This is a genomic window from Acidovorax sp. M14, assembly GCF_049331375.1.
In the GTDB taxonomy this organism is placed as follows: domain Bacteria; phylum Pseudomonadota; class Gammaproteobacteria; order Burkholderiales; family Burkholderiaceae_C; genus Acidovorax.
This window is the reverse complement of the sequence record NZ_CP186263.1, coordinates 338,148-448,109: the sequence shown is the minus strand read 5'-3', so window position 1 is coordinate 448,109 and position 109,962 is coordinate 338,148. Positions and strand designations below refer to the sequence as shown.

At 64.6% G+C, this 109,962-nt stretch carries 113 protein-coding genes and 6 tRNA genes (1 of these 119 cut by a window edge); 38 read left to right on the top strand and 81 right to left on the bottom strand.

Annotated elements, in window-relative coordinates:
* Both ACOYR4_RS02180 and ACOYR4_RS02175 read left to right on the top strand, forming a co-directional pair.
* Positions 1-256, top strand: the final stretch of a protein-coding gene (locus tag ACOYR4_RS02180) for a PilT/PilU family type 4a pilus ATPase (RefSeq protein ID WP_015012255.1). 881 nt of this gene lie to the left of the window's left edge; only the last 256 of its 1,137 coding nucleotides appear in the window; the start codon falls outside the window, past its left edge; it ends in the stop codon at positions 254-256.
* 99 nt (positions 257-355) lie between these two features.
* Positions 356-1,270 (top strand): NAD(P)-dependent oxidoreductase, encoded by a 915-nt coding sequence (locus ACOYR4_RS02175; RefSeq protein WP_116748686.1) that lies wholly within the window; start codon positions 356-358, stop codon positions 1,268-1,270.
* A 121-nt stretch (positions 1,271-1,391) separates the two neighbouring features.
* Here ACOYR4_RS02175 and ACOYR4_RS02170 read toward each other — a convergent pair whose 3' ends face one another.
* The 3 genes from ACOYR4_RS02170 to ACOYR4_RS02160 form a co-directional block, all read right to left on the bottom strand.
* Positions 1,392-2,057: a BON domain-containing protein gene (locus ACOYR4_RS02170; protein WP_015012253.1), complete on the bottom strand. Its 666-nt coding sequence runs from the start codon at positions 2,055-2,057 to the stop codon at positions 1,392-1,394.
* On the bottom strand, positions 2,054-2,653 hold the full coding sequence (locus tag ACOYR4_RS02165; protein WP_015012252.1) for an SIS domain-containing protein: 600 nt from the start codon (positions 2,651-2,653) through the stop codon (positions 2,054-2,056). The genes ACOYR4_RS02170 and ACOYR4_RS02165 overlap by 4 nt, the downstream gene beginning before the upstream one ends.
* Positions 2,654-2,743: 90 nt before the next feature.
* Positions 2,744-3,154, bottom strand: a complete 411-nt coding sequence (locus ACOYR4_RS02160; protein ID WP_422848473.1) for a YraN family protein — start codon at positions 3,152-3,154, stop codon at positions 2,744-2,746.
* On the opposite strand from ACOYR4_RS02160, the gene rsmI reads away from it, so the two are divergent.
* Positions 3,154-4,083, top strand: a complete 930-nt coding sequence (gene rsmI, locus ACOYR4_RS02155) for a 16S rRNA (cytidine(1402)-2'-O)-methyltransferase (RefSeq protein WP_422848472.1) — start codon at positions 3,154-3,156, stop codon at positions 4,081-4,083. The genes ACOYR4_RS02160 and rsmI overlap by 1 nt on opposite strands.
* A 101-nt stretch (positions 4,084-4,184) precedes the next feature.
* Here rsmI and ACOYR4_RS02150 read toward each other — a convergent pair whose 3' ends face one another.
* The 22 genes from ACOYR4_RS02150 to ACOYR4_RS02045 form a co-directional block, all read right to left on the bottom strand.
* Positions 4,185-5,438 carry an Hsp70 family protein gene (locus ACOYR4_RS02150; RefSeq protein ID WP_422848471.1) on the bottom strand — a complete coding sequence of 418 codons (1,254 nt, stop codon included), beginning with the start codon at positions 5,436-5,438 and terminating at the stop codon, positions 4,185-4,187.
* A gap of 172 nt (positions 5,439-5,610) precedes the next feature.
* A tRNA-Phe gene (locus tag ACOYR4_RS02145) sits at positions 5,611-5,686 on the bottom strand.
* 60 nt (positions 5,687-5,746) lie between these two features.
* On the bottom strand, positions 5,747-6,430 hold the full coding sequence (locus tag ACOYR4_RS02140) for a response regulator (protein WP_015012241.1): 684 nt from the start codon (positions 6,428-6,430) through the stop codon (positions 5,747-5,749).
* Between the two features lie 42 nt (positions 6,431-6,472).
* Complete coding sequence (locus ACOYR4_RS02135; RefSeq protein ID WP_422848470.1) at positions 6,473-8,767, bottom strand: ATP-binding protein; 2,295 nt, start codon at positions 8,765-8,767, stop codon at positions 6,473-6,475.
* Entirely contained in the window at positions 8,764-9,375 is a 612-nt protein-coding gene (locus tag ACOYR4_RS02130; protein WP_060986600.1) for a DUF4390 domain-containing protein, read from the bottom strand. Before ACOYR4_RS02130 ends, ACOYR4_RS02135 begins: the two co-directional genes overlap by 4 nt.
* Positions 9,376-9,385: 10 nt before the next feature.
* Positions 9,386-10,714, bottom strand: a complete 1,329-nt coding sequence (rsmB, locus tag ACOYR4_RS02125; protein ID WP_422848469.1) for a 16S rRNA (cytosine(967)-C(5))-methyltransferase RsmB — start codon at positions 10,712-10,714, stop codon at positions 9,386-9,388.
* A 159-nt stretch (positions 10,715-10,873) separates the two neighbouring features.
* The gene (locus tag ACOYR4_RS02120) at positions 10,874-11,482 is read right to left on the bottom strand and encodes a LemA family protein (protein WP_422848468.1); all 609 of its coding nucleotides are present in this window, start codon (positions 11,480-11,482) and stop codon (positions 10,874-10,876) included.
* 179 nt (positions 11,483-11,661) lie between these two features.
* Positions 11,662-15,897 (bottom strand): DNA-directed RNA polymerase subunit beta', encoded by a 4,236-nt coding sequence (rpoC, locus tag ACOYR4_RS02115; RefSeq protein WP_422848467.1) that lies wholly within the window; start codon positions 15,895-15,897, stop codon positions 11,662-11,664.
* Positions 15,898-15,918: 21 nt separating this feature from the next.
* Positions 15,919-20,031, bottom strand: coding sequence for a DNA-directed RNA polymerase subunit beta (rpoB, locus tag ACOYR4_RS02110; protein WP_060986603.1), 4,113 nt, complete (start codon positions 20,029-20,031; stop codon positions 15,919-15,921).
* 266 nt (positions 20,032-20,297) lie between these two features.
* The gene (gene rplL, locus ACOYR4_RS02105; RefSeq protein WP_015012234.1) at positions 20,298-20,675 is read right to left on the bottom strand and encodes a 50S ribosomal protein L7/L12; all 378 of its coding nucleotides are present in this window, start codon (positions 20,673-20,675) and stop codon (positions 20,298-20,300) included.
* A gap of 40 nt (positions 20,676-20,715) precedes the next feature.
* The gene (gene rplJ, locus ACOYR4_RS02100; protein ID WP_060986604.1) at positions 20,716-21,240 is read right to left on the bottom strand and encodes a 50S ribosomal protein L10; all 525 of its coding nucleotides are present in this window, start codon (positions 21,238-21,240) and stop codon (positions 20,716-20,718) included.
* 240 nt (positions 21,241-21,480) lie between these two features.
* Complete coding sequence (gene rplA / locus ACOYR4_RS02095; RefSeq protein ID WP_015012232.1) at positions 21,481-22,176, bottom strand: 50S ribosomal protein L1; 696 nt, start codon at positions 22,174-22,176, stop codon at positions 21,481-21,483.
* Positions 22,177-22,608: a 50S ribosomal protein L11 gene (gene rplK / locus ACOYR4_RS02090; protein WP_008907082.1), complete on the bottom strand. Its 432-nt coding sequence runs from the start codon at positions 22,606-22,608 to the stop codon at positions 22,177-22,179.
* A gap of 162 nt (positions 22,609-22,770) precedes the next feature.
* Entirely contained in the window at positions 22,771-23,367 is a 597-nt protein-coding gene (gene nusG, locus ACOYR4_RS02085) for a transcription termination/antitermination protein NusG (protein ID WP_015012231.1), read from the bottom strand.
* On the bottom strand, positions 23,364-23,750 hold the full coding sequence (gene secE, locus ACOYR4_RS02080; protein WP_422848466.1) for a preprotein translocase subunit SecE: 387 nt from the start codon (positions 23,748-23,750) through the stop codon (positions 23,364-23,366). Before secE ends, nusG begins: the two co-directional genes overlap by 4 nt.
* A 91-nt stretch (positions 23,751-23,841) precedes the next feature.
* Positions 23,842-23,917: transfer RNA gene (locus ACOYR4_RS02075), tRNA-Trp, on the bottom strand.
* Positions 23,918-23,932: 15 nt separating this feature from the next.
* Positions 23,933-25,123, bottom strand: a complete 1,191-nt coding sequence (gene tuf / locus ACOYR4_RS02070; RefSeq protein ID WP_015012187.1) for an elongation factor Tu — start codon at positions 25,121-25,123, stop codon at positions 23,933-23,935.
* A gap of 74 nt (positions 25,124-25,197) precedes the next feature.
* Positions 25,198-25,272 (bottom strand) — tRNA-Thr (locus tag ACOYR4_RS02065).
* Between the two features lie 60 nt (positions 25,273-25,332).
* Positions 25,333-25,406 (bottom strand) — tRNA-Gly (locus ACOYR4_RS02060).
* 73 nt (positions 25,407-25,479) lie between these two features.
* Positions 25,480-25,565: transfer RNA gene (locus ACOYR4_RS02055), tRNA-Tyr, on the bottom strand.
* Between the two features lie 102 nt (positions 25,566-25,667).
* Positions 25,668-25,743 (bottom strand) — tRNA-Arg (locus tag ACOYR4_RS02050).
* 69 nt (positions 25,744-25,812) lie between these two features.
* Positions 25,813-26,469 carry a TetR family transcriptional regulator gene (locus tag ACOYR4_RS02045; protein WP_422848465.1) on the bottom strand — a complete coding sequence of 219 codons (657 nt, stop codon included), beginning with the start codon at positions 26,467-26,469 and terminating at the stop codon, positions 25,813-25,815.
* Between the two features lie 189 nt (positions 26,470-26,658).
* Between ACOYR4_RS02045 and ACOYR4_RS02040 the strand changes: the two genes are divergently transcribed.
* The 4 genes from ACOYR4_RS02040 (at position 26,659) to ACOYR4_RS02025 (ending at position 33,564) form a co-directional block, all read left to right on the top strand.
* Positions 26,659-27,954 (top strand): efflux RND transporter periplasmic adaptor subunit, encoded by a 1,296-nt coding sequence (locus tag ACOYR4_RS02040; RefSeq protein WP_422848464.1) that lies wholly within the window; start codon positions 26,659-26,661, stop codon positions 27,952-27,954.
* Between the two features lie 13 nt (positions 27,955-27,967).
* Positions 27,968-31,123 (top strand): efflux RND transporter permease subunit, encoded by a 3,156-nt coding sequence (locus ACOYR4_RS02035; protein ID WP_422848463.1) that lies wholly within the window; start codon positions 27,968-27,970, stop codon positions 31,121-31,123.
* Positions 31,116-32,549: an efflux transporter outer membrane subunit gene (locus tag ACOYR4_RS02030; RefSeq protein ID WP_422848462.1), complete on the top strand. Its 1,434-nt coding sequence runs from the start codon at positions 31,116-31,118 to the stop codon at positions 32,547-32,549. The genes ACOYR4_RS02035 and ACOYR4_RS02030 overlap by 8 nt, the downstream gene beginning before the upstream one ends.
* Before the next feature lie 154 nt (positions 32,550-32,703).
* Positions 32,704-33,564, top strand: a complete 861-nt coding sequence (locus ACOYR4_RS02025) for a c-type cytochrome (protein WP_015012225.1) — start codon at positions 32,704-32,706, stop codon at positions 33,562-33,564.
* 151 nt (positions 33,565-33,715) lie between these two features.
* Here the strand turns inward: ACOYR4_RS02025 and ACOYR4_RS02020 are convergent, their stop codons facing one another.
* The 3 genes from ACOYR4_RS02020 to ACOYR4_RS02010 form a co-directional block, all read right to left on the bottom strand.
* On the bottom strand, positions 33,716-34,264 hold the full coding sequence (locus ACOYR4_RS02020) for a DUF2946 family protein (RefSeq protein WP_422848461.1): 549 nt from the start codon (positions 34,262-34,264) through the stop codon (positions 33,716-33,718).
* Positions 34,257-35,270: a YheT family hydrolase gene (locus ACOYR4_RS02015; protein WP_422848460.1), complete on the bottom strand. Its 1,014-nt coding sequence runs from the start codon at positions 35,268-35,270 to the stop codon at positions 34,257-34,259. Before ACOYR4_RS02015 ends, ACOYR4_RS02020 begins: the two co-directional genes overlap by 8 nt.
* 67 nt (positions 35,271-35,337) lie before the next feature.
* Positions 35,338-35,790: a YybH family protein gene (locus ACOYR4_RS02010; RefSeq protein WP_015012222.1), complete on the bottom strand. Its 453-nt coding sequence runs from the start codon at positions 35,788-35,790 to the stop codon at positions 35,338-35,340.
* A gap of 216 nt (positions 35,791-36,006) precedes the next feature.
* Here ACOYR4_RS02010 and ACOYR4_RS02005 point away from each other — a divergent pair, with 216 nt between their 5' ends.
* The 5 genes from ACOYR4_RS02005 to ACOYR4_RS01985 all read left to right on the top strand — a co-directional run bounded on the left by ACOYR4_RS02005 (position 36,007) and on the right by ACOYR4_RS01985 (position 39,309).
* The gene (locus tag ACOYR4_RS02005) at positions 36,007-36,618 is read left to right on the top strand and encodes a LemA family protein (RefSeq protein WP_209816474.1); all 612 of its coding nucleotides are present in this window, start codon (positions 36,007-36,009) and stop codon (positions 36,616-36,618) included.
* Positions 36,619-36,650: 32 nt separating this feature from the next.
* Positions 36,651-37,571 carry a TPM domain-containing protein gene (locus ACOYR4_RS02000; RefSeq protein WP_422848459.1) on the top strand — a complete coding sequence of 307 codons (921 nt, stop codon included), beginning with the start codon at positions 36,651-36,653 and terminating at the stop codon, positions 37,569-37,571.
* Positions 37,571-38,113: a TPM domain-containing protein gene (locus ACOYR4_RS01995; protein ID WP_422848458.1), complete on the top strand. Its 543-nt coding sequence runs from the start codon at positions 37,571-37,573 to the stop codon at positions 38,111-38,113. The genes ACOYR4_RS02000 and ACOYR4_RS01995 overlap by 1 nt, the downstream gene beginning before the upstream one ends.
* Before the next feature lie 520 nt (positions 38,114-38,633).
* Positions 38,634-38,921: a hypothetical protein gene (locus ACOYR4_RS01990; protein WP_015012218.1), complete on the top strand. Its 288-nt coding sequence runs from the start codon at positions 38,634-38,636 to the stop codon at positions 38,919-38,921.
* A 91-nt stretch (positions 38,922-39,012) separates the two neighbouring features.
* Positions 39,013-39,309, top strand: coding sequence for a hypothetical protein (locus ACOYR4_RS01985; protein ID WP_015012217.1), 297 nt, complete (start codon positions 39,013-39,015; stop codon positions 39,307-39,309).
* A gap of 301 nt (positions 39,310-39,610) precedes the next feature.
* Here ACOYR4_RS01985 and ACOYR4_RS01980 read toward each other — a convergent pair whose 3' ends face one another.
* The 9 genes from ACOYR4_RS01980 to ACOYR4_RS01940 form a co-directional block, all read right to left on the bottom strand.
* Positions 39,611-40,027 carry a F0F1 ATP synthase subunit epsilon gene (locus tag ACOYR4_RS01980; RefSeq protein ID WP_015012216.1) on the bottom strand — a complete coding sequence of 139 codons (417 nt, stop codon included), beginning with the start codon at positions 40,025-40,027 and terminating at the stop codon, positions 39,611-39,613.
* Positions 40,028-40,102: 75 nt separating this feature from the next.
* Complete coding sequence (gene atpD / locus ACOYR4_RS01975; protein ID WP_015012215.1) at positions 40,103-41,509, bottom strand: F0F1 ATP synthase subunit beta; 1,407 nt, start codon at positions 41,507-41,509, stop codon at positions 40,103-40,105.
* 33 nt (positions 41,510-41,542) lie between these two features.
* Positions 41,543-42,409 carry a F0F1 ATP synthase subunit gamma gene (gene atpG, locus ACOYR4_RS01970; protein WP_056058853.1) on the bottom strand — a complete coding sequence of 289 codons (867 nt, stop codon included), beginning with the start codon at positions 42,407-42,409 and terminating at the stop codon, positions 41,543-41,545.
* An 18-nt stretch (positions 42,410-42,427) separates the two neighbouring features.
* Positions 42,428-43,981: a F0F1 ATP synthase subunit alpha gene (gene atpA / locus ACOYR4_RS01965; protein ID WP_060987364.1), complete on the bottom strand. Its 1,554-nt coding sequence runs from the start codon at positions 43,979-43,981 to the stop codon at positions 42,428-42,430.
* A gap of 42 nt (positions 43,982-44,023) precedes the next feature.
* Positions 44,024-44,566 (bottom strand): F0F1 ATP synthase subunit delta, encoded by a 543-nt coding sequence (locus tag ACOYR4_RS01960; RefSeq protein WP_015012212.1) that lies wholly within the window; start codon positions 44,564-44,566, stop codon positions 44,024-44,026.
* Between the two features lie 10 nt (positions 44,567-44,576).
* The gene (locus tag ACOYR4_RS01955; protein WP_015012211.1) at positions 44,577-45,047 is read right to left on the bottom strand and encodes a F0F1 ATP synthase subunit B; all 471 of its coding nucleotides are present in this window, start codon (positions 45,045-45,047) and stop codon (positions 44,577-44,579) included.
* 34 nt (positions 45,048-45,081) lie between these two features.
* Positions 45,082-45,351: a F0F1 ATP synthase subunit C gene (gene atpE / locus ACOYR4_RS01950; RefSeq protein ID WP_015012210.1), complete on the bottom strand. Its 270-nt coding sequence runs from the start codon at positions 45,349-45,351 to the stop codon at positions 45,082-45,084.
* A gap of 55 nt (positions 45,352-45,406) precedes the next feature.
* Positions 45,407-46,285 (bottom strand): F0F1 ATP synthase subunit A, encoded by an 879-nt coding sequence (gene atpB, locus ACOYR4_RS01945; RefSeq protein ID WP_015012209.1) that lies wholly within the window; start codon positions 46,283-46,285, stop codon positions 45,407-45,409.
* 19 nt (positions 46,286-46,304) lie between these two features.
* Complete coding sequence (locus ACOYR4_RS01940) at positions 46,305-46,778, bottom strand: ATP synthase subunit I (protein ID WP_209816478.1); 474 nt, start codon at positions 46,776-46,778, stop codon at positions 46,305-46,307.
* Between the two features lie 298 nt (positions 46,779-47,076).
* Between ACOYR4_RS01940 and ACOYR4_RS01935 the strand changes: the two genes are divergently transcribed.
* The 5 genes from ACOYR4_RS01935 (at position 47,077) to ACOYR4_RS01915 (ending at position 50,789) form a co-directional block, all read left to right on the top strand.
* On the top strand, positions 47,077-47,394 hold the full coding sequence (locus ACOYR4_RS01935; RefSeq protein WP_422848457.1) for a YbeD family protein: 318 nt from the start codon (positions 47,077-47,079) through the stop codon (positions 47,392-47,394).
* Between the two features lie 23 nt (positions 47,395-47,417).
* Entirely contained in the window at positions 47,418-48,113 is a 696-nt protein-coding gene (gene lipB / locus ACOYR4_RS01930) for a lipoyl(octanoyl) transferase LipB (RefSeq protein ID WP_422848456.1), read from the top strand.
* 15 nt (positions 48,114-48,128) lie between these two features.
* Complete coding sequence (lipA, locus tag ACOYR4_RS01925; RefSeq protein WP_209816481.1) at positions 48,129-49,109, top strand: lipoyl synthase; 981 nt, start codon at positions 48,129-48,131, stop codon at positions 49,107-49,109.
* A gap of 29 nt (positions 49,110-49,138) precedes the next feature.
* Positions 49,139-49,852: an AraC family transcriptional regulator gene (locus tag ACOYR4_RS01920; protein WP_422848455.1), complete on the top strand. Its 714-nt coding sequence runs from the start codon at positions 49,139-49,141 to the stop codon at positions 49,850-49,852.
* A gap of 103 nt (positions 49,853-49,955) precedes the next feature.
* Positions 49,956-50,789 carry a DMT family transporter gene (locus ACOYR4_RS01915; RefSeq protein ID WP_422848454.1) on the top strand — a complete coding sequence of 278 codons (834 nt, stop codon included), beginning with the start codon at positions 49,956-49,958 and terminating at the stop codon, positions 50,787-50,789.
* 114 nt (positions 50,790-50,903) lie between these two features.
* Here the strand turns inward: ACOYR4_RS01915 and ptsP are convergent, their stop codons facing one another.
* The 5 genes from ptsP to ACOYR4_RS01890 all read right to left on the bottom strand — a co-directional run bounded on the left by ptsP (position 50,904) and on the right by ACOYR4_RS01890 (position 55,301).
* Positions 50,904-52,673 (bottom strand): phosphoenolpyruvate--protein phosphotransferase, encoded by a 1,770-nt coding sequence (ptsP, locus tag ACOYR4_RS01910; protein ID WP_110961978.1) that lies wholly within the window; start codon positions 52,671-52,673, stop codon positions 50,904-50,906.
* 53 nt (positions 52,674-52,726) lie between these two features.
* Positions 52,727-52,996 (bottom strand): HPr family phosphocarrier protein, encoded by a 270-nt coding sequence (locus ACOYR4_RS01905; protein WP_056058887.1) that lies wholly within the window; start codon positions 52,994-52,996, stop codon positions 52,727-52,729.
* Positions 52,965-53,417 carry a PTS sugar transporter subunit IIA gene (locus ACOYR4_RS01900; RefSeq protein ID WP_015012200.1) on the bottom strand — a complete coding sequence of 151 codons (453 nt, stop codon included), beginning with the start codon at positions 53,415-53,417 and terminating at the stop codon, positions 52,965-52,967. Before ACOYR4_RS01900 ends, ACOYR4_RS01905 begins: the two co-directional genes overlap by 32 nt.
* An 85-nt stretch (positions 53,418-53,502) precedes the next feature.
* A complete protein-coding gene (locus ACOYR4_RS01895; RefSeq protein ID WP_422849615.1) occupies positions 53,503-54,765 on the bottom strand; it encodes an MFS transporter in 1,263 nt (420 codons plus the stop codon).
* A 2-nt stretch (positions 54,766-54,767) separates the two neighbouring features.
* Positions 54,768-55,301, bottom strand: coding sequence for a hypothetical protein (locus ACOYR4_RS01890; RefSeq protein ID WP_422848453.1), 534 nt, complete (start codon positions 55,299-55,301; stop codon positions 54,768-54,770).
* 182 nt (positions 55,302-55,483) lie between these two features.
* On the opposite strand from ACOYR4_RS01890, the gene ACOYR4_RS01885 reads away from it, so the two are divergent.
* Positions 55,484-55,987, top strand: coding sequence for a TlpA disulfide reductase family protein (locus tag ACOYR4_RS01885; protein WP_422848452.1), 504 nt, complete (start codon positions 55,484-55,486; stop codon positions 55,985-55,987).
* A 147-nt stretch (positions 55,988-56,134) separates the two neighbouring features.
* Here the strand turns inward: ACOYR4_RS01885 and ACOYR4_RS01880 are convergent, their stop codons facing one another.
* Entirely contained in the window at positions 56,135-56,590 is a 456-nt protein-coding gene (locus ACOYR4_RS01880) for a c-type cytochrome (protein WP_015012196.1), read from the bottom strand.
* Positions 56,591-56,760: 170 nt separating this feature from the next.
* On the opposite strand from ACOYR4_RS01880, the gene ACOYR4_RS01875 reads away from it, so the two are divergent.
* Together ACOYR4_RS01875 and ACOYR4_RS01870 are read left to right on the top strand one after the other, a co-directional pair.
* Positions 56,761-57,438 (top strand): cytochrome b/b6 domain-containing protein, encoded by a 678-nt coding sequence (locus ACOYR4_RS01875; protein WP_422848451.1) that lies wholly within the window; start codon positions 56,761-56,763, stop codon positions 57,436-57,438.
* Between the two features lie 34 nt (positions 57,439-57,472).
* A complete protein-coding gene (locus tag ACOYR4_RS01870; protein ID WP_015012194.1) occupies positions 57,473-57,976 on the top strand; it encodes a GNAT family N-acetyltransferase in 504 nt (167 codons plus the stop codon).
* A gap of 69 nt (positions 57,977-58,045) precedes the next feature.
* On the opposite strand, the gene ACOYR4_RS01865 is transcribed toward ACOYR4_RS01870, so the two are convergent.
* The 21 genes from ACOYR4_RS01865 to ACOYR4_RS01765 form a co-directional block, all read right to left on the bottom strand.
* Entirely contained in the window at positions 58,046-58,555 is a 510-nt protein-coding gene (locus tag ACOYR4_RS01865) for a peroxiredoxin (RefSeq protein ID WP_015012193.1), read from the bottom strand.
* A gap of 198 nt (positions 58,556-58,753) precedes the next feature.
* A complete protein-coding gene (gene rpsQ / locus ACOYR4_RS01860; RefSeq protein WP_015012192.1) occupies positions 58,754-59,023 on the bottom strand; it encodes a 30S ribosomal protein S17 in 270 nt (89 codons plus the stop codon).
* A gap of 9 nt (positions 59,024-59,032) precedes the next feature.
* Positions 59,033-59,230 (bottom strand): 50S ribosomal protein L29, encoded by a 198-nt coding sequence (gene rpmC / locus ACOYR4_RS01855; protein WP_015012191.1) that lies wholly within the window; start codon positions 59,228-59,230, stop codon positions 59,033-59,035.
* A gap of 17 nt (positions 59,231-59,247) precedes the next feature.
* Positions 59,248-59,664, bottom strand: coding sequence for a 50S ribosomal protein L16 (rplP, locus tag ACOYR4_RS01850; RefSeq protein ID WP_015012190.1), 417 nt, complete (start codon positions 59,662-59,664; stop codon positions 59,248-59,250).
* A gap of 2 nt (positions 59,665-59,666) precedes the next feature.
* Positions 59,667-60,548 carry a 30S ribosomal protein S3 gene (rpsC, locus tag ACOYR4_RS01845; protein ID WP_422848450.1) on the bottom strand — a complete coding sequence of 294 codons (882 nt, stop codon included), beginning with the start codon at positions 60,546-60,548 and terminating at the stop codon, positions 59,667-59,669.
* Positions 60,549-60,563: 15 nt separating this feature from the next.
* Positions 60,564-60,896, bottom strand: coding sequence for a 50S ribosomal protein L22 (rplV, locus tag ACOYR4_RS01840; RefSeq protein WP_007847806.1), 333 nt, complete (start codon positions 60,894-60,896; stop codon positions 60,564-60,566).
* Positions 60,897-60,905: 9 nt separating this feature from the next.
* A complete protein-coding gene (rpsS, locus tag ACOYR4_RS01835; RefSeq protein WP_010467177.1) occupies positions 60,906-61,181 on the bottom strand; it encodes a 30S ribosomal protein S19 in 276 nt (91 codons plus the stop codon).
* Positions 61,182-61,191: 10 nt separating this feature from the next.
* Positions 61,192-62,016 (bottom strand): 50S ribosomal protein L2, encoded by an 825-nt coding sequence (gene rplB, locus ACOYR4_RS01830; RefSeq protein WP_008906426.1) that lies wholly within the window; start codon positions 62,014-62,016, stop codon positions 61,192-61,194.
* A 2-nt stretch (positions 62,017-62,018) separates the two neighbouring features.
* The gene (gene rplW, locus ACOYR4_RS01825) at positions 62,019-62,333 is read right to left on the bottom strand and encodes a 50S ribosomal protein L23 (protein WP_007847815.1); all 315 of its coding nucleotides are present in this window, start codon (positions 62,331-62,333) and stop codon (positions 62,019-62,021) included.
* Entirely contained in the window at positions 62,330-62,950 is a 621-nt protein-coding gene (rplD, locus tag ACOYR4_RS01820) for a 50S ribosomal protein L4 (protein ID WP_008906425.1), read from the bottom strand. Before rplD ends, rplW begins: the two co-directional genes overlap by 4 nt.
* Entirely contained in the window at positions 62,950-63,624 is a 675-nt protein-coding gene (gene rplC / locus ACOYR4_RS01815) for a 50S ribosomal protein L3 (RefSeq protein ID WP_015012188.1), read from the bottom strand. The genes rplD and rplC overlap by 1 nt, the downstream gene beginning before the upstream one ends.
* Positions 63,625-63,844: 220 nt before the next feature.
* Positions 63,845-64,156 (bottom strand): 30S ribosomal protein S10, encoded by a 312-nt coding sequence (gene rpsJ / locus ACOYR4_RS01810; protein WP_005796953.1) that lies wholly within the window; start codon positions 64,154-64,156, stop codon positions 63,845-63,847.
* A 25-nt stretch (positions 64,157-64,181) separates the two neighbouring features.
* On the bottom strand, positions 64,182-65,372 hold the full coding sequence (gene tuf, locus ACOYR4_RS01805; RefSeq protein WP_015012187.1) for an elongation factor Tu: 1,191 nt from the start codon (positions 65,370-65,372) through the stop codon (positions 64,182-64,184).
* 142 nt (positions 65,373-65,514) lie between these two features.
* Positions 65,515-67,617, bottom strand: a complete 2,103-nt coding sequence (gene fusA, locus ACOYR4_RS01800) for an elongation factor G (RefSeq protein WP_015012186.1) — start codon at positions 67,615-67,617, stop codon at positions 65,515-65,517.
* Positions 67,618-67,764: 147 nt separating this feature from the next.
* Positions 67,765-68,238 (bottom strand): 30S ribosomal protein S7, encoded by a 474-nt coding sequence (gene rpsG, locus ACOYR4_RS01795; RefSeq protein ID WP_005798541.1) that lies wholly within the window; start codon positions 68,236-68,238, stop codon positions 67,765-67,767.
* A gap of 175 nt (positions 68,239-68,413) precedes the next feature.
* On the bottom strand, positions 68,414-68,791 hold the full coding sequence (gene rpsL, locus ACOYR4_RS01790) for a 30S ribosomal protein S12 (RefSeq protein ID WP_015012185.1): 378 nt from the start codon (positions 68,789-68,791) through the stop codon (positions 68,414-68,416).
* Between the two features lie 266 nt (positions 68,792-69,057).
* Complete coding sequence (locus ACOYR4_RS01785) at positions 69,058-70,227, bottom strand: D-alanyl-D-alanine carboxypeptidase family protein (RefSeq protein WP_209816489.1); 1,170 nt, start codon at positions 70,225-70,227, stop codon at positions 69,058-69,060.
* 97 nt (positions 70,228-70,324) lie between these two features.
* The gene (locus ACOYR4_RS01780) at positions 70,325-70,975 is read right to left on the bottom strand and encodes an alpha/beta hydrolase (RefSeq protein WP_422848449.1); all 651 of its coding nucleotides are present in this window, start codon (positions 70,973-70,975) and stop codon (positions 70,325-70,327) included.
* 87 nt (positions 70,976-71,062) lie between these two features.
* Complete coding sequence (locus ACOYR4_RS01775) at positions 71,063-71,422, bottom strand: (2Fe-2S) ferredoxin domain-containing protein (protein ID WP_015012182.1); 360 nt, start codon at positions 71,420-71,422, stop codon at positions 71,063-71,065.
* 98 nt (positions 71,423-71,520) lie between these two features.
* The gene (locus ACOYR4_RS01770) at positions 71,521-72,624 is read right to left on the bottom strand and encodes a VanZ family protein (RefSeq protein WP_422848448.1); all 1,104 of its coding nucleotides are present in this window, start codon (positions 72,622-72,624) and stop codon (positions 71,521-71,523) included.
* Positions 72,625-72,642: 18 nt separating this feature from the next.
* Positions 72,643-73,071, bottom strand: coding sequence for a CopD family protein (locus ACOYR4_RS01765; protein WP_015012180.1), 429 nt, complete (start codon positions 73,069-73,071; stop codon positions 72,643-72,645).
* 288 nt (positions 73,072-73,359) lie between these two features.
* On the opposite strand from ACOYR4_RS01765, the gene hemB reads away from it, so the two are divergent.
* Entirely contained in the window at positions 73,360-74,367 is a 1,008-nt protein-coding gene (hemB, locus tag ACOYR4_RS01760; protein WP_422849614.1) for a porphobilinogen synthase, read from the top strand.
* A gap of 58 nt (positions 74,368-74,425) precedes the next feature.
* Positions 74,426-75,670: a magnesium transporter CorA family protein gene (locus ACOYR4_RS01755; RefSeq protein WP_422848447.1), complete on the top strand. Its 1,245-nt coding sequence runs from the start codon at positions 74,426-74,428 to the stop codon at positions 75,668-75,670.
* Positions 75,671-75,859: 189 nt separating this feature from the next.
* On the opposite strand, the gene ACOYR4_RS01750 is transcribed toward ACOYR4_RS01755, so the two are convergent.
* On the bottom strand, positions 75,860-76,720 hold the full coding sequence (locus ACOYR4_RS01750; protein ID WP_422848446.1) for an amidohydrolase family protein: 861 nt from the start codon (positions 76,718-76,720) through the stop codon (positions 75,860-75,862).
* Between the two features lie 107 nt (positions 76,721-76,827).
* The gene (locus ACOYR4_RS01745; RefSeq protein ID WP_422848445.1) at positions 76,828-77,517 is read right to left on the bottom strand and encodes a dienelactone hydrolase family protein; all 690 of its coding nucleotides are present in this window, start codon (positions 77,515-77,517) and stop codon (positions 76,828-76,830) included.
* A 138-nt stretch (positions 77,518-77,655) separates the two neighbouring features.
* Between ACOYR4_RS01745 and ACOYR4_RS01740 the strand changes: the two genes are divergently transcribed.
* The 4 genes from ACOYR4_RS01740 to creC all read left to right on the top strand — a co-directional run bounded on the left by ACOYR4_RS01740 (position 77,656) and on the right by creC (position 81,476).
* Positions 77,656-78,402: an SDR family oxidoreductase gene (locus tag ACOYR4_RS01740; RefSeq protein WP_422848444.1), complete on the top strand. Its 747-nt coding sequence runs from the start codon at positions 77,656-77,658 to the stop codon at positions 78,400-78,402.
* A gap of 182 nt (positions 78,403-78,584) precedes the next feature.
* Positions 78,585-79,220 (top strand): MarC family protein, encoded by a 636-nt coding sequence (locus ACOYR4_RS01735; protein ID WP_422848443.1) that lies wholly within the window; start codon positions 78,585-78,587, stop codon positions 79,218-79,220.
* 6 nt (positions 79,221-79,226) lie between these two features.
* Positions 79,227-79,943, top strand: a complete 717-nt coding sequence (locus ACOYR4_RS01730; RefSeq protein WP_422848442.1) for a winged helix-turn-helix domain-containing protein — start codon at positions 79,227-79,229, stop codon at positions 79,941-79,943.
* A gap of 66 nt (positions 79,944-80,009) precedes the next feature.
* A complete protein-coding gene (gene creC / locus ACOYR4_RS01725; RefSeq protein ID WP_422848441.1) occupies positions 80,010-81,476 on the top strand; it encodes a two-component system sensor histidine kinase CreC in 1,467 nt (488 codons plus the stop codon).
* On the opposite strand, the gene ACOYR4_RS01720 is transcribed toward creC, so the two are convergent.
* Positions 81,473-82,012: a hypothetical protein gene (locus tag ACOYR4_RS01720; protein WP_422848440.1), complete on the bottom strand. Its 540-nt coding sequence runs from the start codon at positions 82,010-82,012 to the stop codon at positions 81,473-81,475. The two genes, creC and ACOYR4_RS01720, sit on opposite strands and share 4 nt — an antisense overlap.
* Positions 82,013-82,182: 170 nt before the next feature.
* On the opposite strand from ACOYR4_RS01720, the gene creD reads away from it, so the two are divergent.
* Together creD and ACOYR4_RS01710 are read left to right on the top strand one after the other, a co-directional pair.
* Complete coding sequence (gene creD / locus ACOYR4_RS01715) at positions 82,183-83,619, top strand: cell envelope integrity protein CreD (RefSeq protein WP_422848439.1); 1,437 nt, start codon at positions 82,183-82,185, stop codon at positions 83,617-83,619.
* Positions 83,616-83,978, top strand: coding sequence for a hypothetical protein (locus ACOYR4_RS01710; RefSeq protein ID WP_343736217.1), 363 nt, complete (start codon positions 83,616-83,618; stop codon positions 83,976-83,978). Before creD ends, ACOYR4_RS01710 begins: the two co-directional genes overlap by 4 nt.
* A 104-nt stretch (positions 83,979-84,082) precedes the next feature.
* Here ACOYR4_RS01710 and ACOYR4_RS01705 read toward each other — a convergent pair whose 3' ends face one another.
* The 4 genes from ACOYR4_RS01705 to ACOYR4_RS01690 form a co-directional block, all read right to left on the bottom strand.
* Positions 84,083-85,129: a GGDEF domain-containing protein gene (locus tag ACOYR4_RS01705; RefSeq protein ID WP_060985336.1), complete on the bottom strand. Its 1,047-nt coding sequence runs from the start codon at positions 85,127-85,129 to the stop codon at positions 84,083-84,085.
* Between the two features lie 183 nt (positions 85,130-85,312).
* Positions 85,313-85,849: a hemerythrin domain-containing protein gene (locus ACOYR4_RS01700; protein WP_209816502.1), complete on the bottom strand. Its 537-nt coding sequence runs from the start codon at positions 85,847-85,849 to the stop codon at positions 85,313-85,315.
* Positions 85,850-86,033: 184 nt separating this feature from the next.
* Positions 86,034-86,615 carry a hypothetical protein gene (locus tag ACOYR4_RS01695; protein ID WP_060985338.1) on the bottom strand — a complete coding sequence of 194 codons (582 nt, stop codon included), beginning with the start codon at positions 86,613-86,615 and terminating at the stop codon, positions 86,034-86,036.
* A 119-nt stretch (positions 86,616-86,734) separates the two neighbouring features.
* Positions 86,735-86,953 (bottom strand): CsbD family protein, encoded by a 219-nt coding sequence (locus ACOYR4_RS01690; protein ID WP_015012165.1) that lies wholly within the window; start codon positions 86,951-86,953, stop codon positions 86,735-86,737.
* Between the two features lie 370 nt (positions 86,954-87,323).
* Between ACOYR4_RS01690 and ACOYR4_RS01685 the strand changes: the two genes are divergently transcribed.
* The 3 genes from ACOYR4_RS01685 (at position 87,324) to ACOYR4_RS01675 (ending at position 92,132) form a co-directional block, all read left to right on the top strand.
* On the top strand, positions 87,324-89,207 hold the full coding sequence (locus ACOYR4_RS01685; protein ID WP_422848438.1) for a DUF1800 domain-containing protein: 1,884 nt from the start codon (positions 87,324-87,326) through the stop codon (positions 89,205-89,207).
* An 8-nt stretch (positions 89,208-89,215) separates the two neighbouring features.
* A complete protein-coding gene (locus tag ACOYR4_RS01680) occupies positions 89,216-90,670 on the top strand; it encodes a DUF1501 domain-containing protein (protein WP_422848437.1) in 1,455 nt (484 codons plus the stop codon).
* Between the two features lie 85 nt (positions 90,671-90,755).
* On the top strand, positions 90,756-92,132 hold the full coding sequence (locus ACOYR4_RS01675; protein WP_422848436.1) for an NAD(P)/FAD-dependent oxidoreductase: 1,377 nt from the start codon (positions 90,756-90,758) through the stop codon (positions 92,130-92,132).
* 76 nt (positions 92,133-92,208) lie between these two features.
* Here the strand turns inward: ACOYR4_RS01675 and ACOYR4_RS01670 are convergent, their stop codons facing one another.
* Genes ACOYR4_RS01670 through ACOYR4_RS01655 form a run of 4 tightly spaced genes read right to left on the bottom strand, consistent with a single transcriptional unit; the run spans position 92,209 to position 95,919 of the window.
* Positions 92,209-92,898 (bottom strand): ABC-type transport auxiliary lipoprotein family protein, encoded by a 690-nt coding sequence (locus tag ACOYR4_RS01670; protein ID WP_422848435.1) that lies wholly within the window; start codon positions 92,896-92,898, stop codon positions 92,209-92,211.
* 56 nt (positions 92,899-92,954) lie between these two features.
* Positions 92,955-93,923, bottom strand: a complete 969-nt coding sequence (locus tag ACOYR4_RS01665) for an MlaD family protein (protein WP_015012160.1) — start codon at positions 93,921-93,923, stop codon at positions 92,955-92,957.
* The gene (locus ACOYR4_RS01660; protein WP_060987698.1) at positions 93,923-94,798 is read right to left on the bottom strand and encodes an ABC transporter ATP-binding protein; all 876 of its coding nucleotides are present in this window, start codon (positions 94,796-94,798) and stop codon (positions 93,923-93,925) included. The genes ACOYR4_RS01665 and ACOYR4_RS01660 overlap by 1 nt, the downstream gene beginning before the upstream one ends.
* The gene (locus ACOYR4_RS01655; RefSeq protein WP_422848434.1) at positions 94,795-95,919 is read right to left on the bottom strand and encodes an MlaE family ABC transporter permease; all 1,125 of its coding nucleotides are present in this window, start codon (positions 95,917-95,919) and stop codon (positions 94,795-94,797) included. Before ACOYR4_RS01655 ends, ACOYR4_RS01660 begins: the two co-directional genes overlap by 4 nt.
* A 287-nt stretch (positions 95,920-96,206) precedes the next feature.
* On the opposite strand from ACOYR4_RS01655, the gene ACOYR4_RS01650 reads away from it, so the two are divergent.
* Together ACOYR4_RS01650 and ACOYR4_RS01645 are read left to right on the top strand one after the other, a co-directional pair.
* Positions 96,207-97,898 (top strand): GMC family oxidoreductase, encoded by a 1,692-nt coding sequence (locus ACOYR4_RS01650; protein ID WP_422848433.1) that lies wholly within the window; start codon positions 96,207-96,209, stop codon positions 97,896-97,898.
* A 14-nt stretch (positions 97,899-97,912) separates the two neighbouring features.
* Positions 97,913-98,263, top strand: a complete 351-nt coding sequence (locus tag ACOYR4_RS01645; protein ID WP_422848432.1) for an antibiotic biosynthesis monooxygenase family protein — start codon at positions 97,913-97,915, stop codon at positions 98,261-98,263.
* Positions 98,264-98,299: 36 nt separating this feature from the next.
* Here the strand turns inward: ACOYR4_RS01645 and ACOYR4_RS01640 are convergent, their stop codons facing one another.
* Both ACOYR4_RS01640 and ACOYR4_RS01635 read right to left on the bottom strand, forming a co-directional pair.
* On the bottom strand, positions 98,300-98,629 hold the full coding sequence (locus ACOYR4_RS01640) for a hypothetical protein (protein WP_422848431.1): 330 nt from the start codon (positions 98,627-98,629) through the stop codon (positions 98,300-98,302).
* 78 nt (positions 98,630-98,707) lie between these two features.
* Positions 98,708-100,060, bottom strand: coding sequence for an ammonium transporter (locus ACOYR4_RS01635; protein WP_422848430.1), 1,353 nt, complete (start codon positions 100,058-100,060; stop codon positions 98,708-98,710).
* A 519-nt stretch (positions 100,061-100,579) separates the two neighbouring features.
* Between ACOYR4_RS01635 and ACOYR4_RS01630 the strand changes: the two genes are divergently transcribed.
* The 5 genes from ACOYR4_RS01630 (at position 100,580) to ACOYR4_RS01610 (ending at position 104,993) form a co-directional block, all read left to right on the top strand.
* The gene (locus ACOYR4_RS01630; protein WP_015012153.1) at positions 100,580-101,338 is read left to right on the top strand and encodes a sulfite exporter TauE/SafE family protein; all 759 of its coding nucleotides are present in this window, start codon (positions 100,580-100,582) and stop codon (positions 101,336-101,338) included.
* 261 nt (positions 101,339-101,599) lie between these two features.
* Positions 101,600-102,364: an ABC transporter substrate-binding protein gene (locus ACOYR4_RS01625; RefSeq protein ID WP_422848429.1), complete on the top strand. Its 765-nt coding sequence runs from the start codon at positions 101,600-101,602 to the stop codon at positions 102,362-102,364.
* A gap of 130 nt (positions 102,365-102,494) precedes the next feature.
* On the top strand, positions 102,495-103,277 hold the full coding sequence (locus ACOYR4_RS01620) for an amino acid ABC transporter permease (RefSeq protein ID WP_422848428.1): 783 nt from the start codon (positions 102,495-102,497) through the stop codon (positions 103,275-103,277).
* Positions 103,274-104,026 carry an amino acid ABC transporter ATP-binding protein gene (locus tag ACOYR4_RS01615; protein WP_422848427.1) on the top strand — a complete coding sequence of 251 codons (753 nt, stop codon included), beginning with the start codon at positions 103,274-103,276 and terminating at the stop codon, positions 104,024-104,026. The genes ACOYR4_RS01620 and ACOYR4_RS01615 overlap by 4 nt, the downstream gene beginning before the upstream one ends.
* Before the next feature lie 79 nt (positions 104,027-104,105).
* Complete coding sequence (locus tag ACOYR4_RS01610) at positions 104,106-104,993, top strand: DMT family transporter (protein WP_422848426.1); 888 nt, start codon at positions 104,106-104,108, stop codon at positions 104,991-104,993.
* 84 nt (positions 104,994-105,077) lie between these two features.
* Here the strand turns inward: ACOYR4_RS01610 and mrdA are convergent, their stop codons facing one another.
* The 4 genes from mrdA to ACOYR4_RS01590 form a co-directional block, all read right to left on the bottom strand.
* On the bottom strand, positions 105,078-107,018 hold the full coding sequence (gene mrdA / locus ACOYR4_RS01605) for a penicillin-binding protein 2 (RefSeq protein WP_060986582.1): 1,941 nt from the start codon (positions 107,016-107,018) through the stop codon (positions 105,078-105,080).
* Between the two features lie 81 nt (positions 107,019-107,099).
* A complete protein-coding gene (mreD, locus tag ACOYR4_RS01600; RefSeq protein ID WP_015012147.1) occupies positions 107,100-107,618 on the bottom strand; it encodes a rod shape-determining protein MreD in 519 nt (172 codons plus the stop codon).
* Positions 107,619-107,661: 43 nt separating this feature from the next.
* Positions 107,662-108,585 (bottom strand): rod shape-determining protein MreC, encoded by a 924-nt coding sequence (mreC, locus tag ACOYR4_RS01595; protein ID WP_060986583.1) that lies wholly within the window; start codon positions 108,583-108,585, stop codon positions 107,662-107,664.
* 132 nt (positions 108,586-108,717) lie between these two features.
* Complete coding sequence (locus tag ACOYR4_RS01590) at positions 108,718-109,761, bottom strand: rod shape-determining protein (RefSeq protein WP_008907364.1); 1,044 nt, start codon at positions 109,759-109,761, stop codon at positions 108,718-108,720.
* Between the last annotated feature and the right edge of the window lie 201 nt (positions 109,762-109,962).

Below are 109,962 nucleotides of genomic sequence, written 5' to 3'. Positions count from 1 at the left end.
CCCGCTGATCTCCGACCTGATCTTCAAGGGCGAGGTCTCCGAGATCAAGGAGATCATGAAGAAGAGCCGCAACCTGGGCATGCAGACCTTCGACCAGGCGCTGTTCGATGCCTACGAGGCCAACGTCATCAGCTACGAAGACGCGCTGCGCAATGCCGACTCGCTCAACGACCTGCGCCTGCAGATCAAGCTCAACAGCCAGCGCGCCAAGTCGCCCGACCTGGCGCAGGGCACCGAGCATTTCGCGATCGTGTGACGCCAGAGCGAACTCCACACGCCTTCGCCCCGCTTCACCCGCCCTTCTGGGCGGGTTTTCGTTTTGACTCATACTTTCAGCTCATCACGCGATCACACTATGCCAAGCACCAATCCCCGCAATTACGACGCAACCCCTTCCCGCAAGGTCGCCTTTCTGGGCCTGGGCGTGATGGGCTACCCCATGGCTGGCCACCTGGCGCTGGCCGGTCATGAAGTCACGGTGTACAACCGCACCGCTACCAAATCCGTAGCATGGTGCGCAGAATATGCGCGCACCAAAGCCCCCAATCATGCAGCGACGCCCCGCGAGGCGGCCGCAGGCGCCGACATCGTGTTCTGTTGCGTGGGCAACGACGACGACCTGCGCTCCGTGACGCTGGGCGCTGACGGCGCCTTTGCCGGGATGAAGCCAGGCGCCATTTTTGTGGACCACACCACCGCATCGGCCGAGGTGGCGCGCGAGCTGTACGCTGCTGCCCAAGCCTTGGGCCTGCAGTTTGTGGATGCCCCCGTGTCGGGCGGCCAGGCGGGCGCACAGAACGGCATGCTCACGGTGATGTGCGGCGGCGATGCGGCCGCCTTCGAGGCCGCTCAGCCCGTGGCCATGGCGTTCTCGCGCGCCTTCACGCTGCTGGGCGCCAGCGGCTCGGGCCAGTTGGCCAAGATGGTCAACCAGATCTGCATCGCCGGGCTGGTGCAGGCCCTGTCAGAAGCCGTGGCGTTTGGCCAGAACGCCGGGCTGGACATGAAGCAGGTACTGGACGTGATCGGCAAGGGCGCGGCCCAGAGCTGGCAGATGGACAACCGTGGCAAGACCATGGTGGACGGCAAGTTCGACTTCGGCTTTGCGGTGGACTGGATGCGCAAGGACCTGGGCCTGGTGCTGGATGAAGCCAAGCGCAACGGATCACGCGTGCCCGTGACGGCGCTGGTGGACCAGTTCTACGCCGATGTGCAGAAGATGGGTGGCAACCGCTGGGATACGTCCAGCCTGATTCAGCGCTTGAAGTAACCGCGCAGCCGCCGGCGACGTATGGCAGAGCAACGGAGCTCTCACGCTACACGCCAATAAAAAAAGTCCCAGACCACGCGCGGCGGTCTGGGACTTGGACCCTACGGTCTGAACCCCGCCCTTAGCCGCCAGCCGGCTTGGTGTCCGTGGTGACTGGCGCAGGCTGCGGCGCGATGCGGCGCAGCTCTTCTTCCGAAACGATCTCGAACACGCGCACCACCTTGCGCACATCGGTCACACCCCGGGCGATGTCGGTGGCGCGGTTGGCTTCGCGCTGCGACACACGGCCCATCAGGTAGACGGTATTGCGCTCCGTCACCACCTTGAAGGAGTTGGCCGAGATGTCCTGCGCGTCCACCAGGCTCGCGCGCACCTTGCCGGTGATGAAGGTGTCCGTGGACCGCTGGCTCAGCGTGGAAGGGGGCATCACGGCCAGATCGTTGACGACCGAGCGCACGTTTTCCACCTGCGACACCATCTGCTCCACCGCCTGGCGGTCCTGGGCGGTGGCGACTTCACCGGTCAGCAATGCCTGGCGGTTGTAGCTGGTCACATTGACGTGGGCCCGGTCGCCCAGGGTCTCGCGGATGCGATTGGCAGCGCGCAGCTCGATGCCTTCGTCTTCGATCTGGGTGCCGGCCGTGCGGCGGTCTACCGCCATCACGCCGCCGACCACGGCGCCGCCCACGATCAGGGGCGCGCAGGCCGATAGTGCCGCCGCCAGCGTGGCGGCAGCCAGGGCAGTGCCCACCACGCGGCGGGTGCGGTTCAAGGTTGTCGGGGTCATAGTGGAATCTCCTGTTCACCAAGTAACTGTGCGTCCACGCCGTCGCTGAGGCAGTGCAGCACCAGCGTGTGGACTTCGCGCACGCGTGCCGCACGGTCGTGGGGCACGCTGATCAAGACGTCGGTCTCCCGCAGCATGGCGGCCAGCTTGCCGCCGGTGCGGCCTGCCAGCACCACCACCGTCATGTCGCGCTCGTGCGCGGCCTCGGTGGCGGCCAGCAGGTTGGGGTCGTTGCCGTGCACCGTCAGGGCCAGCAGCACATCGCCCGCCTGGCCCAGGGCGCGCACCTGGCGCGCAAACTGCTGGGTGGCATCGTGGCTGCCCGCAGCCGCCGTGAGCAGCGTGTTGTCAGAGGTAAGCGCCAGCGCGGCCAGCTCGGGGCGTTCGCGTTCAAAGCCCGCCACGCAGAAGGCGGCAAACTGCTGCGCCTCGGCTGCCGATGGGCCATTGCCACAGGCCAGCACCTTGCCGCCGCTGGTCACGCAGGCCAGCACGGCCTGTACGGCAGCGGCAATAGGGTGGCTCAGGGTTTGCGCGGCCTGGTACTTCAGGTCGGCGCTGTCGATGAAATGCTGTTGGATGCGTTGCTCAAGCATGAGGGCCCGATGATACCTGCCGCGTGTTACAGCTTTTGTAGCAAAGGGTAGCCACCTGCATTGCGCTGGCGGCCAGCGGGTCGCATGCCACTACTGCGCATCGAACGCTGCCTTGAGCCACTGCACCCTGTCCTCCACCAGCACCACGTCAAAACGGCAGGGCGGTGGCGACGGCAACCGCATCAGGTAGTGACGCGCGGCAAAGATGATGCGCTGCTGCTTGGTCGCGCTGATGCTGGCACCGGCGCCGCCAAAGCCGCCGTGCGTGCGGCTGCGAACCTCCACAAACACCAGGGTGCCGTCCCGGTCGCGCATCACCAGATCGATCTCGCCCCCACCGCGCCCAGGCGTCCGATAATTGCGCACCGCCAGTTGCAGGCCAGCCGCCTGCAGATGGGCCAAGGCCTGATCCTCTGCCGCATTGCCCCGATCGCGCGTGGTGGCTTTTTTGGCAACCCCTGGGTTGGCAGCGGCGGGTGGTCTTTTTCCAAGGAAATTCATTGAGCGCATCTTTCGCTTCAGCCCAGCGCGCGGCGCACGACGCCGCCGCTGCGCAGCATTATCCGCAGGGCGCGCTGTACGTGGTGGCCACGCCCATCGGCAACCTCGCCGACATCACCCTGCGGGCCCTGCACGTGCTGCAGCTGGCCGACACGGTGGCTTGCGAGGACACGCGCCACACGCAGTCCATGCTGCGCGCCTACGGCATCGACAAGAGCGCCAGCCAGTTGCTGGCCGTGCACCAGCACAACGAGGCCGAAGCCGCGCAGAACGTGGTGCACCGGCTGCAGCAAGGCCAGCGCGTGGCCTATGTGAGCGACGCGGGCACCCCCGGCGTGAGCGACCCCGGCGCACGCCTGGTGGCTGCCGTGCAGGCCGCAGGCCTGCGCGCCGTGCCGCTGCCAGGCGCGAGCAGCATCACCACCGCACTGAGCGTGGCGGGTGCCGTGGCCCACAGCACCGAGCATGGCGGCTTTGTGTTTGCAGGCTTCCTGCCCGTCAAGAACGCGGAGCGTGCCAATGTGATTGCGCAGCAGCTGGCCCACGAACCCCGGTGCGTGGTGCTGCTCGAAGCCCCGCACCGCATCGGCGAACTGGCCCAAGCCCTGGCCGTGCTGGGCGAGCGCCCCGTCACCCTGGCGCGCGAGCTGACCAAGCAGTTTGAAGAAGTCACCACCCAACCCGCACAGGCTCTGACGGCGTGGCTGGACGGGTCGCCCCAGCGCTCGCGCGGCGAGTTTGTGGTGCTGCTGCACCCGGTGCCCGTAGTCAGCGACGCAGGCGACAGCCACCGCGTGCTGCGCCTGTTGCTGGCCGAGCTGCCCCTGAAGACCGCCGTGCGCCTGGCCGCCGAGATCACGGGCGCATCGCGCAACGTGCTGTACGACACCGCGCTGGAGTGGAAGCGCGAAGACGGGCCACAGGACTGACGCCAGGGGTTTTTGGGCGGCGTTTTTGGCGTTTTCAGGCGATAGCGCCAGTGCAACATGCCCTGACAGCTATTTAATGGATAGCAACCTGAAGTGCGTGACTACCGCGACACCGCCAGGCCCGCAGCCACCCCGCCGAACAGATCACCCTCCACCTGCGGGATCGCCGGAAAGGCCGTGCGCAGCGCCTGCCGCAAGGGTCGCAGCGCTGACGAGCCCCCGGTCAGGTAGATCGCGTCCACCCCCCCATCGTCCAGGCCCGCCCGTTGCAGGCAGTCGCGGGCGCACGCCACCACCTGTTCCAGCGGCTGCGCCAGGGACTGCGCCAATCCGGGCGGCGTAACCGCTGCGCTGAGCCCGGCCTCGACCCAATCCAATGGCATGGGCGCCTCGGCATCGGCCAGCGAAGCCGCGATCTTGGCTTGTTCCACCGTGTTGGCCAGACGGTGACCCAGCCGCTCGTTCAGCACCCGCATCAGCCGGGCGTGCAACGCTGCGTCGGCATAGTCAGTGCGCAGGTTCTGTGCGTCGCGCAGGGCGCGCGGTGAATACAGCCACTGGATCAGGTGCCAGGTCGAGAGATCAAAAAACACACGGCTGGGCACCTCGCGCCCCGTCGGGCCGATGTGGCGAAAGCCCAGCAGCGGCATGAGCAAGTCCAGGCTCAGGCGGCGGTCAAAGTCCGTGCCGCCGATGTGCACGCCGGTCGTGGCCAGCACATCGCTACTGCGGTCAGCCCGGGCCATGCGCTCAGGCCCCAGGCGCACCACAGTGAAGTCCGACGTACCGCCGCCAATGTCCACCACCAGCACCAGCGACTCCCGGTCGATGCGCTGCTCGTAGTCCAGCGCGGCCGCAATGGGCTCGAACTGGAAGCTCACGTTCTCGAACCCTGCCGACAGCGCGGCCTGGCGCAGCGCGTCCTCAGCCTGCTGATCGCGCGCGGCATCGCCGTCCACAAAATGCACCGGCCGCCCCATCACCACCCGCGCGGGCATGCCCCCCAGCGCGTCACGGGCCTTGTGCGCCAGCATCCGCAAGAAGAGCCCGATGATGTCCTGGTAGCTGACCATTTGGTTGTGTACCGCCGTCTTGTCCTGCAGCAGCGCACTGCCCAGCAGGCTCTTGAGCGAGCGCATCAGCCGCCCTTCCGTGCCCGCGAGGTACTGCGCCACCGCATCGCGCCCAAAGTGCGTGCGCTGGTCTTCAGCGTTGAAGAACAGCGCCGTGGGCAGCGTAGGCGCATCCCCCTCCAGCGCCACCATCCGCGACGGCGCTGTACCTTGGCGCACCGCCATCGCGGAATTGGAAGTGCCAAAGTCGATACCAAGGGTGGTGTCCTGCAGAAGGGGCATGGGGAACGTGGGGAGAGACAACAAGGAATGCGGTGCGCGGTGCGGGCGGCAGCCAGAGCACCAGGGCAACGCAGGATTTCGGCATACAGCACCAGCCCTGCAGGAGGTGGCCCTGCTTCGGCGGCGCGCAATTGAAAAAGCCCTTGATTCTTGCAAATCAAGGGCTTTTGTTTGGTGGCCTGGGGCGGAATCGAACCACCGACACAAGGATTTTCAATCCTCTGCTCTACCGACTGAGCTACCGGGCCTGAGCCTCAAATTATAGCCAGAAAAAACAGTGCTTCTGGCAAAAGGCACAAATTAATTGATCAGCCGCGCTTGCCGCGCCCCAGGTCCACGCCCAGCTGGCGCAGTTTGCGGTACAGGTGAGTGCGCTCCAGGCCCGTCTTTTCGGCCACTCGCGTCATGGAGCCGCCTTCGCGGGCCAGGTGGAATTCGAAATAAGCCTTCTCGAACCCGTCGCGCGCTTCGCGCAGAGGGCGGTCCAGATCGAAGCCTTGGTGTGCGTGCGGGCCGGGGTCCACCCCGGCCATCACCGCCGAAACGGCTGGCAGCTGCGAAAAGGTCGGGTCAGCCGGGGCGGCTGCGGGCGCAGCGACCGCGGCCACGGGAGCGGCTTGGTGGGCGGCATTGCGGGCCAGGCCCTGCTCCACGGCCTTGAGCAGCTTTTGCAGGGTGATGGGCTTTTCGAGGAACGAGAAGGCGCCGATGCGCGTGGCCTCCACCGCCGTGTCGATGGTGGCGTGGCCGCTCATCATGATGACCGGCATGGTGAGCACGCCCGCCGTCGCCCATTCCTTGAGCAGCGAGACGCCGTCGGTGTCGGGCATCCAGATGTCCAGCAGCACCAGGTCATAGCTGTTGCCTGCCCGAGCGGCTCGGGCCTGGGTCGCATTTTCTGCGAGGTCTACGCTGTGACCTTCGTCGTTCAGGATTTCCGACAGCAGATCACGAATGCCGAGCTCATCGTCGACCACCAGAATGTTTGCCATGTGTGTTGAAGCGCCTTGGGGAGGTACTGCGGGGCGGTGTTGTTATGACGCCACCGCTGGTTCAGGGGCGAATGATAACGACACTTGGGCGCCGCGCACCACGTCGTTTTCGGTGCGGTTGGACAGTTCGATGCGCGCTCCGTGCTCATCTGCGATCTTTTTGACCACGGCCAAACCGAGGCCAGTGCCACGCGGCTTGGTGGTGACATAGGGTTCGAACGCGCGCTGCAGGATGTGCGACGGAAAGCCCGCACCGCTGTCCGACACCGTGAGACGAACGCGCCGTGACGATTCGCTCCAACGGGTGCTGATACGCACCGGCGGCACGGGCTCAAGCGCCCCAGCGCGGGCCTGTTCGGTGGAGTCCTGGGCGTTCTGCAGCAGGTTGTGCACGACCTGGCGCAGTTGCTGCGCATCGCCCGCAATCCAGGGGCAGCGCGGGTCCAGCTCAGCCTCTACAGGCACGGTGGCATTTTCTGCACCATATAAATGAAGTACGTCGGCGACCAGTGCATTGAGGTCCAACGCATGCAGTTCGGCGGCAGGCAAGCGTGCGTAATCGCGGAACTCGTTGACCAGCCGTTTCATGGCATCGACTTGGTCCACGATGGTCTTGACGGACTTGGCGAGGATGGCCTGTTCAGCGTCCGGCAGCTTGCCCGACAGCTTCATTTCAAGCCGCTCGGCCGACAGCTGGATGGGGGTCAGCGGGTTCTTGATTTCGTGCGCCAGCCGGCGCGCCACTTCGCCCCAGGCCTGCGCACGCTGGGCCGAAACGATCTCCGAAATGTCGTCAAAAACCAACAGTCGGGTGGCATCGGGCAGCTCGGCGCCCCGCGCGACCAGGCTGGTGGCGTGTTGCCCGGCGCCGCCGGAGGAGGCGTGCAGCTCGAACGGCTGCTGCCAATGGTCCAGGCCGTGTCGTTCGTGGTCCCCCAGAAACGCGTCGAAATGGCCCTGGACCGACGCGGCAAACTCCGCCAGGCCCGGCACTTCGGACAGTGGCCGCCCTTCATAAGCGGCCATGGGGGCGCGCAGGATGCGGGTGGCACCCGGGTTGGAGGAGCGGATCAGCCCTTGCGCGTCCAGCACGATGACGCCTGCCGTGAGGTTGTCCAGAATGGTCTGCAGGTTGGCGCGGGAGGCATCAACCTCGCCCATGCTCTGCTCCACCGCCTGGCGTGCGTCCGCCAGTTGCTGGGTCATGAGCGCGAAGGAGCGCGTGAGCCCCCCCAACTCGTCCTTGCTTTGCAAAGCGGCCTTGGGGCTCAGGTTGCCCGCCGCCACCTCGCGCACCCCCTCGGCCAGCACCAACAAGGGCCGCGCCAGCTGGTTGCCCAGCAGCACCGCCAGCAGTACCGCGCCAAACACGGCCAGAAACAGGCTCAACGTGAGCGTACCCACATACATGCGCCGCAACCCGCCCCGGGCCAGCGCACGCTCCTGGTATTCGCGGTTGGCTTCCTGCACCGCAATGGCATTGGCTACCAGCGCGGGCGGCAGGGGCAAGGTGGCCTGTAGGTAGCGCGGCTCCATCAACAGGCCCACGCTGGGACTGCTGACCAGGGCCAGCACCTTGACCCGTGCGTTCTGCGCGGCAGCCGGGTCGGCAATGTCGTCCAGCCCTTCGATCTGCGCGGTGGCGCGCTGCTGGCGCGCCGTGCGCAGCAAGGCCGCTCCGGGCCGCTCCGGGTTCAGGCTGAACCGCGACTGCCCTGCGCTGGCGACCGCCTGGCCGGACGCGTTCCAGAGCACTACGTCGGTCGCGCCCAGCTGGTCGCGAATGCGCTCCAGCACCAGGCCCGCAGCGGCATCGGGCACCTGGGCCACCTGGGCGCTGGCATTGCGGGTTTTGGCGGCCATGTCCGCGGCCAGCGAGTCCAGCGACACGCGGGCCAGATTGACGCCCGCGGACAGCGCCCCCTCCACCTTCACGTCGAACCAGCTTTCGATGGAGCGCGTGACGAACTGGTAAGACACCACATAGATCAGCAGCCCCGGCATGAGCCCCACCAGCGCAAAGATGGCCGCCAGCTTGACCAGCAGGCGGCTGCCAAAGCGCCCCTTGCGCAGGCGCAGGCCCAGGCGCACCGCCACCCAGCCCAGCACCAGCAGCAGCAGCAATGCCACAAACACGTTGACGCCAAAGAGCCAGGCGTAGTTGCGCTCGTACAGCACGCGGTTGTTGGTGGCCAGCGTCAGCAAGAACAGCAGCACCAAGCCGATGGCCGACATGATGGCCGCGCCGACGCCCACGGCCCAGCGCACTGCACGGGACTGGCGGGCGGTGGCGTGGGTCGATGCCGAAACGCCGGATGGCAAAGGGGAAGTGCTCACTTGGCAGGCTCTGCGCCCAGGCGCTGGCTGCGGGAGACCAGCAGATTCCAGCCCGACCGGCCCACCGCGCCTATCTGGAAGGGCCGGGGCAACTGTGAGATGTCTAGACGGAAGCGGAAGTTCACCGTATGCACGGCATCGGACTCGATCACATCGCGTTCAGCGATCTTCCAGCGTGAAAACCGCTGAATCGACGACAGGGCATCGGCGTAATTGTCAAAGTTCTGGCCCAGCACCACCCCCAGCCCGCTGTTGGTGAAAGGCGTCGAAGAAATGTTCAGGCGCCACCGGCGGGTGAGTGGCTGGTAGCTCAGACGGAAATACCGGGTGGTCTCGGCCACCTGCCGGTCAGACCAGTACCAGCGGTCGCGCAGCACCTGGGCATCTGCCACGAAGAACATGGGGATGCCTTTTTGCAAGGCGTCTTCGGCCAGCTCGGGCAGTTCAAATTGCAGGTTGGCACTGAGGTACAGGCCATCTTCCCCGCGCTCCAGGCGCAGGTCGCCCACCTCGGAGGACGCGGCCTGGGCCGCCCCAGCCTGCGGCACCCCGCAGAGCACCGTCCCCCAAAACAGCACAAACCATGTGCACAGCCACCACCAGCGCATGCCCCGTGGCTCATTGCGCCGATTTTTGCAACAGTGCGTAAAAAAAGCCGTCGTGGTCACCGGTCAGATTGTCCGGGACAGCCCCGCCCTTGTCCGCGTTGCCGGGAATTAAATGGCCCGGCGACGGCAGCAATTGCACATCGGTGTTGTGTGCAAGAAACGTTTGCACCTGGGCATCGCCCTCTGCCCGGAAGACGGAACAGGTGCAATACAGCAGGCGTCCGCCGGGCCGCAACAGCGGCCACAGGGCCTTGAGCAGGGCCGCCTGTTGGGTCGCCAACTGGGCGATGTCGGACTCACGGCGCAGCCAGCGCACATCCGGGTGACGCCGCACGATGCCGGACGCCGTGCACGGTGCGTCGAGCAGGATGGCGTCGAACAGCACCCCGCCGCACTCTGACTGCCACCAGTCTTGCGGGCGTGCCGCATCGGCTATCAACACTTGGGCCGTCAGCCCGAGGCGCTCCAGGGTGTCACCAATACGCGCGCTGCGCGTGGCATCGATCTCCAGCGCCGTGACCTGCAGGGGAGACTGCGGCCCCGCCATCTCCAGCAGGTGCGCTGTCTTGCCGCCGGGGGCGGCACACGCGTCGAGCACGCGCAGGGACTGGCTCAGGTCCAACCCTTGCAGCAGCAAAGGCGCCGCCTGTTGGGCAGCGGCGTCCTGCACGGATACCCAGCCCTCGGCAAAGTGTGGCAGCGACTGCACGGGCACCGCCTGGTGCAGGGCGACACCGTGCTCACCCACGGCAGATGCTTCTAATTTAATAGCATCCAAGACATGTAGATATTGCGCTACCGTGCATTTTTGTTCATTGACCCGCAGCACCATGGGTGCGTGGGCATTGTTGGCCTGCAGGATCTGCTCCCAGTGCTGGGGGTGGTCCTTGCGCAGGCGCTGCACCCACCAGGCCGGATGGTTCCAGCGCGCCACAGGGTCGTTGTCGGTGGCCGCCACCAGGGCGTCGCGCTCGCGCAGAAAGCGGCGCAGGCAGCCGTTGATGAACGAGGCCTGCGCGCGCGTGGCGGGGTGGTGCTTGGCCGCCTCCACCGCCTGGTTCACCAGGGTGAACGGTTCGTAGGGCGAGGCCTGTGGGTCCCAGCACAGCGCCAGCGCGCTGCACAGCAGGGCATCGGCGGCGGGTGCGGGGGCGCGGGCGGCCAGCTGTCGGCGCAGGGCCTCGGCCCGCCCGGCCTGGCGCAAGACCTGGAACAACAAGGCCTGCACACCGGGGCGCAGCCCAGCATCCACCGCCGCCAGTGCTGTTGTGCCCGACTGCCCGCCACGGATTGCCTGCAAGGCGCCCGCCACTGCCGTGAGCAACCGCCACAGGGGCACGGGCGCGCCCTCCGCAGAAGACGCTGGACCCGGCCTTTGCACCGCAGAACCCGCCTGCGGAGATGACCCAGAGGCTGGGCGCGCCGGACGCGGCGCGTTGCCAGCAGCGCGGCGGGGGCGGTGGTGGGGAGGTGGAGTCATCGTGATCCTGACAACGGGTTACAGCGCACGGGCCGCCTTGAAGCCAAACACCCTGGCCAGCAGGCTGGCCGGAAACTGGGCGATGGCGGCGTTGTACTGCGCCACGGCCTCATTGAATACGCGAATCGCCTGTTCGTTTTGCACCGCATGTTCCTCCCAACGGACCTGCCACACGGACAGGCCCACGGCAACAGCTCCGGGTGCCCCCGTACCAGCATCGACAGCCGGGCTCAGCGCTGTGGGCTGGACGGGGTCGGCCAGCAATTTCTGCAAGGCCGTGGCCCAGGTCGCGCGCAGCACCTCACGGGCAGCCGCCAACGCCGCCACCGCATCGCCCTGCAACGGGCGGGCGCGCGCTACAGCCAGCGAGGCACTGAATTGCGTCACGGCGCCCTGCAGCGCAGCCAGCTCTTGCGCCCCGGCATCGGCCAGCGAGCTGCCGCGCTGTACGGTCTGCGCCGCCCCGAACTCGCCGAGCAAGGCCACCAGCCGCACCATGTGCGCGTCAAAACTGCCGAACGACTGAACAACAGCCGAGCGCAGGCGCATCAGACGGTTGTAGGCCCCCAGGGCCCAGAACAGAAAGACGGCAAAAGCAATCCAGAAGAGGGGCGACGACCACAGCATGCACAGTTGCCGCAGCGGATGCTGCTGCACCCGTCGCGGCCCGAAAAACAGAAAGTTGAAACAAACGACGGGCGGTGAAAAGACACACGTCCATCAAAAACGCCCCCGGCCTGCCTGGGACAGGACGGGGGCGCTGTGGCGACCGCAGCAGGGCCTGAGGGAGGCCTTGCTGTTTTCTATCAGTCTGCCGCTGCGTCGGTGGCAGTGACGCTGCCACTGTCCACATCCGAGGCGTCCGACTGGGCGGCCATTTCGGCGGCTTCGGCTTCGGCGATGGCGCGGCGCTCGGCGTCGTCCATGGCGTCCTTGGCCTTGCGTGCTTGGTGGTAGGCCAGACCGGTACCGGCAGGGATCAGACGGCCCACGATCACGTTTTCCTTCAGGCCGCGCAGTTCGTCCTTCTTGCCCATGATCGCGGCTTCGGTCAGCACGCGGGTCGTTTCCTGGAAGGAAGCGGCCGAGATGAACGAGTCGGTGGACAGCGATGCCTTCGTGATACCCAGCAGCAAGTTGCTGTAGGTCGCGGGGATCTTGCCCTCGGCCTGCAGTGCCTCGTTGGTATTGAGAATCTCGGAACGCTCGACCTGTTCGCCGGCAATGTAGTTCGACTCGCCGACGTTCTCGACCACGACGCGGCGCAGCATCTGGCGAACGATCACCTCGATGTGCTTGTCGTTGATCTTCACGCCCTGCAAGCGGTACACGTCCTGCACTTCATCGACGATGTAGCGCGAGAGTTCTTCGATACCCAGCAAACGCAGGATGTCTTGTGGGTCGGCCGGGCCGTCCACAATCGATTCGCCCTTGTTCACCACCTGGCCTTCGTGCACCAGGATGTTCTTTTCCTTGGGCACGAGTTCTTCCCACACCTTGCCATCGGGGTCGGTGATCTGCAGGCGGACCTTGCCCTTGGTTTCCTTACCGAACGACACGGTACCGGTCATTTCGGCCAGCGTACCCTTGTCCTTCGGCGTACGGGCTTCGAACAGCTCGGCCACGCGGGGCAGACCGCCGGTAATGTCGCGGGTCTTCTGGCCTTCAACCGGAATACGCGCCAGCACTTCGCCGGGGCCCACGTCCTGACCGTCACGCACCTGGATCAGAGCGCCGACCTGGAATCCAATGGTCACCGAGTGGTCGGTGCCAGGGATCTTCACTTCGTTGCCCTGGGCGTCGATCAGCTTCACCTGAGGACGCACCACCTTGGCGGCACCACGGCGCTTCGGATCGATCACCACCAGCGTGGACAGACCGGTCACTTCGTCGACCTGCTTGGCCACCGTCAGGCCTTCTTCGACGTTCTCGAACTTGGTCTGACCGGCGAACTCGGTGATGATGGGGCGCGTCAGCGGATCCCAGTTGGCCAGGATCGTGCCGGCCTTGATCTGCTGGTCGGCCTTCACCGTCAGCGTCGCGCCGTAAGGCACCTTGTGGCGCTCGCGCTCGCGGCCATGCTCGTCCTGGATGATGATTTCACCCGAACGCGCAATCACCACCAGCTCGCCCTTGGTGTTGCTCACGTAGCGCATCGTGGCGTTGAAACCGATCACGCCGTTGGACTTGGCTTCCACGCTCGACGCGATGGCAGCACGCGAAGCGGCACCACCGATGTGGAACGTACGCATGGTCAGCTGCGTGCCTGGCTCGCCGATGGACTGGGCGGCGATCACACCCACGGCTTCGCCGAGGTTGATCAGGCCACCGCGGCCCAAGTCGCGGCCGTAGCACTTGGCGCACAGGCCGTAGCGAGTTTCGCAGGTCAGGGCCGTGCGCACCTTCACTTCGTCCACACCAGCAGCTTCCAGCTCTTCGATCAGGTCTTCGTCCAGCATCACGCCAGCTTCGACCAGCACCGAGCGGTTCTCGGGGTGCAGCACGTCTTCGGCCGCCGTACGGCCCAGGATACGTTCGCGCAGCGATTCGATCACTTCACCGCCTTCGACGATGGCGCGCATCAGCGAACCATTGGCAGTGCCGCAATCCTCTTCGGTCACGACCAGATCCTGCGTCACGTCCACCAGACGGCGGGTGAGGTAACCGGAGTTGGCGGTCTTCAGCGCCGTGTCGGCCAGACCCTTACGGGCACCGTGGGTGGAGATGAAGTACTCCAGCACGTTCAGACCTTCGCGGAAGTTCGCGGTGATAGGCGTCTCGATGATCGAGCCGTCTGGCTTGGCCATCAGACCCCGCATACCGGCCACCTGACGGATCTGGGCGGCAGAGCCGCGGGCACCGGAGTCGGCCATCATGTAGATGGAGTTGAAGGACTCCTGGTCCACTTCCTTGCCGTGGCGGTCGGTGACCTTCTGCTTGGACAGCTGGGCCATCATCACCTTGGACACTTCGTCGCCGGCCTTGCCCCAGATGTCCACCACCTTGTTGTAGCGCTCGCCAGCCGTGACCAGACCGGACACGTACTGCTGCTCGATCTCCTTCACTTCCTTCTCGGAGCGCTCGATGATGCCGGCCTTTTGGGGCGGCACCAGCATGTCGTCGATGGCGATGGAGATACCAGCGCGCGTGGCCAGACGGAAGCCGTTTTGCAGCAACTTGTCGGCAAACACCACAGTTTCCTTCAGACCGCACTTGCGGAAGGACACGTTGATCAGGCGCGAGATTTCCTTCTTCTTGAGCGCCTTGTTCATGTTAGAGAACGGCAGGCCTTTGGGCAGGATCTCGGACAGCAGTGCGCGGCCCACGGTGGTTTCCACCAGCGAGGTCGAGGGCACGAATTCGCCCGTGGCCTTGTCCTTGGTCCACTCGGTCATGCGCACCGTGATCTTGGCAGCCAGTTCGACCTGGCCGGCGTCCAGCGCACGCTGCACTTCACCGGTGTCAGCGAACACCAGGCCTTCGCCCATGCCGTTGATGCGGTCACGGGTGGCGTAGTACAAGCCCAGCACCACGTCCTGCGAAGGCACGATGGAGGGTTCGCCCGAGGCGGGGAACAGCACGTTGTTGGAGGCCAGCATCAGCGTGCGTGCTTCCATTTGTGCTTCCACCGACAGCGGGACGTGGACAGCCATCTGGTCACCGTCGAAGTCGGCGTTGAAGGCCGCGCAAACGAGGGGGTGCAACTGAATGGCCTTGCCTTCGATCAGGATGGGCTCAAAGGCCTGGATGCCCAAACGGTGCAGCGTAGGCGCACGGTTCAGCATCACGGGGTGTTCTTTGATGACCTCTTCCAGGATGTCCCACACCACGGGGGTGCCGGATTCGACTTCCTTCTTGGCCGCCTTGATCGTCGTCGCGATGCCCATGGCTTCGAGGCGCGAGAAGATGAAAGGCTTGAACAGCTCCAGCGCCATCAGCTTGGGCAGACCGCACTGGTGCAGCTTGAGCGTTGGGCCCACGGTAATCACGGAACGACCAGAGTAGTCCACGCGCTTACCCAGCAAGTTCTGGCGGAAGCGACCCGACTTACCCTTGATCATGTCAGCCAGCGACTTCAGGGCACGCTTGTTGGCGCCCGTCATCGCCTTGCCACGGCGGCCGTTGTCCAGCAGCGAATCGACAGCCTCTTGCAGCATCCGCTTTTCGTTGCGGGCGATGATTTCAGGGGCCTTCAGCTCCAGCAGGCGGCGCAGACGCGAGTTGCGGTTGATGACGCGGCGGTACAGGTCGTTCAGGTCAGACGTGGCAAAGCGGCCGCCGTCCAGCGGCACCAGCGGACGCAGGTCCGGGGGCAGCACGGGCAGCACTTCCAGCACCATCCACTCGGGCTTGATGCCGGACTTCTTGAACGCTTCCAGCACCTTCAGGCGCTTGGCGTTCTTCTTGACCTTGACTTCGGAGCCGGTCAGGTCGCCGCGCAGCTTCTCGATCGACAGGTCGATGTCGATGGATTCCAGCAGGTCCTTGATGCCTTCCGCGCCCATCTTGGCGATGAATTCGTCGCCGTATTCCTTGCGCTTGGCGTCGTAGTCGTCCTCGGACATGATGCTGAACTTCTTCAGCGGGGTCATGCCGGGGTCGGTCACCACGTAGGCTTCGAAGTACAGCACGCGTTCGATGTCGCGCAGCGTCATGTCGAGCACCAGGCCCAGGCGCGAGGGCAGCGACTTCAGGAACCAGATGTGGGCGCAGGGCGCAGCCAGATCGATGTGGCCCATGCGCTCACGGCGTACCTTGGTCTGCGTGACTTCAACGCCGCACTTCTCGCAGATCACACCGCGGTGCTTCAGGCGCTTGTACTTGCCGCACAGGCATTCGTAGTCCTTGATGGGACCAAAAATCTTGGCGCAGAACAGGCCGTCACGCTCGGGCTTGAACGTACGGTAGTTGATGGTCTCGGGCTTCTTCACTTCGCCGAAAGACCACGAACGGATCTTCTCGGGCGAAGCCATGCCGATGCGGATGGCATCGAAATGCTCGTCCGGCGTGAATTGCTTGAACAGGTCGAGTAGCGATTTCATAGTGACTCTTTCCTTTTCTGCTTAGGAGCGTTCCAGCTCGATGTCCAGGCCCAGCGAACGGATTTCCTTGACCAGCACGTTGAACGATTCCGGCATGCCGGCTTCGATGGCGTGTTCGCCCTTGACGATGGATTCGTACACCTTGGTACGACCCACCACATCGTCGGACTTCACTGTCAGCATTTCCTGCAGCACGTAGGCGGCGCCGTAAGCTTCCAGCGCCCACACTTCCATTTCCCCGAAACGCTGGCCACCGAACTGGGCCTTACCGCCCAGAGGTTGCTGCGTCACGAGCGAGTACGGGCCGGTCGAGCGGGCGTGCATCTTGTCGTCCACCAAGTGGTGCAGCTTCAGGTAGTGCATGTAGCCGATAGTGGTCGGGCGCTCGAAGCGCTCGCCCGTGCGACCGTCATACAGATACGCCTGGGTGCGCGACTCGGTCAGGCCCTTGCGCTCCTTGATGTCGTCCGGGTAGGCGATCTTGAGCATGTCCTTGATTTCTTCTTCCGAAGCACCGTCGAACACGGGGGTGGCATAGGGCACGCCGTTGGTCAGGTTCTCGGCCATGGCCATCAGTTCGTCGTCGCTGAGCTGCGACAGGTCTTCCTTGCGGCCACGCGAGTTGTAGACCTCTTCCAGGAACTTGCGCAGTTCAGCAGCCTTGGCCTGCTCCTGGAGCATGTTGCCAATGCGCTGACCAATGCCCTTGCCAGCCCAGCCCAGGTGAACTTCCAGCACCTGACCGATGTTCATCCGCGAGGGCACGCCCAGCGGGTTCAGAACGATGTCGGCAGGCGTGCCGTCAGCCATGTAAGGCATGTCTTCGACCGGAACGATCTTGGACACCACACCCTTGTTACCGTGGCGGCCGGCCATCTTGTCACCGGGCTGCAGGCGGCGCTTGACGGCCAGGTACACCTTGACCATCTTGAGCACGCCCGCTGGCAGCTCGTCGCCTTGCGTGAGCTTCTTGCGCTTTTCTTCAAAAGCCAGGTCGAAGCTGTGGCGGGTTTGCTCCAGCGCGTTCTTGATGGATTCGAGCTGTGTGGCGACCTCGTCTTCCGCAGGGCGGATGTCGAACCAGTGGAACTTCTCGACGGAGGCCAAGTAAGCCTTGTCGATCTTCGTGCCCTTGGCCAGCTTTTGTGGGCCACCGTTGGCCACGCGGCCGGTCAGCAGCTTTTCGATACGGTCGAACGCGTCGGCCTCCACGATGCGCAGCTGGTCGTTCAGGTCCAGGCGGAAGCGCTTGAGCTCGTCGTCGATGATCTGCTGAGCGCGCTTGTCGCGCTGGATGCCTTCACGGGTGAAGACCTGCACGTCGATCACGGTGCCCGACGAGCCTTGGTCCACACGCAGCGAGGTGTCCTTCACGTCCGACGCCTTCTCGCCGAAGATGGCGCGCAGCAGCTTCTCTTCAGGCGTGAGCGTGGTTTCACCCTTGGGCGTGACCTTGCCGACCAGCGTATCGCCAGGCTGCACTTCGGCACCCACGTAGATGATGCCGGACTCGTCCAGACGGTTCAGTTGCTGTTCCGACAGGTTCGGAATGTCGCGCGTGATTTCTTCGGCGCCCAGCTTCGTGTCGCGGGCCATGACCACGAGTTCCTCGATGTGGATCGAGGTGTAGCGGTCTTCCGCGACCACGCGCTCGCTGATCAAGATCGAATCTTCGAAGTTGTAGCCGTTCCAAGGCATGAACGCGATCAGCATGTTCTGGCCGATGGCGATTTCGCCGAAGTCCGTCGATGCACCGTCGGCGATCACGTCACCCTTGACCAGCATGTCGCCCTTTTTGACGATGGGACGCTGGTGGATGTTGGTGTTCTGGTTAGAACGCTGGTACTTGATCAGGTTGTAGATGTCCACACCGACTTCACCGGCCACGGCTTCGTCGTCGTTCACGCGCACCACAATGCGGGTGGCATCAACGTAGTCCACCACACCGCCGCGGGTAGCAGTCACCACGGTGCCCGAGTCCACAGCAGCCACGCGCTCGATGCCCGTGCCCACGAGAGGCTTCTCAGGACGCAGCACAGGCACGGCCTGGCGCGACATGTTGGCGCCCATCAACGCGCGGTTCGCGTCGTCGTGCTCCAGGAAAGGCACCAGCGAGGCAGCCACCGACACGATCTGCGCGGGCGACACGTCCATGTACTGCACACGGTCTGCACCGCACAGAATGGACTCACCCTTTTCACGGGCAGAGACCAGCTCACCCGTCAGGCGGCCGTCCTTGTCGAGCTGCGCATTGGCCTGCGCAATCACGTACTTGCCTTCTTCAATCGCCGACAGATAGTCGATGTCGTTGGTCACCTTGCCATCCACCACGCGACGGTAAGGGGTTTCGATGAAACCGTACTCGTTCAGGCGGGCATACAGAGCCAGCGAGTTGATCAGACCAATGTTGGGGCCTTCAGGCGTTTCGATAGGGCAAACGCGACCGTAGTGGGTCACGTGCACGTCACGCACTTCGAAGCCTGCGCGTTCGCGGGTCAGACCACCTGGGCCCAGAGCGGACACACGGCGCTTGTGCGTGATTTCGGCCAGCGGGTTGGTCTGGTCCATGAACTGCGACAGCTGGGATGCGCCGAAGAATTCCTTCAGGGCGGCCGAGATCGGCTTGCTGTTGATCAGGTCGTGGGGCATCAGCGGCTCTTGCTCGGCCTGGCCCAGACGCTCCTTCACGGCCTTTTCGATACGTGCCAGGCCTGTGCGGTACTGGTTTTCAGCCAGTTCGCCCACGCAACGCACGCGGCGGTTGCCCAGGTGATCGATGTCATCGACTTCGCCATTGCCGTTGCGCAGGTCCACCAGGATCTTGACCACGGCCAGGATGTCTTCGTTGGACAACACCATGGGGCCGGTGGATTCGTCGCGGCCGATCTTGGCGTTGAACTTCATGCGGCCCACGCGCGACAGGTCGTACGTGTCGGGGTTGTAGAACAGGCGCTGGAACAGGGCCTGCACGGCGTCTTCCGTGGGTGGCTCGCCAGGGCGCATCATGCGGTAGATGGCCACGCGGGCAGCGAACTCATCCACGGTTTCATCGATGCGCAGGGTCTGCGAGATGTAAGCGCCTTGGTCCAGTTCGTTCGTGTAGATGACCTGCAGGTCTTGCACACCAGCAGAACGCAGCTTCTTGAGCAGCGCTTCGGTCAACTCTTCGTTGGCCTTGGCAATGATTTCACCGGTGTCGGCGTCCACAATGTTGCGGGCGACCACACGGCCGATCAGGAAGTCTTCAGGCACGCTGATGTGCGTGGTGCCAGACTGTTCCAGTTCGCGGGTGTGACGGGCGGTGACACGCTTGTCCTTAGCTACCACCACCTTGCCGGACTTGTCGGTGATGTCGAAGCGCGCGACTTCGCCACGCAGACGCTCGGGCACAAACTCCATCTGCGCGCCGCTGTCCATCAGGCGGAAGTTGTCGTTGACGAAGAAGTTCGCCAAGATGGACTCGGGGTTCAGGCCAATGGCCTTGAGCAGGATCGTGACCGGCATCTTGCGACGACGGTCCACGCGGAAGTACAGGATGTCCTTGGGGTCGAACTCGAAGTCGAGCCAGGAACCACGGTAGGGAATGATGCGTGCCGAGAACAGCAGCTTGCCCGAGCTGTGGGTCTTGCCCTTGTCATGCTCGAAGAACACGCCCGGCGAGCGGTGCAGCTGGGACACGATCACACGCTCGGTACCGTTGATGATGAACGAGCCCTTGTCGGTCATCAAAGGCACCTCGCCCATGTAGACCTCTTGCTCCTTCACTTCCTTGACCACCTTGGACTGCGACGTCGAAGACTCGCGGTCATAGATGATCAGCTGCACCTTGGCGCGCACGGCCGAGGCGAAGGTCAGACCACGGGTCTGGCATTCGCGCACGTCAAAAGCCGGCTTGGCCAGGTTGTATTCAATGAACTTCATCTCCACAAAACCGTTGTGGGAGACGATCGGGAAGGCAGCGTCGAATGCAGCCTGAAGGCCTTCGATGGTTCTTTTCTGGGGCGCTGTATCTGCCTGCAGGAAAGCGGTGTATGCGTCCTTCTGCATCTGCAGCAGATAAGGAACTTCGAGCACGCTATCGCGGGTGCCGAAACTTTTGCGAATTCGCTTGCGTTCGGTGTAGGAATAGGCCATGAGATCTCCGGGCAAAGACATGAGTCCTGGGTCTTCGACGACTGACCCACAAGGCGAGTGGTCCTTGTGGGCTTGGCGGTTGGCCACTACCAACCATGGCGGACGGTGATGCGTTGCACATCACCCGAACCAAGGCGTCTTCTGCTGTCGGGATTGTCAGAAGACACTCGAAAGCCGCGTTGAGAACGGGGCTTGCGGGTGCGCTCTGAAAGCACCAAAGGCTGGAGGCCCTTTGAGGAGCACTCCAGCCCTTGAGCAAGACCGAATTACTTGAGTTCGGCCTTGGCGCCGGCTTCCACCAGCTTCTTGACGGCTGCTTCGGCGTCGGCCTTGGCAATGCCTTCCTTGACGTTCTTGGGAGCGCCGTCCACCAGGTCCTTGGCTTCCTTGAGGCCCAGACCGGTGATTTCGCGCACTGCCTTGATGACGGACACCTTGTTGGCGCCAGCATCGGTCAGCACCACGTTGAATTCCGTCTTTTCTTCAGCAGCAGCTGCGCCGCCGCCGCCGCCAGCGGCAGCAGGAGCAGCCATGGCTGCAGCGCTCACGCCAAACTTCTCTTCAATGGCCTTCACCAGGTCATTGAGTTCCAGGACCGTCATGCTGTCCAGCGCGGTCAAAAATGCGTCTTTATCGAATGCCATTTTGATTTCCTAACAATTGTGTTGGTTGACTGCCCAGCTATCAAGCTGCTGCAGGTTCGGCGGCCGGTGCGGCTGCGCCTTCGCCTTTTTTCGCCGCCAGCGCGCCCAGCACAACGGCCGTACGCGACATGGGGGACATAAGCAAGCCACAAATCTGAGCCAGCAAAACTTCCTTGGAAGGAATGTTGGCCAGTTGCTTCACGCCATTGACGTCCAGGGCCTTACCACCGAAAGCGCCACCGCGAATCACCAACTTGTCGTTGGTCTTCGCAAAGTCGGACACCACTTTCGCGGCGGCCACAGCGTCTTCGGAGAAGCCATAGATCAGGGGACCCGTCATCTGGTCGGCCACCACGTCAAACTGGCTGCCTGCCACAGCACGGCGGGCCAGGGTGTTCTTCAGAACACTCAGGCTCACACCCTTGCTGCGAGCATCGACGCGCAGTTTGGTCATGTCGGCGACCGTGATGCCACGGTATTCCGCAATCACAAGCGTTTGAGCTTTAGCGGCGAGGCTGGTCACTTCACTGATGACCGCTTCTTTCTCACTGCGATTAAGACTCAAGGTCTACTCCTTAAATTGCGCATTCGGATTTGCACCCTTTTGCGCGCTCTTGTTGCAGCGACCAACTGTTTCGGAACGGATTCCATCTGCAGCGGGATCGCCATCTGCGTTGGCCCCAAGGAGGGATTAAGTGCGGCTAACCACACACCAACGGTCTTGGATGGCCTGCAGGCAGTTGTTACACCACCCACAGCCCACCACATCAGGCCCTTTGAAAGACCTGAAGATTTCTTATCGCAATTACGCTGCGATGGATTGCGTATCCACGCGGACGCCAACGCCCATCGTGGAGGACACAGCGACCTTACGCAGGTACAGACCCTTGCTCGAAGCTGGCTTGGCCTTGTTCAGGGCGTCGATCAGTGCAGCCAAGTTGCCTTGCAGTTTTTCGTTGTCGAACGAACGGCGACCGATGGTACTGTGCACGATACCGGCCTTGTCCACACGGAACTGCACTTGACCAGCCTTGGCGTTCTTCACGGCCGTAGCGACGTCAGGAGTCACGGTGCCCACCTTGGGGTTAGGCATCAGGCCACGGGGGCCCAGGATCTGGCCCAGGGTACCCACGACGCGCATAGCGTCAGGAGCAGCGATCACCACGTCGAAAGGCATGTCGCCAGCCTTGACCATGGCGGCCAGGTCGTCCATGCCCACAACGTCAGCACCTGCGGCCTTGGCTTCTTCAGCCTTGGCGCCTTGTGCAAACACGGCCACGCGGGTCGTCTTGCCAGTGCCGTTGGGCAGCACCACAGCGCCACGCACCACTTGGTCCGACTTCTTGGCATCAATGCCCAGCTGCACCGCCACGTCGATGGATTCATCGAACTTGGCCGTTGCGGCTTCTTTCACCAGCGCCACTGCGTCTGCAAAAGCGTACAGCTTGGTGCTGTCAACCTTGCCCTGCAGGGCCTTTTGCTTTTTCGTCAACTTGGCCATTTACAAACCCTCCACCGTCACGCCCATCGAGCGTGCGGAACCAGCCAGCGTACGGACAGCAGCGTCAACGTTCGCGGCATTCATGTCCTTCATCTTGGTCTTGGCGATTTCTTCGAGCTGTTCGCGCGTGATCTTGCCGACCTTGGTCTTCAGGGCATTGGAAGAACCCTTTTCGAGCTTGATGGCCTTCTTGATCAGAGTCGTCGCAGGCGGCGTCTTGATGATGAAGGTAAAGCTCTTGTCTGCAAACGCCGTGATGACCACGGGCAATGGCAGGCCTGGCTCCACACCTTGGGTCTGCGCATTGAATGCCTTGCAGAACTCCATGATGTTGAGGCCACGCTGACCCAGTGCTGGGCCGATAGGTGGGGATGGATTGGCCTTACCAGCTGGAACTTGCAGCTTGATAAAACCGACGATTTTTTTCGCCATGTTTTACTCCTGACGGGTCATAACGCTTGTGTTGCACCGAGCAACCACCAGCTCCCCGGGGTTAACGACTCACTGTGACGATGTCCGCACCGAGCCGAAAAGTGCGGCATCCAAAAATTTTGTCCAGATCACCGAGGTCGAACGCCTCAATGATCACGGGACTTATGTCTTTTCGACCTGTCCGAATTCCAGCTCCACAGGGGTAGAGCGGCCAAAGATCATCACGGAAACGCGCACACGGCTCTTTTCGTAATTGACTTCTTCCACGGAACCATTGAAGTCTGTGAAAGGGCCTTCCTTGACGCGCACCAACTCGCCCACCATGAACTCGATCTTGTGGCGCGGCTTGTCGGTGCCTTCCTGCATCTGGCTGACGATCTTTTGCACTTCGTCTTCCGAGATGGGCGCCGGACGGTTCTTGGCCCCACCCACAAAACCCGTCACCTTGTTGGTGTGCTTCACCAAGTGCCAAGTGTCGTCATCCATCACCATCTCAACGAACACATAGCCAGGGAACAAGCGACGCTCCGTCGTCTTGCGCTGGCCGTTTTTCATTTCGACGACTTCTTCGGTCGGCACCAGAATGCGGCCGAATTTGTCTTGCATGCCAGAGCGGCCGATCCGCTCCTGAATATTGCGCTCCACCGCCTTTTCCATGCCCGAATAGGCATGAACGATGTACCAGCGCAAGTCGGGATTGGCCGAGGCAGAAGCGCCTGCAGGAGCCTGTGCTCCCGTGATTTCCGCAGCGGTCGTCATGACTTTCTCCAACCCAAAATCAAGTCGTACAAGACCCATTCCAGCGTCTTGTCCGTGAACCACAGGAAAAGCGCCATGATCACCACAAAGGCGAACACATAGGCCGTCATCTGCAAGGTTTCCTTGCGGGTGGGCCAGACCACCTTTTTCACTTCGCGCCATGCATCCTTGGCAAACGCGACAAACTGACGCCCGGATTCCGACATCAGAAACACTGCTGCCGCTGCGACCAGTCCGACGATCAGCGCAGCCCACTGCACGACAGCGCCCTGCTTGTCCAACAAATAAAAGCCCGCAACAGATGCAATGACCAAAGCCACCACCGCTGCGAGCTTGGCCTTGTCTGCGCCTGTATTGACAGTTTCAACCTGTGAAGTGGCCATCTTTGAGTATTTCCTGCTTCCGATTCACGGCATCACCTAAGACACCGAAGCCCGCCAGAGTCTGGCGGGCTTGTTGGGGGCCACATTCAAGTGGCAGGGGCAGTAGGAATCGAACCTACAACCTTCGGTTTTGGAGACCGACGCTCTGCCAATTGAGCTATACCCCTGTATACCTTGCTTGATTAAGCAATGATCTTGGCCACGACGCCAGCGCCCACGGTGCGGCCGCCTTCGCGGATAGCGAAGCGCAGACCTTCTTCCATGGCGATGGGGTTGATCAGCTTCACAGTGATCGACACGTTGTCACCAGGCATGACCATTTCCTTGTCGGCTGGCAGCTCGATGGCGCCAGTCACGTCGGTCGTGCGGAAGTAGAACTGGGGACGGTAGTTGTTGAAGAAAGGAGTGTGGCGGCCGCCTTCGTCCTTGCTCAGCACATACACCTCAGCCGTGAAGTGGGTGTGGGGCTTGATCGAGCCGGGCTTGCACAGCACTTGGCCGCGCTCCACGTCTTCGCGCTTGGTACCGCGCAGCAGCAGGCCGACGTTGTCGCCAGCTTGGCCTTGGTCCAGCAGCTTGCGGAACATTTCCACGCCGGTGCAGGTGGTCTTTTGCGTGTCGCGGATACCCACGATTTCGATTTCTTCGCCGACCTTGATGATGCCGCGTTCCACGCGGCCGGTCACCACGGTGCCGCGGCCGGAGATGGAGAACACGTCTTCCACAGGCATCAGGAAGGCGCCGTCCACAGCGCGCTCAGGCGTGGGGATGTAGGTGTCCAGGGCTTCGGCCAGCTTCATGATGGCTTCTTCACCCAGCTTGCCCTTGTCGCCTTCCAGGGCGAGCTTGGCGGAGCCACGGATGATGGGGGTGTCGTCGCCTGGGAAGTCGTACTTGTCCAGGAGTTCGCGCACTTCCATTTCGACGAGTTCCAGCAGTTCTTCGTCGTCCACCATGTCGCACTTGTTCAGGAACACGATGATGTAAGGCACGCCCACTTGGCGGGCCAGCAGGATGTGCTCACGGGTCTGGGGCATGGGGCCGTCAGCAGCGGAGCAAACCAGGATAGCGCCGTCCATCTGGGCAGCGCCGGTGATCATGTTCTTCACATAGTCGGCGTGGCCGGGGCAGTCCACGTGGGCGTAGTGGCGGTTGGCCGTTTCGTATTCCACGTGGGCGGTGTTGATCGTGATACCGCGGGCCTTTTCTTCGGGCGCAGCGTCGATCTGGTCGTAGGCCTTGGCTTCGCCGCCGAACTTGGAGGACAGCACCGTGGCGATAGCTGCCGTCAGCGTCGTCTTGCCATGGTCCACGTGACCGATCGTGCCCACGTTGACGTGGGGCTTGGTCCGCTCGAATTTTCCTTTTGCCATTTTTCCGACTCCGAAAAAAATCTATATCTACACAACAGGATCTCGGCGCAACCAGAACCGGACGCACCAGAAAGTGGTGCCCATGGCGGGAATCGGACCCGCGACCTCTCCCTTACCAAGGGAGTGCTCTACCACTGAGCCACATGGGCAATTGACACTGCTTGCACAGCACCAAAAATTTCTATTCAACAAACCAACGCAATGAACAATGGAGCGGGAGACGGGAATCGAACCCGCGTCATTAGCTTGGAAGGCTAGGGTTCTACCATTGAACTACTCCCGCGCAGACCACCGGTCTTTGCGAACTTGACCCCATCTTGCACGGCCAAGCAACACTCTCAACACTGCTCACTCACTGGTGGAGGGGACTGGATTCGAACCAGTGTAGGCGTAAGCCAACAGATTTACAGTCTGCCCCCTTTAGCCACTCGGGCACCCCTCCGGAGAATTTCGAATTATAGCACCAATTTTTTGCACGTTTAAAAATTAAACGCACTTGGCACCCATCACAAACACTGGCAATGCTTGCTGCTGCATCGATCGTTGGCGCGGCTGGCGGGGATCGAACCCACGACCCTTGGCTTCGGAGGCCAATACTCTATCCACTGAGCTACAGCCGCACACCTCTGACTTACGCAGCCTTTGATTATTGCACGCGACGGGCTTCCAACCAAACAAAGCCCCGGCGCTCAATCACGACAGGGGCGCATGGACTCCTTCGACCCGTCCAGCGACAAGCCCACCCCCTGAAGAAATGCGTCAGTGCTCGCACCCCCCACGCGAACGAGATCGAAGCCACCCTCATTGAGGATCCAGTTGCGAATCAATCCATCAAAAAGAGCGTGCAGACTGATGGCCGCCTCCATGGCTGACATCGACAGAGCCACCCCCTGCAACTCCGCCGCCAACGCAAAGTCACGCGCCAGTTGCTGCGTAAAACCCTCAGAAGCCGCCACATGGCGCTCACGCAAGCCCATCAGCTCGCTCACGTACTCCACCTTGTACAAAGCAATTTCGAACACGCGGCGGGTGTGCTCGTCTGAGGCAACACTGCGAAATACCAAAGCCATCACCGCCCGCAACCGCTGCACCGGATCAGCACCCGCACTGTCTTCAAAGCTGGCAAAGCCCTGCTCCAGCGGCAGCGTGACCCGATCCATCATGGCCCCGAACAGATCTACCTTGTCCTTGAAATGCCAGTAGATCGCACCACGGGTAGCCCCCGCAGCCTGTGCAATATCACTCAGCGACGCCCGGGACACTCCCTTCTCCCGAAACACCAATTCAGCCGCATCGATCAACCCGTTACGGGTGGCGATTGCATCTTCTTTTGTCCGGCGCGCCATAGTCAAACACCTTGTTGAGTCTCCAAAACCCCTACAGCTGCGGAGGGGCATCTGTCGCAGTCAACAATTATACATTCATGTCTGTATGTATAATTTCCGATCAAACTGGCGGGACTTCGCGCGCAGCGCCCTGAGCCCGGCCTGCCTAGTGGCTCCCTCCCTTTTCTGACGCACATCCAAAGGACTTCCATGCCCCAACTGCATGACGCATCCGGCACCCCGCAACTGCGTGCCGCCTCCACCCGACGAGTGCTTTCGCTGGCCGCCATCAGCGCAGCGGTGCTACTGGTATCCGCCTGCGGCAAGGCCGATGGACAGGCCGCCGGTGCGGGTGGCCCCAAGCCCCCGCCCGTCGAGGTGGGGGTGGTCACCGCCACCCCGGGCGACGTAGGACTGATCACCGAGCTGCCTGGCCGCGTGGAGGCATCGCGCGTGGCCCAGGTGCGCGCCCGGGCCGCAGGCATCCTCCAACAGCGGGTGTTCAAGGAAGGCAGCGACGTCAAGGCGGGGCAGGTGCTCTTCCGCATTGATCCCGCGCCCTACGCCGCAGCGGCAGAAAGTGCACGCGCCAGCCTCGCCAAGGCACAGGCCAATCTGGCGCAGGCCAGCGCACAGGCAGAACGCTATCGCCCGCTGGTCGCCGCCAATGCCATCAGCAAACAGGACTTTGTGAACGCCGAAGCAGCCGAGAAACAGGCCCAGGCCGATGTGGCGGCCGCCAAGGCCGCTGTGCGCACCGCCGACATCAACCTCGGCTATGCCAGCGTGACCGCCCCCATCTCCGGCCGCATCGGCCGCGCGCTGGTCACCGAAGGCGCCCTGGTGGGCCAGGGCGAAGCGACCGCCTTGGCCGTGGTGCAGCAGATCGACCCGGTGTACGTCAATTTCACCCAATCGGCCGCAGACGTGTTCCAGCTGCGCCGTGCCATGGAAAGCGGGCAATTCAAGCGCGCTGGCGGCGGACAGGGGGCCAGCGTCAAGCTGGTACTCAGCGATGGCTCTGAATACGCGCAAGCCGGCAAGCTGCTGTTCACAGACTTGTCGGTGGACTCCACCACCGGCCAAGTCACCCTGCGCGCCGAAGTGCCCAACCCCAAGGGCGAACTGCTGCCCGGCCTGTACCTGCGCGTGCGGATTGAACAGGCACAGGCCAGCAACGCCATCACCCTGCCCCAGCAGGCTGTCACGCGCACCCAGCAGGGCGACACGGTCAGCGTGGTGGGCGAGGACGGCAAGGTGTCCCAGCGCACCGTCAAGATCAGTGCCGCGCAAAACAACCGCTGGGTGGTGCTGGACGGACTGAAGGCGGGAGAAAAAGTGATGGTGGACGGATTCCAGAAGCTGCAGATGCTGCCGCCCGGAACCCCGGTAAAGCCCGTTCCATGGCAAGCGCCAGGCACTCCTGCGCCGGCAGCAACGACAGCCTCCGCCCCCACCTCCGCAGAGGCACCGGCCGCACCGGCTTCGGCCGCATCCAAGCCATAAGGGGCAATCCAGCATGGCCAAATTTTTCATTGACCGCCCCATTTTTGCGTGGGTGATTGCGCTGTTCATCATGGTGATGGGCGGCGTGGCCATCACGCAGCTACCTATTGCCCAGTACCCGCCGGTGGCACCACCGTCCATCGTCATCAACGCGGCCTACCCCGGCGCGTCAGCGCAGACCCTCGAAGACAGCGTGCTGTCCGTGATCGAGCGCGAGATGAACGGCTCTCCCGGGCTGATCTACATGGAGTCGGTCGCCCAAGCCGATGGTTCTGGCAGCATCACGCTGAGTTTCCAACCCGGCACCAATGCCGACCTGGCACAAGTGGACGTGCAGAACCGGCTCTCGCGCGCCTCGCCGCGCCTGCCGTCTGCCGTGACGCAACAGGGCGTGCGCGTGGACAAATCGCGCTCCAACTTCCTGCTGTTCACCATGCTGTCGTCCACCAACCCGGCCACCGACACCGTGGCCTTGGGCGACTATGCCTCGCGCAACGTGGTGCCCGAGCTGCAACGCCTCAAGGGCATTGGTCAGGCGCAGCTGTTCGGTACCGAGCGGGCGATGCGGATCTGGATCGACCCGGCCAAGATGCTGAGCTACAACCTGTCAGCCGCCGAGATCACCGCTGCCATTCGCGCCCAAAACGCCCAGGTGGCCAGCGGCACCATTGGCGACCTGCCCAACGTCGCGGGCCAGGGGATTGCCGCCACTGTGGTGGTCAACGGGCAACTGTCCAGCGTCGAGCAGTTCGGCAACATCGTGCTGCGTGCGAACACCGATGGCTCCACCGTGCGCATCAAGGATGTGGCGCGTGTGGAACTGGGCGGCCAGGCCTACGCCACTGCGGCGCGCCTGAACGGCAAGCCCGCCGTCGGTATCGGCGTTCAATTGTCGCCCAGCGGCAATGCGCTGGAGGCAGCCAAGGACGTGCGCGCCAAGATGGATGAGCTGTCGCGCTACTTCCCCGAAGGCATGAGCTGGAGCATTCCTTACGACAGCTCGCGCTTCGTGGACATCTCCATCAAGCAGGTGGCCGAGACCCTGGTCGAGGCTGTGGTGCTGGTGTTCCTGGTGATGTTCCTGTTCCTGCAGAACTGGCGCTACACCATCATCCCGACCATCGTGGTGCCGATTGCGCTGCTGGGCACGTTCGCCACGCTGCTCGCGCTGGGCTTCTCGATCAACGTGCTGACGATGTTCGGCATGGTGCTGGTGATCGGTATCGTGGTGGACGATGCCATCGTGGTGGTGGAGAACGTCGAGCGCATCATGAGCGAGGAAGGCCTATCGCCACTGGAGGCCACCCGCAAGGCCATGCGCCAGATCTCGGGCGCCATCATCGGCGTGACGGTGGTGCTGATCTCGGTGTTCGTGCCGCTGGCCTTTTTTGCAGGCTCCACCGGCAACATCTACCGCCAGTTCTCGGCGGTGATGGTGGCCTCCATTGGCTTCTCGGCCTTCATGGCGCTGTCGCTCACGCCAGCGCTGTGCGCCACGCTGCTCAAACCCGTCGAGGCCGGGCACCACCACGAGAAAACTGGCTTCTTTGGCTGGTTCAATCGCGGCTTTTCGCGCACCGCCAAGGGCTATGAAGGTTTTGTGGCGCGCATCCTCCGTCGCGCTGCGCGTTACCTCGTGATCTACGCCGCCATCATCGGCGCCGTGGCAGTGGTCTACATGCGCCTGCCCACATCGTTCCTGCCCAGCGAGGACCAGGGCAACATCATCGTCAACGTGCAGCTGCCACCCGGCGCCACGCAAGAGCGGACGCTGGCCGTGATGGAGCAGGTCGAAGGCTTCATCCTGAAGCAGCCTGAAGTGCAGAGCATGGTGGGCGTGCTGGGCTTCAGCTTCTCCGGCCAGGGGCAGAACGCAGCCCTTGCGTTTGTGACGCTCAAGGACTGGAGTGAACGCCATGGCCCTGGCCAGTCGGCACAGGACGTGGCCAACCGCGCCTTTGGTGCGCTGATGGGCATTCGCGATGCTTTCATCTTCCCGTTGAGCCCGCCACCCATTCCTGAGCTGGGCAACGCCAGCGGCTTCACGTTCCGCCTGCAAGACCGGGGCGGCGCAGGGCACGAAGCTTTGGTGAAAGCACGCAACCAGTTGCTGGGCATGGCATCGCAGAGCAAGGTGCTGACGCAGTTGCGCCCTGATGGTCTGGAAGATGCGCCTCAGCTGCAAATCGACATTGACCGTGACAAGGCCAACGCGCTGGGCGTGCCCTTCGACGCCATCAACTCTGCGCTCTCCACAGCGCTGGGCTCCAGTTATGTGAACGACTTCCCCAACCAGGGCCGCCTGCAGCGGGTGGTGGTGCAAGCCGATGCGCCAGCGCGCATGCAGCCTGACGATCTGCTGCAGATCAATGCCACCAACAACCAGGGCAAACCGGTGCCGCTGTCGGCGTTCGCCACGACGCGCTGGGTGACCGGCGCGCAGCAAACCGTGCGCTACAACGGCTACCCCGCCATGCGCATCTCCGGCTCGCCCGCCCCGGGCTACAGCACGGGGGCGGCTATGGCCGAGATGGAGAAGCTGGCAGGCCAACTACCCCAAGGCTTTGGCTTTGAATGGACCGGCCAGTCGCGCGAAGAAAAGCTCGCAGGCTCGCAGTCGCTCATCCTGTACAGCTTTGCCATCCTGGCGGTGTTCCTGTGCCTGGCCGCGCTGTACGAGAGCTGGTCGATCCCGTTGGCCGTGATCTTGGTGGTGCCTCTGGGCGTGTTGGGCGTGCTGCTGGCCACCTTGCTGCGCGGCTATGCCAATGACGTGTACTTCCAGGTGGGCCTGATCACCATCATTGGCCTGTCGGCGAAAAACGCCATCCTGATCATCGAGTTCGCCAAGGACCTGCAGGCCCAAGGCAAGGGCGTGATCGAGTCGGCGCTGGCCGCTGCGCACCTGCGGTTCCGCCCCATCGTGATGACCTCGATGGCATTCGGCCTGGGTGTTCTGCCACTGGTCGTCGCATCGGGTGCGGGCTCTGCCAGCCAGCGGGCCATCGGCACCGGCGTGCTGGGTGGCATGGTCACAGGCACCGCACTGGCCGTGTTCTTTGTGCCAGTGTTCTTTGTGGTGGTGCGCAGCCTGTTCAAAGGCAGCGCGCGCCAGCAGGAGATGAACCGCCGCCATGCAGAAGAAGCAGGAGTTGGAACCCATGACTAAACACCGCCGTACCCCCATGGCACTGGCAGCGGCCGCAGCGGCGGCGCTGCTGGCGGGCTGCTCGTTCATCCCCACTTACGAGCGCCCGCAACCCCCCGTCCCGCCCACCTACGCCGGCGGGGTGGCAACAACCGACAGCGCAGCTGCGCAGTCGGGAGCCACCGTGCCCTGGCAGAACTACTTTGCCGAGCCGCGCCTGCAACAGCTCATCGACATTGCGCTGGCCAACAACCGCGACCTGCGGGTGGCCATGCTCAACATCGAGCAAGCTCGGGCCACCTACCAGGTGCGCCGGGCCGACCTGTACCCGGGCGTTGGACTGGCCGCCAATGCCAGCCGGGCCCCTGCCACGGGCACGGGCAACCTGACCAACTCATTCAGCGTGGGTCTGGCCGTATCCGCATGGGAAATCGACTTCTTTGGCCGCATTGCCAGCCTCAAGGAACAAGCGCTCGCCCAGTACCTTGCCACGGAAGAAGGCCGCAGCGCCGCACAGGTGAGCCTGGTGGCGGCAGTGGCCAATGGCTGGCTGACACTGCTGGCCGACGAGGAGCTGCTGGACCTGTCACGCCAGACCCTCGCATCGCGCGAGGAGTCGGTGCGCCTGACCAGGATGCGCCTGGACGCGGGTGTGGCCTCCGAGCTCGACTTCCGCCAGGCCGAGTCGCTCACCCAGGCGGCCCGCGCCACGCTGGCGCAACAGCAGCGCCAGCGCGCGCTCGACGAAAACGCACTGGTCCTGCTCCTCGGTCAGGCACTGCCGCAGGACGTGCGCGCCAGTCTGGCCGGTGGCAAGCTGGCCGACGCACCTGCGATGGCACCGCTGCCTGCTGGCGTGCCGTCAGAGCTGCTCACCCGCCGGCCGGACATCCGCCAGGCGGAGCAGCAGCTCATCGGAGCCAACGCCAACATTGGCGCGGCGCGGGCGGCGTTTTTCCCGCGCATCTCCCTGACAGCGCAGGCAGGCACCGCCAGCGGCGAGCTGTCCGGCCTGTTCAAGAACGGCTCCTGGGGCTTCACCATCGCGCCCTCCCTGCTGCTGCCCATTTTTGACGCGGGCCGCAACCAGGCCAATCTGGACAGCGCCCGGGTCGGCCGGGAGATTGCCGTGGCGCAGTACGAAAAAGCCATCCAGACCGCGTTCCGCGAAGTCTCGGACGCGCTGGCCGGGCAAGCCACCCTGGGCGAACAGGCCCAGGCCCAGCAACAGCAGGCTCAGGCAGAAGCCGCGCGCCTGCAACTGGCCGACCTGCGCTACCGCAACGGCGTGGCCAGTTATCTGGACTTGCTGGACGCACAACGCTCGCTGTTCACGGCCCAGCAGGCCGTGGTGCAAGTCCGGCTGGCGCAACTGCAAAACCAGGTGTCGCTGTACAAGGCGCTGGGGGGCGGAGCCCCCGACACCAGCGCCCAGGCCCCCTCCTGAAGCCCAGGGCTGAAGCGTGCGCAGCCCCCCGGGGCGCTGCGCGCGCTGGGGCAAACCCGTGGTTGTCTGCATCAAGCGGGGATCGGAATAACCATCCCCGCAGATATAATTTAAGGTTGATTACACCGAAGCCCCCGATACACCTGAGGACGACATGAGCGACAACCACCACGAAGAAGCCCATACCGGCCCGATCAAGAACCCCAAGCAGTTGCTGGTCGCGGTACTTTTCTCGTTTGTAGTTCCGATCTTTGCCATCATTGGCTTGGTCCTGTATGTGACGTCGGCGGACAAGCCCGCTGCCGGTGCCGTCAACCCCGAAAAGGCCATCGCCGAACGCATCCAGAAGATCGGCATGGTCGAAGTGCGCGACGCCAACCGCCCCCTCAAGAGCGGCGAAGAAGTCTTCAAGGCCCAGTGCTCGGCCTGCCATGCCTCCGGTGCTGCAGGTGCCCCCAAGTTTGGCGACGCAGCTGCCTGGGCTGCGCGCATTGGCACCGGGTTTGAAGCCCTGGTGCAGTCCGCCCTGAAGGGCAAGGGCGCCATGGCCCCCCAAGGCGGCGGCGACTTCAACGACACCGAAATCGCACGCGCCGTGGCCTACATGGCCAACGCCGGTGGCGCCAAGTTTGCCGAACCTGCTGCTCCCGCCGCTGCGGCCCCTGCCGCCCAGGCAGACGCAGCCCCCGCGGCCGCTCCTGCACCAGCACCTGCCGCAGCCCCTGCAGCGGCTGCGCCCGCTGTAGCGGTAGCTGCCGCACCTGCAGCCGCCGCAGCAGGCGCTGGCGAGGCTCTGTACAAGCAGGCGTGCCAGGTGTGCCACGCTGCCGGTGTGGCCGGTGCTCCCAAGTTTGGTGACAAGGCCGCTTGGGCCGCTCGCCTGCCCGCAGGCATCGATGCGCTGTACACCAGTGTCGCCAAGGGCAAGGGCGCCATGCCTCCCCGTGGTGGTACACAAGCCTCTGACGCTGATCTGCGCGCCGCTGTGGAGTTCATGGCAGCCGCCGCCAAGTAATGCAGCCCTTTTATCCCGCCCAGGCGGGGTAGAAACCCAAACCCAAAGCCGGTCCTTGCGACCGGCTTTGTCGTTTTAGAGCCTATCTCGCGCAGCGATGGGCAGCAGTCAGTGCCTGCAGCTCCCGGCGAAGGGCGGTGGGGGCGGAGCTTCAGTTCGGCTGCGACGCCCCGGCTTGCGACCTGGCACCCGGGCTGCAGACATACCCGTAGCGCGCCGGCAGGTCCTTCGCCTGCACGTCCTCGGGCGTCCAGCGCCCATCGGTCACCGCCTCTGCAGCCAGTGCCACGTCCAGCGTGTGGACCAGCCCGAGGCCCAGGTCTGTCTCCAGGTACACACGGCCCAGTTCGTCCAGCAGGCAGCGGCGCACCAACGCCTCCCGACCGGTGTGGCTGACGACGCTCAGGTCCTGCGGCTGCAGGCGCCAGACCCAGGGCGTGGCCTCCAGTTCCACATACACGCGCTGGGGGCCGTTCTGAAAGAACCACTGCCCCTGGTCGTCATGCTCGTAATTGCGCGCGATGAAAGCCAGCAACTTATCGTGCTGCAGCAGCGTGCCTTTGCTGTGCGGAAATGCGCCCGCCGCCTGCACGGCGTCGTCGCGCAGATACCAGTGGCCGCGCGCATCCAGGCCCAGCCAGCCATAGCAGTCAGGCACGTTGGGCCATTTGGCCAGTGCCTGTTTGACGATGTCATCCATGGGCGGATTGTGCGCCGTGCTGCGCCAGCGCCCCACTGTGCTCGGCCAGCCACCCTCCCACCGCGTCGGGCATGGCGCGCACATGCCCGGGTGGCAACCCACGCGGGAACCCCACATGGCCGCCGTGCGCCGGCTGCCAGAGCGTCACATGGCGCCCTACCTCGCGCACGCCCGGCAGGCTGCCAGCGGGCACAAAGGGGTCGTTGCGCGCGTTCACCACCAGGGCCGGGATGCGGATGCGGTGCAGCAGCGGCTTGGCCGACGCGCGCAGCCAGTAGTCCTCGGTGTTGCGAAACCCGTGGACCGGCGCTGTAAACACGTTGTCGAACGCGTACAGATCCCGCGCGGCCAGCAGCGCCTGCCGGTCAAACAGCCCCGGGTGCTGGGCCAGCTTCTGCAGTGCCTTGGGCACCAGAGTGCGCATGAACATGCGCGTGTACACCAGCCGGTTGAAGCCACGCCCAATGGCATGGCCGCCCGCTGCCAGGTCGATGGGCGAGCACACGGCCGCCACCGCATCTGCGCTGCGCGCAGCGTCAGTGCCCACTTCGGCGGCCCAGCGCAGCAGGGCATTGCCGCCCAGTGACACCCCCACCGCCATCAGCGGCCCCTGGTGGCGCGCGCGCAGTTGCTCCAGCATCCAGCCGATCTCGGCGTAGTCGCCCGAGTGGTAGGCACGCGGGGCGCGGTTGATCTCGCCACTGCACCCACGGAAGTGCGGCAGCGCGCAGGCCCAGCCGCGCTCACGGGCCAGGTCGGCAAAGGCTTCGCAGTAATGGCTGCGCGAAGAGCCTTCCAGCCCGTGGAACACCACCAGCAGCGGCCGGGGAGCGTCAGCCGCCACTCCGTCCTGCAGAAAGTCCACATCGACGAAATCGCCGTCGGGGGTGTCCCAGCGCTCACGGCGGTACTCAGGACGCGGGCCGAACACCCGGCGCGCGTACAGCGCAGGCCAGATCGTTTGCAACTGGCCACCCGGGAGCCAGCGAGGCGCTATGTATTTCATAGCTGCCAGGGCATATGTTGTCGGCGCATACGGCCAATGGGGCCCAAAATCCTCACACAGGGGCCTCTCAATGCAGAACGGGGCGCTGCGCCAGCACATCCACCTGGGCATCGGGCGCCACGCCCGGGCTGGCGTGGTGGGCCACCAAGCGCCAGCCTTCGGGAGTCTTGTGGTACACGTTGGTGGCCATGACCACGGCCTGGTGCAGGCCGTCGGGCAGCATCACCTCGACCTGCTCGACCACGCTGTGCACGGCACTCGACAGTGCCACCACGCGGTGCACCTGCGCTGGCCGAGCACGCACGGTGCCATGCGAGAACATGGCCTCGAACGCGGCACGGATGGCCGCAGGCCCCAGCAGGCGCGGCCCCCCCGGATGCACGCAGACGATCTCGTCGTCGTCTGCCCAGCACGACATCAGCAGATCGATGTCACCGCGCTGCAGCGCCTCATAGAACGCGGATTCGGTTTCATCCGAAGAGCCACCCAGAGTGGCTGCTTTTGATCGGGCGCGGGGCATGTGGATTCAGGGGGTAAGTGGGTTGGAATGGCGTGACAGGTGCAACGCGAGGCTGCTATTGTGCGGCGGCGGTGCAATGCCTTGCTGCGTACCGATTTTGTACGCGCTCTGGAGGTGCCCCCACTGCGACAGATCCTCCACAAATTTTGCTGTCTTGCGCATCGCGGTTTCTGGCACAGTCATCCCATTTCTCCATCGGCGGACTCCACCATCATGATGATCCAACGTCTACTTGCCCTCCTCACCCTGCTCGCTGCCACACTCACACTGAGCGGCTGCGGTTACAACGACTTCCAGCGCCTGGACGAGCAGTCCAAGGCCGCGTGGAGCGAAGTGCTCAACCAGTACCAGCGCCGTGCCGACCTGGTGCCCAACATCGTCGCCACCGTCAAGGGCGAGGCCAACTTTGAGCAAGAAACACTGACCAAGGTGGTCGAGGCCCGTGCCAAAGCGACGGCCGTCCAGGTCACGCCCGAAACCCTGAACAACCCCGAGGCTTTCAGCAAGTTCCAGCAGGCCCAGGGCGAGTTGTCCAGCGCTTTGTCGCGCCTGATGGTCGTGTCCGAGCGCTACCCCACCCTGCAGGCCAACCAGGGCTTTCGTGACCTGCGGGTGACGCTGGAAGGCACCGAGAACCGCATCACCGTGGCCCGCAACCGCTACATCCAGACCGTGCAGGAGTACAACGTGCTGGCCCGCAGCTTCCCCACCAACCTCACGGCCATGGCCTTCAGCTACGCGCCCAAGCCCAGCTTTACCGTGGCCAACGAGGCCCAGATTGCCGTGCCGCCCACGGTGGACTTCTCCGCATCCAAGGCCAAGCCCTGAACACTCCTTACATGGCCTGATGTGAGCCAAAAATGCTGCTAGCGCCCATTCGACATGCCCTGATAGCTATATTTTTGATAGCTTCATGGCCTGTCTTTGGCTGGGCCCAATCGCAGCCGCTGGCGGTGCCCCCGCTGACCGGCCACGTCATGGATCAGACAGGCACGCTCAGCGTCAATGACATTCAGGCGCTGGAGGGCCAGCTGGTTGCGCTCGAAGAATCGCGCGGCTCGCAAGTCGTGGTGCTGATGGTGCCCACCACGGCACCGGAAGACATCGCCGCCTATGCCAACCGCGTCGGCAACCAGTGGAAGATCGGGCGCCGCAACGTGGGGGACGGTGTGCTGGTGGTGGTCGCCAAGAACGACCGCAAGATGCGCATTGAGGTCTCCAAATCGCTGGAAGGCGCCATCCCCGACATCGCAGCAGCACGCATCATCGACGGCGCGATGAAGCCCCGCTTTCAGCAAGGCGACTTTGCGGGAGGCCTCGGTGCAGCGATCACGCAGATCGGCGCGCGCATCGCTGGCGAAGCCCTTCCCGCCCCGGCCGAGACACCCTCCCCCACCGCTGGAGGCAGCAGTCACGGCCTGTTCGACTGGACGGACTTCGCCATCTTCCTGTTCTTTGGCGTCATGGTGGCCGGCCCGCTGGCACGCAGCCTGCTGGGGGCTGCGCTGGGCGGCCTGGCGGTGGGCGGTGGCGTGGGGGCCCTGGCGTTTTTGTTCACCTCCAGCCTGCTGCTGTCGGTGGGCGCGGGCGTGATCGCGCTGCTCTACACCTGGTTTTTTGGCGGTAGCAGCGGCCCCATCAGCCTGGGGCATGGCGGTGGAGGCTCCGGAGGCTGGAGCAGTGGCAGTTCGGGCGGATTCAGCAGCAGCAGTGACAGCGGCGGTTTCAGTTCGGGCGGCGGGGGCGATTTTGGCGGCGGCGGCGCCTCGGGGGATTGGTGATGGGTGTTGAGAACAGCGAACGACCTGCGCACACGCTGTGGCGAGCCCTCTGGCGGCTGGTGCACCACCGCTGGCATGACGCCTTTGGCCGCTCCGCCATCCCGGCACCCGCGCTGCAGCGCCTGGGCGCGCAGGTGGCGGCCAACGAGTTGCAACACACCGGGCAGATCCGCATCGTGGCCGAGGCGGGCCTGCCCTGGAGCTACCTGCGCCGACACGCCCGAACGCGGGAACGCGCATTGATGCTGTTTAGCAAGCACCGCGTGTGGGACACCGAACACAACAACGGCGTGCTGATCTACCTGCTGATGCCAGAGCATGCGTTTGAGATCGTTGCCGACCGGGGCTTGGCGCGCCATGTCCCTCCGGAGGTGTGGCAGCAGATGGCGGCGCAGATGTCAGCCCAATTTCGGCAAGGGCATTACGAGGAAGGCCTGTCGCGGGCGGTGAGCGCTGCGGGCGCCCTGCTGATTCAGCACTTTCCACGCGCGGCGGATTCCCCCTCCCCCAACGAGCTGTCGGACGCACCGATCGTGCGCTGACGCTGCTTGACGGGCGTCGGCCCCAACAGCGTACGAGCGGCGCATGCCGGCACACTAAAGGCCACGATGACGGGGCATCTTGCAGGCGAGGCCATTGGCGTTCGCAGCCCTCCTAACCCCCAGCCCCACGTACCCCAGTAGCCCTCTTGTCGGAGGTCATGCGGGGCACCGACTCTATGGTCTTGCACCGCCTCCGTATGGTCGGAACGCTGGACTTATCCAGGCCCTGGTCGTCCTGAATTTGCACCCGGGTTTTCCATGAAATCCTAGCGGTTCCGACACCTTGTGAGGCCCTAAGTCCTCGGGCGCTCTCATACATTCCCTCCATTGTTTCCAATACTGGAACAGTTAGTTCGCGACCCGGTGGTTTTTCTCTGCACCCCACCGGCGTACAGTTCATCCCATCGATGAGCCGAACCCGCAAGGCGACTCACCGAACCCGGTCCCAGGCAGCTTTCTTTGTTTTTGGCGCTTTGTTCCGGTTTTTTGAGCCGCTTCTTTAACTTCAAGGATTTCCATCATGAACAACACCGCACGTTTCCTCTCCATCGCCGCTGTCGCTGCTTTCGCTTCTTTTGGTGCCCAGGCTGACGAAGCCGATGCTTCGCAATTCGCCACCAAGTTCGAAACCAACCGTACCCGCGCTGAAGTGCAAGCCGAAGCCGCTACCGTGGCCCAGACCCGCTCGATCGAACCCGCTGGTTCGCGTGTGGTGACTTACAAGTCCACGGCTGACCGCGCTGCCGTGCGTGCCCAGGCTGCTGAAGCTGTGCGTACCGGCCAGATTTCTTCGGGTGAGCGCGGCTGATTGACCAGGGGCGGCTGAATCTGCCGCTCTGGTTGCACCGTATCTCTCAGAGTACCCAAGTCCCTCTTTTTTAAATTTTCCGGAGTTCACCATGAACAAGTCTGTCCGTTTCCTGTCCGTTGCTGCTGTTGCCGCTTTCGCCGCTTTTGGTGCCCACGCTGATGAAGCCGATGCTTCGCAGTTCGCTACCAAGTTCGAAACCAACCGCACCCGTGCTGAAGTGGCTGCTGAAGCCGCTACCGTGGCACAAACCCGCAGCCAAGAGCCTGCTGGCTCGCGTGTGGTGACTTACAAGTCCACCGCTGACCGCGCTGCTGTGCGTGCCCAGGCTGCTGAAGCCCTGCGCACCGGCCAGATCTCTTCGGGCGAAATCGGCAACGCGATGTAATTGCCACAGGCCCCGTGCGTACGGCATAGGGGCTTTGTGAAAGAGCTGTGCAAATGCAAAAGGCCGGGGCCCTATGAGGGGCCCCGGCCTTTTTGTTTGTGCGTAAGCGTTTTGGAGCGGGGATCAAGTGACCAGCTTCGCAGAGGCCATTACTGGCGAGTTGCTACGCCGTCGATAGGCAATACTGCGCCTCCGCTTATAGGAGTATGGCTGTGTACGTCTGGAGCGTTGTCACCGCGACAGGAATAAAAAACCCGGCAATGCCGGGTTTTTTGTGCCGCACCAGAGTGCTCGCGAAAGCTTACTTCTTCTGGCGGAACTTGCGCAGTGCCGCAATCTGGGCAGCCATGACGGCCAGCTCGGACTGGGCCTTGGCCAGATCGATGTCGCTCTTGGCGTTCTTGAGCGCTTCTTCGGCTGCAGACTTGGCCGCGTTGGCCTTCTCGTCGTCCAGATCCTTGCCACGGATGGCGGTGTCCGACAACACGGTCACGCAGTTGGGTTGCACTTCCAGAATGCCACCGGCCACGAAAACGAACTCTTCGCCACCGTCAGCCATTTCGATGCGCACCGAGCCCGGCTTGATGCGGGTGATCAGCGGGGTGTGGCGGGGGTAGATGCCCAACTCGCCAGCTTCGCCGGGCAGAGCGACAAAGCGCGCTTCACCGGAGAAGATGGACTCTTCGGCACTGACCACATCAACGTGGATGGTGTTCATCATTGCTCCTAGGAAAAGGTGGGTTGCTTGATTGCAGAAGGCCGGGTCGCCACGGGCTGCCCGGCCGACGGCTCATCAGGCCACCTTCTTGGCCTTTTCGAAGGCTTCGTCAATGGTGCCCACCATGTAGAACGCTTGCTCTGGCAGGTGATCGCATTCGCCGTTCACGATCATCTTGAAACCACGGATGGTTTCGGCCAGGGGAACGTACTTGCCTGGGGAGCCCGTGAACACTTCGGCCACGTGGAAAGGCTGCGACAGGAAACGCTGGATTTTGCGAGCGCGGGCCACAGCCAGCTTGTCTTCAGGAGCCAGTTCGTCCATGCCCAGAATGGCGATGATGTCGCGCAGTTCCTTGTAGCGCTGCAGCGTACCCTGCACGGCGCGGGCCGTGGTGTAGTGGTCTTCGCCCACCACGTTCGGGTCCAGCTGGCGGCTGGTGGAGTCCAGCGGGTCCACAGCGGGGTAGATACCCAGCGAGGCGATGTCACGCGAAAGCACCACGGTGGAGTCCAAGTGGGCGAACGTCGTGGCTGGCGAGGGGTCGGTCAAGTCATCGGCTGGCACGTACACGGCCTGGATGGAGGTGATCGAACCGACCTTGGTGGACGTAATACGCTCTTGCAGGCGGCCCATTTCTTCGGCCAGGGTAGGCTGGTAGCCCACGGCGGAAGGCATACGGCCCAGCAGAGCGGACACTTCAGTACCGGCCAGCGTGTAGCGGTAGATGTTGTCCACGAAGAACAGCACGTCACGGCCTTCGTCACGGAAAGATTCCGCGATGGTCAGACCGGTCAGGGCCACGCGCAGACGGTTGCCTGGAGGCTCGTTCATCTGGCCGTACACCATGGCCACTTTGGACTCGCCCAGGTTCTCCAGATTCACCACGCCGGAATCGGCCATTTCGTGATAGAAGTCGTTCCCTTCGCGGGTACGCTCGCCCACACCAGCGAACACCGACAAACCCGAGTGGGCCTTGGCGATGTTGTTGATGAGTTCCATCATGTTCACGGTCTTGCCCACACCGGCGCCACCGAACAGACCCACCTTACCGCCCTTGGCGAACGGGCACACCAGGTCAATCACCTTGATGCCGGTCTCCAGCAGTTCTTGCGAGGGCGACAGTTCGTCGTACGCAGGTGCCTTGCGGTGGATCGAAGCCGTCAGCTCCTGGCCCACGGGACCACGTTCGTCGATGGGGTTGCCCAGCACGTCCATGATGCGGCCCAGCGTCGCCTTGCCCACGGGCACGGTGATGGGGTTGCCGGTGTTGGTCACCATGATGCCGCGGCGCAGGCCGTCGGAGGAACCCAGGGCGATGGTACGCACCACGCCGTCACCCAGCTGCTGCTGCACTTCCAGCGTCAGGGCAGAGCCTTCCAGCTTCAGGGCGTCGTAAACCTTGGGCATCTGGTCGCGTGGGAACTCAACGTCCACCACGGCGCCGATACATTGAACAATCTTGCCTTGCACTTGAGCCATTTTTCGCTCCAATAAAGTAGTTTGTTGAGCTGCTTACACAGCAGCGGCGCCAGCCACGATTTCCGAAAGTTCTTTCGTGATCGCTGCCTGGCGCGTCTTGTTGTAGACCAGCTTCAACTCGCCAATGACGCTGCCGGCGTTGTCGGTGGCGGCCTTCATGGCCACCATGCGTGCCGACTGCTCGGACGCCATGTTTTCCGCAACCGCCTGGTAAATCAGGGACTCGACATAACGGACCAGCAGCTCGTCGATGACGCTTTGCGCATCGGGCTCATAGATGTAGTCCCAGCCGTGTTCCGTCTTCTCAGCCTGCATCTGCTCGGAGGACAGGGGGAGCAGCTGCTCCACCACCGATTCCTGCTTCATGGTGTTGATGAACTTGGTGTAGCTCAGGTACACCGCGTTGATCTTGCCCTCTGCGTATGCATCGAGCAGCACCTTCACCGGGCCAATCAGCTTGTCCAGGTGGGGGGTGTCGCCCAGGCCCGTCACGTGCGAAACCACCTTGGCGCCCACACGGTTCAGGAAACCCAGGCCCTTGTTGCCAATCGCCACGGCTTCGGTCGAGACGCCAGCACCCTGCAGTTCACGCAGCTTGGTCGTCACGGCACGCAACACGTTGGTGTTCATGCCGCCGCACAGGCCCTTGTCCGTGGTAATGACGATCACACCGGCGGTCTTGGCATCGTTCACTTTCATGAACGGGTGCACGTACTCCGGGTTGGCCTTGCCGAGGTTGGCTGCAATGTTGCGGATCTTCTCGCTGTATGGGCGGGCAGCCCGCATCCGGTCCTGCGCCTTGCGCATTTTGGATGCGGCCACCATTTCCATGGCTTTGGTGATCTTCTTGGTGTTTTCCACCGATTTGATCTTGCCGCGTATTTCCTTGCCTGCTGCCATGATGGCTCCTCGTCCGGTTTAAGCGAACGACTTCTTGAACGCGGCGATCGCTGCGGTCAATTCGGCTTCTGCATCCTTGTCCATGGCCTTGGCCTGTTCCAGCTTGGCCAGCAAAGCGGCGTGGCTGGTCTTCAGGAACTGGTGCAGGCCGTGTTCGAAGTCGAGCACCTTCTTGACATCGATGTCGTCCATGAAGCCCTTGTTCACAGCGAACAGCGTGGCGGCCATCAGCGAGATGGACAACGGGCTGTACTGTGCCTGCTTCAGCAGTTCGGTCACGCGGGCACCGCGGTCCAGCTGCTTGCGGGTGGCTTCGTCCAGATCGGAAGCGAACTGCGCGAACGCAGCCAGTTCACGGTACTGGGCCAGGTCGGTACGGATACCACCGGACAGGTTCTTCACCAGCTTGGTCTGGGCGGCACCACCCACGCGCGACACCGAGATACCGGCGTTGATGGCGGGACGGATACCGGCGTTGAACAGGCTGGTTTCCAGGAAGATCTGGCCGTCGGTGATCGAGATCACGTTGGTAGGCACGAAAGCGGACACGTCGCCAGCTTGCGTTTCGATGATCGGCAGTGCGGTCAGCGAACCGGTCTTGCCCTTGACTTCACCCTTGGTGAAGGCTTCGACGTAGTCGGCGTTCACGCGGGCAGCGCGTTCGAGCAGACGGCTGTGCAGATAGAACACGTCGCCAGGATAGGCTTCGCGGCCTGGTGGGCGACGCAACAGCAGCGACACTTGGCGGTAGGCCACAGCTTGCTTGGACAGGTCGTCGTACACGATCAGGGCGTCTTGGCCGCGGTCGCGGAAGTATTCGCCCATCGTGCAACCCGAGTAGGCCGACACGTACTGCATGGCAGCCGATTCGGACGCCGATGCGGCCACCACAATCGTGTACTCCATGGCGCCGGCTTGTTCCAGAGCGCGCACGACGTTCTTGATCGACGATGCCTTCTGACCGATGGCGACGTAGATACAGGTCACGCCCTGGCCCTTCTGGGCGATGATGGCGTCGATGGCCACGGCGGTCTTGCCGGTCTGGCGGTCACCGATGATCAGCTCGCGCTGACCACGGCCCACGGGCACCATCGAGTCGATGGATTTCAGGCCGGTCTGCAGAGGCTGGTCCACAGACTTACGGGCGATCACACCGGGAGCGACCTTTTCGATCACGTCGGTGAGCTTGGCGTTGATAGGGCCCTTGCCGTCGATCGGCTGACCCAGGGCGTTCACCACGCGGCCGACCAGTTCGGGGCCCACGGGCACTTCCAGAATACGGCCCGTGCACTTGACGGTGTCGCCTTCGGAGATGTGCTCGTACTCGCCCAGAATCACGGCGCCGACGGAGTCGCGCTCGAGGTTCAGCGCCAGACCGTAGGAAGGCTGGCCGTCCTTGGTCGCGGGGAACTCGAGCATTTCGCCCTGCATCACGTCCGACAGGCCATGAACGCGCACGATACCGTCAGACACGGACACCACGGTACCCTGGTTGCGGATATCGCTGCTGGCGGCCAGACCTTCGATGCGGCTCTTGATGAGTTCAGAAATTTCTGCGGGATTGAGTTGCATGACTCTTTCCTTCTTTCTTTGGTTCGCTGTCCTCGTCGCGCGTTACGCAACGAGGGCCGCTTTCATTTGTTCAAGACGGGCCTTGACCGAAGTGTCCAGCACCTCGTCACCCACCACTACGCGAATACCACCGATCAGGGACTCATCCAGCTGTACAGCGAGATTGAGCTTGCGGCCGAAGCGCTTTTCCAGCGCTGCGCTGACCTCGGACAGTGCAGCACTGTCCATCGGAAATGCGCTGTACACGACGGCATCCGAGGATCCGTTGCGACGATTCACGAGGGCACGAAACTGCGCAGCCACTTCCGGGAGCGCATCAATGCGTCCGTTGTCTATGACTGTGCGCAGGAAATTTTTGGCCATATCCGGCAGGGCCGAGCGGGCGACCCCGGTGAATACGGCGAACACTTGGTCTGCCGTCACCTTGGGGTTGTCCGCCAACTGACGCAGCTGGGGGTTGGCGGCAATCGCCGCCAGTTCGTCCATCCAGGCAGCGGTGCTGCCCAGATCGACGCCCGCGCCCGCAGTGGCAGCCTTGAACAAGGCATCGGCGTAAGGGCGGGCAATGGTGGCGAGTTCAGCCATGTGTGTCCCCTTACAGCTCGGTCTTCAGGCGGTTGAGCAGGTCGGCATGGACGCCAGCATTGACTTCCTTGCGGAGAATCTGCTCGGCACCCTTGACGGCCAGCGCTGCCACCTGCTCACGCAGGGCTTCGCGGGCTTGGACCGTCTGCTGCTCGGCTTCGGCGCGGGCTGCAGCAACAATCTTGTTGCCTTCCTCTGTGGCGCGGGCCTTGGCTTCTTCGATGATGGCCTGGGCACGACGGTCGGCGTCCGCAAGACGCGAGGCCGTTTCGTTGCGCGCCTGTGACAGTTCCTTTTCAACGCGCTGATTGGCAGCGGTCAGTTCGGATTTGGCACGGTCGGCAGCTGCGAGGCCATCGGCGATTTTCTGGGCTCGTTCATCCAACGCCTTCGCGATCGGAGGCCACACGAATTTCATCGTGAACCACACGAGGATCAGGAAGACGATGGCCTGAATGAACAGGGTCGCATTGATACTCACGGCAACACCTTTCTAAAGTGGCGTTGAACGGGAATTACTTGGGCAGGTTGGCCAAGAGCGTGGAAACGAAGGGGTTGGCGAAAGCGAACAGCAGGGCGATAGCCACACCGATCAGGAACGCAGCGTCGATCAGACCAGCCAAGATGAACATCTTGGTTTGCAGTTCGTTGATCAGCTCAGGCTGACGTGCCGACGATTCGAGGAACTTGCCACCCATCAGGGCGATGCCGATGGAAGCGCCGATAGCGCCCAGACCAACGATCAGACCACAAGCCAGAGCGACGAGACCGAGAATGTTTTCCATGATGACTCCTGAGTTAAAAAAGAAAAGTTAAGGAAAGAAAAAACGAAAGGGAAACTTAGTGCGCGTTGTGCGCCTGACCAAGGTAGATCAGCGCGAGCATCATGAAGATGAATGCTTGCAGCGAGATCACCAAAATGTGGAACAGCGTCCAGATGGTGCCAGCGATGACGTGGCCCACAGGCAGCAGCACACCCGACAGCGACAGGGCCGCAGCACCACCCATGAGGGCGATGAGCATGAACACCAGTTCGCCAGCGTACATGTTGCCGAACAACCGCATGCCATGGGACACGGTGTTGGCGACATATTCAATGATCTGCATGAGCAGATTCACCACGCCCAGGATCAGGGCGAAGATAGGATTCTTGCTGGTGCCAAAAGGAGCCGACACCAGTTCGTGCGCCCAGCCGCCAGCGCCCTTGATCTTGACGCTGTACCAGAAGCGCAGGATCAGGATGGCGAAAGCGAGGCCCAGCGTCGTGGAAAGATCGGCTGTGGGCACAACACGCAGATAAGCGTGGTGCGGGTCGTGACCTGCTGCGCCGTAGATCTTGGCCCAGATGGCGGGCAGCAGGTCCACAGGCAGCATGTCCATGAAGTTCATCAAGAAAATCCAGACGAACACCGTCAGACCCAAGGGAGCGATGAACTTGCGGCTTTCGGCGTTGTGGATGTTGGCCTTGGCCTGGTTGTCCACCATCTCGACCAGCATCTCGACCGCAGCCTGGAAGCGACCAGGCACACCCGAGGTTGCCTTACGGGCAGCTGACCACAGAATCAAAAGGGTGAGCGCACCCAGAACCAAACCGACGATGATCGAGTCGTAGTTGATGACAGTGAAATCAACAATCTTGGTCTGGTTGACGTTTTGAAGATGCTGCAGGTGGTGAACGATGTATTCACTTGCAGTCGGAGCGTGCGCTTCTGCGGCCATCGGACAACTCTTCTCTCTATCAATCGGTTTTTCGGACACCAGGCCGCACCAACAGTGCCACCCAGTACGTTTTCATTGCGACCACCATGCCAACCAGCAAGGCAATCCAGCTCAAGCCCGGCACCAGCCGAGGTGCCGCCGCCAGCAGCGCCACCGTCAACATGATCTTGGCGATTTCCCAACCAAAGAACCCCACCATGGCAGCCCGCGGATTGGATGACGCCTTGTGGCGCAACACACCGCGGGCAAACAGTGCAGCCGGAGCCACCACTGCCAGAGCGCCGTAGGCTGCAGACCAGCCCACCACCGCCCTGCCCGTCAGAACCCAGGCCACCAGGGCCACCAGCATTCCGACCAGCGCCTGACCTGCCACCACCTTCCACACCGAGAGGGGCGGATGGCGACTGCGCCACTGCTGCGCCTCTTGGGCCGTCAGGGGCTTGAAGTCAGATTCTTCAGCCTCAGTTTCAGTCTCTGGCGGGATTGTTTTCATTGATGAATGACGCCCGCGTTACAGACCGCAACTTTTACAAAGCCTCTAATTATAAGTAAAAACCCATGGCACCAGACAAAAACCCGCAAACGCGTCGGCGGGTTGCGCGTGTGCCCGCCCCGTTGTGGTGACGTGCCAACGGCACTGGCGCGCACAAAACAGCCTCGCCATGCACCGATCTGGCGCACGCCGAAAGGGCAGCGCAAAGAGCCTAACGCGCCTGTGGCGCACAATGACAGTGCGTCGCCAGCTATCGAAACCGCAGCACCCCACTCACCGCCACTCACCGCCACTCACCATGACATCCTCCAATCCGCCGCCCGCCAACGGCCTTGATCCCCAGGCCGCCGATCCACGCAAAGACTCGCTGATCGAATACCCCTCCAAGTTCCCGATCAAGGTCATGGGCGCCAAGGTGGACGGCTTCGTGCATGCCGTGACCGAAGTGGCGCGCCGGTTCGACCCAACCTTCGACGCCGCCACCATTGAACTGCGCGACAGCCGCGCGGGCAATTACCTCGGAGTAACCATCACCATCACGGCGACCAGCCGCGAGCAGCTGGACGACCTGTACCGTGCGCTGTCCTCGCACCCGATGGTGAAAGTGGTGCTGTAACCGCCGTCTCTGCAGATTGCGCCATGACGATCGATATCCGCCTGCTCGGCCGCGTGGACTACGCCAGTACCGTGCAGGCCATGCAGGACTACACAGCCACACGGACGCCGACAGACGCTGACACGCTCTGGATTTGTGAGCATCCACCGCTTTACACCCAGGGCATTGCAGGCAAAAGCGACCATGTGCTAGACCCGGGCGAGATCCCCGTCATCGCCACCAACCGGGGCGGACAGGTGACCTTCCACGGCCCCGGTCAGGTGGTGGCCTACCCGCTGATCGATCTGCAACGCGCGGGCTATTTCGTCAAGGAATACGTCTACCGTGTCGAAGAGGCCGTGATCCGCACGCTGGCGCACTTCGGCATCACAGGCCACCGGGTTGCCGGTGCACCCGGCATTTACGTGCGTCTGGATGACCCGCACAGCCACGCCATGCTGCCCCAACGCCCCCAAAAACGCACGGGCGCCGAGGCACCCACGCCCGACTTCGAAGGCCTGGGCAAGATTGCGGCGCTGGGCATCAAGGTCAGCCGCCACTGCACCTACCACGGCGTGGCACTTAACGTGGACATGGACCTGGAGCCTTACGACCGCATCAACCCTTGCGGTTACGCAGGATTGAAAACAGTGGACCTTTCTACAATCGGGGTCCACACCACCTGGGAAGAAGCCGCGCAGGTGCTGGGCCAGCAGCTCAGCATCCGGTTGGCGCCCTGAACTCTGCCTACAGCCATGAGCACCCCTGAAGTCGTCCGCGAAGCGCAATCCACTGAAGCCTACAACCCGCTGGCCAAGCAAAAGGCTGCGGCCAAGCTGTCGCGTATTCCGATCAAGGTGGAGCAAGGCGAAGTGCTCAAAAAGCCCGAGTGGATCCGCGTAAAGGCCGGCAGCCCCACCACCCGCTTCTACGAGATCAAGGAAATCCTGCGCGAGCACAAGCTCCACACGGTGTGCGAAGAAGCCTCGTGCCCCAACATCGGCGAATGCTTTGGCAAGGGCACAGCCACCTTCATGATCATGGGCGACAAGTGCACGCGCCGCTGCCCGTTCTGCGACGTGGGCCATGGCCGCCCCGACCCGCTGGACAAGGACGAGCCACTGAACCTGGCCAAGACCATCGCCGCGCTCAAGCTCAAGTACGTGGTGATCACCAGCGTGGACCGCGACGACCTGCGCGACGGCGGCAGCGGCCACTTTGTGGAATGCATCCAGAACATCCGCGAGCTGTCGCCCCAAACGCAGATCGAAATCCTGGTGCCCGACTTCCGTGGCCGCGATGACCGCGCGCTCGAAATCCTCAAGGCTGCGCCCCCGGATGTGATGAACCACAACCTGGAAACCGCGCCCCGCCTGTACAAGGAAGCGCGCCCCGGCTCGGACTACCAGTTCAGCCTGAACCTGCTGAAAAAGTTCAAGGCGCTGCACCCCAATGTGCCCACCAAGAGCGGCATCATGGTGGGCCTGGGCGAGACGGACGAAGAGATCCTGCAAGTGATGCGCGACATGCGCGAGCACAACATCGACATGCTCACAATTGGCCAATACCTGGCCCCCAGCAACAGCCACCTGCCCGTGCGCCGCTACGTGCACCCCGACACCTTTAAGATGTTCGAGGAAGAGGCCTACAAGATGGGCTTCAGCCACGCAGCCGTGGGCGCCATGGTGCGCTCCAGCTACCACGCGGACCAGCAGGCGCACGCGGCTGGCGTGTAAGCCCCAACGCACACCTCTCAAGGCCGCCCATGGGCCCGAATGGTCTGCTCTCGTTGCGACACTACGGCGCCTCGCCGGGCAGCCACAGCCATGGCCATTTCCAGATTCTGCTGGGACTCTCCGGAGCGCTGGACCTGGAGGTGGCGGGCCGTAGCGTGCGCGTGGCGCCCGGTGGCGGCTGCGTGATCGCCCCGGGCGACCGGCACGACTTTGAATCCACCCGTGGCAGCGTGTGCCTGGTGCTCGACAGCGCACATGTCGACTGGGCGCAGTGCGCCAGCCCGCGCCGTGCGACCACGCCGCCGGCAGACGCTTTGCCCCTGGCCCATTACCTGGCCAGTGCTTTGCAGCAAGGCCGCCCGCTGGCACAAGCCCATGGTCCCGCCCTGCTTCTGGAAGCCTGGCTCACCAGCGCCCGCCCCGGCGCATCCGCGCCCGGCCCCACGCGCGGACGCACCATCGACTGGGCCGCTCTGCAGCAGTGGGCCGCCCAGCAGTGGCACCGTGAACTGACCGTGGCCGACCTGGCTGCGCAGGTGCACCTGAGCCCCAGCCAGTTTGCCGCCCGCTGCCGGGACGACCACGGTATGGGCGCCATGGCCTGGCTGCGCGGCTTGCGCCTGGCGCAGGCCCGGGTGCTACGCAGCACGGGCATGGCGGTGGCTGAAGTGGCTCAGCGCACGGGATACCGCTCGCCTTCAGCCCTCACTGCAGCCTTGCGCCGGGCCGAGCACAACGCCTAAGGGCTAGCGACGGCAGGCAGCACCCTTCAAAAACCTCGGCGCGCGACGACACACCGGTGTTGCGCGACGATTCACTACAGCAGGCGCGCGTAAGCTCGGCGCCATGCAAGCCAACCTCTATGCCCTGGGCGCCATTGCGCTATGGGCTTCTCTCGCCTCGCTGGGTGTGTCCCTCACCCACATTCCGCCCTTCCTGCTCACGGGCATTGCGCTCATCATCGGCAGCGTGCCCGCATGGCCCTTTGTGCTGCGTGATCCGTCGCAGTGGCGCATTCCGCTGCGCACGCTGGCCTTGGGCGTGTATGGTCTGTTTGCGTACCACTTTCTGCTGTTCATCGCGCTGCGCCACGCGCCGCCGGTGGAGGCGAACCTCGTCAACTACCTGTGGCCGCTGTTCATCGTGGTGCTGTCACCCGTGGTGCTGCCGGGCGTGGCACTGCGACTGCCGCATGTACTGGCGGCGCTGCTGGGGTTTGGGGGCGCGGCCATCGCCATTGCAGGCGGACGCGAGTTGAGCGGCACGCTGGCCTGGGGCTACCTGCCCGCGCTGGCCGCCGCCTTCATCTGGGCCACCTATTCGCTCATGACCAAGCGTGTGGCGGCGTTTCCCACCACGGCCATTGGCCTCTTCGGACTGGTGTCTGGCGTGCTGTCGCTGCTGTGCCATGGTGTGCTGGAACCTTCCGTGGCGCTACAGCCGCGCGACTGGGGGCTGCTGGCGGTGCTGGGTCTGGGGCCGCTGGGAGCGTCGTTCTTTATGTGGGACAAGGCGCTCAAGCTGGGGGACGCACGGCACATCGGCATCCTGAGCTACATCACGCCGCTGGCCTCCACGGCGCTGCTGATTTTGGTGAGCGGCCGCACCTTCACCTGGAGCATTGCACTGGCCACCGCCATGATCATCAGCGCAGCGGTGATGGGAATGCGGGCGCGTTGACGGTAAAGGATCAACGCACCTGCGGCAGTAAAAAATAGGCAAATAGGTCGATAGCGCTAGTGGAATATGCCCTAGCAGCTATCAATTTGGAAGTAGCCACTGCGTCCCAGGGCGTCAGCCTTTGAGCAGCACGGCGGGCTCGTCGCCGTCCAGCACCTGCTGGGCCCAGGGGGCGAGCTTGCGCGTGTCGGCGCGCAGCACCTCTTGCTTGACGGCCAGGATCTGCGCCGGGTGCATAGAGAAGCTGCGCAGGCCCAGTCCCAGCAGCAGGCGCGTCATGGTCACATCGCCCGCCGTCTCACCGCACACACACACACTCTTGCCCTGGCGCTCGCCCTCGGCGATCACGTCGCCCACCAGGCGCAGCACGGCGGGGTGCAGCGGGTCGTACAGGTGCGCCACGGCCTCATCAGCGCGGTCGATGGCCAGCGTGTACTGGATCAGGTCGTTGGTGCCGATGGACAAGAAGTCGAAGTATTTGAGGAAGGTGCGCACCATCAGCGCAGCCGCAGGCACCTCGATCATGGCGCCCAGCTGCACCGGGCCGTAGGGCTCGCCACGCGCGTCTAGCTCACCCCGCGCCAGATCGACCTGAGCGAGCGTCTGCTGGATCTCGTGCGTGTGCGCGAGCATGGGGAACAGCAGGTTGACCTTGCCATGCGCCGCGGCGCGCAGCACGGCGCGCAGCTGGGTGCGGAACATGGCCGGATCGGCCAGGCTCCAGCGGATGGCGCGCAGGCCCAGCGCGGGGTTGAGGTAGTTGTCCTTGTGGGCCTTGTTATCGAGCGGCTTGTCGGCGCCCACGTCGATGGTGCGGATGGTGACCGGCAGGCCCTGCATGCCGTCGATGGCCTCGCAGTAGGCGCGGTACTGCTCGTCCTCGCCGGGCAGGTTGCCGCTTTTGCCCATGAACAGAAATTCGCTGCGGAACAGGCCCACACCGACGGCGCCCGCGCGCACGGCAGCGGCGGCGTCGCCGGGCTGTTCGATGTTGGCCAGCAGCTCGATCTTGTGGCCGTCGATGGTGATGGCGGGGGTGTGGCGCAGGCGCGCCAGCCGCTCGCGCTCCAGCTCGACCTGGCGCTGGCGAAAGCCGTATTCGGCCAGGATGATGGGCGAGGGATCGACGATGACCACGCCCGCATCGCCGTCGATGATGACCCAGTCGTCCTGCCGCACCAGCTGGCTGGCGGCGCGCGCACCCACCACGGCAGGGATGTCCATGCTGCGCGCGACGATGGCCGTGTGGCTGGTCTTGCCGCCCACGTCGGTCACAAACCCGGCGAACACGCTTTGCTTGAACTGCAGCATGTCGGCGGGTGAGAGGTCGTGCGCCACCAGCACCAGGGGCACGTCCACCGTGTCGTCCAACAGCAGGTCCTGCTGCAGGCCCAGTTGCTTGTGCCGGCGCGGGCTGCTGGCCGGTGGCGCCACGGGGCTGGCCACGCCCTTCATGTGGCGCAGGATGCGTTCGACCACCTGCTCCAGGTCGGCCTTGCGTTCGCGCAGGTACTCGTCCTCCATCTCGTCGAACTGGCGCGCAATGACTTCAAGCTGGGTGGTGAGCGCCCACTCGGCGTTGTACAGGCGCTCGGTGATCCAGTGCTTGACGCCGCCGGTGAGGGCCTCGTCCTGCAGCAGCATCAGATGCACGTCCAGCAGCGCGGTCAGCTCGTGCGGCGCGTCGGCGGGCATGTCGGTCTGCAGGCGCTGCAGCTCCTCGACCACCGCATTGCGGCCCTGGCGCACGCGCTCGATCTCACCTTCGACCTGGGAGGGTTCGACAAAGTAATGCGCCACATCCACCCGGCTGGACGCCACCAGCACGGCCCGGCCAATGGCAATGCCGCGTGCAACTGCGAGGCCGTGGACGGAGAAGGTCATGGTGGTGTGATCAAAGGTTCGGCGGGGTCAGGGCACAGGCGAGATGGGCAGGCTTATTCACCCTCGCCAAACTTGTCGGCAATGAGCGCCAGCAGGGCGTCCATCGCCTCTTGCTCGCGGTCGCCATTGGTTTCAAGCTCTACTTCGGAGCCGAGCCCGGCGGCCAGCATCATCACGCCCATGATGCTCTTGGCGTTGATGCGGCGCTCTCCCTTGCTCATGAAAACGTCACACGGAAAGCTGCCGGCCAGCTTGGTGAGCTTGGCCGACGCGCGGGCATGCAGGCCCAGTTTATTGCTGATGGTCGTACGGGTCTTGATCATGTCGGTTACGGCGGTTCTGGTTCTGCGGCGCGGAAATGGCCACCTGCATCACCCCTTGGGTGCCCCCCACCACGGCACGGCTCACCACGGAATCGAGCGGCTCGGCCCGGTAGCTCACGGCGCGCAGCAGCATGGGCAAATTGACGCCCGTCACCAGGCGCGAGCGCACGCCATCGACCAGGCGCTGCGCCACGTTGCAGGGTGTGGCGCCGAACACATCGGTCAGCACCAGGGTGGTGTCGGTGCCCAGCTGGTCCAGCATGATGCGCGCCTGGGCCAGCGATTCTTCGGGGGGTTGGTTGGGCTGCACATCGAGCGCAGCCACGCTGCTGCCGCAGTCGGCAAACACGTGCAGCGCACATTCGCGCAGCGCATGGGCCAGCGGGGCGTGGGCAATGATGAGGATGCTGGTGGGGCTCATGGTCACGACTCACGCCACGCGGAGATCAACGACGGGCCAGTCATGCAGAGGCGGCCGGTGGTTGCATCGATGGTTGCGCAAGTGTTCATGGTGTGGGGGTTGTCAGCACATTATGGCGCCGCCCCCGAAGCAGGAACCACGCGTAGGCGCCGGCGTTGCATGCCAGGTACACCGCCATGGCCGCCTGGAACGCGGGCACGGTGGCCAGCCCCGCGGCGGCAAACGCGTCCACCGCCAGCCCGATGCCCCACTGCACCACAAACACGCCCACAAAAATCACGAGGTTGTAGGCCGACAGTGCGCGCCCTGCCAGCGCCTGCGGAAACGCCATGGCCACGGCGGGCTGCGACAAAGACACGAAGGTGCATGACACGCAGAACAGCGCCCAGGCGCCTCCCCCGGCCTGGGGCCCGGCCAGGATGATGCCCAGCAGTACGACCGAACACAGCGGCAGCCCCATGGCCATCAGTCGGTCGGCCCCAAACCCCTTGCGCAGCAGCCAGGGGTTGACCATGCCCCAGGTCCAGAAGGTGCACAGCATCGAAACGTTGATCCAGAACAGGCCTGTGGCCGACTCCAGCGCGGTGTAGCCCGCCACACGCTGCATCCACGGCCCGGCCCACAGCGTCTGCATGGCCACCATGCCGCCATAGCAGAAGAACCCCAGCGGCGCGAGGCGCTGGAAATAGGGGTGCCGCCACACCACGCCATAGCCCTGGGGCACGGCCTCTGCAGCGCCGGACTCGGTCTTCGCCTGCCCCGCCGGGCCCCACCCCGGCACCCACAGGGCAATCACGACCATCGACAGCGCGATCAATACCGCCAGCCCCCAGAACAGCGGGCGCCAGCCCACCAGCGGCAAGGCCCATTGCACCGGCAGCGTGGAGGCCACCATGCCGAGCGAGCCCGTCATCAACATCCACGAATTCGCCCGCATCTGCGCCACCGGCTCCAGCCACCGGCGGTAGCCGGTGAGCGGCGCCATCAGGCAGGCACTGACGCCCGCGCCGCACAACACGCGGCCGGCGAGCAGCCCCGAAAACCCGGTGGCCGCCGAAAACACCAGGCTGCCCACCACGGCCACGCCCAGGAAGCCCAGCGCGACCTTCTTGGGCCCATGGCGGTCCAGCCAGGTGCCCAGCGGGAGCTGCGTGGCCGAAAAGCCCAGAAAGTAGCCCCCCGCCAGCAGCCCGAGATCCCGCGCGTGCAGCGAGAACTCCTGGGCCAGCGTGGGCGCCAGGGTGGCCGTGACGGCACGCACCAGCGCCGACAGAAAGTAGGCAAAGGCAAATGCCAGAAAGACGATGACGGCCGCCCGCCGTGGCAATACGCCGCCGCTGCCGCTCATCGTCATGGCAGCGCCAGGCCGGCGAAGAACTGGTCGGCCACCTCCGGCCGGGGCTTGGTGGTGTAGACGACGGCGTGGTACAGCCGCACCTGCGGCCCTGCGGCACGCGCAAACCACACGGCCTGCGCCACCACCGCACTGCCATCGGGCCGCTGCCCCTGCGCCACCGTGCGCACCGACTGCGGCAGGGGCATGGTGCCGCGCGGCGCGTAGGGCACGTCTTTGGCGCCCGCTTCGGCCCCTGCCCCCAGGCGTGCCAGCATCGCAGCCCGCCAATGGGTGAGCGCCGCGCCCGCCTGGGCGGGGTCGGCCAACGCAGCATGAGACACCGCAAAGGTCGCGCCGTCGGCATCACAGCCCACCATGGACAGCTCCACCGGGGCACCGGCCAGCTCCACCGTGCGGGTGGCCTGGTCGGGCTTGCACGGCAGGATGATGGTCAAATCCGCTTCGGGCAGCGGCACGGTCCGCCAGTTCAGCGCAGGACTGCAGCCCGCAATCAGCAGGGCGGCAGCCCCGGTCAATGTCCATTTCATCGGGGCATTATCGGCAGAGTCCCCCATGCCGGCTCTGCGCCGCGTTTGGGGGCGAACTTTTACCCGCAATTCGAGTCCAGCCTGGGGTTTGCAGGAACTGCTGGCACGGCACACAGGCGGCTCCGGCACAATATGGGGTGGGGCACAGGCCCCGTGTTTCTTTTGGGATGGGTGGTGAAGTCATGGCGATCAAGCAATGGGCAGCAGGTGTGGCGGTGGCAGCGTTTGCTGCCGTGGGCGCCTATGTGTACCTGGACACGGGCCGCGCCGAAGCGCCCGCATCGACCTTCCTGCTGCTGGATGGCTCCAGCAAATCCACCGCCGACCTGAAAGGCAAGGTCACCCTGGTCAACTTCTGGGCCACGAGCTGCACCACCTGCGTGGCCGAAATGCCCGAGATCATCGCGACCTACAACAAATACAACAGCAAGGGTTTTGACACCCTGGCCGTGGCCATGAGCTACGACCCGCCCAGCTACGTGGTGAACTTTGCCGAGACACGCAAGCTGCCCTTCCAGGTGGCCATCGACAACACCGGCAACGTGGCCAAGGCCTGGGGCGATGTGCGCCTGACGCCTTCCACCTTCATCGTGAACAAGCGGGGCGAGATCGTGAAGACCTATGTGGGCGCCCCCAATTTCCCGGAGCTGCACCAGCTGATCGAGAAGCTGCTGGCTGAAACCTGAGCAGCGAGGCGAAGACTCCGCCCCATGCACCACAGCCCGTTCGGGATGAAAAAAAGGCCAATTTCGAAAGAAATTGGCCTTTTGCGCTAGTGGATCATGCCCTGCATGCTACGTAAAACATAGCAAGGCGTTTCCCCACCGTCTGTTTTACTTCGCGCGGAAGCTGTCGTGGCAGGCCTTGCAGGTGCCTGCGGTGGCCCCAAAGGCGGTCTTGAGGTTGTCCAGGTTGCCCGTCTTGGCTGCGGCGGCAAGTTTCACGGTCTCGGCCTCCAGCTTCTCGGAATGCTCCTTGAACTTGGCCTGCTCGGTCCAGATTTCTGGCAGCGCCTTGGTGGGCGCGCCCTTGTCGGTGCCGGCGCCAAAGCCAGCCCAAGGCAGCTTGGCCATCTGCGCCACGATATCGGCATTCTCCTGCGCCACCTTGGCGTCGAACGGCGCGCGGCCATTGGCCATGGCGCCCAGGCGTCCGAAATGCTGGCCCATCACGAACAGCGCGCTCTGGCGGTATTTGATGGCGTCTTCGGCTTTGGCAAATTGGGCGGAGGCGGGGGCGGACAGGGTCAGGGCCGCAGCCGCCAGGGTCAACGCAGCAAATGCTTTCATCGGAACTTCCTTTTTCGTGGGTGGAACAGAATGGTGCCTTCCAAGCCTGCGCAGTATGCCGGTTTGGGCGCTGTTGTGCTGTGGCGGGGTGGTTACAGCCCGGGCCGCCCTGTCGCACAATGCCGCTGGCACCTCCGTCCCCATCACTCTGGCGCAAAGCCCTGACCACCATGACGCAGCACACCGTACGCATCTGGGACCTTCCAACCCGCATTTTTCACTGGGCCCTGGCCGCCTGCATCGTGGGACTGGTCATCACGGCCAATGTGGGGGGGAACGCCATGGTCTGGCATTTCCGCCTGGGCTACACGGTGTTGGCGCTGCTGGTGTTCCGGCTGGTCTGGGGCTTGGTGGGGGGGCGCTGGTCGCGTTTTTCGGCATTTCTGTACTCGCCCGCGCGGCTGTTGCAGTACCTGCGTGGCGCACCCCACCCGGAGGACGGCATTGGACACAGCCCGCTGGGCGCGTTGTCGGTGTTCGTGCTGCTGGCCGTGCTGGCAGCCCAGGTGGGCACCGGCCTGCTGAGCGACGATGAGATCGCCTTCGCCGGGCCCCTGACCCAATATGTCTCCAACGCCGTCGTGGGGCTGGCCACGAACTACCACAAGGACATCGGGCAGTTCCTGGTGCTGTCACTGGTGGGCCTGCATGTGCTGGCCATCATCTTCTATGTGCGTGTGCGCAAGCAGCAGCTCGTCCGCCCCATGCTGGACGGCGACAAGACGCTGCCCGAGGTGGCAGCACCATCGCGGGATGACGCCCTCAGCCGCATCGCGGCCTTGGTGGTGTTGGCCCTGAGCGCTGGCGTGGCGTGGTGGGTGTCGTCGCTGGCGGCGCCGGCGTTCTGAACGAAGTCGCTACACTGGCGGCTCTTTTGTTTGCATGCCTTGCGCTTTGGACAAGCCCTCCATCTCCCTGAGAACCCCCTCCTCGCCCGCCGAGTGGGATGCGGTCCGAGACATCTTTCGCGAGTACGCCAGCACACTCGGTGTTGACTTGTGCTTTCAGGACTTTGAGTCCGAACTGGCACAACTGCCGGGCGACTACGCCGAACCCCGTGGCGCCCTGCTGATCGCCGAAGTGGAAGGCGCCTTGGCAGGCTGTTGTGCCCTGCGCCCGCTGGACAACGCCGATTACCCCAACGCCAGCGAGATGAAGCGGCTGTATGTGCGCAAGGCGTTCCGTGGCTTTGGCCTGGGCCGCGAGCTGGCCGAAGCTATGCTGGACCGGGCGCGGCAGGCCGGTTACGCCTGCGTGTTGCTCGACACCCTGGACGATATGGAGTCAGCCCGCGCGCTGTACACCGATCTGGGCTTTGAAGAAATCCCGCCCTACTATCACAACCCCATACCCGGGGCGCATTACCTCAAGGTCGATATTTTCTGACCATTTGAGGCGCTAGCGCAGGATTTACATGCGCTAGCAGCTATCGATTCAATAGCAATCAGTGGCGCGTCACGCCGCCTTGGCCTGGGCCAGCAGGGTGTCGGCGTCGCTCACTTCAAACTTGCCTGGCGCTTCGACGTTGAGCGTCACCACCTTGCCATCGCGCACCAGCATCGAATAGCGGTTGCTGCGCAGGCCCATGCCCTTGGAGGTCAGGTCCAGAGTCAGGCCCGTGGCTTGTGCGAAGGCGGCGCTGCCGTCGCCCAGCATGCGCACCTTGCCATCGGTCTTCTGGTCGCGGGCCCAGGCACCCATCACGAACGCGTCGTTCACGCTCACACACCAGATCTCGTCTACACCGGCCGCCTTGAACTCGGCAGCCTTCTCCACATAGCCAGGCACATGCTTGGCCGAGCAGGTGGGCGTGAAGGCACCAGGCAGGGCAAACAGGGCAATCGTCTTGCCGGCCGTGGCCTTGTCGACCGCTACGGGGTTCGGACCGATGCTGCAGCCTTCACCCTCGACTTCGGAATATTCCATCAGCGTGGCCGCGGGCAGGGTGTCACCGACTTTGATCATTGTTTTCTCCTTGGGATGTTGGGATGGGGGTGTTGAAACCCGAGAACGCCATGCCTTGCAAAACTCCTCCTGGACACGGCCTGTGCACCGTTCGCATCAAAAGAAGGCCCACAAAGCAAAACGACCCACATTGTGGGTCGTTTTGAAGGGCTTTGCCGCCCAGGGGTTTGCGCCCCTGGAGCAGGCTTGGAAAGCTGATTACAGCAGACCGGCCTTTTGCACCAAGCGGGTAGCCACCCAGTTCTTGGTCTTGGAGAGCGGACGGCTCTCGGTGATTTCGATCACGTCGCCCAGCTTGTACTCGCCCTTTTCGTCGTGGGCGTGGTACTTGCTCGACTTCGCAACGATCTTGCCGTAGAGCTCGTGCTTCACACGACGCTCGACCAGCACGGTCACAGTCTTTTGACGCTTGTCGCTGACCACCTTGCCAATCAAGGTGCGCTTGAGGGATTTTTTAGGTTCCGTCATATGGGCTCCTTACTTGGCGGCTTGCTTTTCAGCAAGGATGGTCTTGGCACGTGCGATATCACGGCGGGTGGTGCGCAGCGTGTTGGTGTTACCCAGTTGCTGCGTAGCCTTTTGCATGCGCAGGCCGAAGTGGGCTTTTTGCAGCGCCTTGATTTCGGCTTCGATGCCAGCAACGTCTTTTTGGCGCAGTTCAGTAGCTTTGGTCATTTTCATGGTCTCCTGAATTACGCGCCGAGGTGACGGCTGACGAACGTGGTGCGCAGCGGCAGCTTGGCAGCAGCCAGGCGGAACGCTTCGCGGGCCAGTTCTTCGGGCACACCAACGATTTCGAACACGATCTTGCCGGGCTGGATTTCAGCCACGTAGTACTCGGGGTTGCCCTTACCGTTACCCATACGCACTTCTGCGGGCTTGGTAGAGATTGGCTTGTCCGGGAACACGCGGATCCAGATACGGCCGCCACGCTTGACGTGACGGGAAATCGCACGGCGTGCAGCTTCGATCTGGCGGGCCGTCAGACGGCCACGATCGGTGCACTTCAGACCGAAATCACCGAAGGCAACGGAGGCACCCCGCGTTGCGACGCCAGTGTTACGGCCCTTTTGCTCCTTGCGGTATTTACGGCGAGCAGGTTGCAGCATCTTTATTCTCCTTTACCGTCCGCTGCTGTAGCGGGCGCGGCGACCTTGCGTACGCGCTTAACGGCATTGTTATCAGCGCCACCAGCTTCCGCTGGCTTGTCGCTGCCGTCGGCCGGAGCGGTGTTGCCACCGACAGGACGACGTGGGCCACGGCCGGCGGCTGGACGGTCGCCACCTGGGCGGCCATCACGGCGTGGACCGCGTGGGCGGCGCTCTTCGTCTGGACGAGGCGTTTCCACGGCTGGCAGGTCGTTACGACCCAGCGTGTCACCCTTGTAGACCCAGACCTTGACGCCGATCACACCGTAGGTGGTCTTGGCTTCAGAGGTGCCGTAGTCGATGTCCGCACGCAGCGTGTGAAGTGGCACGCGGCCTTCACGGTACCACTCGCAGCGAGCGATTTCGATACCGTTCAGACGACCGGACGACATGATCTTGATGCCCTGGGCACCCAGACGCATGGCGTTCTGCATGGCGCGCTTCATGGCGCGGCGGAACATGATGCGCTTTTCGAGCTGTTGCGTGATGCTGTCGGCGATCAGCTTGGCATCGATTTCAGGCTTGCGCACTTCTTCGATGTTCACTGCGACGGGCACGCCCAGACGCGACGCGAGTTCCTTCTTCAGGTTCTCGATGTCTTCGCCCTTCTTGCCGATCACCACACCAGGACGTGCCGAGTAAATGGTGATGCGGGCGTTCTTGGCAGGACGCTCGATCAGGATGCGCGACACAGCCGCGTTCTTGAGCTTGGCCTTCAGGTACTCACGCACCTTGATGTCTTCGGCCAGCATGCCCGCGAAGTCGCGGTTGCTGGCGTACCAACGGCTGGACCAGTTGCGGCTGACCGCAAGGCGGAAGCCGGTAGGATGGATTTTCTGTCCCATAGTCTTCCCGAGCCTTTAGTTGCCAACCGTCACGTACACATGGCACGTGGGCTTGCTGATGCGGTTGCCGCGGCCTTTGGCGCGCGCGGTGAAGCGCTTGAGCGTGGTGCCTTGTTCGACGTAGATGGTCTTGACCTTCAGTTCGTCGATGTCAGCGCCATCGTTGTGTTCGGCGTTGGCGATGGCCGACTCCAGAACCTTCTTGACGATTCCCGCAGCTTTTTTCTGCGTGAAGTTCAGGATGTTCAGAGCCTGGTCCACTTTCTTGCCGCGGATCAGATCGGCGACCAGACGGCCCTTGTCGACCGACAGACGGACGCCCCGGAGGACTGCACGTGTTTCAGACATGGTCGTTCCTTACTTCTTCGCTTTTTTGTCAGCGGGGTGACCCTTGAAGGTGCGCGTCAGGGCGAATTCGCCCAGCTTGTGGCCCACCATCTGGTCGGTGACATAGACCGGCACGTGTTGCTTACCGTTGTGCACGGCGATGGTCAGACCGATGAACTCGGGCAGAACCATGGAGCGACGCGACCAGGTCTTGACTGGTTTCTTGTCCTTGGTGGCAACGGCCTTTTCGACCTTGGCCAGCAAGTGATGGTCAACAAATGGACCCTTTTTGAGAGAGCGAGTCATCTGTTACCCCTTACTTCTTGCGACGCGACACGATCATGATCTGTGTGCGCTTGTTGTTACGGGTGCGATAACCCTTGGTCAGATTGCCCCAAGGATCGACTGCATGGCGGCCTTCGCCGGTGCGGCCTTCGCCACCACCGTGAGGGTGATCCACCGGGTTCATGGCCACGCCGCGAACCGTAGGACGAATACCCATCCAGCGCTTCACACCGGCCTTGCCCAGTTGGCGCAGGCTGTGTTCTTCGTTGGCCACTTCACCAATGGTGGCGCGGCATTCGATGTGGATCTTGCGCACTTCGCCGGAACGCATACGCACCTGGGCGTACACGCCTTCACGGGCGAGCAGCGTTGCCGAAGCACCAGCCGAGCGTGCGATCTGAGCACCGGCACCGGGCTTGAGCTCGATGCAGTGGATGGTCGAACCCACGGGGATGTTGCGGATAGGCAGCGTGTTGCCAGCGCGGATCGGGGCTTCCGAACCCGACAGCAGGGTTGCGCCCACTTCCAGGTTGCGGGGAGCGATGATGTAGCGACGCTCGCCGTCGGCATAGCACACCAGAGCGATGTGGGCCGTACGGTTGGGGTCGTACTCGATGCGCTCAACCTTGGCAGGAATGCCGTCCTTGTTGCGCTTGAAGTCCACCACACGGTAGTGGTGCTTGTGGCCACCGCCCTTATGACGGGTGGTGATGTGACCGTTGTTGTTACGGCCGGCCTTCTGGAATTGTGGCTCCAGCAGGGGGGCGTAAGCTTCACCCTTGTACAGGTGGTCACGCGTGACCTTCACCACGGCACGTTGGCCGGGCGAGGTAGGTTTCATCTTAACGACAGCCATGATTACGCGGCCTCCCCGGAGAGGTTCAGCTCTTGACCTGGCTGCAGCGTGACGTATGCCTTGCGAACATTGTCGCGGCGGCCGACAGTCTTGCCGAAACGCTTGGTCTTGCCTTTGGTGTTCACCACAGAAACGCCCTTGACTTCCACCTTGAACATCAACTCCACAGCGGCCTTGATTTCGGGCTTGGTAGCGTTCTGCAGCACCTTGAACGTCACTGCATTGGACTTCTCGGCAACCATGGTGGCCTTTTCGGACACGATGGGAGCGACCAGAACTTGCATCAGACGACCTTCGTCAAACTTGAGTGTGCTCATGCGAACATCTCCTTGAGTTTGTCGATTGCACCCTTGGTGACGAGCACTTTCTTGAAACGCACCAGCGACACGGGATCGGCGTAACGGGGCTCAACGACGAGCACGTTCACCAGATTGCGCGAGGCCAGGTACAGGTTTTCGTCCACTTCGTCGGCAATCACCATCACCGATTGCAGGTTCATCGCCTTGAACTTGTCGGCCAGGACCTTGGTCTTGGGTGAGTCAAGCTTCAGCGAGTCGACCACAGCCAGACGACCTTCGCGGGCCAGCTGCGACAAGATGGCTGACATACCGGCGCGGTACATCTTCTTGTTGATCTTCTGCGTGAAATTTTCGTCAGGCATGTTCGGGAAAATCCGACCGCCCCCGCGCCACAGTGGCGAGGAAGTCATACCTGCACGTGCGTTACCCGTACCCTTTTGCTTGAAAGGCTTCTTGGTCGAGTGACGGACTTGCTCGCGGTCCTTCTGGGCGCGAGTGCCTTGGCGTGCGTTGGCCTGATAGGCCACCACGATCTGGTGCACCAGATCTTCGTTGTATTCACGACCGAACACGGTTTCGGGAACATCCAGCTTGGATGCGCCTTGGCCTTGGTCATTCAGGAGTTCGAGCTGCATTAGTTCGCTCCTTTGGAGGCTTTGGCCTTGATGGCGGGACGCACGGTTACGAACCCACCCTTGGAGCCCGGAATCGCGCCCTTGATCAAGAGCAGTTGACGCGCTTCGTCGATGCGGATGACATCGAGGTTTTGCGTGGTCTTGGTGACATCGCCGAGGTGGCCCGTCATGCGCTTGCCGGGGAACACGCGACCGGGGTCTTGTGCCATACCGATCGAGCCAGGCACGTTGTGCGAACGGCTGTTACCGTGCGACGCGCGCTGCGAGCTCATGTTGTGACGCTTGATGGTACCGGCGTAGCCCTTACCGATGGAGGTGCCTTGCACGTCGACCTTTTGGCCCACGGCAAACACATCAGCCACCGGCACTGCAGCACCTGCGGCGTACTTGCCGGCGGTTTCTGCGGTCACGCGGAATTCCTGGATGATTTCACCGGCTTCCACACCTGCCTTAGCAAGGTGGCCGGCTTCTGGCTTGGTCACGCGCGATGCTTTGCGCGAACCGAACGTGACCTGCAGGGCCACGTAGCCATCGTTCTCTTGGGTTTTGACCTGGGTAACGCGGTTGTTGGACACATCCACCACCGTGACAGGCACTGCGTCCCCATCATCGGTGAACAGACGCATCATGCCCACTTTGCGACCCAGCAACCCGAGGGAGTTGCTCAGACTCATTTGTTTCTCCAAAACTTCCACCGCCGCAACTTCAATTGGCCACGGCGTTGCACTCGCGTGCATGAAAGAGGGTTATTAAAACTCCACCCACCGACGCGCGAAAACGCACGCAAATTAGGCGAAGCCCTAAAGTATAACGCGAACCGCTTTTTCAAGCAAGTTCGCGTTATGTCAGTCACCACAAGGCGGAGGAGCCCGCCTTGCAGCAGCTACGGCTACATCACTGCAGCTTGATTTCGACGTCCACGCCAGCGGGCAGGTCGAGCTTCATCAGGGCGTCCACGGTCTTGTCCGTAGGGTCCACGATGTCCATCAGACGCTGGTGCGTGCGGATTTCGAGCTGGTCGCGGCTGGTCTTGTTGACGTGGGGCGAACGCAGGATGTCGAAACGCTTCATGCGCGTCGGCAGGGGCACGGGACCCTTGACGATGGCGCCGGTGCGCTTGGCGGTGTCAACGATCTCGGCAGCGGACTGGTCGATCAGCTTGTAGTCAAACGCCTTCAGGCGGATGCGGATTTTTTGCTTGGACATGGCAAGTTCCTTTTCTGCTTATGAATTAAGCAATGATCTTGGCCACGACGCCAGCGCCCACGGTGCGGCCGCCTTCGCGGATAGCGAAGCGCAGACCTTCTTCCATGGCGATGGGGTTGATCAGCTTCACAGTGATCGACACGTTGTCACCAGGCATGACCATTTCCTTGTCGGCTGGCAGCTCGATGGCGCCAGTCACGTCGGTCGTGCGGAAGTAGAACTGGGGACGGTAGTTGTTGAAGAAAGGAGTGTGGCGGCCGCCTTCGTCCTTGCTCAGCACATACACCTCAGCCGTGAAGTGGGTGTGGGGCTTGATCGAGCCGGGCTTGCACAGCACTTGGCCGCGCTCCACGTCTTCGCGCTTGGTACCGCGCAGCAGCAGGCCGACGTTGTCGCCAGCTTGGCCTTGGTCCAGCAGCTTGCGGAACATTTCCACGCCGGTGCAGGTGGTCTTTTGCGTGTCGCGGATACCCACGATTTCGATTTCTTCGCCGACCTTGATGATGCCGCGTTCCACGCGGCCGGTCACCACGGTGCCGCGGCCGGAGATGGAGAACACGTCTTCCACAGGCATCAGGAAGGCGCCGTCCACAGCGCGCTCAGGCGTGGGGATGTAGGTGTCCAGGGCTTCGGCCAGCTTCATGATGGCTTCTTCACCCAGCTTGCCCTTGTCGCCTTCCAGGGCGAGCTTGGCGGAGCCACGGATGATGGGGGTGTCGTCGCCTGGGAAGTCGTACTTGTCCAGGAGTTCGCGCACTTCCATTTCGACGAGTTCCAGCAGTTCTTCGTCGTCCACCATGTCGCACTTGTTCAGGAACACGATGATGTAAGGCACGCCCACTTGGCGGGCCAGCAGGATGTGCTCACGGGTCTGGGGCATGGGGCCGTCAGCAGCGGAGCAAACCAGGATAGCGCCGTCCATCTGGGCAGCGCCGGTGATCATGTTCTTCACATAGTCGGCGTGGCCGGGGCAGTCCACGTGGGCGTAGTGGCGGTTGGCCGTTTCGTATTCCACGTGGGCGGTGTTGATCGTGATACCGCGGGCCTTTTCTTCGGGCGCAGCGTCGATCTGGTCGTAGGCCTTGGCTTCGCCGCCGAACTTGGAGGACAGCACCGTGGCGATAGCCGCCGTCAGCGTCGTCTTGCCATGGTCCACGTGACCGATCGTGCCCACGTTCACGTGGGGCTTGGTGCGTTCAAACTTACCTTTTGCCATTTCAATTCTCCAAAGAGCAATCCCTGTGTAGTGGTTTTACGTCTGCATCTGGTTGCTGATTCACTCCGCACAGGGAACAGAGTGGCACCGGATCGCAGACAAAACAAAGCCCGGACCAAAACGGCCCGGGCGAAATGCTTAATTACTTGGCGCGTGCTGCCATGATGGCTTCAGACACGTTGCGAGGTGCTTCGCTGTAGTGCTTGAATTCCATCGTGTAGGTGGCGCGACCTTGCGACATGGAGCGCAGTGTCGTGGAGTAGCCGAACATTTCGGACAGGGGCACTTCAGCCTTGATGGCCTTGCCGCCACCGACCATGTCGTCCATGCCTTGCACCATGCCGCGACGGCTGGACAGGTCACCCATCACGTTACCGGCGTAGTCTTCAGGCGTTTCCACTTCCACGGCCATCATGGGTTCCAGAATGACCGGACCGGCCTTCTTGCAACCTTCCTTGAAGCCGAAGATGGCAGCCATCTTGAACGCCAGTTCGTTCGAGTCCACATCGTGGTACGAACCGAAGTGCAGCGTGACCTTGACGTCCACCACGGGGTAACCAGCCAGCACGCCTTGCGTCACGGCTTCGTTGATACCCTTTTCCACCGCTGGGATGAATTCGCGAGGCACCACACCGCCCTTGATCGCGTCCACAAACTCGATGCCCTTGCCGGCTTCGTTGGGTTCGATCTTGAGCACAACGTGACCGTACTGGCCCTTACCACCGGACTGGCGCACGAACTTGCCTTCGGCTTCTTCCACCGTCTTGCGGATGGTTTCGCGGTAGGCCACCTGGGGCTTGCCCACGTTGGCTTCCACGCCGAATTCACGCTTCATGCGGTCCACGATGATTTCGAGGTGCAGCTCGCCCATACCACCGATGATGGTCTGGCCGGATTCTTCGTCGGTCTGCACGCGGAACGATGGATCTTCTGCAGCCAGGCGCGACAGGGCGATGCCCATCTTTTCCTGGTCGGCCTTGGACTTGGGTTCCACAGCCTGACGGATCACGGGCTCGGGGAACACCATGCGCTCCAGCGTCACCACAGCGGCGGGATCACACAGGGTTTCACCCGTGGTCACGTCCTTCAGGCCCACGCAAGCAGCGATGTCACCGGCGCGGATTTCGTCCACTTCCTGGCGCTCGTTGGCGTGCATCTGCACGATACGGCCGATACGCTCCTTCTTGCCACGCACGGGGTTGTACACGGTGTCGCCCTTGGAGAGAACGCCGGAGTACACACGCACGAACGTCAGCTGACCCACGAACGGGTCGGTCATCAGCTTGAACGCCAGGGCCGAGAACTTCTCGTTGTCGTCCGCCTTGCGGGTGACTTCCTTGTCGTCTTCGTCGAAGCCGGGCACGGGAGGCACATCCAGGGGCGAAGGCATGAGTTCGATCACGGCGTCCAGCATGCGCTGCACACCCTTGTTCTTGAACGCCGTCCCGCACAGCATGGGCTGGATTTCGCCGTTGATGGTGCGCGTACGCAGGCCTTGGGTGATCTCTTCTTCCGACAGATCGCCCTCTTCCAGGTACTTGTTCATCAGGTCTTCAGAGGCTTCAGCAGCCGCTTCGACCATCTTTTCGCGCCATTCCTTGGCCACTTCGACCAGGTCAGCCGGGATGTCTTCGAAGGTGAACTTCATGCCCTGGGATGCTTCGTCCCAGATGATGGCCTTCATCTTGCGCAGGTCGACCACGCCCTTGAAGTTGTCTTCAGCACCGATCGGGATCACGATAGGCACAGGGTTGGCCTTCAGGCGCAGCTTCATCTGGTCCACGACCTTGAAGAAGTTGGCACCGGTACGGTCCATCTTGTTCACAAAGGCCAGACGTGGCACCTTGTACTTGTTGGCCTGGCGCCAGACGGTTTCCGACTGGGGCTGCACGCCACCCACGGCGCAGTACACCATGCAGGCGCCGTCCAGCACGCGCATGGAACGCTCCACTTCAATCGTGAAGTCCACGTGGCCGGGGGTGTCGATGATGTTGATGCGGTGCTCGGGGAAGGACATGTCCATGCCCTTCCAGAAGCAGGTGGTGGCCGCCGAGGTAATCGTGATGCCACGCTCTTGCTCTTGCTCCATCCAGTCCATGGTGGCCGCGCCGTCGTGCACTTCACCAATCTTGTGGTTCACGCCGGTGTAGAAAAGAATACGCTCGGTTGTGGTGGTCTTGCCAGCGTCAATGTGGGCCGAGATACCGATATTGCGGTAACGCTCGAGGGGGGTCTTGCGAGCCATGGTGGATCCTTGGATGGTTCGTGTTTTCGGGGGCGGGCCCAGCATTCTGGCGCTGCAACCCGTCAATTTTGTGACTGCCTGAAATCGACACAAGGCTGCAGGCAAAACGCCAGCAGCCTTGGGCCTATATCAGGGCAAATCCGCGTTTTAGAAGCGGAAGTGGCTGAATGCCTTGTTGGCTTCGGCCATGCGGTGCACTTCGTCACGCTTCTTCATGGCGCCGCCACGGCCTTCGGTGGCTTCCAGCAGTTCGTTGGCCAGGCGTTGGGCCATCGACTTTTCACCGCGCTTGCGGGCGGCTTCCTTGATCCAGCGCATGGACAGGGCCAGACGACGGACGGGACGCACTTCCACAGGCACCTGGTAGTTGGCACCGCCCACGCGGCGGGACTTCACTTCCACCATGGGCTTCACGTTGTTGATGGCAACGGTGAAGGCTTCCAGAGGGTCCTTATCGGGGTGCTTCTTCTCGATCAGTTCCAGGGCGCCGTAAATGATGCGCTCTGCAACTGCCTTCTTGCCGCCTTCCATGATCACGTTCATGAATTTGGACAGCTCTACATTGCCGAACTTGGGATCCGGCAGGATTTCACGTTTGGGGACTTCGCGACGACGTGGCATTTTTTACCTCTATCTTTGCTTCAGTTGGCATCTTTTCAGACACCGCGAGAGCCAATCTCTGGACTCCCACTTACTCGACCCGCGCAGAACACCTGCGTTTGGGGTCACTACGCTGCCACTCCGCGCCACGCGGAAAAACAGCACCGAAAATTCTTCAGACCGAAAGGACCAGGGCTTACTTGGCCTTTGGCTTCTTCGCGCCGTACTTGGAGCGGGCTTGCTTGCGGTCTTTCACGCCTTGCAAGTCCAGCGAACCACGCACGATGTGGTAACGCACACCTGGCAAGTCCTTCACACGACCGCCGCGAACCAGCACCACGCTGTGTTCCTGCAGGTTGTGGCCTTCACCGCCGATGTAGGAGATGACCTCAAAACCGTTGGTCAGGCGCACCTTGGCAACCTTACGCAGAGCGGAGTTAGGCTTCTTGGGCGTCGTGGTGTACACACGGGTGCACACGCCACGGCGCTGTGGAGAGTTTTCCATCGCAGGGCTCTTGGACTTGGTCTTTTCGACCTCGCGCCCCTGACGGACCAGTTGATTAATGGTTGGCATGAAATACGTCCCTAAACGTGAATTTGCTTCGTGAAAGCGAAAACGTGAATCCCTTCGGAAATTCCGAAAAGCCTTCTAATGTAGCAGGATGCCCCCTCGAAGGCAAGCCTGCTGCGGCTTGCGGGGCCCCAGGGCACCTGCTGCGATTCCGTTAACTGGCAGGTGTTGGCTGCAAAAATGGAGGTCAAAACCAGGCCCGGCGCTTGCCGGACCTGCGCAGCCAGCTATGGTTTCAGAAGTGCCCTCTTAATTTCGGCAATCCAGTCTTACTTGATCCAGAGGCGGATGGCGTCCCATGCACGGCCCAGGATGCCGGCCTGCTCCACGGCCTCCAGCGCCACCAGAGGCACTTCGCCGATGGACTGGTCGCCCAGCATGACCTTGAGGGTACCGATGGCCTGGCCCTTGGTGTAGGGCGCCACGAGCGGATCGGGGCGGGCGATCTGGGTGGTGATCTTGCCGGCGCTGCCGGACGGCACCGCCACCACGATGGCTTCTTCGCGCCCGATCTTGAGGGTGCTTGCAGTGCCCTTCCAGACGGCAGGTGTCGCCACCGGCTTGCCTGCGTCAAACAACTTGACCGCCTCGAACGCGGTGTAGCCCCAGTTCAGCAGCTTCTGGCTTTCGTTCGCGCGCGCGTTTTCGCTCGCGGCACCCAGCACGATGGACAGCAGGCGGCGCTGGCCCACACCGGGGAATTCACGCTTGGACGTGGCCACCAGACAGTAGCCCGCAGCGGCGGTGTGGCCGGTCTTGAGGCCGTCCACCGTGGGGTCGCGGAACAGCAGCGAATTGCGGTTGCTGCCGTTCGATGCCGGGGTGCCGGGGTAGCTGTACTGCTTGGTGGAGTAGTAGTGCATGTACTCCGGGAAGTCCTTCATCAGCCGCATCGCCAGCACGGAGAGGTCGCGCGCCGTGGTGGTGTGGCCGGGCTCGGTCAGGCCTTCGGGGTTCTTGTAGCTCGTGCCTTTCATGCCCAGCGCCTGCGCCTGGTCGTTCATGAGCTTGACGAAGTTCTCGGCCGTGCCGCCCACGCCTTCGGCCAGGGCCATGGTGGCGTCGTTGCCGGACTGCACGATCATGCCCTTGATCAGGTCTTCAACCGGCACCTGCATCTTGGGGTCGATGAACATGCGCGAGCCGGGCATCTTCCAGGCGCGCACGCTCACGGGCAGCTTCTGGTCCAGCGAGATCTTCTTGGAGCGCAGCGCATCAAACACGAGGTAGCCCGTCATGAGCTTGGTGAGCGAGGCCTGCTCTACCGGCGCGTCGATGTCCTTGGCGGCCAGCACCTGGTTGGCAGTGACATCCACCAGCATGTAGGTGCGCGCGGCGATTTCGGGGGGCTGGGGCGCCTGGGCAAAAGCGCCAAAGGCAGCCGGGGCCACCGCAGCAAAGACGGCCAGGGATCGCAACGCAGACAGGATTCGTTTCATGGGGCAGGAGGGGGCTGGAGAGGCTCGAAAAAAGGGTGGGAGGAAAGGCAGGAGAGGGAGGACGACAGACGGCCGGAGCCGGTCCGGGCGGCGCCCCTCAGGCGCCCGATTGCAGGTGGCGGACCACCAGGTTCTTCAGAAGCGGCAATTGTCCGTGAAAGAAATGACCGCCTGCGGGGACAACTGTGACAGGCAGTATTTGGGGCCGGGCCCAGTCCATCACAGCCGACAGTGGCACGGTGTCGTCCTGCTCGCCGTGCACGACCAGCGTGTGCAGGTGGGCGTCGGGCGGCACCGGGGCCACCGTGAAGCGGCTGGCGGCCGTGCCGACCAGCACGGCCTTTTCCACGCGCTGCGTGGGCCAGAGGGCCTCCAGGGCGTGGCTGGTGACAAACGCCCCGAAAGAAAACCCCGCCAGCGCCAGGGGTTGGCCCACAGCGGCGGGAGCCACCTGCTCCACCACGGCCAGCAGGTCCTGCAACTCGCCCCGGCCCTCGTCGTACACGCCAGCCGTGGCGCCCACGCCGCGGAAGTTGAAGCGCACCGCCGTCCAGCCACACTGCACAAACGCGCGCGCCAGGGTCTGCACCACCTTGTTGTCCATGGTGCCGCCAAACAGCGGATGGGGGTGGGCAATGATGGCGATGCCACGGGGCGCCGCGCCATCGGCCAGGGTGGCGCTGTCGCGCACGGCCTCGATGGCGCCTGCGGGGCCGGACAGGGTCAGGCGTTCGGTCTGGGCATTCACGGATTTGCTACTCAATCAATAGCAGCAGGGGCATGATCCACTATCGCCTGCTGCCAAAATCGTTCCAAGACAGGGATGGAGCCGCGCTCAGCGGCCAAGTTCCGCTGGCGTGACCAGGCGTTCCACCACCTGGCCGTTCTTGAGGTGCGATTCGACGATTTCGTCGATGTCCGCCGCGTCCACATAGGTGTACCAGGTGCCTTCGGGGTAGACCACGGCCACGGGGCCTCCCGCGCAGCGGTCCAGGCAACCGGCCTTGTTCACACGCACCTTGCCGGCACCCGCCAGCCCGGCGGCCTTGACCTGGGCCTTGCAGCGGTCAAAACCCGCCTGTGCGTTGTGGTGCGCGCAGCTGTCTTCCCCGTTGGTGCGCTCGTTGAGGCAGAAGAAGATGTGGCGCTGGTAGTAACCGGGCGCTGCGGCCGGTGCGGAAGGGGTGTCGCTCATCCCCGCATTTTAAGGACACCCACCTTCCAGACCGGGCGGAGCGCAGCCCCAAACCCCTGCGTGGCCGCATAGAACGCCGGAGGCGATTGCCCGGTGAATCAGACTCCAGCGTCGCGCCGCGACACCCGAAACACCACGTACAGCAGCGTAACATAGGGCCACAACCAGCCCAGCCACTGGCCCAGGCCATAAAAGCGGATGAACCGGCCCTGCTCCCAGATCTGCAGGGTCTGGGCAAAGTAGGCGCTGGTGGGCGCCTGGTTCAGCAGCGCCAGGTGCCAGGTCAGCGCCAGCAGCAGCACGGCAGCGCAGGCCCGGCGCGGCAGGGCCAGCATCAACAGGGCCAGCCCCAGCGCTGCCCACACGCCCACGCGCACAGGCAGGTCCATCCACTCCCAGGCGTGCACGGGGCCCCAACTGAGTGCGGCCGACAGTGCGGTCAGCACGATGCCCACCCCCACCACCGCCAGCGCAAACAGGGCGCGCCGCCCCATCTGGCGGATCACGCAATACCCCAGCAGGCAGGGAATCAGCAACCCCAGGGTGACGCAGAGCAGCTCGCCGCTGGGCGACAGCGGGTCCAACTCGGTCTCGCGCAGGGGCAGCCATTCCAGGAACGGCGTATCGGCCAGCAGGTCGATGAGTGCGGCCTCCAGCCGCTCCAGCACCTGGCCCAGGCCAAAAGGTACCGCCGCCGGAAACAGCAGCGCCAGCGGCCACAGCGCCAGCAGCACCATGCCGCCCGACGCGTCGGACACGAACCAGCGCGCCCTGAAGTCGCTCCAGCGGTCCAGCGCGCCCAGCCGCTCCAGCAGTGCGGCACTCAGCGCACCGGCCAGCGTGCCCAGCGCGTTGAGCACTAGGTCCAGGTTGGAAGGCACGCGCCGGGGCAGGTAGATCTGCAGAAACTCCATGCACAGCGACAGCAGCGTGCCCCCCAGCGTGGCCAGCGCCACCGCCCACAGCACATGCCGCCAGCCCGAGCGCAACAGGCCCAGCACCAGCAGGAAGCCCAGGGGCGCGTAGCCCACGATGTTGGTCACCACGTCAAACCCCGTCCAGTAAGGCGGGGGGATCCGTGCAAACAAAAAGACCAGGGGGTCGATGCCCTGTTCGCGCCACCCGTCAAACGGGAACAGGCTGGCAAAAACGATCAGCGCCGTGTACGTCAGCGCGAGCGGCCAGGCAGAGGTTTTGTGCATGCGCCCTCTGCGTCTCCGTCAGAAGGGTTTGACCACCACCAGCACCACGGCCACCAGCAGCAGCAGCACCGGCGCTTCGTTGAACCAGCGGAACCACACATGGCTGCGGCGGCTGGTGCCGTCGGCCAGCTTGCGCAGCAGCACGCTGCACGCGTGGTGGTAGCCGATGACCAGCACCACCACGGCCAGCTTGGCATGCATCCAGCCATTGCCCGGGCCCCGGCCGATGCCGTAGCCCAGCCACAGCCACAGCCCCAGCGCAATGGCGGGCACAGCCAGCAGGGTGGTAAAGCGCATCAGCTTGCGCGCCATGAGCAGCAGGCGGTCGCGCTCGGCGGCCGAGCCGGGCGCCACCATCGCCAGGTTGACGAAGATGCGCGGCAAATAGAACAGGCCCGCAAACCAGCTGGCCACGAAAACGATGTGAAAGGCTTTGACCCAGAGCATGGGGGCAGTTTACGGGCCTACGCCACTCTGACGGGACAACCCCAAAAAAAAGCCCGGCAGATCCGCCGGGCCGGGAAAGCCTGTGCCGCATCGCTGCAGCCCAGGTCCCGCTCAGGGAGGAAAAGCGGGGGGCGGCAAGCCGCCCGGCCCCAATCTAGCACTGGGCCTGGGCGGTTACAAGCGGCTTTTCCACAGCGCGCCCGAAGCGCCAACCACCGCCGCCCGTCCTCCTGCCACCGGGGCGCGAGCCGGTGCACAGCGCCACAGGGAGGGATTCATAATCCGATGATGCACCTCCAAAGCCCTGCCCCCTTCCCCCAGAACCGCCCCCGCCGCCTGCGCCGCGATGCCTTCACCCGCCGCCTGGTGCGCGAGAACGTGGTCACCGCCGACGACCTGATCTACCCCGTGTTTGTGCACGAGGGCACCGACCGCAGCGAGGCCGTGACCTCCATGCCCGGCGTGGACCGCCTGAGCCTGGACCTGCTGCTGCCCGTGGCCGAAGACTGCGTGAAGCTGGGCATCCCGGTGCTGGCGCTGTTCCCGGCAATTGACCCGTCGCTCAAGACGCCCGACGGCAAGGAAGCCCTGAACCCCAACGGCCTGATCCCGCGCGTGGTGCGGGCACTCAAGAAAGAATTTCCCGACCTGGGCGTGATGACCGATGTGGCGCTGGACCCCTACACCAGCCACGGCCAGGACGGCGTGCTGGACGAGACCGGCTACATCATCAACGACGAGACGGTGGAAATCCTCACCGGTCAGGCGCTCACGCATGCCGAGGCGGGCGTGGACATCGTCGCGCCCAGCGACATGATGGATGGCCGCATCGGCGCCATCCGCGAGGCGCTGGAGGTGCAGGGCCACATCCACACCCGCATCATGGCCTACAGCGCCAAATACGCCAGCGCCTTCTACGGCCCGTTCCGCGACGCTGTGGGCACGCGCGGCGCTTTAGGCAAGGCCGACAAGAACGTGTACCAGATGGACCCCGGCAACAGCGACGAGGCCCTGCGCGAGGTGGCCATCGACATCGCCGAAGGCGCCGACATGGTGATGGTGAAACCCGGCATGCCCTACCTCGATATCGTGCGCCGCGTGAAGGACGAGTTCAAGGTGCCCACCTTCGCCTACCAGGTGAGCGGCGAGTACGCCATGATCAAAGCCGCCGCCGCCAACGGCTGGCTGGACCACGATGCCGTGATGATGGAAAGCCTGCTGGCCTTCAAGCGCGCTGGCGCCGACGGTGTGCTGACCTACTTTGCGCGCGACGTGGCACGCAAGCTACAAAAATAATAGCTGCCAGCTTATATTCCACTAACGCCACGGGCGCTTTTGACTGAAAACGGTGTCCATGCGCATCTTTCACATCCACAGCAGCGGCGTGCAGGAGCTGACCGCCCTGCCCGCCCAGATGCCGGCGCAGGGCTTTCTATGGGTGGCCTGCGCCCGCCCGGCCTTCCAGGCGCGGCTGGCCGAGATCCAGGGCCGCCTGCAGGCGCTGATCGGGCTGCAGCTGGTGGACCTGCATGTGTCCGACCTGCTCAACGCGCAGCTGCCCTCGCACTACGACTACACCTCGCAGTACGACCTGCTGGTGTTCCGCCGCCTGGCCACGGTGCAGGGCGATGCTGCGCCGCCCGAGCAGCTGGTGACGGCCGCACCCGCCGCACCGGCCGTGGCTACTGAGCCCGACAACCCCCACGCCCCCGCCAAGCGCAGCGGCCCGCCCGTGCTGCGGCGCATCGACACCAGCCCCGTGGGGTTTGCGGTGTTCGACCAGCTGCTGCTGACCGTGCACCCCACCGACTGCGCGGTACGCGATGCCTACGCGACGCGGCTGCTGGCGGCCACCCCGGCCAATGGCAACGGAAATAGCAATGGCACCAACGCCACCGCCAGCCATGCTGCCGCCCACGGCAATGCCCACGCGGGCCCCGGCATGGGCGAAGGCCGCAGCAGCCCCATCTCGGGCGCACGCCTGCCCACCAGCCCGGCCGACCTGATGCTGCGCGTGGTCAACCAGATGGTGGACGGCTACCTGGACCTGCGCCGCGAGCTCACCCGCCAGCTGGACCACTGGCAGACCGAGCTGCTCAAGCCCCGCGCGCGGTACGTGAACTGGACCTCGCTGCTCGAAGCGCGCCTGTCGCTGCACATGCTCGACGAGATCTGCGAAGACCAGCGCACCGCCGTGCAGGACTGGATCGACGCGCTGGAAACCTGGGCCCTGCCCGACACCCCCACCGGCCTGCGCGAGCTGGACCTGCTCAAGGTGCGCAGCCGCGACGTGCTGGAGCACATTGAGCGCGTGGTGCACCACGTGCGGCGCCTGGAGCAGAGCACCGAAACTGCCGTGCAGATGCACTTCTCGGTGCAGAGCAACCGCACCAACGACATCATGCGCACCCTCACGGCGCTCACAGCCGTGTTTTTGCCGCTGAACCTGATCGCGGGCATTTTCGGAATGAACTTCGAGTTCATCCCGCTGGTGCACAAGGCCGATGGGTTCTGGTGGGCCATGGGGTCGATGGTGTTCATCGCGGTGGCCCTGGTGCTGCTGTTCTGGCGCAAGCGGTATCTGGCGAGGACGCGGTGACATCCCCCTGAGGCGCTAAGCGCCTTCCCCCTTCTCTCGACTCGCTGGCGCGATTCGGGAAGGGGGACACCGCCAGTGCGGCGGGGCGGCCCTTGCACGGCGGTCGCCGGTAGGGGCTGCGCCGGGTTCAACGGCTGCCAGCTAGAAGGCAGCCAGGGCACAAGCCTCCATACCCCAGCGATGGCCCACTCACGGCCGGGCCACCCCAAACAGCCCCGCCGCGTTGTCCCACGCCACCTTGCGCGCCACATCGGCGGGCAGGCCGCCCAGCCACTGGCGGTAGCCCTGCATCAGGCTTTCGTAGTGCTGCCAGCGCTGGTTGACCCAGGTGTCCGAGCCGATCACAAAGCGTGTGGGGTACTTGAGCAGCAGCGCGCGCCAGGCGGGGCACAGCTGGTTGTCGTCGCACACCAGGCCGGGGCGGTACGAGAGTTCGCCCACCAGGCCGGGGTAGCGGGCCATCAGGGCGTCCACCCGCTCCACCGGCGCGCCGCCAATGCCGGTGTGGGCCCAGATCAGCCGGGCCTTCTGGCCCTTGGACGGGGTGTTGGCCATCAGCAGGTCGATGGCGGTGTCGTCCACATGGGCCAGCACCACCAGGTCCCGCTGCTCGGCCAGGGCCATGAGCTTTTTGGCCACGGGGCCGTTGGCGTTGGCGCTGTCGTACAGGTGGAATTCGCCCAGGCCCCGGTAGGGGCCGGCGGGCGTGCCCCGGGCCAGTTCGGTCTGCACCATGTCGTAGATGGTGTCGTCGGCAAACCAGCCGGTGTAGTCGGCGCGGTTGCGGTACAGCCGCACAAACGGCACCACCGTCACGCCGGCCTCGCGGGTCTGCGGCAGGCCCGCCAGCGTGAGCGACCCGGCATTGGGCCGCGAGTTGGCCACGATGGCGCGCACGCCGCTGGCCTTCATGCGCGCCAGCACGTCGGCAGGTGGGTGCGGGCCTGCTTTGCCGTCCCAGGCTTCCTCGTTGTAGTGCAGGTGGGCGTCGAACAGGGGGCCGGTGTAGTCGGCCGCATGGACACTAGCGCACAACGCTATCAAACCCATAGCTGCCAGCGCATGACGGACTAGCGCTTGGGGCCAAAAACGCCTGAAATCCGCCATGATCACCCCCGTTGGTCGTTCGCTATCGTGTCGCGGTCACTGGGGCGGTCTCAGCCCAGGTGCTTGGCAAAAAAGGCCAGGGTGCGCTCGCGGGCCGTGTTGGCGGCGGCCTCATCGTAGCTGCCGCGCTGGTCGCAGTTGAAGCCGTGGTCGGCGGCGTACACATGCACTTCGACCTCCGGGTGGGCCTTGCCAAAGGCCTGCACGCTGTCGAGCGGAATCCAGTGGTCACGCTCGCCAAAGTGGGCCAGCACCGGCACCTTGGGGGTGCGGGCCACTTCTTCCGGCGTGGTCACGCCACCGCCGTAGTACGGCACGGCGGCCGACAGGCCCTGCAGCAGGCAGGCTGAGCGCCAGGTCAGCAGGCCGCCCCAGCAGTAGCCCACGATGCCCACCTTGCCGCCGCTTTGCTGCGCGGCGTAGTCGATGGCGGCCTGGATGTCGGGCAGCACGCCCGGGGCAGGCAGGGCCTCGACCGCGGCCTTCAGGCCCATGCCGGCCTGCATGTCGTCACCGGTGTAGCCCAGCTCCACCCCCTGCTGGACGCGGTGGAAGGTGGAGGGCGCCACGGCCAGGTAGCCGCTGGCGGCGTAGCGGTCGGCCACTGAACGGATGTGCGAGTTCACGCCAAAAATCTCTTGCAGCACCACCACGGCGCCACGGGGGGTGCCTTCGGGCTTGGCGACCCAGGCGGGGGCCACAAAACCGTCACTCGATGTCAGATCAACAAACTGTCCCATGCTGAATGCTCCTTTGCTTTGGTAAATATGGCGCGTGAATGGGCCGCAATAGGGCCGCAATATCGGCCAGGACGCTGCGCGGCGCAGCGGGGCGCAGAACCTGTTCCAATGCGCCATTCTTGCAGGAGACCCCACCCCATGGAGAAGATCGCACTAATCACCGGCGCCAGCCGGGGCATTGGCGCCGCCACCGCACGGCTGGCCGCAAAACATGGCTGGGCCGTGGCCGTCAACTACCTCGCCAACGAGGCCGCCGCGCAGAGCGTGGTCGATGCCATCCGGGCAGACGGCGGCACCGCCATCACCGTGCAGGCCGATGTGGCGAACGAGGACGACATCCTGGCCATGTTCCAGGCGGTGGACACGCAGCTGGGCCGCATCAGCGCCCTGGTCAACAACGCCGGGGTGGTGGACGTGACCGCCCGGGTGGACGAAATGAGCACCGAGCGCCTGCGCCGCATGTTCGACACCAACGTGATCGGCAGCATCGTCTGCGCCCGCGAAGCCGTGTGGCGCATGAGCACGCGCCACGGCGGCAGCGGCGGTGCCATCGTCAATGTGTCCAGCGCCGCCTCGCGCCTGGGCTCGGCCCATCAGTATGTGGACTACGCGGCGGCCAAGGGCGCCATCGACACCTTCACCATCGGCCTGGCGCGCGAGGTGGCGGCCGAGGGCATCCGTGTGAACGCCGTGCGTCCGGGCCTGATCGAGACCGACATCCACGCCAGCGGCGGCCTGCCCGACCGCGTGCGCGACCTCTCGCACCAGGTGCCCATGCAGCGCGGCGGCACGGCCGACGAGGTGGCCGAGGCCATCGTCTGGCTGATGTCGCCCGCAGCGAGCTACACCACAGCCACCTTGATGGATGTGTCGGGCGGGCGCTAGGGGCACAAAAGGCCCAGCCCCACCCCGTAGCAGGCACGCTGCAGCGCAGCATGCCTGAGTGCCAAACGGCGCAGAAAACACCGCATACTCGCCCACAGCCCGGGCTGCGCCACACTCATCTGCCGTTGACCTGAGCCCCCCCCGAAGAACCACCCTGCCCACTTGCCCTTGGGAGCGCCCTGATGGACCTCAAACCCCTGATCACCCTGCTGGCCATCGTGAACCCGCTGGCCATCGTGCCGTTCTTCATCCACTACACGCAGGGCTTCTCGTACCCGCAACGGCGCCGCACCATCCAGGTGGCCAGCTTCAGCGTGTTCTGCGTGATTGCGGCCTGCGCGCTGCTGGGCCTGCAGATCCTCGACTTCTTCAACATCTCGCTGCAGAGCTTCCAGGTGGGCGGCGGCATGCTGCTGCTCATCAGCGCGATGAACATGCTCAACGCCCAGCCCGCCGAGGCCAAGCCCAGCACCAACGAGTTTGAAGAAGGCGCCGAAAAGGCCGCCGCCGGCAGCAGCATTGCCGTGGTGCCGCTCACCATCCCGCTGCTCACCGGCCCGGCCAGCATGTCCACCGTGGTGATTTATGCCGACCGCGCGCAGACCTTCTGGCAGCACGCCGCGCTGGTGGGCTACGGCGTGGTCATCGCGCTGGCCACGGCCGTGTGTTTTGCGCTGGCCGACCCCATTGCGCGCGTGCTGGGCAAGACCGGCATCAACGTGATGACCCGGCTCATGGGCCTGATCCTGGCCGCGCTGGCCGTGGAGGTGATGGCGGACGGGCTGGGCAAGATTTTCCCCATCCTCGTCGCGCGCTGACCGCCCATGTCTGCCCGCCTGCTGCTGCTCGAAGACGACCCCGCCATCGCCCGCACCGTGGCCTACGCGCTGGAGCGCGATGGCCTGACCGTCACTCACAGTCTGCTGGTGCATGACGCGCGCCAGCAGCTGCAGCGCACCCGTTTTGACCTGCTGGTGCTGGACGTGGGCCTGCCCGACGGCAGCGGTCTGGACCTGCTGCGCGATGTCCGCCATGCGCCGCCCACCGCCGCCCTGCCCGTGCTGATGCTCAGCGCCCACGGTGAAGAGATCGACCGCGTGCTGGGCCTGGAGCTGGGCGCGGACGACTACCTGACCAAACCCTTCAGCCCGCGCGAACTGGCCGCCCGCGTGAAGGCGCTGCTGCGCCGCGCGGGCCACGGCCACGGCCACGGCAATGGCAACGGCCACCCGGCAGCGCCCGCCGCCACGGCCGCCGCGCTGTTCCACGACGACGAGACGGGTCAGCGCATCAGCCTGCGTGGCCAGCCCCTGTCACTGACCCGGCGCGAGTACCGCCTGCTGTCCCACCTGCTGCGCGGCGCGGGCCGCATCCATTCGCGCGACGCCCTGCTGGCCGCCGCCTGGGGCGACGACAGCGAAAGCACCGACCGCACGGTGGACACCCACATCAAGACCCTGCGCGCCAAGCTGCGCGAGGTGGACCCGGCGCGCGAGTACATCAGCACCCACCGGGGCATGGGTTACTGCCTGGACATCTGAAGCCCAATTGGCTGCTGGCGCCCATCTGAAAAGCGCTGGCAGCTATTGTTTTTGAAGCAACGCACCATGCGCCTCGGCATCCGCCTGCTGTTCGCCTTCTTCCTCATCAACGGCATCGCCGCGTTCTTTGTGCTGCGCGTGTTCATGGCCGAGATCAAGCCCAGCGTGCGCGAGGTGATGGAAGACATGATGGTGGACACCGCCAACATCCTGGCCGAGCTGGCCAGCGAGGACCTGGCCGCCGGGCGGCTGGCGGCAGAGGCCAACAACAGCAGCGCCAGCCCGTTTGCGCAGCATGTGCGGCGCTACGCCACGCGCCCCATCGACGCGGCGATCTGGGGGTTTTCCAAGCAGTCGCTCGACTACCGCATCTACGTGACCGACACCACGGGTCGCGTGCTGTTCGACTCGGAAAACCGCGCCGTGGGCGCCGACTACTCGCGCTGGCGCGATGTGGCGCGCACGCTGCGCGGCGAGTACGGCGCACGCTCCACCCGCGATGTGGAGGACGACGACACCAGCGGCGTGATGCATGTGGCCGCGCCCATCTACGTGAATAGCCAGATCGCGGGCGTGCTGACCGTGGCCAAGCCCACGCGCACGGTGCAGCGCTTCATCGACCGGGCCGAGCGCAAGGTGTTCATGGGCGGGCTGTTGCTACTGGCGCTGTCGGCCGCTGTGGGCGTGGCGGTGACGCTGTGGATGGTGTGGAACGTGCGCCGCCTGCGCGACTACGCGCTGAGCGTGCAGGGCCCTGCCGATGGCGAGCGCCACGACCCGAACCTGCCACCTCCCACGGCACTGGCCGTGCCCGAGGTGCCCGGCGAGCTGGGTGACCTGGCCCGCGCCATGGACCGCATGCGCGCGCGGCTGGAGGGGCGCGACTACATCGAGGGTTATGTGCGCGCGCTCACGCACGAACTCAAAAGCCCCGTGGCCGCCATCCGGGGCGCGGGCGAGCTGCTGCACGACGAGCTGCCCGCCGCCGACCGCGCCGAATTTGCGACCCAGGTGGTGCAGCAGAGCGAGCGCCTGCAGCGCATCATCGACCGGCTGCTGGAGCTGTCCAAGCTGGAACAGCGCCAGCACGCCGAAGGCCGCGCGCCCGTGGCGCTGCATGACTGCGCCGAGGCCGCCATTGCCCAGACCCGCGCCCGCGCGGGGCAGCGCGGCATCACGTTGGCACTGGAAGGGCACGGCACCAGCGGCCCGTGGGAGGCCGAACTGGTGACGCTGGCGCTGACCAACCTGCTGGACAACGCGATCGACTTTGCGCCCGCCGGCAGCACGGTGCGGGTGGAACTGGACGGCGCCACGGTGGCCGTGCAGGACAGCGGCCCCGGCGTGCCCGACTACGCGCTGCCGCGCCTGGGCGAGCGCTTTTTCACCACCGCACGGCCGGGCGGCGAGCGCAGCGGATCGGGTCTGGGGCTGGCGATTGTGCAGCGCGTGATGGCGCTGCATGGCGGGCAGATGGTGGCACGCAACACGGCGCCGGGACTGCGGGTGGCGCTGGAGTTCCGCAGAGCCTAGACGGCGCAGGTCGGGAGGCGGGGCTGGGCCTGGAGAAATTCGACCAGATCGCCCACCGTGGTCACTTCGCCGAACAAAGGGTTGGCCGATGTGTCGGCCAGGCTGCGGCGGGCCCGCTGTGCCATGTCTGCGACCAGGTCATCCAGGTCGTCAGCGTCCAGACGCAGGTCGCTCTGCAGGTTGTCGGTCAATCTCAAAGGCACGGCAACTGCGGCAGACAGGCTGCGCTGAAGTTCCTCGTACACCGCGCGCACCACCCAGGTGTCCACCCGTCGGCAGTCGATGGAGCGGGCAAACTGGCAGATCGACTCCCCCGCCCGGCTTTGCGCCATGCGGGCCAGGCGCAAGGCCTCGCGCCGGCTCAGGACGGCCACCAGACTGCCGAGCGCCAGGAGCGAGCCGCCCACCGCCACGGGGTGCGTCCAGAACACGGCCATGAAGGCCACCGCCATCACGGCCAGAAAGCACCGCGCCGGCCAGCGCAAGGGCGGGCGGACAGCCACCGGGGGCATGAAGCGGGACGCTGTTTTTCGCATGGCACTCCCCAGGTGGATGACACAGGCGGTCGATTCTGCCAGTGCCCCACTTCGCACTTCATCGCCCTAACTTCACACCGCCTCCACTTCACACTGGCCTCACAAACTTCATAGCGCCCTCACAGCGCGCCACAACACTGCCCCCACAACAGTCACTTGTGGAGGATCTTTTGTTCAAACACCCCTTGTTCACCAAGCTGGCGGCGCTGACCGCCATCACCGTGTTGCTGCTCTTTGGCCTGGGCCTGATCGAAGACGTGGTGCGCGACCGGCTGCGCTACCGCAGCATCACCGCGCAAAGCGTGGCCGAGAGCCTGGCCGGGCCGCAGACGCTGATGGGCCCCATGATCCACAGCGCCTGCGTGGAAAGCTGGGATGAAGAAGTCGGCAAGGGCGACGAGCGCCGCATGGTCGAAAAGCGCCGCGAGTTCATCCTGACCGCTATGCCCGAACAGCTCAAGCTCACCACCGGCGCCGCGATGGAAGAACGCGCACGCGGCCTGCACAAGGTGAACACCTACAACCTCAAGGCCAACGTGACGGCGCAATGGGGTTCGCTGGCCAGCCTGCTGCCGCAGAGCAGCATGAAGAATTCGCGCATGCACTGCGGCGCGCCCATCGTGATGATGGCCGTGGGCGATGCACGCGGCATCCGCACCGCGCAGTTCACCATGGGCAGCCAGGCGCTGGCGCTCAAGCCCGGCACCTTCCACCCCATCTACAGCCGGGGCCTGCATGCGGTGCTGCCCGAATCCGTGCGTGGCAAGGCCGACGGCCTCACGGCCACGCTGGACCTGGAGCTGGTAGGCACCGAGCGCCTGGCCATCGTACCGCTGGGCGGCAACACCGAGGTCCTGATGACCAGCAGCTGGCCCCACCCGTCGTTTGCCGGGCGCTTTCTGCCATCGGAGCGCGAGGTCAAGAAGACCGGCTTTTCGGCCCAGTGGCGCCTGTCGTCGCTGGCCACCACGGCGCAGGCCGATATTGCGAATGGCAAGCGCATCTGCCTGGGCGCAGATGAGGGCAGCGACTATGCACACAGCGGGGCCACGCCGGGCGACTGCGCCGACAGCTTCAGCGTGGCCTTCATCGACCCGGTGAACCCCTATTCCCTCTCGGACCGCGCCACCAAGTACGGCGTGCTGTTCATCGCCCTCACCTTCGTGGCCGTGGGCCTGTTCGAGCTGATGAAAAAGCTGCGCGTGCACCCGGTGCAGTACCTGCTGGTGGGCAGCGCGCTGTGCAGCTTCTTCCTGCTGCTGGTGAGTCTGTCGGAGCACCTGCCGTTTGGCATTTCGTACGCGGTGGCGGCCAGCGCGTGTGTGCTGCTGCTGGCCTATTACGCCAGCCACATGCTGGGCGGGCTCACGCGCGGGATTCCGCTGGGTGCGGGCATTGCGCTGCTGTATGGCCTGCTGTACGTGCTGCTGCAGCTGGAGCAGACGGCGCTGGTGGTGGGGGCGATTGCACTCTTCCTGGTGCTGGCGGCGGTGATGGTGCTGACGCGCAAGGTGAACTGGTACGGGCTGTCGCAAGGCGGCACGCCCCCGCGCCCCACCATGCCACCGGTGCAGCGCCCTGCAGCGCCCCGCACGGAGGCCGCATGAACGCCACCGCCACCCACACCACGCGCTGGGCCCAGTACCTGGCGCAGGCCCAGGCCCTGACGCCGCCCGCCAGCAGCGGCCCCGCAAGGGGCACCGCGCTGACTGCCGCCGAAGCCGACCGCGTGCAGCGCCACCGCGACCAGTTGATGGCGGCCCTGCGGTCGCAGGACCGGCAGGCCTTGCACTGTGCCAAGCAGCAGGTGCTGGACGCCGCCTTTTGCCCCCGCCGCCCCGAGGCGGACCTCGCCCACGGAGGGTCTATGACCGGCGCCGCAGATTCGCCCGCCCTGCGCCGGGCGCTGCGCGACCTGGCGTGGCGCACAGCGGCCTTGCTGTTGCCGCGCCGCCCGGAGTGCTGAAGGTGTGCCAGGGGGCCTTGCGCAGGTCCTTGGGCACAATTTTTAATAGAAATGGCCAGTAGCGCTAGTGCAATATGCGCCAGCAGCTATCAAAAGCAGAGCATCTATACCACCACGGTGCGGCTACGCCCCTCGCGTTTGGCGGTGTAGAGCGCAGAGTCGAGCAGGCGCAGGGTGATGTCCAGCGGCCGCAGCGGGTCGAACAGCGTGAGCCCCATGCTGACCGACAGCACCAGCGCCGGCTCGATACCGGGCAGCGGGTGGGCGGCCAGCGCCGCATGCACACGCTCGGCCACCACCTGCGCCTGGTCGAGTCCGGTAGCGGGCAACAGGGCCAGGAACTCCTCGCCCCCCCAGCGCCCCAGCACGTCGGCAGCACGGAAGACATCGCGGCACAGGGTGGCAAACAGCTGCAGGGCCTGGTCGCCCACATGGTGGCCGTACACGTCGTTCACGCGCTTGAAGTGGTCCAGGTCCATCATCAGCAGGCAGGCCGGCTCGTGGCCCCGCTGCAGCAGCGCCCATTCCTGGCGCAGGCGGTCGGTGAACGAGCGGCGGTTGGCCAGGCCGGTCAGCACATCGGTGTGGGCCAGCACGTCCATCTGGTGGCGGGCCGCCTCCAGCTCCACCAGCATCTGGCCCTGGCGGTCGTTGGCGCGCTTGAGCTCCAGCAGCCGGATCACCTGGCGCGCCAGGGCACTGAGCAGGTCCTGCACCTTGGCAGACAGCTCGCGCGGCCGGTGGTCTAGCACGCACAGCGTGCCCAGCACAAAACCGTCCGGCGTGACCAGGGGCGCCCCGGCATAAAAGCGCAGCGGGTTCTTTTGGGTGACGATGGCGTAGTGCGCAAAACGCGGGTCTTGCGCCAGGTCGGGCACGATGAAGACGCCGGACTGCCGGATGGCGTAGCGGCACACGGACTCGTTCAGCGGGGTCTCCCGCAGTGCAAACCCGCGCGCGGCCTTGAACCACTGGCGCTGGTTGTCCAGCAGGCTGATCAGGGCCACGGGGGCTTCGCAGATGTAACCCGCCAGGTCGGCCAGCTCGTCGTAAGCGGGCTCCATGGGGGTGTCAAGAATGCCGTAGCGCTGCAGGGCTTGCAGGCGGTCGGTGTCGTCGCAGGGGTCGTCAGAAGGGGTGGTGTCGGCCATGACGCGAAGCGGCCGCGCCGCCCCCATTTGCCTTGAAATGGGACAGCATGCCATACAAGCCGCACAGCTGCATGGGTGTTAGCCCGATTGCCCCATGACTTCGTCAGGCGGAACGCTTAACTTGATGCTCTGGTGCAGCGTTCGGTGTGCCCGCTGCAGCGGGCAGTCCGTCAATCTATGGAGTCAGGCTGCCAAGGCAGGTGCGGCATCACGCTGGGAAGCGGGCTCGTCGGCACCGGGCGCGCCGGAGTCTGAGCAGGTGGCGCCACCGCATCCGTGGATCAATGCCTCGGGCAGCGCTGTGGGAGCGTGCACCACGCCCGTGGCGGGGTCAAAGCCCACGCGGCGCAGGTGCAGGGCCAGCGAGGCATCCATGCTCTGCGCGTGCTGCGGAAACCACAGCGCCAGCTCGCTGGCCATCACGCGCAGCACCTTCAGGTCGCCCTGCTCGGCGCGGGCCGTGCCTTCCCGCATCACCTGCAGCACCACCTTGTGCTGCATGCTGTGGCAGTTGCCCGAGGCAAAGCGGGTGGATGCCATCCAGTCGTCTTCCTGGCCAAAATGCTGCTCTGTGTGCTCCACCAGCGTGCGCCAGCGGGGCAGCAGTTCCGCGTCGCTGGCCTGGTCCACGGCGGCCAGCAGATCGACAAACTCCCGGTGGGTGTCATCCATCAGGGGCAGGTCGAGGTTCAGTGCATCAGACCATTCGAGGTGGGCCATGGGACTCCTTGGGCAGGCGGCAGATCAAACGAAGCTGCGAGCTTAGAAGCCCCGGACCTGCCGGGTGTTGATGCAGATCATGGCATCCCCATACGCAGCCAGGCCCTGCACCGCGCGCAGCGGGCAGGGCCTGGTACAGCCTGGTAGGGCAAGGTATCAGGTCAGGCGCTCAACGCCCGGCCGATCAGCTCTGGCCGTACATGCGCTTGGCGTCGTCCACACACTTGGACTTGAGGTCGCCGCTCATGGCGTCGCAGCGCTCCTTGGCGGCCTTGTAGTTGGCTTCGTTCTTCTCGGCGGTGGCATCCTTGCGGGCCTCGGCCACGTTGGCAGCCTTCTCGGCGGCCGTGTCTGCAGGCTTGGCCTGGGCGGCGGCCACCTTGGCGTTTTCCTTGGCCTTCACGTGTTCGGCCTTGGCATCCTTCACGCACACGTCCTTGGCATTGCCGGTCAGGTCGTCGCACTTTTCCTTGGCGACGGCGTAAGCGGCATCGGCGCGGGCTTCAGCCACCTTCTGGCTGGCCTTGGCGCTGGGCTTGTACTGGGCTTCAAGTTCCGCCTTGGCCACGTCTTCCGCGCCCTTGGCTTCCTTCACGCAGATGTCCTTGGCGTTGGCCTTGAGGGCATCGCACTTTTGCTTGTTCATCTTGTAGTCTGCCGAGATGCTTTCCTTGGCGGCCTTGTGTTCCGCAGGGGTCATGGCAAAAGCGGTGGTCGCCATCAGACCGGCGGCGCAGGCGGCGATCAGGGTGCGTTGGAATGTCATGGTTTTCTCCTCGATGAAATTGAATGCAATGGGTGTGAATCTTGGGGGGCGGTGCGCCAGGGGTGGCCTGGCGGGGGGCGGGGCGAAGGCCCCGCAGCGCGGTCACGCTGTTTGCGCTATCAGTCGTTGAAGCGGAAGTCAGGGTGGCGGTCTTGCCATTCCTTGAGCTGCTTTTCAGCCGCGTCGCGGGCGATGCCCTGGCGCTCTTGCAGCTTGCCCAGGAACTGTTCGCGCTTGCCGTCGATGACATCGAAGTCGTCGTTCGTGAGCTTGCCCCACTGTTCGATCATCTTGCCCTTGAACTGCTTCCAGTTGCCCTTGATGGTGTCTTCATTCATGGTGTGACTCCTTGTGCGAATTTCGCTTCAGCCATCCACTCGAAGTGCGTGGAACCTTTGCGTGATGCGATGGAGTTCACTGTAAAAATGATCTGGCGCCGACGCCGTAGTCCGCGCCACGCAGCACGCGTCAGCACAGGACTACGGGCGTGACGGACATCGCCGATGCAGTGGCTCTGGCCCTCTGGCGAAGGCCCAACGCCGCCCCTGCAAGGTACAAAGTGTTGCAATGGCCCATCATTCAGACCCTGGGTGTGGCAGGCATTGCAGAGGCGTGTTTCGCTTGGTAACACTTGTGTTTCCAGGCGGGCGCGGCGTGTGATTTAGTCACGGCTGTGCTGCCAGCGGCAGACTTTTGACCACGACCACCATGACACATCCATACGAGGAGACTCTGACAACTGCGGTTGCAGAGGCACCTGAGGGCCAGCCCCTTCCCAACGAATCAACAGCCGCCAGCAGCCGGGCCCATGCGCCCCTGCTGACGGCGCTGTTCGCGTCCACTGCCTTGGCCGCCTGTGGCGGCGGCGGGGGCGACAGCACCCCAGGTACGGGCGCACCCGGCACGCCAGGCACACCCGCACCCACCACCCCTTCTCTGGGCAACTACGCACACCCTTCAGCCACGTCGGACAACGAGGCCGCCCGCTTTCTGCTGCAGGCCCAGTTCTCGGCATCGACCGCCGAAATCGCCGCCCTGCGCGCCACTACCTATGCAGACTGGCTGGAGAGCCAGTTCAATGCGGGCCCCAGCCAGGGCGGCTGGGACTGGCTGAACCAGCGCGGCTACGCAGACATCAGCAACGACACGGCCTACTACGACAACTCCTACCCCGCCGACTACATGATCTGGTACCAGCTCATGAAGTCGCCGGACGGACTGCGCAAACGGGTGGCGCTGGCGCTGTCCGAGATCTGCGTGGTCTCGCTCAGCGGCGTGGACATCACCTGGCGCTGCCACGCCATGGCCTGGTACTGGGACCAGCTGGTGAACAACGCTTTCGGCAACTACCGCTCCGTGCTGGAGAACGTGACGCTGAACGCGGCCATGGGTTACTACCTCAACACCCGTGGCAACCAGAAGGAAAACCCCGCCACGGGCCGTCAGCCCGACGAAAACTATGCCCGCGAGGTCATGCAGCTCATGTCCATCGGGCTGGTCGAACTGAACATCGACGGGACTCCCAAGAAGGACGGCGCAGGCAAGCCCATTGACAGCTACACCATGAACGACGTGACCAATCTGGCACGCGTGTTCACAGGCTACGACTACGACCAGACGCAGAACGTGCCCACCACCGTGCCAGGCACCACGCGGGTGGTCTCCAACACCACCTTTGCGCGGCTGCCCATGGCACTCAATGCCTCGCGCCACTCCACGCTGGCGGCGACATTCCTCGGAACGACGATCCCCGCCAACACGCCCGGCGCCGCAGCCCTCAAGACTGCGCTGGACACCTTGTTCAACCACCCCAACGTGGGTCCGTTCATCGGCAAGCAGCTCATCCAGCGGCTGGTCACCAGCAACCCGTCTCCCGCCTACGTGGCGCGCGTGGCGGCTGCCTTCAACAACAACGGCGTCGGCGTGCGGGGTGACCTGCGCGCTGTGGTCAAGGCCATCTTGCTGGACGACGAGGCACGCTCGCCCGCAGGCCTCACCCAGTCCGGCTTTGGCAAGCTGCGCGAGCCCATGCTGCGCTTTGTGCAGTGGGGCCGCACCTTCGGCATCAACTCGGCACAGGGCAGCTGGAAGATCGGCGACCTGAGCGACCCCGGCTCGCGCCTGGGCCAGAGCCCGCTGCGTTCGCCCTCGGTGTTCAACTTCTTCCGCCCGGGCTACATTCCGCCATCCACCGCATTGGCCGCCGCAGGCGCCGTGGCCCCCGAGTTCCAGCTGGTCAACGAAAGCAGCGTGGGGGGCTACCTCAACTACATGCAGGGCGTGATCCGCAACGGCATCTACGTGAACGCCCCCGAGCTGCCCAACAACGCCAGCACCTCCAACAACGGCTACGACATCAAGGCCAGCTACACCAACGAGCTGGCCATCGTGACCGATGCCGATGCGCTGGTCGCCCGTATCAACCTGCTGATGTGCGCGGGCCAGCTGTCTGCCGCCACCGTCAAGCTCATTGCGGATGCACTGAAGGCGACGCCTGTCACCAACGCCAGCACCGACTCCGTCAAGCTCGACCGCGTGGCGGCAGCCGTTTTCCTGGTCATGGCTTCGGCCGAATACCTCGTTCAAAAGTAAGCCCTGCCATGCACCTGCTTCAACCCGAACTCCACACCCGCCGCGCGTTCCTGCGCCGCTCCACCCAGCTAGGCCTGGCGGGCACGGCCCTGCCCTTTGCCCTCAACCTGGCCGCCATGGGCGAGGCGGCGGCCTTCAATGCCACCGACTACAAGGCGCTGGTCTGCGTGTTCCTGTACGGCGGCAACGACTACGCCAACACCGTGGTCACCTACGATGATGACAGCTACAACCGCTACAACACCGTCCGGGGCGGTGGCGCAGGCCAGACGGCCGGCGGGATCGCGCTGGCCAAGGCAGCCCTCACCCCCACGCTGCTGACGCCCACCACGCCGCTGCCGGGCGGCCGCCAGTACGCGCTGCACCCGGCCATGACAGGGCTGGCCGGCCTGTTCAACAGCGGCAAGGCGGCCGTGCAGCTCAACGTGGGCCCGCTGGTGGTGCCACTGACCCGCGCGCAGTACAACAGTGCCGACCGCGCCACCTACCCAGTGCCGCCCAAGCTGTTCTCGCACAACGACCAACAGTCGGTATGGCAGTCGTCATCGCCGGAGGGCTCCACCGTGGGCTGGGGCGGCAACATCGGTGACCTGGCGCTGTCGTCCAATGGCAACTCGCTGTTCACCTGCATCTCCGTCACGGGCAATGCGGTGTTCCTGTCGGGCGACTCGGCGCTGCAGTACCAAGTCAGCACCAACGGGGCCGTGGCCATCAACGGGGTGAAGAACCGGGTCTACGGCTCATCGGCCGTGCAAAGCGCGCTGACGTCGCTCATCCAGCAACCGCGCACGCAAACGCTGGAGAACGAATACAACCGCGTAACCACCCGCGCCGTGACGGCCGAAAGCCAGATCACCAACGGCCTCGCGGCCGTGACGCTGTCCACCACCTTCCCCAACAACAACTCGCTGGCCAACCAGCTCAAGATGGTGGCCCGCCTGATTGGCGCGCGCACCAGCCTGGGCAGCAAACGCCAGGTGTTCCTGGTGTCGCTGGGCGGCTTTGACCTGCACGACAACCTGATCTCGCAACAGCCGGTGCTGATGCAGCGCGTGAGCGAGGCCATGACCGCGTTCTACAACGCCACGGTGGAGTTGGGCGTGGCCGACAAGGTCACGGCGTTCACCGCGTCGGACTTTGGCCGCACGCTCAGCTCCAACGGCGATGGCTCAGACCACGGCTGGGGCAGCCACCACCTGGTGGTCGGCGGTGCGGTGAAAGGCAAGGCCTTCTACGGCAGCGCGCCGCCAGTCAGCATCACCAACACGGCCGCCCCCGAAGACCAGTGGCATGTGGGCCAGGGCCGCCTGCTGCCGTCCACCTCGGTAGACCAGTACGCGGCCACCCTGGCCAAATGGTTCGGCGTGGCCGACAACGAAATGGCGGGTGTGCTGCCCAACATCACGCACTTTGGCGCAGCGGCGGGTCGGCCGGACTACCCGGTGGACCTGGGGTTCCTGTAACGCATTGAGCCCCCGCAGCCTGGGGCCGCAGGTCAGGCCCCGGTCACGAGGCCGGGCCACCACCCGGCTCCTCAATAATGGCAGCATGACGACTCCCTCTGCCCCCTCGCTTCGCCCGCGCGTGGTCATCATCGGTTGCGGGTTCGGCGGCCTCGAAGCCGCCCGCGCCCTGCGGGGCGCGGCGGTGGATGTGACCCTGGTGGACAAGACCAACCACCACCTCTTCCAGCCCCTGCTCTACCAGGTGGCCACGGCCGGACTCTCGGCCCCGGCCATTGCGGCGCCCATCCGGCATCTGTTCCGCCAGCAGCGCAACGTGACCACTTTGCTGGGCGAGGTCACCCGCATCGACGTGGGCCAGCGCACCGTGCACCTGGCAGACGGCGCCACGCTGCCGTACGACCACCTCATCGTGGCCGCCGGTGCCACTCACAGCTACTTTGGCCGCGACGACTGGGCGGCCTATGCGCCCGGCCTCAAGACGCTGGACGACGCGTTCGAGATCCGCCGCCGCGTGCTGCTGGCGTTCGAGGCGGCCGAGAAAGAGCCCGACCCCGCTCGCCGCGCAGACTGGCTCAACTTTGTGGTCGTGGGCGCAGGCCCCACCGGCGTGGAAATGGCCGGCACGCTGGCAGAGATTGCGCGCCACACGCTGCCCGGCGAGTTCCGCCACATCGACCCCGCCAGCGCGAAGATCATCCTGCTCGAAGGCGGTGCGCGCGTGCTGCAGGCCATGCCCGAGACCCTGAGCCAGCGCGCCAAGGAGCAACTGGAGAAGCTGGGCGTGGACGTGCGCCTGGGCGCGCGCGTCACCGCCATCGACAGTGATGGATTGAAGGTCGAATCGCCCGCAAGCGGTACTACATCATGCGCAAATAGCTATCAAATAGATAGCAAATGCATTGTGTGGGCAGCGGGCGTGGCAGCATCACCCCTGGGCCGCCACCTGGCAGACACCACCGGCGCCAGCACCGACCGCGCGGGCCGCGTGGTGGTGGAGCCCGACCTGACGCTGCCGGGCCACCCCGAGATCAGCGTGATCGGCGACCTGGCAGCCGCCAAGAGCCACGCCCCCGGTCACGAGCCCACGCCCGTGCCCGGCGTGTCGCCCGGCGCCAAGCAGATGGGCCGCGCCACCGCAGCCAACATCCTTCGCCGACTGGCGGGCCAGCCCACGCAGCCGTTTCGCTACCGCGACTACGGCAACCTGGCCACCATCGGCCGCAACTCTGCCGTGGTGGACCTCACCTCGCCCGCCGGGCCAGTGCGGTTCTCAGGCTACTTTGCGTGGCTGTTCTGGCTGTTTGCGCACGTGTACTTCCTGATCGGCTTTCGCAACCGACTGGTGGTGCTGCTGGACTGGGCCTGGGCGTACTGGAGCTTTGCGCGCTACGCGCGGGTGGTGACAGGCATTGAACGCCATGAGGCCACGCCCCCATCCCCTTCCCCGCCCGGCTCCTGACGGCCAGCCGCGCTGCTTGGCGCCACGGCCAATGCCGGAGCCCGTTGGCACGGGCGGTCCACAAAGACCTGGGGCGTTACTGCCCCACCTGCTCCACCCAGGCCGCCAGCTCCCCCGCCAGTTGGCTTGATGCCGCTGCCAGCGCGGCCACACCGCCCGCCGCATCGGCCGACTTGGCGGGCTGCTGCACGATGAACACGCGCTGGCCACGCAGGGATTCGCCCGACGGGGTCAGCTCGACCACCGTGGCGCGCAGGCGCACCACGCCCGCGCTGTCGCTGGGGCTGGTGAACAGGTGGCTGAACTCCTCCAGCTCGGTGCGCAGCACCAAGGGCAGCTTGTTGCCCTGGGCCGGTTCGCGGGCCTGGGCGGCGCCGTCGTCGGCCTTGAGCACGGCGCGGCGCAGGCCCAGTTGTTCGCGCAGGCGCTGCTGCAGGAGTTGCGCGGGCGGCTGGCTCCAGCGGGCCTGGCTGTAGGGGCGCAGCTGCTGGGCGTCGGCATAGGCCAGGCGGTACAGCACGGCGTTGCCGCCCTCGGGCAGACCGGGGGCATCCATGTCGGCCAGCGCCAGAGGCGCCAGGGGCGCGCGCCGGTCGGTGGGCACGGTGGCCAGGGGGCCGGGCCCAAAGTCATACAGCACGGGCCGGATGGGGGCGGCCGGCAGGGCCGAGCAGCCCGTGAGTACCAGCAGTGCGGCCAACCCACAGCCCCACAGGGCGGTAGCGCTAGATGTATATGCCTTGGCTGCTATTTTTTTGATAGTCATCACATTCATTCCTCACAAGGCCCACGCTGCCCATGCGGCGCGGTCGGAGACACCCATCATCGGCCACCACCAAAACCGGGCTCACCCGGCCCGGGCGGGATGCGGCCCGAGCCGTAGATGAAAAGCTGCGGGTTATCGCTGATGCCCCCCGCCGCGCGGCCCATCTGGCGGGCGGCGCGGGCCGTGTCGTCGGCGGCGCGGTTCACCCGGGGCAGGGTCGCGGTGCTGAACTGGTCCGCCGCGCGCGCCAGGGACTGGGTGCCAGCGGTTATCTGGTCGATGGCGCCGCCCTCGGCGTTGAGCCGCTGGTTGGTCTTGCCCAGGTCCACCGCCAGGGCGGACACGCTGGCGCCCGCCTGCTGCAGCGACTGCAGCGTCTGGCGCGCGTCGCTGGCCAGGGGCGGCAGCGCGGCCAGGGCCGGGTCCAGGCGCTGGGACACGGTGGCATCCAGCCGCTGGGTCAGGGTGTTGACGCTGCCTGCGGCCTGGCCGATGTTGGACAGCGCCTCGGTGAGCTTTTGCTGGTTGCCGTCGCCCAGCAGCTGGTTGATGCGACGCGTGGCCTCTTCGACCTGACCCAGAATGGCCGGCGCCTGCTCGGCCAGCTTGCCAAACGGCGAGGGCTTGAGCGGCAGGCGTGGCAGGCCGCTGGGGCCGGGGGGCAGCTCGGGGTAGGGCTGCTCGGCGTCGTCCAGCAGCACGTGGGCCAGGCCGGTGACGCCCTGGTAGCCCAGCACGGCAAAGGTGGTGGGGCTGATGGGCGCCTGCTCGTTGACGGCGATGCGGATCAGCACGTTGCCGTTGACCTGCGGATCAAAGCCGATGCGCGTGACCTTGCCCACGGCCACGCCCTTGTAGCGCACGGCGGCCTGGGGCTGCAGGCCACTCACGCCATCGCGGGTGGAGAGTTCGTACTGCTCGTAGTTGGCGTTGTCGCGCGTGAGCCAGACGGCCAGGCCCGCCAGCATGGCGGCGACCACCAGCACAAAGATGCCTGCGGCGAGGGCGTGGGATTTGTTTTCCATCAGGGGTGTTCCTTGTGGGGCGCGGGCGGGGTGGCGACCTGCGCCGGAGCCTGCTGCACAGAAGGCACGGGCGCCATGGCCCGCTGGCCACGTTCGCCCATGAAGAAGTGCTCGATGAACGGGTGCGAAAAGTGCGCCACCTCGTGCGGCGGGCCGGTGACGATGACCTTTTTATCGGCCAGCACGGCCACGCGGGTGCTGAGTGCGAACAGCGTATCCAGATCGTGCGTGACCATGATGACCGTCAGCCCCAGCGCTGCGCGCAGCTCGCGCAGCAGCGCGCAAAAATCGTCGGAGCTGCTCGGGTCCAGGCCTGCCGTGGGTTCGTCGAGCAGCAACAGCGGCGGGTCCATGATGAGCGCACGGGCCAGCGCCACGCGCTTGACCATGCCACCCGACAGGTCCGCCGGCATGCGCGTGGCGTGCTCGGGCTTCAGCCCCACCATCTGCAGCTTGACCAGCGCTGCGTCGCGCACCAGCTCGGGCGGCAGCGTGCCCTGCTCGCGCAGCGCAAAGGCCACGTTGTCGAGCACGTTGAAGGCCGAAAACAGCGCGCCGTGCTGGAACAGCATGCCCACCCGGCTGGCCGCGCCCTCGCGCCCCATCTCGGACGCAGGCCGGCCCAGCACCGTGACTTGCCCGCGCGTGGGCCGGGCCAGTCCCAGGATCTGTCGCAGCAGCACCGTCTTGCCCGTGCCCGAGCCCCCCACCAGCGACAGCATCTCGCCGCGCTGCACGGTGAAGTTCAGGTCCTGGTGCACGGTAAAGGTTTCATCGCCCTTGCCAAACTGCGTCCAGAGGCCTTGCACGTCCACGATGGGCGGCTCGCCGGGCGCGACGGCGATGTGTTCGGGCTTGGCGATGCGCTCAGTCATATCCCAATGTTCTTGAAAGCGACCGCAAACAGCGCGTCCACGATGATCACCATGGTGATGGACGACACCACCGACGCCGTCGTGCCCTCGCCCAGGCTCTGGGTGTTGGGCTTGACGCGAAGGCCCCAGTGGCAGCCGATGAGCGCAATGAACGCGCCAAACACCACCGACTTGGCCATGGCCAGGCCCAGGTTGCCGATCTTCACCGCAGCAGGCAGTGCCTGCACAAAGTACGACGGCGAGATGTCCATGGAGATGTCGGCCGCCAGCATGCCGCCCGCCAGGGCCGCCAGCGTGGTCCACACGCTGATGAGCGGCATGGCCAGCGCCAAGGCCAGCGTGCGCGGCATCACGAGGCGGAACCCGTGCGGGATGCCCATGACACGCATGGCGTCCAGCTCTTCGGTCACCCGCATCACACCGATCTGCGCGGTGATGGACGAGCCCGAGCGGCCCGCCACCAGGATGGCCGCCAGCATCGGCCCCAGCTCGCGGATCAGCGAGATGCCCAGGATGTTGACGATGAACGACTCAGCACCAAACTGCCGCAGCTGCAGGCTCATCAGGTAGGCCAGCACCACCCCGATGAGGAAGCCCACCAGCGCCGTGATGGGCAGCGCCGTGGCGCCCATGCGGTACAGGTGGCCGGACACATCGCGCCACGGCCCCTTGCGCGGCGCACGCACCAGGCGGCCCAGGTCCAGCACCAGCTGGCCCACCATCTCCAGCAGGTGGCGGGCGTGGTCCACGCCATGCAGCACCAGCACGCCCAGGTGGTCGATCTGTTCGTCCAGGCGCCAGGGCTCGGGCGGCGGTGCCACGCAGGTGAACTGGGCCACGCGCGTGAGCATGGTGCGCTGGCTGTCCGTGCAGGCCAGCTGGGCGGGCCAGGCGTGCTGCCAGTGGTTCCACAGCAGCTGCGCGCCCACATGGTCCAGCCACTGCAGCTCCCGCAGGTCCCAGCCCAGGGTGGGTGCGGGCGGTGCGCCCCGCAGCTGGTCTGACACGGCCTGCCACTGCTTCGCATTGCCCAGCTCGGCCGCGCCCCAGCGCCCACGCAGCTGCGCGCACGGCCCTTGGGGCGTATCGGCGCGAACGATGTGGGGGGCGTGGTCGGTCATGGGTCAGGCCACCAGGGCAGCCGCAGGGGTAGGGTCGTCAAGAAGCAGCAAGGAAGAGCGTGCATGGTAGCGGAGCGAATCCTGCACGCGCTGTCGGACACCAGCCTGTCAAGCACAGACAGGCGGCGAAGCATGTAATTATTATCAAATCGACGCCAAGCGCAATATTTACAAGCACCAGCAGCTACTAAAAATGTAGCAATAGGCACACACCCTATCGACAGGGCCTGCCCCATCCGCACAATGGCCCACCGTTACCACCCTTGATCGGCACCGCCCCCTTCTCCATGAGCGACACCACGTTTGACACCATCATCATCGGCGGGGGCACGGCCGGCTCCCTGCTAGCCAACCGCCTGAGCGCCGACGGCCGCCACCGCGTGCTGCTGATCGAAGCGGGCCGCAAGGACGACTACCACTGGATCCACATCCCCGTGGGCTATCTGTACTGCATTGGCAACCCGCGCACCGACTGGCTCTACAACACCGAACCCGACGCGGGCCTGAACGGCCGCATCCTGCGCTACCCGCGCGGCAAGACGCTGGGCGGCTGCAGCAGCATCAACGGCATGATCTACATGCGTGGCCAGGCCCGCGACTACGACCAGTGGGCCGAACTGACGGGCGACGCCAGCTGGCGCTGGGACAACGCCTTGCCCTACTTCCGCCGCCACGAAGACCACTGGCGCCTGGACCAGCCCGGGGGTGTGAACGAAAATTTCAAACGCCTGCACGGCAACAAGTCCACCGGCAGCACGGGCGAGTGGCGGGTGGAAAAACAACGCCTGCGCTGGGATGTGCTCGACGCCTTTGCCCACGCCGCGCAGCAGGCCGGCATCCCGGCCACCGACGACTTCAACAGCGGCAGCAACGAAGGCGTGGGTTACTTCGAAGTCAACCAGAAAAGCGGCTGGCGCTGGAACACCGCCAAGGCTTTTTTGCGCCCCACCTGCTACGGCAGGCCCAACTTCGAGATGTGGACCAGCGCGCAGGCGTCCAAGCTCATCCTCGAAACCCAGCCCGATGGCAGCCAGCGCTGCACCGGCGTGCTGGTGTGGGACGGCCACGAGATGGTCACGGCCCGCGCCACAGGCGAGGTGATCCTGAGTGCAGGTGCCGTCAACTCGCCCCAGCTGCTGCAGCTGTCGGGCATCGGCCCCGCCGCGCTGCTGCGCCAGCACGGCGTGGAGGTGAAGGTGGACCTGCCCGGCGTGGGTGCCAATCTGCAGGACCACCTGCAGATCCGCGCGGTGTACAAGGTGCAGGGCGTGCAGACGCTCAACACCATGGCCAACTCGCTGGTGGGCAAGGCCAAGATCGGGCTTGAGTACGCGCTCAAACGCAGCGGGCCCATGAGCATGGCGCCCTCGCAGCTGGGCGCGTTCACCCGCAGCAGCCCTGACCAGCCCTACCCGAACATCGAATACCACGTGCAGCCCCTGTCGCTCGATGCGTTTGGCGAGCCGCTGCACAGCTTCCCCGCCTTCACGGCCAGCGTGTGCAACCTCAACCCCACGAGCCGGGGCACGGTCAACATCAAGAGCGCCGACTTCAAGGCCGCCCCCGCCATTGCGCCCAACTACCTCAGCACGCCCGAAGACCGCCAAGTGGCGGCCGACAGCCTGCGCGTCACGCGCCGCATCGTGGCCCAGCCTGCGCTGGCCAAGTACCAGCCGCAGGAGTGGAAGCCCGGCGTGCAGTTTGAAAGCGACGAAGACCTGGCGCGCCTGGCGGGCGACATTGCCACCACCATCTTCCACCCCGTGGGCACCACGAAGATGGGCCGCGACGGCGACCCGATGGCCGTGCTGGATGCGCAACTGCGCGTGCGCGATGGGCGTGGTGGTGTGGTGGCCGGCCTGCGCGTGGTGGATGCGGGCGCCATGCCCACCATCACCAGCGGCAACACCAACTCGCCCACACTGATGATGGCGGAGAAGGCGGCGGAGTGGATCATTCAGGCCCGGCAGGCGGCGTGAGTACCATCGCGCCGATGTATTCCTCCACCTTCATCTTTGCGGCCAAGCAGTTCGACGACGCCTTTCACCGGCTGGACGAAGCCATCGCTACCGCCGCCCGCTCCATCGACGGCTACCTGGGCGAGGAGTCGTGGACGGACACCGATAACGGCCTGGTCTCCAACGTGTATTACTGGCAGTCGCTGGAGGCGCTGCAAACGCTGATGCAGCACCCTGCGCACCTGAAGGCCAAGGCCGCGCAAGCGCAGTGGCTCAATGGCTACCAGGTGGTGATTGCGCAGGTGCTGCGCACCTATGGTGACAACCGGCTGACTGGGCTGCTGCCCACGGCCGGGCTGTTCACGCAGGGCACTGCGCCCCACTGATTTTTTCAAGCCACAGCGCAGAAGCCGCTTGGCAGGTCAGCGGATGCCGCCCACGTAGCGCGGCACTTCGGGGGCAGGCTCTGGGTGCGGTGCAGGGCGCGCACGCACTGTCTGCGCCGCTGCATCCAACAGCGGTCGGCGCTGGGCGGAAGGGGGCGCTGCGTGCAGGGCATGCTCCAGGCGGTCGGCCCATTCGGCAAGATCGGGCGCGTTGTCTTCGGTGGCGCGCTGGCGCGCAAACCGCACGATCTCCTGCGCGTAGTCCGCGTTGGCCGCCATCCATTCGGTATCGGTCACGCGCCCTGTCTTGCGCCGCAACAGCACATGCAGGTGGGCGGCAATCGCCAGCTTGTCGGAATCGGACATGTTCGGCTCCTTACTGCATTGGGGTCATCCATCGGACTGCATTCGCTGGCCCGCACATCACAGGACGCGGCAAAGCATTCAGCCGCCCAGGCGCTCACGGTGCTGGGCAATATCCAGCCCAGTCTGCTCGCTTTGCTCGTCCACCCGCAGTCCCATCGCAAAGTTGACGACCCACAGCAGCGCGGCCGTCACCACCAGGCAGTAGGCCGCCACCGCGCCCACGCCGATGGCCTGGGTCAGCAAGCTGCCCGCAGCGCCCCCGACGGTCTTGCTGGCCAGCACGCCCGTCAGCAGCGACCCCAAGATGCCCCCAACGCCGTGCACGCCAAACACATCGAGCGAGTCGTCCACCCGCAGCAGCCGCTTGAGCCCCGTGGCGCCCCAGTAGCAGGCCAGCCCGGCCACCAGACCAATCACGACGGCCGAGCGCAGCGTGACAAATCCGGCGGCGGGTGTGATGGCCACCAGCCCCGCCACCAGGCCAGAGCACAGCCCCAGCAGCGATGGGCGCCCGCGCACCACCCACTCACCCAGCATCCACGACAGCGCCCCGGCTGCAGCGGCCAGGTGCGTCACCGCCATGGCCAGCCCGGCGCGTCCATCGGCCGCCACTGCAGAGCCTGCGTTAAAGCCAAACCAGCCCACCCATAGCATGCCCGCGCCCGCCATGGTGAGCCCCAGGTTGTAGGGTTCAAACGGCTCGCGCCCGTACCCCGTGCGGCGGCCCAGAAACCAGGCACACACCAACCCCGCCACGCCCGCATTCACGTGCACCACCGAGCCGCCCGCAAAGTCCAGCGCGCCCATCTGTGCCAGCCAGCCCCCGGGCTCCCACACCCAGTGCGCCACGGGCGCGTACACCACCAGCGTCCACAGCCCAATGAAGACCAGCATGGCCGAGAACCGCATGCGCTCCACAAACGCCCCCACCAGCAGCGCGGCCGTGATGATGGCGAAGGTCAGCTGGAACATCGCATAGACCGACTCTGGAATCAGCGGCGCAATGTGGCTCACGGCCAGCTTGCCGGCCTCCAGCTGAAAGTCGAGCCCGGCAAAGCCGGCGCGGTCCCAGCCCCCCAGCCAGGCGGTGCCCGGTGTGAAAGCCAGTGAGTACCCCGCCGCAAACCACAGCAGGCTGACCAGCCCCGCAATGGCCACCACGCAGGCCATGGTGTTGAGCACGTTCTTCCTGCGCACCATGCCTGCGTAAAACAGCGCAATGCCCGGCAGCGTCATCAGCAGCACCAGGGCGGTGGAGGTCATCATCCAGCCAGTGTGGGCCGCACTCACCGTGTCCTGGGCCACCAGGGCGGGGCGTGTGAGGGGCGCCACGACCGCAGGAACCTCTGGCACGCCCTGGGCCAGCGCGCAGGTGCACAGCCCCAGACACAACGACACGACCGCAAACACCCGGTGGTTCACTGCACGCATGCACGCTCCCTTTCGCAATTTGTTACAAGCGCATTGCACGAGCCATGCCAGCCGGTTGCCACCGAATCGGGGCACAGAACGCCCACCGAGAGCCATCCGGCGCCCAACAACGGGGGGCGGGAAACCCCCAATGCACCAGCAGGGTGCAGCCGTTACAGTCACGGCACTCGAAAGCGCGCTTCGGTGTGCCAAGCGAGGGGCCCGAGGAGACAACCTTTCTACCAAGAACCACATTCAAAACACCCAACGAGGTGTGAACCCTTTCAGGCGCTGGCGATCCCAGCGCCTTTTTCTTGCCTGCTAGGGATGGCCTGCATAACCCTCGCGAGTCGGTGGTAGTGCGGATCGGGATGGGCCGCAAGGCGCCTTTTCACAGCCAATAGCCCGGCTATTGGCAAGAAAAGCAACGCAGCGGACCGCGCGACGCCGCGCTATCACCGACCGCAGGGAGTTATGCATGCCATCCCTAGATCCTGAGCGGTCCTGAATCGATAGCAGGCCCGGTGCGACAATCCTGCGATGGAATGGATTTTGATGACCCTGGCCTCGCTGCTCGCGGGTTTTGTGGATGCGATCGTGGGAGGCGGTGGACTGGTGATGGTGCCCGCGCTGTTTGCGGCTTTTCCGGGCGCGCCCCCGGCCACGCTGCTGGGCACCAACAAGGCGGCCTCGGTCTGGGGCACGGCCATGGCCACCTGGCAATACAGCCGCAAGGTGCAGATCCGCTGGTCGGCCATGCTGCCGGCCGCAGCCGCCGGTTTTGCCGGGTCGTTTGTGGGCGCCTGGGCCGTCACCGTGGTGTCGGCCGACTTCCTGCGCAAGCTGCTGCCCCTGGTGCTGCTGGGCGTGCTGCTCTACACCCTGGCCAAGAAGGAGCTGGGGCGGCACCACACCCCCCGGTTTGCGGGCCGGGCCGAGGTGATCGCCGCCTGCCTGATTGGTGTGCTCATCGGCTTTTATGACGGGTTCTTTGGCCCCGGCACGGGCAGCTTTTTCGTGTTCTTGTTCGTGCGGCTGCTGGGCTACGACTTTCTCAATGCGTCTGCGTCGGCCAAGCTGCTCAACTGCGCCACCAACATCGCCGCCATTGCGCTGTTTGCCGCCAAGGGCCATGTGTGGTGGCACTTTGCCGTGACGCTGGCCGTGGCCAACGTGCTGGGCAGCCTGCTGGGCACGCACATGGCGCTCAAGCATGGCACCGGCTTTGTGCGGGGCATTTTCATTGTGGTGGTGAGCACGCTGATCCTGAAGACGGGGTACGACGCCTTCTTGCGGTAGGCCGGCTCTTCACGCACCAGGTGTCGCTTGCCAGGGTGGCACCCAACTTGCAACGCGCTGCACGGCCTACCACCAGGGCGCTCCGAGGTCATCGGGGTTGCCCTGCATGGCCCGGATGTGAACGCGCGTCCTATAATTTCTGCACGTTTCCGTTTGATGACGAGGCCCATCGCCAATGGCGATGTTCGCATCCACCCGCTCCGGCCTGCCTACCCGCAGGCCGGATTTTTTGTACCTGAACCACCCCCACAGGAACTTGTCATGCAATTTTTCAAGTCTGCCGTTGTCACCGCCGTGGCGCTGTGCGCTGCCCTCGCCGTCCAGGCCCGCACGCTGGATGAAATCAAGAAAGACGGCAAGATCATCGTGGCCACCGAGGGCCAGTTCGCCCCCTTCAACTACTTCGAAGGCACCAAGCTGACGGGTTTTGAAGTGGAAGTGGCGGAGCTGGTGGTCAAGAAGATGGGCCTGAAGCTCGAATGGAAGACCCTGGGCTTTGACGCCCTGCTGACCGGACTGGGCCAGAACCGCTGGGACGCCGTGATTGCCTCGCACGGCGTGACCGACGAGCGCTCCAAGGCCGTGACCTTTGCCAACCCCCACTACTGCTCGGGCGGCATCATCGTGGCCATGGACGACAAGATCCGCAACGCCAAGGACCTGACCGGCAAGATCGTAGCCGTGCAGACCGGCACCAGCTACCTGGAGCAGGTCAAGAAGGTCAGCGGCGTGAAGGAGGTGAAGAACTTCCCGCAAGACACCGACGCCCAGCGCGCCCTGATCTCCAAGCGCGTGGACGCCTGGGTGAGCGACAAGTTCGTGGCCAAGGAAGCCGCGGCCAAGAACGCCAAGGCCGGCTTCAAGCTGGGCGACATGCTGTTCATCGAGCGCATCGCCCCCGCCATGGCCAAGGGCAACACCGGCCTGGCCGATGCCTGGAACAAGGCGTTCACCGAAGTGCTGGCCGATGGCAGCTACGCCGCCGTCTCCAAGAAGTATTTCAACGAAGACGTGCGCTGCAACTGATGTAAAAACGCGTCACGGGGTGCGCAGAGGGCCCAGGCCTGCTGCGCACCCTTTGCCGTTTCTGGTGGCGGGTGCATGATCGCCCCGCCCCAGTCCGATTTCCAACCAAGACCGTATGGTCGTCTGATCCATGCTTCTCGCTCTTTGGCCACAAGGCTGGTCCCGACAGCAGCGCAGCAATGCCACGCTGGTCGCTGCACTGGTCGTGATGGTGCTGGCCCTCTCGCTGCTGGGCCAATTGCTGTCGTTCTTTCCCGACCCCATCGGCCCCAACGCCCAGGCGTTCTCTGAAGGTGCGCGCACCACGCTGTGGCTCACGCTGGTCAGCGGGGCCGTGGGCCTGGTGCTGGGCACGGCCGCGGCGCTGGCCCGCACGGCCCGCTGGACGCCCGTGCGCTGGGTGGCCGGCATCTACATATGGGCCATTCGCGGCACGCCGCTTCTGGTGCAAATTCTGTTTGTGTACTTTGCGCTGCCGGTGCTGGTGCCGGGGCTGAACCTGCCCGACTTTGCCGCTGCCGTGGTGGCCCTGGGGCTGAACGTGGGCGCGTACAACGCCGAGGCACTGCGCGCGGGCCTGCTGGCCGTGCCACGCGGCCAGACCGAGGCCGCCCGGGCGCTGGGCCTGGGCCGCATGCATGTATTCCTGGACGTGGTGTTCCCGCAGGCGTTCAAGATCTCGCTGCCGCCGCTGGTGAGCAACTTTGTGGCGCTGCTCAAGGACTCGTCGCTGGCCTATGCCATTGGTGTGGTGGAGCTGACCAACGTGGGCAACCGCATCCAGTCGGCCACCTTCCAGCCCATTGCCACGCTGACCACGGTGGCCATCACCTACCTGCTGCTGACCACGCTGGTCACGCAGATCTCCAATGCTGTCGAGTACCGCTTTGACGTGGAGGGCCGCAACCAATGAACTCCACCGTTCAACCCAAGCCCTACATCGTGGCCGAGCGGGTGTGCAAGTCGTTTGGCGCGCACCAGGTGCTCAAGGACGTGTCCACCGTGTTCCACACCGGCGAGGTCACGGTGATCATTGGCGCCTCGGGCTCGGGCAAGAGCACGCTGCTGCGCGCCATCAATCGGCTGGAGCCCCACGACAGCGGGCGCATCACCATTGACGGCGTGGAGGTGAGCGACGACCACGCCACCCTGCAGCGCCAGCGCTGCGAGGTGGGCATGGTGTTCCAGCAGTTCAACCTGTTCGGCCACATGAGCGTGCTGGACAACGTGACGCTGGCGCCCCGCCGTATTCGCAAAACACCGCGCCCGCAGGCCAACGACGAAGCCATGCAGCTGCTGCGCCGTGTGGGCATGCAGGACCACGCACACAAGTACCCCTGGCAACTGTCGGGCGGGCAACAGCAGCGGGTGGCCATTGCCCGCGCGCTGGCCATGCAACCCAAGGTGATGCTGTTTGACGAGCCCACCTCGGCGCTGGACCCCGAGATGGTCAAGGAAGTGCTGGACGTGATGCGCGGCCTGGCCCGTGGCGGCATGACCATGATCGTGGTCACCCACGAAATGGGCTTTGCGCGCGAGGTGGCCGACCGGGTGATGTTCTTCGACCAGGGCCGCATCGCGCACGATGCGCCGCCGCAGGAGTTCTTCAGCAACCCGGCCAATGACCGCATCCGCGCGTTCCTGGGCCAGGTCAGCCACTGATCAGCATCCGCGCTGCACTGCAAAGGCCGCCCGGGCAACCGGCGGCCCTTTTTTCTTTTGGGTATTGAGGAATTTGTCGATGCGTACTGAACGCTGGGGCCTGATGGCCCTGCTGGCCGTGACCGTGGTGTGGGGCACCACCTTCCCGGCGATGAAACTGCTCTCGGCGCACCTAGACGCGCTGCACATCATCTGGCTGCGCTTCGTGATTGCGCTGCTGGTGCTGGCACCGCTGTGGCGCGGCATGCTGCGCCATGAGCGGCGCTGGGGCTGTGCTTTAGGGCTGCTGCTGTTCCTGGCCTTCTGGCTGCAGATCGAGGGCCTCGCGCGCACCAGCAGCAACCGCAACGCGTTTGTGACCGGCCTGAACGTGCTGGTGGTGCCGCTGATTGCCATGGCGGCGCTGGGGCGTCGCTATGGCTGGCGCCTGTGGGCCGCCTGTGGGATGGCGCTGGCAGGCATGGCACTGATGTTCCACGAGAACGAGCCCTGGAACCTGGGCGATACGCTGACGCTGGCCAGCACCGTGTTCTATGCGCTGTACATCCTGGCGCTGGAAGAATGCGCGCGCCGCACGGCCGCACAGCCCCTGCGCGCCACCCGCATGGCCGCCGCCCAGGCCACGGTGATGGCCCTGGCCTCCACCGCGCTGCTGCTGGTGCAAAGCGGCAACATGGACTGGCTGCGCGCTGCGGCCCACCTGCCGGTGGACGCCCTGCTGGCCTTGCTGTACCTGGGCCTGCTGGCCAGCGTGGTGGTGGTGACGCTGCAGGCCTGGGGCCAGCAGCGGGTGGACGCCATGCGCAGCGCCATCGTGTTCGGGCTGGAGCCGGTGTTTGCCGCGCTCACGGCGTGGGTGTTGCTGGGCGAGCAGCTGGGCTGGGCCGGGCTGAGCGGGGCGGCGCTGATTGTGGCGGCCTTGGTGTTCAGCCAGCTCCAGCCTTCACCACGCGCCGCCGGTGCTTAGGGCCCCTCTGCAAGCAAAAACAGCCGGTAGCGCTAGTGGATATTGCGCTAACAGCTATTATTTTGATAGCAATCTAGCGACTGATCATGGCGCCACCAGCGGCACCTCGCTAGCCTTGCGGGGCTTGCCGATGGGCGCACTGGCCTGGCCCTTTTGTACGGCGGCAATGTCTTCTTCGCTGGGGTATTCGCCCATCAGCCAGTAGTCAAACACGCGCCGCGCAATCGGGGCCGCATGGGCGGCGCCAAAGCCGGCATTCTCCACAATGGCCGCCAGGGCGATGGTGGGGTTTTCGGCCGGTGCGAACGCGGCGAACAGCGAGTGGTCGCGCTGGTGCTCTTCGAGCGCCTTGGCGTTGTACTTCACGTTCTGGCCCAGGCTCACGGCCTGGGCGGTGCCCGTCTTGCCCGCCGAGGTGTAGGGCGCGCCCATGAACACCCGCGTGCCCGTGCCGCCCTTGTTCACGGCCACCAGGGCATTGCGCACCAGTTCCACGTTCTTGGGCAGGTAGCCCAGGTTGACGCCGGGGGGCTGCACGATTTCGGTGATCGCGCCAGTGACCGAGTTCTTCACCGCCTTGGCCATGTGCGGGCGGTAGCGGATGCCGCCGTTGGCCAGCGTGGCCTCGGCCAGCGCCAGCTGCAGCATGGTGAAGTTGTTGTAGCCCTGGCCAATGCCCAACGACACGGTTTCGCCCGGGAACCAGCGCTTCATGTCGGCACGCTTATAGGTGTTGCGCTTCCACTCGGTGCTGGGCAGCGTGCCCCGCACTTCGCCGTTGAGGTCGATGCCCGTGGACTGGCCGAAACCCAGCGGCTTCATGAAGTCGTGGATCGCATCCACGCCCATGTCCACGGCCAGCGAATAAAAGTAGGTGTTGCTGGAGAACTGGATGGCGCGGTGCATGTCCACACCGCCCAGGCCGCCCTCGTGGCTGCGGAAGGTGTGACCGCCAAAGGTGTAGAAGCCGGGGTCGTTCACCACCAGGCTGGGCGAGCGCTTGTTCAGCTGCAGGGCCGCCAGCGCCATGAAGGGCTTGTAGGTGGAGCCGGGCGGGTAGGTGCCGCGCAGGGCGCGGTTGAGCAGCGGCTTGTCGATGGACTCGTTGAGTGCGGCCCAGTTTTCGGCGTCAATGCCTTCAACGAACAGGTTGGGGTCGAAGGTGGGCTTGCTCACCAGCGCCAGGATCTCGCCATTGCGCGGGTCGATGGCCACCAGTGCGCCCCGGCGGGTGCCATACAGGTCTTCGATGAGTTTTTGCAGCTTGATGTCGATGGACAGCATCACGCTGTCGCCCGGGGTGGCCGCGTGGCTGGAGAGCTTGCGCACGGCACGCCCACCCGCCGAGGTTTCCATCTGCTCCACGCCCGTGGCGCCATGCAAGGCCGACTCGAAGCTGTGCTCGATGCCCAGCTTGCCGATGTACTCCGTGCCCCGGTAGTTGGCCTCGTCTTCCGAGTCCTGGATGCGCGCCTTCTCGGTCTGGTTGATGCGGCCGATGTAGCCGATGGCATGGCTGGCCACATCGCCCAGCGGGTAGTTGCGGAACAGCCGCGCCTTGATGTCCACGCCCGGAAAGCGGTAGCGCTGGGCGGTGAAACGCGCCACCTCCTGATCCGTCAGGCGGGTGCGGATGGGCAGGGATTCGAAGTTGCGCGACTCTTCCATGAGCCGCTTGAAGCGGCGGCGATCGCGCGCCTGGATGTCCACCACCTTGGACAGGGCGTCGATGGTCTCGTCCAGCACCCCCGCGCGCGAGGGCGTGATCTCCAGCGTGTAAGCCGAGTAGTTGGTGGCCAGCACCACGCCATTGCGGTCCAGGATGAGCCCCCGGTTGGGCACGATGGGCACCACGGCCGTGCGGTTGCTTTCGGCCTGGGCTGCCAGGTCCTCATGGCGCACCACCTGCAGGTACACCAGACGCGCCGCCACCAGGCAGAACGCCGCCATCACCACCAGGCCCACCACCACGGCGCGGACCCGGAACCGCGAGGCGTCGGCTTCGCTGCTGCGCACCTCGGTCATGCGTGAACTCCCGGGCGCCACACCAGCGCCAGGGGCGCAGCACAGCATAACGACGCGAAGCAGCTCATACGGTGCGTCATGTCACAAAGGCCGGTTCTGGTCGCTGTCAGGCGGACGGCGCTGGGGCGCCAGCAGCACCCAGCTGGCCAGGGGCCACAGCAGCGCCTCCAGGAACGGGGCCAGAAAGCTCCAGAACCCCGGGAAAATTCCGCCAGCCGCCATGCGCAGCATCAACTCGATGGCATGGGCAATCGCAAACAACGGAAACACCTGCAGCGCCTGCGACGGTACGCTGAACCACAGCAAACGGCGGTGGATGGCGATGGCGCCGAACGACAGCACGGTGTAGGACAGCGCGTGCTGCCCCAGCAACGCAGACTGGCTCACGTCCATGCACAGGCCCAGCACAAACGCTGCCCCCATGCCAATGCGCAAGGGCTGATGCACACCCCAGAACACCAGCAGCACCATCAGCAGATCGGGCATCCACACCACTCGGCCCAGCGGCAGCATATTGATGGCCAGGCCCGCAGCCAGACTGGCCCAGATGAACACCGGGTTAACCGGCATCAACAGGGGCTCACCCCGCGGCATGATCATCGCGGGCCTCCTTGTATCGGTGTCATCAGGGTGAGGCAGAGGCTCATTTGCGGCCTCCGCGTTTGGTCGCAGGCGCGGCCGGGGCCGCATCCGGGCGGGGCAATTCGTTGTCGCCCAGCGGCTTGAGCACCACCACGTGGCGCGCGCCCTGCACCTGGGCCAGTGGCGCGCAGTAGATGCGCGCAAAGGCAGAGTCGGCCCGGCGCTCCACCTTCACCACGCGTGCCACGGGCAGGCCGGGGGCGTACAAGCCATCCACGCCGCTCGTGGTCAGCAGGTCGTCTTCGCGGATGTCAGCATTGGCGGGCATGAAGCGCAGCTCCATGCCGCCACCATGGCCCGCCACCGGGTCGCCGTAGGCCACGCCCCGCACGCCGGTGCGGATGTTCAACACCGGGATCGCCTGATCACGGTCCACCAGCAGCGTGACTTCGCTGACCAGCGGGAACACGCGGGTCACCTGGCCCAGTACGCCGGCCTCGTCCATCACGGGAGCGCCCAGTTCCACGCCGCCCAGTTGCCCCCGGTCCAGCACCACACGGCGCGTGTAGGGGTCGGCGGTGTCGTAGATCACCTCGGCCGCCTGCGCGGGGGTCTGGAGCCGGTCGCGCAGCTCCAGCAGTTTGCGCAGCCGCTGGTTTTCCATGGCCAGCTGGTCGGCCTGGTTGGCGCGCTGGCCCATCACGGTCATCTTCTTGCGGGCAGCGTCCAGGTCTTCCTGCGCGGTTTGCAGCGACTGGAAATAACTGCGCCCGTGGCTCGCAAATTCCACCGGCTGCAGCATGAGCCACTGCACCGGGTACAGCACCGTAGCCACAGCTTGGCGGAAGGGGCCGGTGATCTGAAAGCGTGCGTCGGCCACCATGAGGAACAGTGCCAGCGCGCTGAACACGGCCAAACGCGACAGGGCCGAAGGGCCCTGTTTGAAGAAAGGGGGAGCGCTGCGCTCCAGAGTACCCAGGGGCATGGTGCGCAGCGGTCAGTGTCTGCCGCGGGGAGCGGGCTCCACGGGCGGGTGCTCAGAAACAAGCATTGGAGCAGAGGCAGTCATGCAATTCGGAGCGCAAAAAAAGTGCCTGCAGCATACAGGCCTGCCGGCTTACTCGCTCGTGAAAATGCTGCCCAGGCGGTCCATGCGCTCCAGGGCGATGCCGCAGCCGCGCACCACGCAGGTCAGCGGGTCTTCGGCCACCAGCACGGGCAGGCCGGTTTCTTCGGCCAGCAGGCGGTCCAGGTCGCGCAGCAGTGCGCCGCCGCCAGTCAACATCATGCCGCGGTCGGCAATGTCGGCGCCCAGCTCGGGGGGGGTTTGTTCCAGCGCGTTCTTCACGGCCGAGACGATCTGGTTGAGCGGGTCAGTCAGGGCTTCCAGCACTTCATTGCTGGAGATGGTGAAGCTGCGTGGCACGCCTTCGGACAGGTTGCGGCCTTTGACTTCCATCTCGCGCACTTCGGAGCCCGGGAAGGCCGAACCGATGTTCTTCTTGATGGCTTCGGCCGTGGGCTCACCGATCAGCATGCCGTAGTTGCGGCGGATGTAGCTGATGATGGCTTCGTCGAACTTGTCACCACCCACACGGACGCTGCCCTTGTAGACCATGCCGCCCAGCGAGATCACGCCGACTTCGGTGGTGCCGCCGCCGATGTCCACGACCATGGAGCCGGAGGCTTCCGACACGGGCAGACCGGCGCCGATACCGGCCGCCATGGGTTCTTCGATCAGATAGACCGCCGTGGCGCCTGCGGCCTCGGCGGCGTCCTTGATGGCGCGGCGCTCGACCTGGGTGGAGCCACAGGGCACGCAGATGATGATGCGCGGGCTGGGGGTGAACAGCGTGCGCGGGTGCACCATCTTGATGAACTGCTTGATCATCTGCTCGGTGATCACGAAGTCGGCAATCACGCCGTCCTTCATCGGGCGGATGGCCTCGATGTTGCCGGGCACCTTGCCCAGCATGGCCTTGGCCTCGTGGCCTACGGCCTGGATGACTTTCTTGCCGTGCGGACCGCCTTCGTGGCGGATGGCGACGACGGAGGGTTCGTCGAGGACGATGCCTTTGTCGCGGGCGAAGATGAGGGTGTTGGCTGTGCCAAGGTCAATGGCCAGGTCGGTGGAGAAGTACCGACGGAAAGCTCCGAACATTCAAAAGTCCTCTCGGGCACGGCATGCGCGTCGGCCTGCCATCGCCAGGTATTTCAGGGGGTGTTTATTGGCTTTTTTCACGCAATTGACTCCCATTCCGGGAGCTTTGCGGCAAAGCCGGGATAATACCCCATCCCCTGTGAATAACTCCCTCCGGCGCGGGCCGGATCACAGCTTTACGTCTGGTTTCTTTAGATTTTC

Excerpts from the sequence above, each read along its gene's own strand:
- ACOYR4_RS01710 (WP_343736217.1), top strand. The coding sequence starts at position 83,616 with ATGAACGCCACCGCCACCCACACCACGCGCTGGGCCCAGTACCTGGCG.
- rpoC (WP_422848467.1), bottom strand. The coding sequence starts at position 15,897 with ATGAAATCGCTACTCGACCTGTTCAAGCAATTCACGCCGGACGAGCAT.
- rplV (WP_007847806.1), bottom strand. The coding sequence starts at position 60,896 with ATGTCTGAAACACGTGCAGTCCTCCGGGGCGTCCGTCTGTCGGTCGAC.
- ptsP (WP_110961978.1), bottom strand. The coding sequence starts at position 52,673 with ATGACCTTCTCCGTCCACGGCCTCGCAGTTGCACGCGGCATTGCCATT.
- ACOYR4_RS02165 (WP_015012252.1), bottom strand. The coding sequence starts at position 2,653 with ATGCTTGAGCAACGCATCCAACAGCATTTCATCGACAGCGCCGACCTG.
- ACOYR4_RS01870 (WP_015012194.1), top strand. The coding sequence starts at position 57,473 with ATGCCTTGCGCTTTGGACAAGCCCTCCATCTCCCTGAGAACCCCCTCC.
- rpsQ (WP_015012192.1), bottom strand. The coding sequence starts at position 59,023 with ATGACGGAACCTAAAAAATCCCTCAAGCGCACCTTGATTGGCAAGGTG.
- tuf (WP_015012187.1), bottom strand. The coding sequence starts at position 65,372 with ATGGCAAAAGGTAAGTTTGAACGCACCAAGCCCCACGTGAACGTGGGC.
- rpoB (WP_060986603.1), bottom strand. The coding sequence starts at position 20,031 with ATGGCCTATTCCTACACCGAACGCAAGCGAATTCGCAAAAGTTTCGGC.
- rplD (WP_008906425.1), bottom strand. The coding sequence starts at position 62,950 with ATGCAGCTCGAACTCCTGAATGACCAAGGCCAAGGCGCATCCAAGCTG.
- mrdA (WP_060986582.1), bottom strand. The coding sequence starts at position 107,018 with ATGACCGAGGTGCGCAGCAGCGAAGCCGACGCCTCGCGGTTCCGGGTC.
- ACOYR4_RS01895 (WP_422849615.1), bottom strand. The coding sequence starts at position 54,765 with ATGAGCGGCAGCGGCGGCGTATTGCCACGGCGGGCGGCCGTCATCGTC.
- mreC (WP_060986583.1), bottom strand. The coding sequence starts at position 108,585 with ATGCCCCTGGGTACTCTGGAGCGCAGCGCTCCCCCTTTCTTCAAACAG.
- ACOYR4_RS01635 (WP_422848430.1), bottom strand. The coding sequence starts at position 100,060 with ATGCGTGCAGTGAACCACCGGGTGTTTGCGGTCGTGTCGTTGTGTCTG.
- ACOYR4_RS01685 (WP_422848438.1), top strand. The coding sequence starts at position 87,324 with ATGACACATCCATACGAGGAGACTCTGACAACTGCGGTTGCAGAGGCA.
- ACOYR4_RS01880 (WP_015012196.1), bottom strand. The coding sequence starts at position 56,590 with ATGAAAGCATTTGCTGCGTTGACCCTGGCGGCTGCGGCCCTGACCCTG.
- tuf (WP_015012187.1), bottom strand. The coding sequence starts at position 25,123 with ATGGCAAAAGGAAAATTCGAGCGGACCAAGCCCCACGTCAACGTGGGC.
- ACOYR4_RS01750 (WP_422848446.1), bottom strand. The coding sequence starts at position 76,720 with ATGGGTTTGATAGCGTTGTGCGCTAGTGTCCATGCGGCCGACTACACC.
- atpA (WP_060987364.1), bottom strand. The coding sequence starts at position 43,981 with ATGCAACTCAATCCCGCAGAAATTTCTGAACTCATCAAGAGCCGCATC.
- ACOYR4_RS01890 (WP_422848453.1), bottom strand. The coding sequence starts at position 55,301 with ATGAAATGGACATTGACCGGGGCTGCCGCCCTGCTGATTGCGGGCTGC.
- ACOYR4_RS02045 (WP_422848465.1), bottom strand. The coding sequence starts at position 26,469 with ATGGCGCGCCGGACAAAAGAAGATGCAATCGCCACCCGTAACGGGTTG.
- ACOYR4_RS02130 (WP_060986600.1), bottom strand. The coding sequence starts at position 9,375 with ATGCGCTGGTGGTGGCTGTGCACATGGTTTGTGCTGTTTTGGGGGACG.
- nusG (WP_015012231.1), bottom strand. The coding sequence starts at position 23,367 with ATGACGACCGCTGCGGAAATCACGGGAGCACAGGCTCCTGCAGGCGCT.
- ACOYR4_RS01720 (WP_422848440.1), bottom strand. The coding sequence starts at position 82,012 with ATGCGAAAAACAGCGTCCCGCTTCATGCCCCCGGTGGCTGTCCGCCCG.
- rplK (WP_008907082.1), bottom strand. The coding sequence starts at position 22,608 with ATGGCGAAAAAAATCGTCGGTTTTATCAAGCTGCAAGTTCCAGCTGGT.
- atpB (WP_015012209.1), bottom strand. The coding sequence starts at position 46,285 with ATGGCCGCAGAAGCGCACGCTCCGACTGCAAGTGAATACATCGTTCAC.
- ACOYR4_RS02025 (WP_015012225.1), top strand. The coding sequence starts at position 32,704 with ATGAGCGACAACCACCACGAAGAAGCCCATACCGGCCCGATCAAGAAC.
- ACOYR4_RS01775 (WP_015012182.1), bottom strand. The coding sequence starts at position 71,422 with ATGAGCGACACCCCTTCCGCACCGGCCGCAGCGCCCGGTTACTACCAG.
- mreD (WP_015012147.1), bottom strand. The coding sequence starts at position 107,618 with ATGATCATGCCGCGGGGTGAGCCCCTGTTGATGCCGGTTAACCCGGTG.
- secE (WP_422848466.1), bottom strand. The coding sequence starts at position 23,750 with ATGGCCACTTCACAGGTTGAAACTGTCAATACAGGCGCAGACAAGGCC.
- ACOYR4_RS02000 (WP_422848459.1), top strand. The coding sequence starts at position 36,651 with ATGCTGCTAGCGCCCATTCGACATGCCCTGATAGCTATATTTTTGATA.
- ACOYR4_RS02010 (WP_015012222.1), bottom strand. The coding sequence starts at position 35,790 with ATGCCCCGCGCCCGATCAAAAGCAGCCACTCTGGGTGGCTCTTCGGAT.
- ACOYR4_RS01670 (WP_422848435.1), bottom strand. The coding sequence starts at position 92,898 with ATGACTATCAAAAAAATAGCAGCCAAGGCATATACATCTAGCGCTACC.
- ACOYR4_RS01940 (WP_209816478.1), bottom strand. The coding sequence starts at position 46,778 with ATGAAAACAATCCCGCCAGAGACTGAAACTGAGGCTGAAGAATCTGAC.
- ACOYR4_RS01875 (WP_422848451.1), top strand. The coding sequence starts at position 56,761 with ATGACGCAGCACACCGTACGCATCTGGGACCTTCCAACCCGCATTTTT.
- ACOYR4_RS01705 (WP_060985336.1), bottom strand. The coding sequence starts at position 85,129 with ATGGCCGACACCACCCCTTCTGACGACCCCTGCGACGACACCGACCGC.
- ACOYR4_RS01770 (WP_422848448.1), bottom strand. The coding sequence starts at position 72,624 with ATGCACAAAACCTCTGCCTGGCCGCTCGCGCTGACGTACACGGCGCTG.
- ACOYR4_RS01640 (WP_422848431.1), bottom strand. The coding sequence starts at position 98,629 with ATGTCCGATTCCGACAAGCTGGCGATTGCCGCCCACCTGCATGTGCTG.
- ACOYR4_RS01885 (WP_422848452.1), top strand. The coding sequence starts at position 55,484 with ATGGCGATCAAGCAATGGGCAGCAGGTGTGGCGGTGGCAGCGTTTGCT.
- ACOYR4_RS02160 (WP_422848473.1), bottom strand. The coding sequence starts at position 3,154 with ATGAATTTCCTTGGAAAAAGACCACCCGCCGCTGCCAACCCAGGGGTT.
- ACOYR4_RS01745 (WP_422848445.1), bottom strand. The coding sequence starts at position 77,517 with ATGGGACAGTTTGTTGATCTGACATCGAGTGACGGTTTTGTGGCCCCC.
- ACOYR4_RS01995 (WP_422848458.1), top strand. The coding sequence starts at position 37,571 with ATGGGTGTTGAGAACAGCGAACGACCTGCGCACACGCTGTGGCGAGCC.
- ACOYR4_RS01615 (WP_422848427.1), top strand. The coding sequence starts at position 103,274 with ATGAACTCCACCGTTCAACCCAAGCCCTACATCGTGGCCGAGCGGGTG.
- ACOYR4_RS01905 (WP_056058887.1), bottom strand. The coding sequence starts at position 52,996 with ATGATCAAGACCCGTACGACCATCAGCAATAAACTGGGCCTGCATGCC.
- ACOYR4_RS01865 (WP_015012193.1), bottom strand. The coding sequence starts at position 58,555 with ATGATCAAAGTCGGTGACACCCTGCCCGCGGCCACGCTGATGGAATAT.
- ACOYR4_RS01920 (WP_422848455.1), top strand. The coding sequence starts at position 49,139 with ATGGGCCCGAATGGTCTGCTCTCGTTGCGACACTACGGCGCCTCGCCG.
- ACOYR4_RS01935 (WP_422848457.1), top strand. The coding sequence starts at position 47,077 with ATGACATCCTCCAATCCGCCGCCCGCCAACGGCCTTGATCCCCAGGCC.
- rplL (WP_015012234.1), bottom strand. The coding sequence starts at position 20,675 with ATGGCATTCGATAAAGACGCATTTTTGACCGCGCTGGACAGCATGACG.
- ACOYR4_RS01990 (WP_015012218.1), top strand. The coding sequence starts at position 38,634 with ATGAACAACACCGCACGTTTCCTCTCCATCGCCGCTGTCGCTGCTTTC.
- rpsC (WP_422848450.1), bottom strand. The coding sequence starts at position 60,548 with ATGGGACAGAAAATCCATCCTACCGGCTTCCGCCTTGCGGTCAGCCGC.
- ACOYR4_RS01785 (WP_209816489.1), bottom strand. The coding sequence starts at position 70,227 with ATGAAACGAATCCTGTCTGCGTTGCGATCCCTGGCCGTCTTTGCTGCG.
- ACOYR4_RS01980 (WP_015012216.1), bottom strand. The coding sequence starts at position 40,027 with ATGAACACCATCCACGTTGATGTGGTCAGTGCCGAAGAGTCCATCTTC.
- rpsG (WP_005798541.1), bottom strand. The coding sequence starts at position 68,238 with ATGCCACGTCGTCGCGAAGTCCCCAAACGTGAAATCCTGCCGGATCCC.
- ACOYR4_RS02140 (WP_015012241.1), bottom strand. The coding sequence starts at position 6,430 with ATGGCAAACATTCTGGTGGTCGACGATGAGCTCGGCATTCGTGATCTG.
- ACOYR4_RS01915 (WP_422848454.1), top strand. The coding sequence starts at position 49,956 with ATGCAAGCCAACCTCTATGCCCTGGGCGCCATTGCGCTATGGGCTTCT.
- ACOYR4_RS01630 (WP_015012153.1), top strand. The coding sequence starts at position 100,580 with ATGGAATGGATTTTGATGACCCTGGCCTCGCTGCTCGCGGGTTTTGTG.
- ACOYR4_RS02150 (WP_422848471.1), bottom strand. The coding sequence starts at position 5,438 with ATGCCCCTTCTGCAGGACACCACCCTTGGTATCGACTTTGGCACTTCC.
- ACOYR4_RS02030 (WP_422848462.1), top strand. The coding sequence starts at position 31,116 with ATGACTAAACACCGCCGTACCCCCATGGCACTGGCAGCGGCCGCAGCG.
- rplP (WP_015012190.1), bottom strand. The coding sequence starts at position 59,664 with ATGCTGCAACCTGCTCGCCGTAAATACCGCAAGGAGCAAAAGGGCCGT.
- ACOYR4_RS02120 (WP_422848468.1), bottom strand. The coding sequence starts at position 11,482 with ATGCTGTGGTCGTCGCCCCTCTTCTGGATTGCTTTTGCCGTCTTTCTG.
- ACOYR4_RS01695 (WP_060985338.1), bottom strand. The coding sequence starts at position 86,615 with ATGACATTCCAACGCACCCTGATCGCCGCCTGCGCCGCCGGTCTGATG.
- ACOYR4_RS01625 (WP_422848429.1), top strand. The coding sequence starts at position 101,600 with ATGCAATTTTTCAAGTCTGCCGTTGTCACCGCCGTGGCGCTGTGCGCT.
- ACOYR4_RS01755 (WP_422848447.1), top strand. The coding sequence starts at position 74,426 with ATGCGCATCTTTCACATCCACAGCAGCGGCGTGCAGGAGCTGACCGCC.
- ACOYR4_RS01735 (WP_422848443.1), top strand. The coding sequence starts at position 78,585 with ATGGACCTCAAACCCCTGATCACCCTGCTGGCCATCGTGAACCCGCTG.
- ACOYR4_RS01690 (WP_015012165.1), bottom strand. The coding sequence starts at position 86,953 with ATGAATGAAGACACCATCAAGGGCAACTGGAAGCAGTTCAAGGGCAAG.
- ACOYR4_RS01650 (WP_422848433.1), top strand. The coding sequence starts at position 96,207 with ATGAGCGACACCACGTTTGACACCATCATCATCGGCGGGGGCACGGCC.
- fusA (WP_015012186.1), bottom strand. The coding sequence starts at position 67,617 with ATGGCTCGCAAGACCCCCCTCGAGCGTTACCGCAATATCGGTATCTCG.
- ACOYR4_RS01730 (WP_422848442.1), top strand. The coding sequence starts at position 79,227 with ATGTCTGCCCGCCTGCTGCTGCTCGAAGACGACCCCGCCATCGCCCGC.
- ACOYR4_RS01700 (WP_209816502.1), bottom strand. The coding sequence starts at position 85,849 with ATGGCCCACCTCGAATGGTCTGATGCACTGAACCTCGACCTGCCCCTG.
- ACOYR4_RS01665 (WP_015012160.1), bottom strand. The coding sequence starts at position 93,923 with ATGGAAAACAAATCCCACGCCCTCGCCGCAGGCATCTTTGTGCTGGTG.
- hemB (WP_422849614.1), top strand. The coding sequence starts at position 73,360 with ATGCACCTCCAAAGCCCTGCCCCCTTCCCCCAGAACCGCCCCCGCCGC.
- ACOYR4_RS01985 (WP_015012217.1), top strand. The coding sequence starts at position 39,013 with ATGAACAAGTCTGTCCGTTTCCTGTCCGTTGCTGCTGTTGCCGCTTTC.
- ACOYR4_RS01765 (WP_015012180.1), bottom strand. The coding sequence starts at position 73,071 with ATGCTCTGGGTCAAAGCCTTTCACATCGTTTTCGTGGCCAGCTGGTTT.
- ACOYR4_RS02040 (WP_422848464.1), top strand. The coding sequence starts at position 26,659 with ATGCCCCAACTGCATGACGCATCCGGCACCCCGCAACTGCGTGCCGCC.
- ACOYR4_RS02170 (WP_015012253.1), bottom strand. The coding sequence starts at position 2,057 with ATGACCCCGACAACCTTGAACCGCACCCGCCGCGTGGTGGGCACTGCC.
- ACOYR4_RS01900 (WP_015012200.1), bottom strand. The coding sequence starts at position 53,417 with ATGAGCCCCACCAGCATCCTCATCATTGCCCACGCCCCGCTGGCCCAT.
- lipA (WP_209816481.1), top strand. The coding sequence starts at position 48,129 with ATGAGCACCCCTGAAGTCGTCCGCGAAGCGCAATCCACTGAAGCCTAC.
- atpG (WP_056058853.1), bottom strand. The coding sequence starts at position 42,409 with ATGGCAGCAGGCAAGGAAATACGCGGCAAGATCAAATCGGTGGAAAAC.
- atpD (WP_015012215.1), bottom strand. The coding sequence starts at position 41,509 with ATGGCTCAAGTGCAAGGCAAGATTGTTCAATGTATCGGCGCCGTGGTG.
- rpsS (WP_010467177.1), bottom strand. The coding sequence starts at position 61,181 with ATGACTCGCTCTCTCAAAAAGGGTCCATTTGTTGACCATCACTTGCTG.
- ACOYR4_RS01590 (WP_008907364.1), bottom strand. The coding sequence starts at position 109,761 with ATGTTCGGAGCTTTCCGTCGGTACTTCTCCACCGACCTGGCCATTGAC.
- ACOYR4_RS01740 (WP_422848444.1), top strand. The coding sequence starts at position 77,656 with ATGGAGAAGATCGCACTAATCACCGGCGCCAGCCGGGGCATTGGCGCC.
- ACOYR4_RS02035 (WP_422848463.1), top strand. The coding sequence starts at position 27,968 with ATGGCCAAATTTTTCATTGACCGCCCCATTTTTGCGTGGGTGATTGCG.
- ACOYR4_RS01645 (WP_422848432.1), top strand. The coding sequence starts at position 97,913 with ATGTATTCCTCCACCTTCATCTTTGCGGCCAAGCAGTTCGACGACGCC.
- ACOYR4_RS02005 (WP_209816474.1), top strand. The coding sequence starts at position 36,007 with ATGATCCAACGTCTACTTGCCCTCCTCACCCTGCTCGCTGCCACACTC.
- rpsJ (WP_005796953.1), bottom strand. The coding sequence starts at position 64,156 with ATGTCCAAGCAAAAAATCCGCATCCGCCTGAAGGCGTTTGACTACAAG.
- rplW (WP_007847815.1), bottom strand. The coding sequence starts at position 62,333 with ATGAGCACACTCAAGTTTGACGAAGGTCGTCTGATGCAAGTTCTGGTC.
- ACOYR4_RS02020 (WP_422848461.1), bottom strand. The coding sequence starts at position 34,264 with ATGGATGACATCGTCAAACAGGCACTGGCCAAATGGCCCAACGTGCCT.
- rplB (WP_008906426.1), bottom strand. The coding sequence starts at position 62,016 with ATGGCTGTCGTTAAGATGAAACCTACCTCGCCCGGCCAACGTGCCGTG.
- ACOYR4_RS01620 (WP_422848428.1), top strand. The coding sequence starts at position 102,495 with ATGCTTCTCGCTCTTTGGCCACAAGGCTGGTCCCGACAGCAGCGCAGC.
- lipB (WP_422848456.1), top strand. The coding sequence starts at position 47,418 with ATGACGATCGATATCCGCCTGCTCGGCCGCGTGGACTACGCCAGTACC.
- ACOYR4_RS01660 (WP_060987698.1), bottom strand. The coding sequence starts at position 94,798 with ATGACTGAGCGCATCGCCAAGCCCGAACACATCGCCGTCGCGCCCGGC.
- rplA (WP_015012232.1), bottom strand. The coding sequence starts at position 22,176 with ATGGCCAAGTTGACGAAAAAGCAAAAGGCCCTGCAGGGCAAGGTTGAC.
- creC (WP_422848441.1), top strand. The coding sequence starts at position 80,010 with ATGCGCCTCGGCATCCGCCTGCTGTTCGCCTTCTTCCTCATCAACGGC.
- atpE (WP_015012210.1), bottom strand. The coding sequence starts at position 45,351 with ATGGAAAACATTCTCGGTCTCGTCGCTCTGGCTTGTGGTCTGATCGTT.
- ACOYR4_RS01610 (WP_422848426.1), top strand. The coding sequence starts at position 104,106 with ATGCGTACTGAACGCTGGGGCCTGATGGCCCTGCTGGCCGTGACCGTG.
- ACOYR4_RS01680 (WP_422848437.1), top strand. The coding sequence starts at position 89,216 with ATGCACCTGCTTCAACCCGAACTCCACACCCGCCGCGCGTTCCTGCGC.
- ACOYR4_RS02175 (WP_116748686.1), top strand. The coding sequence starts at position 356 with ATGCCAAGCACCAATCCCCGCAATTACGACGCAACCCCTTCCCGCAAG.
- rpsL (WP_015012185.1), bottom strand. The coding sequence starts at position 68,791 with ATGCCAACCATTAATCAACTGGTCCGTCAGGGGCGCGAGGTCGAAAAG.
- ACOYR4_RS01655 (WP_422848434.1), bottom strand. The coding sequence starts at position 95,919 with ATGACCGACCACGCCCCCCACATCGTTCGCGCCGATACGCCCCAAGGG.
- ACOYR4_RS01960 (WP_015012212.1), bottom strand. The coding sequence starts at position 44,566 with ATGGCTGAACTCGCCACCATTGCCCGCCCTTACGCCGATGCCTTGTTC.
- ACOYR4_RS01675 (WP_422848436.1), top strand. The coding sequence starts at position 90,756 with ATGACGACTCCCTCTGCCCCCTCGCTTCGCCCGCGCGTGGTCATCATC.
- ACOYR4_RS02015 (WP_422848460.1), bottom strand. The coding sequence starts at position 35,270 with ATGAAATACATAGCGCCTCGCTGGCTCCCGGGTGGCCAGTTGCAAACG.
- rplC (WP_015012188.1), bottom strand. The coding sequence starts at position 63,624 with ATGAGTCTGAGCAACTCCCTCGGGTTGCTGGGTCGCAAAGTGGGCATG.
- rpmC (WP_015012191.1), bottom strand. The coding sequence starts at position 59,230 with ATGACCAAAGCTACTGAACTGCGCCAAAAAGACGTTGCTGGCATCGAA.